Source organism: Gemmatimonadota bacterium (assembly GCA_016720805.1).
Lineage (GTDB): Bacteria > Gemmatimonadota > Gemmatimonadetes > Gemmatimonadales > GWC2-71-9 > Palsa-1233.
In genome coordinates, this window is record JADKJZ010000014.1 from 922,747 (window position 1) to 1,038,089 (window position 115,343).

Annotated in this window: 105 protein-coding genes and 4 tRNA genes (1 of these 109 running past the window's edge); 75 read left to right on the forward strand and 34 right to left on the reverse strand. The window is 68.8% G+C overall.

Annotated features, from left to right (window positions below):
• The 10 genes from IPP98_14510 to ychF form a co-directional block, all read right to left on the reverse strand.
• Positions 1-2,026, reverse strand: the 5' portion of a protein-coding gene (locus IPP98_14510; protein MBL0180309.1) for a PD40 domain-containing protein. 1,166 nt of this gene lie to the left of the window's left edge; the window shows 2,026 of its 3,192 coding nt (coding positions 1-2,026); its start codon is at positions 2,024-2,026; its stop codon lies beyond the left edge, outside the window.
• Between the two features lie 26 nt (positions 2,027-2,052).
• Positions 2,053-2,427: a ribosome silencing factor gene (rsfS, locus tag IPP98_14515; protein MBL0180310.1), complete on the reverse strand. Its 375-nt coding sequence runs from the start codon at positions 2,425-2,427 to the stop codon at positions 2,053-2,055.
• Entirely contained in the window at positions 2,399-4,225 is a 1,827-nt protein-coding gene (locus IPP98_14520; protein ID MBL0180311.1) for a DegV family EDD domain-containing protein, read from the reverse strand. The genes rsfS and IPP98_14520 overlap by 29 nt, the downstream gene beginning before the upstream one ends.
• A gap of 6 nt (positions 4,226-4,231) precedes the next feature.
• Positions 4,232-4,678, reverse strand: coding sequence for a 50S ribosomal protein L9 (locus IPP98_14525; GenBank protein ID MBL0180312.1), 447 nt, complete (start codon positions 4,676-4,678; stop codon positions 4,232-4,234).
• The gene (locus IPP98_14530; protein MBL0180313.1) at positions 4,678-5,580 is read right to left on the reverse strand and encodes a DUF2232 domain-containing protein; all 903 of its coding nucleotides are present in this window, start codon (positions 5,578-5,580) and stop codon (positions 4,678-4,680) included. Before IPP98_14530 ends, IPP98_14525 begins: the two co-directional genes overlap by 1 nt.
• A 92-nt stretch (positions 5,581-5,672) precedes the next feature.
• A complete protein-coding gene (locus IPP98_14535) occupies positions 5,673-5,894 on the reverse strand; it encodes a 30S ribosomal protein S18 (protein MBL0180314.1) in 222 nt (73 codons plus the stop codon).
• A complete protein-coding gene (gene rpsF / locus IPP98_14540; protein ID MBL0180315.1) occupies positions 5,894-6,232 on the reverse strand; it encodes a 30S ribosomal protein S6 in 339 nt (112 codons plus the stop codon). Before rpsF ends, IPP98_14535 begins: the two co-directional genes overlap by 1 nt.
• Before the next feature lie 81 nt (positions 6,233-6,313).
• A complete protein-coding gene (locus IPP98_14545) occupies positions 6,314-7,027 on the reverse strand; it encodes a phosphatase PAP2 family protein (protein MBL0180316.1) in 714 nt (237 codons plus the stop codon).
• Between the two features lie 10 nt (positions 7,028-7,037).
• Complete coding sequence (locus IPP98_14550) at positions 7,038-8,192, reverse strand: hypothetical protein (protein ID MBL0180317.1); 1,155 nt, start codon at positions 8,190-8,192, stop codon at positions 7,038-7,040.
• Between the two features lie 9 nt (positions 8,193-8,201).
• A complete protein-coding gene (ychF, locus tag IPP98_14555) occupies positions 8,202-9,299 on the reverse strand; it encodes a redox-regulated ATPase YchF (GenBank protein MBL0180318.1) in 1,098 nt (365 codons plus the stop codon).
• Positions 9,300-9,425: 126 nt separating this feature from the next.
• On the opposite strand from ychF, the gene IPP98_14560 reads away from it, so the two are divergent.
• A complete protein-coding gene (locus tag IPP98_14560; GenBank protein MBL0180319.1) occupies positions 9,426-9,818 on the forward strand; it encodes a four helix bundle protein in 393 nt (130 codons plus the stop codon).
• Here IPP98_14560 and IPP98_14565 read toward each other — a convergent pair.
• From IPP98_14565 to IPP98_14605, 9 genes are all read right to left on the reverse strand, one after another.
• Complete coding sequence (locus tag IPP98_14565) at positions 9,815-11,896, reverse strand: sodium-translocating pyrophosphatase (GenBank protein ID MBL0180320.1); 2,082 nt, start codon at positions 11,894-11,896, stop codon at positions 9,815-9,817. The genes IPP98_14560 and IPP98_14565 overlap by 4 nt on opposite strands.
• 28 nt (positions 11,897-11,924) lie before the next feature.
• Positions 11,925-12,494 (reverse strand): aminoacyl-tRNA hydrolase, encoded by a 570-nt coding sequence (locus tag IPP98_14570; protein MBL0180321.1) that lies wholly within the window; start codon positions 12,492-12,494, stop codon positions 11,925-11,927.
• Positions 12,495-13,145, reverse strand: coding sequence for a 50S ribosomal protein L25 (locus IPP98_14575; GenBank protein ID MBL0180322.1), 651 nt, complete (start codon positions 13,143-13,145; stop codon positions 12,495-12,497).
• 28 nt (positions 13,146-13,173) lie between these two features.
• Entirely contained in the window at positions 13,174-14,127 is a 954-nt protein-coding gene (locus IPP98_14580) for a ribose-phosphate pyrophosphokinase (protein ID MBL0180323.1), read from the reverse strand.
• Positions 14,128-14,189: 62 nt separating this feature from the next.
• Positions 14,190-14,260: transfer RNA gene (locus IPP98_14585), tRNA-Gln, on the reverse strand.
• A gap of 30 nt (positions 14,261-14,290) precedes the next feature.
• On the reverse strand, positions 14,291-15,184 hold the full coding sequence (gene ispE, locus IPP98_14590) for a 4-(cytidine 5'-diphospho)-2-C-methyl-D-erythritol kinase (protein MBL0180324.1): 894 nt from the start codon (positions 15,182-15,184) through the stop codon (positions 14,291-14,293).
• A complete protein-coding gene (locus tag IPP98_14595; protein ID MBL0180325.1) occupies positions 15,181-16,215 on the reverse strand; it encodes a flippase-like domain-containing protein in 1,035 nt (344 codons plus the stop codon). Before IPP98_14595 ends, ispE begins: the two co-directional genes overlap by 4 nt.
• Complete coding sequence (locus tag IPP98_14600; GenBank protein ID MBL0180326.1) at positions 16,202-18,121, reverse strand: hypothetical protein; 1,920 nt, start codon at positions 18,119-18,121, stop codon at positions 16,202-16,204. The genes IPP98_14595 and IPP98_14600 overlap by 14 nt, the downstream gene beginning before the upstream one ends.
• The gene (locus IPP98_14605) at positions 18,118-18,846 is read right to left on the reverse strand and encodes a pyridoxine 5'-phosphate synthase (GenBank protein MBL0180327.1); all 729 of its coding nucleotides are present in this window, start codon (positions 18,844-18,846) and stop codon (positions 18,118-18,120) included. The genes IPP98_14600 and IPP98_14605 overlap by 4 nt, the downstream gene beginning before the upstream one ends.
• Before the next feature lie 51 nt (positions 18,847-18,897).
• Here IPP98_14605 and IPP98_14610 point away from each other — a divergent pair, with 51 nt between their 5' ends.
• Positions 18,898-19,350 carry a hypothetical protein gene (locus tag IPP98_14610; GenBank protein MBL0180328.1) on the forward strand — a complete coding sequence of 151 codons (453 nt, stop codon included), beginning with the start codon at positions 18,898-18,900 and terminating at the stop codon, positions 19,348-19,350.
• A 33-nt stretch (positions 19,351-19,383) separates the two neighbouring features.
• Here the strand turns inward: IPP98_14610 and mce are convergent, their stop codons facing one another.
• Entirely contained in the window at positions 19,384-19,773 is a 390-nt protein-coding gene (mce, locus tag IPP98_14615) for a methylmalonyl-CoA epimerase (protein ID MBL0180329.1), read from the reverse strand.
• Positions 19,774-19,813: 40 nt separating this feature from the next.
• On the opposite strand from mce, the gene trxA reads away from it, so the two are divergent.
• From trxA to IPP98_14680, 13 genes are all read left to right on the forward strand, one after another.
• Complete coding sequence (trxA, locus tag IPP98_14620; GenBank protein ID MBL0180330.1) at positions 19,814-20,143, forward strand: thioredoxin; 330 nt, start codon at positions 19,814-19,816, stop codon at positions 20,141-20,143.
• A gap of 45 nt (positions 20,144-20,188) precedes the next feature.
• Complete coding sequence (gene rsmI, locus IPP98_14625) at positions 20,189-21,058, forward strand: 16S rRNA (cytidine(1402)-2'-O)-methyltransferase (GenBank protein MBL0180331.1); 870 nt, start codon at positions 20,189-20,191, stop codon at positions 21,056-21,058.
• Positions 21,055-21,738, forward strand: coding sequence for a DUF4159 domain-containing protein (locus IPP98_14630; GenBank protein MBL0180332.1), 684 nt, complete (start codon positions 21,055-21,057; stop codon positions 21,736-21,738). The genes rsmI and IPP98_14630 overlap by 4 nt, the downstream gene beginning before the upstream one ends.
• Positions 21,735-24,989: a hypothetical protein gene (locus tag IPP98_14635; GenBank protein MBL0180333.1), complete on the forward strand. Its 3,255-nt coding sequence runs from the start codon at positions 21,735-21,737 to the stop codon at positions 24,987-24,989. The genes IPP98_14630 and IPP98_14635 overlap by 4 nt, the downstream gene beginning before the upstream one ends.
• The gene (locus IPP98_14640; protein ID MBL0180334.1) at positions 24,986-26,740 is read left to right on the forward strand and encodes a hypothetical protein; all 1,755 of its coding nucleotides are present in this window, start codon (positions 24,986-24,988) and stop codon (positions 26,738-26,740) included. Before IPP98_14635 ends, IPP98_14640 begins: the two co-directional genes overlap by 4 nt.
• A gap of 110 nt (positions 26,741-26,850) precedes the next feature.
• Positions 26,851-28,029 (forward strand): asparagine synthetase B, encoded by a 1,179-nt coding sequence (locus tag IPP98_14645; GenBank protein ID MBL0180335.1) that lies wholly within the window; start codon positions 26,851-26,853, stop codon positions 28,027-28,029.
• A gap of 20 nt (positions 28,030-28,049) precedes the next feature.
• Entirely contained in the window at positions 28,050-30,530 is a 2,481-nt protein-coding gene (locus IPP98_14650; GenBank protein MBL0180336.1) for a helicase, read from the forward strand.
• Entirely contained in the window at positions 30,527-31,150 is a 624-nt protein-coding gene (locus IPP98_14655) for a fumarylacetoacetate hydrolase family protein (GenBank protein MBL0180337.1), read from the forward strand. Before IPP98_14650 ends, IPP98_14655 begins: the two co-directional genes overlap by 4 nt.
• Positions 31,147-32,343, forward strand: coding sequence for an aminotransferase class I/II-fold pyridoxal phosphate-dependent enzyme (locus tag IPP98_14660; protein ID MBL0180338.1), 1,197 nt, complete (start codon positions 31,147-31,149; stop codon positions 32,341-32,343). The genes IPP98_14655 and IPP98_14660 overlap by 4 nt, the downstream gene beginning before the upstream one ends.
• A 61-nt stretch (positions 32,344-32,404) precedes the next feature.
• Positions 32,405-33,229 (forward strand): hypothetical protein, encoded by an 825-nt coding sequence (locus IPP98_14665; protein MBL0180339.1) that lies wholly within the window; start codon positions 32,405-32,407, stop codon positions 33,227-33,229.
• Positions 33,229-33,672 (forward strand): hypothetical protein, encoded by a 444-nt coding sequence (locus tag IPP98_14670; GenBank protein MBL0180340.1) that lies wholly within the window; start codon positions 33,229-33,231, stop codon positions 33,670-33,672. Before IPP98_14665 ends, IPP98_14670 begins: the two co-directional genes overlap by 1 nt.
• 8 nt (positions 33,673-33,680) lie before the next feature.
• The gene (locus tag IPP98_14675; GenBank protein ID MBL0180341.1) at positions 33,681-35,417 is read left to right on the forward strand and encodes a M28 family peptidase; all 1,737 of its coding nucleotides are present in this window, start codon (positions 33,681-33,683) and stop codon (positions 35,415-35,417) included.
• Between the two features lie 103 nt (positions 35,418-35,520).
• Entirely contained in the window at positions 35,521-36,150 is a 630-nt protein-coding gene (locus IPP98_14680) for an OmpW family protein (GenBank protein ID MBL0180342.1), read from the forward strand.
• A gap of 77 nt (positions 36,151-36,227) precedes the next feature.
• Here IPP98_14680 and IPP98_14685 read toward each other — a convergent pair whose 3' ends face one another.
• From IPP98_14685 to IPP98_14705, 5 genes are all read right to left on the reverse strand, one after another.
• Positions 36,228-37,646, reverse strand: coding sequence for a glutamate--tRNA ligase (locus tag IPP98_14685; GenBank protein MBL0180343.1), 1,419 nt, complete (start codon positions 37,644-37,646; stop codon positions 36,228-36,230).
• Between the two features lie 145 nt (positions 37,647-37,791).
• Positions 37,792-37,881, reverse strand: a tRNA-Ser gene (locus IPP98_14690).
• Between the two features lie 39 nt (positions 37,882-37,920).
• Complete coding sequence (locus tag IPP98_14695) at positions 37,921-38,715, reverse strand: ABC transporter substrate-binding protein (GenBank protein MBL0180344.1); 795 nt, start codon at positions 38,713-38,715, stop codon at positions 37,921-37,923.
• A 107-nt stretch (positions 38,716-38,822) separates the two neighbouring features.
• Positions 38,823-39,527, reverse strand: a complete 705-nt coding sequence (locus IPP98_14700) for a DUF4412 domain-containing protein (GenBank protein ID MBL0180345.1) — start codon at positions 39,525-39,527, stop codon at positions 38,823-38,825.
• 32 nt (positions 39,528-39,559) lie between these two features.
• Positions 39,560-39,646, reverse strand: a tRNA-Ser gene (locus IPP98_14705).
• A 201-nt stretch (positions 39,647-39,847) separates the two neighbouring features.
• Here IPP98_14705 and gspG point away from each other — a divergent pair.
• The 19 genes from gspG (at position 39,848) to IPP98_14800 (ending at position 56,772) form a co-directional block, all read left to right on the forward strand.
• Positions 39,848-40,297: a type II secretion system major pseudopilin GspG gene (gspG, locus tag IPP98_14710; protein ID MBL0180346.1), complete on the forward strand. Its 450-nt coding sequence runs from the start codon at positions 39,848-39,850 to the stop codon at positions 40,295-40,297.
• Positions 40,298-40,309: 12 nt separating this feature from the next.
• Positions 40,310-41,506 (forward strand): type II secretion system F family protein, encoded by a 1,197-nt coding sequence (locus IPP98_14715; protein ID MBL0180347.1) that lies wholly within the window; start codon positions 40,310-40,312, stop codon positions 41,504-41,506.
• Positions 41,503-41,946 (forward strand): GspH/FimT family pseudopilin, encoded by a 444-nt coding sequence (locus tag IPP98_14720; protein MBL0180348.1) that lies wholly within the window; start codon positions 41,503-41,505, stop codon positions 41,944-41,946. Before IPP98_14715 ends, IPP98_14720 begins: the two co-directional genes overlap by 4 nt.
• Complete coding sequence (locus IPP98_14725) at positions 41,936-42,325, forward strand: type II secretion system protein (protein ID MBL0180349.1); 390 nt, start codon at positions 41,936-41,938, stop codon at positions 42,323-42,325. The genes IPP98_14720 and IPP98_14725 overlap by 11 nt, the downstream gene beginning before the upstream one ends.
• Entirely contained in the window at positions 42,322-43,209 is an 888-nt protein-coding gene (locus IPP98_14730) for a prepilin-type N-terminal cleavage/methylation domain-containing protein (protein ID MBL0180350.1), read from the forward strand. Before IPP98_14725 ends, IPP98_14730 begins: the two co-directional genes overlap by 4 nt.
• A complete protein-coding gene (locus IPP98_14735; GenBank protein MBL0180351.1) occupies positions 43,206-44,153 on the forward strand; it encodes a general secretion pathway protein GspK in 948 nt (315 codons plus the stop codon). The genes IPP98_14730 and IPP98_14735 overlap by 4 nt, the downstream gene beginning before the upstream one ends.
• A complete protein-coding gene (locus IPP98_14740) occupies positions 44,153-45,472 on the forward strand; it encodes a PilN domain-containing protein (protein MBL0180352.1) in 1,320 nt (439 codons plus the stop codon). The genes IPP98_14735 and IPP98_14740 overlap by 1 nt, the downstream gene beginning before the upstream one ends.
• Positions 45,469-46,083: a hypothetical protein gene (locus IPP98_14745; GenBank protein ID MBL0180353.1), complete on the forward strand. Its 615-nt coding sequence runs from the start codon at positions 45,469-45,471 to the stop codon at positions 46,081-46,083. Before IPP98_14740 ends, IPP98_14745 begins: the two co-directional genes overlap by 4 nt.
• A complete protein-coding gene (locus IPP98_14750; protein MBL0180354.1) occupies positions 46,080-46,589 on the forward strand; it encodes a hypothetical protein in 510 nt (169 codons plus the stop codon). The genes IPP98_14745 and IPP98_14750 overlap by 4 nt, the downstream gene beginning before the upstream one ends.
• A 2-nt stretch (positions 46,590-46,591) precedes the next feature.
• A complete protein-coding gene (locus IPP98_14755; protein ID MBL0180355.1) occupies positions 46,592-48,238 on the forward strand; it encodes a type II secretion system protein GspD in 1,647 nt (548 codons plus the stop codon).
• Positions 48,235-49,764 carry a Flp pilus assembly complex ATPase component TadA gene (tadA, locus tag IPP98_14760; GenBank protein ID MBL0180356.1) on the forward strand — a complete coding sequence of 510 codons (1,530 nt, stop codon included), beginning with the start codon at positions 48,235-48,237 and terminating at the stop codon, positions 49,762-49,764. Before IPP98_14755 ends, tadA begins: the two co-directional genes overlap by 4 nt.
• A gap of 32 nt (positions 49,765-49,796) precedes the next feature.
• A complete protein-coding gene (locus IPP98_14765; protein ID MBL0180357.1) occupies positions 49,797-50,723 on the forward strand; it encodes a TRAP transporter large permease subunit in 927 nt (308 codons plus the stop codon).
• Entirely contained in the window at positions 50,653-51,282 is a 630-nt protein-coding gene (locus IPP98_14770; GenBank protein ID MBL0180358.1) for a hypothetical protein, read from the forward strand. The genes IPP98_14765 and IPP98_14770 overlap by 71 nt, the downstream gene beginning before the upstream one ends.
• Entirely contained in the window at positions 51,279-51,797 is a 519-nt protein-coding gene (locus tag IPP98_14775; GenBank protein ID MBL0180359.1) for a PepSY domain-containing protein, read from the forward strand. Before IPP98_14770 ends, IPP98_14775 begins: the two co-directional genes overlap by 4 nt.
• 206 nt (positions 51,798-52,003) lie before the next feature.
• Complete coding sequence (locus IPP98_14780; protein ID MBL0180360.1) at positions 52,004-53,014, forward strand: M20/M25/M40 family metallo-hydrolase; 1,011 nt, start codon at positions 52,004-52,006, stop codon at positions 53,012-53,014.
• A gap of 5 nt (positions 53,015-53,019) precedes the next feature.
• A complete protein-coding gene (gene lysC, locus IPP98_14785; GenBank protein ID MBL0180361.1) occupies positions 53,020-54,357 on the forward strand; it encodes a lysine-sensitive aspartokinase 3 in 1,338 nt (445 codons plus the stop codon).
• Between the two features lie 26 nt (positions 54,358-54,383).
• Positions 54,384-55,046: a dihydrodipicolinate reductase gene (locus IPP98_14790; protein ID MBL0180362.1), complete on the forward strand. Its 663-nt coding sequence runs from the start codon at positions 54,384-54,386 to the stop codon at positions 55,044-55,046.
• Positions 55,047-55,048: 2 nt separating this feature from the next.
• Positions 55,049-55,939 carry a 4-hydroxy-tetrahydrodipicolinate synthase gene (locus IPP98_14795; protein ID MBL0180363.1) on the forward strand — a complete coding sequence of 297 codons (891 nt, stop codon included), beginning with the start codon at positions 55,049-55,051 and terminating at the stop codon, positions 55,937-55,939.
• Positions 55,936-56,772: a 2,3,4,5-tetrahydropyridine-2,6-dicarboxylate N-succinyltransferase gene (locus IPP98_14800; protein MBL0180364.1), complete on the forward strand. Its 837-nt coding sequence runs from the start codon at positions 55,936-55,938 to the stop codon at positions 56,770-56,772. The genes IPP98_14795 and IPP98_14800 overlap by 4 nt, the downstream gene beginning before the upstream one ends.
• Here IPP98_14800 and IPP98_14805 read toward each other — a convergent pair.
• From IPP98_14805 to IPP98_14840, 8 genes are read right to left on the reverse strand one after another with little or no spacing between them, the layout of a single operon-like run.
• Positions 56,769-57,797, reverse strand: coding sequence for an oxidoreductase (locus tag IPP98_14805; GenBank protein ID MBL0180365.1), 1,029 nt, complete (start codon positions 57,795-57,797; stop codon positions 56,769-56,771). The two genes, IPP98_14800 and IPP98_14805, sit on opposite strands and share 4 nt — an antisense overlap.
• A 10-nt stretch (positions 57,798-57,807) precedes the next feature.
• Positions 57,808-59,964, reverse strand: coding sequence for a DUF2723 domain-containing protein (locus IPP98_14810; protein MBL0180366.1), 2,157 nt, complete (start codon positions 59,962-59,964; stop codon positions 57,808-57,810).
• A gap of 54 nt (positions 59,965-60,018) precedes the next feature.
• Positions 60,019-61,548 (reverse strand): bifunctional phosphoribosylaminoimidazolecarboxamide formyltransferase/IMP cyclohydrolase, encoded by a 1,530-nt coding sequence (purH, locus tag IPP98_14815; protein MBL0180367.1) that lies wholly within the window; start codon positions 61,546-61,548, stop codon positions 60,019-60,021.
• 22 nt (positions 61,549-61,570) lie between these two features.
• A complete protein-coding gene (locus tag IPP98_14820) occupies positions 61,571-62,161 on the reverse strand; it encodes a phosphoribosylglycinamide formyltransferase (protein MBL0180368.1) in 591 nt (196 codons plus the stop codon).
• 50 nt (positions 62,162-62,211) lie between these two features.
• Positions 62,212-62,757 (reverse strand): HAD family hydrolase, encoded by a 546-nt coding sequence (locus tag IPP98_14825; GenBank protein MBL0180369.1) that lies wholly within the window; start codon positions 62,755-62,757, stop codon positions 62,212-62,214.
• Positions 62,754-64,061 carry a hypothetical protein gene (locus IPP98_14830; protein ID MBL0180370.1) on the reverse strand — a complete coding sequence of 436 codons (1,308 nt, stop codon included), beginning with the start codon at positions 64,059-64,061 and terminating at the stop codon, positions 62,754-62,756. Before IPP98_14830 ends, IPP98_14825 begins: the two co-directional genes overlap by 4 nt.
• Positions 64,049-66,718, reverse strand: a complete 2,670-nt coding sequence (locus tag IPP98_14835; protein ID MBL0180371.1) for a valine--tRNA ligase — start codon at positions 66,716-66,718, stop codon at positions 64,049-64,051. The genes IPP98_14830 and IPP98_14835 overlap by 13 nt, the downstream gene beginning before the upstream one ends.
• Complete coding sequence (locus tag IPP98_14840; GenBank protein ID MBL0180372.1) at positions 66,715-67,161, reverse strand: hypothetical protein; 447 nt, start codon at positions 67,159-67,161, stop codon at positions 66,715-66,717. Before IPP98_14840 ends, IPP98_14835 begins: the two co-directional genes overlap by 4 nt.
• A gap of 78 nt (positions 67,162-67,239) precedes the next feature.
• Here IPP98_14840 and thrS point away from each other — a divergent pair, with 78 nt between their 5' ends.
• The 31 genes from thrS to IPP98_14995 all read left to right on the forward strand — a co-directional run bounded on the left by thrS (position 67,240) and on the right by IPP98_14995 (position 99,569).
• Positions 67,240-69,177 (forward strand): threonine--tRNA ligase, encoded by a 1,938-nt coding sequence (thrS, locus tag IPP98_14845; protein ID MBL0180373.1) that lies wholly within the window; start codon positions 67,240-67,242, stop codon positions 69,175-69,177.
• A gap of 198 nt (positions 69,178-69,375) precedes the next feature.
• The gene (locus tag IPP98_14850) at positions 69,376-70,563 is read left to right on the forward strand and encodes an acetyl-CoA C-acyltransferase (protein ID MBL0180374.1); all 1,188 of its coding nucleotides are present in this window, start codon (positions 69,376-69,378) and stop codon (positions 70,561-70,563) included.
• Positions 70,564-70,624: 61 nt separating this feature from the next.
• Positions 70,625-71,473: a 3-hydroxybutyryl-CoA dehydrogenase gene (locus IPP98_14855; protein MBL0180375.1), complete on the forward strand. Its 849-nt coding sequence runs from the start codon at positions 70,625-70,627 to the stop codon at positions 71,471-71,473.
• Between the two features lie 69 nt (positions 71,474-71,542).
• On the forward strand, positions 71,543-72,610 hold the full coding sequence (locus IPP98_14860) for a Glu/Leu/Phe/Val dehydrogenase (GenBank protein MBL0180376.1): 1,068 nt from the start codon (positions 71,543-71,545) through the stop codon (positions 72,608-72,610).
• Between the two features lie 133 nt (positions 72,611-72,743).
• On the forward strand, positions 72,744-73,184 hold the full coding sequence (gene rpiB, locus IPP98_14865; GenBank protein ID MBL0180377.1) for a ribose 5-phosphate isomerase B: 441 nt from the start codon (positions 72,744-72,746) through the stop codon (positions 73,182-73,184).
• A gap of 26 nt (positions 73,185-73,210) precedes the next feature.
• On the forward strand, positions 73,211-74,455 hold the full coding sequence (locus IPP98_14870; protein ID MBL0180378.1) for a serine hydroxymethyltransferase: 1,245 nt from the start codon (positions 73,211-73,213) through the stop codon (positions 74,453-74,455).
• A gap of 5 nt (positions 74,456-74,460) precedes the next feature.
• Positions 74,461-74,850 carry a hypothetical protein gene (locus tag IPP98_14875; protein ID MBL0180379.1) on the forward strand — a complete coding sequence of 130 codons (390 nt, stop codon included), beginning with the start codon at positions 74,461-74,463 and terminating at the stop codon, positions 74,848-74,850.
• Positions 74,851-74,899: 49 nt separating this feature from the next.
• Positions 74,900-76,588 (forward strand): M28 family peptidase, encoded by a 1,689-nt coding sequence (locus tag IPP98_14880; GenBank protein ID MBL0180380.1) that lies wholly within the window; start codon positions 74,900-74,902, stop codon positions 76,586-76,588.
• 29 nt (positions 76,589-76,617) lie between these two features.
• Positions 76,618-78,135, forward strand: a complete 1,518-nt coding sequence (locus IPP98_14885) for an NAD(P)H-hydrate dehydratase (protein ID MBL0180381.1) — start codon at positions 76,618-76,620, stop codon at positions 78,133-78,135.
• On the forward strand, positions 78,135-79,718 hold the full coding sequence (locus tag IPP98_14890; protein ID MBL0180382.1) for a hypothetical protein: 1,584 nt from the start codon (positions 78,135-78,137) through the stop codon (positions 79,716-79,718). Before IPP98_14885 ends, IPP98_14890 begins: the two co-directional genes overlap by 1 nt.
• On the forward strand, positions 79,715-80,677 hold the full coding sequence (gene thiL / locus IPP98_14895; GenBank protein MBL0180383.1) for a thiamine-phosphate kinase: 963 nt from the start codon (positions 79,715-79,717) through the stop codon (positions 80,675-80,677). Before IPP98_14890 ends, thiL begins: the two co-directional genes overlap by 4 nt.
• 82 nt (positions 80,678-80,759) lie before the next feature.
• Positions 80,760-82,040 carry a phosphopyruvate hydratase gene (gene eno, locus IPP98_14900; GenBank protein MBL0180384.1) on the forward strand — a complete coding sequence of 427 codons (1,281 nt, stop codon included), beginning with the start codon at positions 80,760-80,762 and terminating at the stop codon, positions 82,038-82,040.
• The gene (locus IPP98_14905) at positions 82,037-82,327 is read left to right on the forward strand and encodes a septum formation initiator family protein (GenBank protein MBL0180385.1); all 291 of its coding nucleotides are present in this window, start codon (positions 82,037-82,039) and stop codon (positions 82,325-82,327) included. Before eno ends, IPP98_14905 begins: the two co-directional genes overlap by 4 nt.
• 69 nt (positions 82,328-82,396) lie before the next feature.
• Positions 82,397-82,472 (forward strand) — tRNA-Met (locus tag IPP98_14910).
• A gap of 392 nt (positions 82,473-82,864) precedes the next feature.
• On the forward strand, positions 82,865-83,995 hold the full coding sequence (locus IPP98_14915; protein MBL0180386.1) for a hypothetical protein: 1,131 nt from the start codon (positions 82,865-82,867) through the stop codon (positions 83,993-83,995).
• 207 nt (positions 83,996-84,202) lie between these two features.
• The gene (locus tag IPP98_14920; protein MBL0180387.1) at positions 84,203-85,015 is read left to right on the forward strand and encodes a PAS domain-containing protein; all 813 of its coding nucleotides are present in this window, start codon (positions 84,203-84,205) and stop codon (positions 85,013-85,015) included.
• A gap of 20 nt (positions 85,016-85,035) precedes the next feature.
• Entirely contained in the window at positions 85,036-85,317 is a 282-nt protein-coding gene (locus tag IPP98_14925) for an ATP-binding protein (protein MBL0180388.1), read from the forward strand.
• A 93-nt stretch (positions 85,318-85,410) separates the two neighbouring features.
• The gene (locus IPP98_14930; GenBank protein MBL0180389.1) at positions 85,411-86,133 is read left to right on the forward strand and encodes a sulfite exporter TauE/SafE family protein; all 723 of its coding nucleotides are present in this window, start codon (positions 85,411-85,413) and stop codon (positions 86,131-86,133) included.
• A complete protein-coding gene (locus tag IPP98_14935) occupies positions 86,130-86,657 on the forward strand; it encodes a TlpA family protein disulfide reductase (protein ID MBL0180390.1) in 528 nt (175 codons plus the stop codon). Before IPP98_14930 ends, IPP98_14935 begins: the two co-directional genes overlap by 4 nt.
• Positions 86,654-87,220: an RNA polymerase sigma factor gene (locus IPP98_14940; protein MBL0180391.1), complete on the forward strand. Its 567-nt coding sequence runs from the start codon at positions 86,654-86,656 to the stop codon at positions 87,218-87,220. Before IPP98_14935 ends, IPP98_14940 begins: the two co-directional genes overlap by 4 nt.
• Positions 87,217-87,468, forward strand: coding sequence for a zf-HC2 domain-containing protein (locus IPP98_14945; protein ID MBL0180392.1), 252 nt, complete (start codon positions 87,217-87,219; stop codon positions 87,466-87,468). Before IPP98_14940 ends, IPP98_14945 begins: the two co-directional genes overlap by 4 nt.
• An 89-nt stretch (positions 87,469-87,557) precedes the next feature.
• The gene (locus IPP98_14950; protein MBL0180393.1) at positions 87,558-88,670 is read left to right on the forward strand and encodes a hypothetical protein; all 1,113 of its coding nucleotides are present in this window, start codon (positions 87,558-87,560) and stop codon (positions 88,668-88,670) included.
• Between the two features lie 34 nt (positions 88,671-88,704).
• Positions 88,705-89,859, forward strand: coding sequence for a hypothetical protein (locus IPP98_14955; GenBank protein ID MBL0180394.1), 1,155 nt, complete (start codon positions 88,705-88,707; stop codon positions 89,857-89,859).
• A 69-nt stretch (positions 89,860-89,928) separates the two neighbouring features.
• Positions 89,929-91,938 (forward strand): TonB-dependent receptor plug domain-containing protein, encoded by a 2,010-nt coding sequence (locus tag IPP98_14960; protein MBL0180395.1) that lies wholly within the window; start codon positions 89,929-89,931, stop codon positions 91,936-91,938.
• A 10-nt stretch (positions 91,939-91,948) separates the two neighbouring features.
• A complete protein-coding gene (locus IPP98_14965; protein ID MBL0180396.1) occupies positions 91,949-92,170 on the forward strand; it encodes a hypothetical protein in 222 nt (73 codons plus the stop codon).
• Positions 92,171-92,270: 100 nt separating this feature from the next.
• Positions 92,271-92,927 (forward strand): hypothetical protein, encoded by a 657-nt coding sequence (locus IPP98_14970; protein MBL0180397.1) that lies wholly within the window; start codon positions 92,271-92,273, stop codon positions 92,925-92,927.
• Positions 92,928-93,133: 206 nt separating this feature from the next.
• A complete protein-coding gene (locus tag IPP98_14975; GenBank protein MBL0180398.1) occupies positions 93,134-94,219 on the forward strand; it encodes a hypothetical protein in 1,086 nt (361 codons plus the stop codon).
• 74 nt (positions 94,220-94,293) lie between these two features.
• On the forward strand, positions 94,294-97,446 hold the full coding sequence (locus IPP98_14980) for a protein kinase (GenBank protein MBL0180399.1): 3,153 nt from the start codon (positions 94,294-94,296) through the stop codon (positions 97,444-97,446).
• A 4-nt stretch (positions 97,447-97,450) separates the two neighbouring features.
• Positions 97,451-98,206, forward strand: a complete 756-nt coding sequence (locus tag IPP98_14985; protein MBL0180400.1) for a sigma-70 family RNA polymerase sigma factor — start codon at positions 97,451-97,453, stop codon at positions 98,204-98,206.
• Entirely contained in the window at positions 98,203-99,111 is a 909-nt protein-coding gene (locus IPP98_14990) for a serine/threonine protein kinase (GenBank protein MBL0180401.1), read from the forward strand. Before IPP98_14985 ends, IPP98_14990 begins: the two co-directional genes overlap by 4 nt.
• Positions 99,112-99,206: 95 nt before the next feature.
• Positions 99,207-99,569 (forward strand): hypothetical protein, encoded by a 363-nt coding sequence (locus IPP98_14995; protein MBL0180402.1) that lies wholly within the window; start codon positions 99,207-99,209, stop codon positions 99,567-99,569.
• A gap of 3 nt (positions 99,570-99,572) precedes the next feature.
• On the opposite strand, the gene IPP98_15000 is transcribed toward IPP98_14995, so the two are convergent.
• A complete protein-coding gene (locus IPP98_15000; protein MBL0180403.1) occupies positions 99,573-100,223 on the reverse strand; it encodes a hypothetical protein in 651 nt (216 codons plus the stop codon).
• A 193-nt stretch (positions 100,224-100,416) separates the two neighbouring features.
• Here IPP98_15000 and IPP98_15005 point away from each other — a divergent pair, with 193 nt between their 5' ends.
• The 10 genes from IPP98_15005 (at position 100,417) to IPP98_15050 (ending at position 115,199) form a co-directional block, all read left to right on the forward strand.
• Positions 100,417-100,959, forward strand: a complete 543-nt coding sequence (locus IPP98_15005) for a hypothetical protein (protein MBL0180404.1) — start codon at positions 100,417-100,419, stop codon at positions 100,957-100,959.
• Positions 100,960-101,049: 90 nt separating this feature from the next.
• Positions 101,050-103,257: a VWA domain-containing protein gene (locus IPP98_15010; protein ID MBL0180405.1), complete on the forward strand. Its 2,208-nt coding sequence runs from the start codon at positions 101,050-101,052 to the stop codon at positions 103,255-103,257.
• A complete protein-coding gene (locus tag IPP98_15015; GenBank protein ID MBL0180406.1) occupies positions 103,254-104,240 on the forward strand; it encodes a hypothetical protein in 987 nt (328 codons plus the stop codon). Before IPP98_15010 ends, IPP98_15015 begins: the two co-directional genes overlap by 4 nt.
• On the forward strand, positions 104,237-106,684 hold the full coding sequence (locus IPP98_15020; protein ID MBL0180407.1) for a hypothetical protein: 2,448 nt from the start codon (positions 104,237-104,239) through the stop codon (positions 106,682-106,684). Before IPP98_15015 ends, IPP98_15020 begins: the two co-directional genes overlap by 4 nt.
• Positions 106,684-107,451, forward strand: coding sequence for a DUF4159 domain-containing protein (locus IPP98_15025; protein MBL0180408.1), 768 nt, complete (start codon positions 106,684-106,686; stop codon positions 107,449-107,451). Before IPP98_15020 ends, IPP98_15025 begins: the two co-directional genes overlap by 1 nt.
• 40 nt (positions 107,452-107,491) lie before the next feature.
• Positions 107,492-108,496, forward strand: coding sequence for a MoxR family ATPase (locus IPP98_15030; GenBank protein MBL0180409.1), 1,005 nt, complete (start codon positions 107,492-107,494; stop codon positions 108,494-108,496).
• Positions 108,497-108,503: 7 nt separating this feature from the next.
• Positions 108,504-109,406: a DUF58 domain-containing protein gene (locus tag IPP98_15035; protein MBL0180410.1), complete on the forward strand. Its 903-nt coding sequence runs from the start codon at positions 108,504-108,506 to the stop codon at positions 109,404-109,406.
• On the forward strand, positions 109,406-111,469 hold the full coding sequence (locus IPP98_15040) for a VWA domain-containing protein (protein MBL0180411.1): 2,064 nt from the start codon (positions 109,406-109,408) through the stop codon (positions 111,467-111,469). Before IPP98_15035 ends, IPP98_15040 begins: the two co-directional genes overlap by 1 nt.
• Positions 111,466-114,843, forward strand: coding sequence for a hypothetical protein (locus IPP98_15045; GenBank protein MBL0180412.1), 3,378 nt, complete (start codon positions 111,466-111,468; stop codon positions 114,841-114,843). Before IPP98_15040 ends, IPP98_15045 begins: the two co-directional genes overlap by 4 nt.
• 50 nt (positions 114,844-114,893) lie before the next feature.
• The gene (locus tag IPP98_15050) at positions 114,894-115,199 is read left to right on the forward strand and encodes a hypothetical protein (GenBank protein ID MBL0180413.1); all 306 of its coding nucleotides are present in this window, start codon (positions 114,894-114,896) and stop codon (positions 115,197-115,199) included.
• Positions 115,200-115,343 lie beyond the last annotated feature (144 nt).

Sequence of the window (115,343 nt, forward strand, 5' to 3'; positions counted from 1 at the left end):
AGCCGACCTTGTACTTCCGCTCGGTGAACGAGGCGGTGTCGGGGAGCCCCAACGACGCGGAATCCATCAGCGCGATGATCGAAAGCTCCTGGCGCGGTGCCAGCGAGTCGAGCGAGCGCACCAGGGAGTCGGCGGGACGCAGCCCGCGGGCCCCGCGGTAGAGCGCGCTGCCACCGGCAGCCACCGTGGCCTGGGTGGTGTCGGCGACACGGGTCGTGTCCCGGGCGATCGCCGCGGCGGTGATCGTCGGCATGCCGGGGTGCCACGCCTCGCGCTTCAGCGAGCGCGGGTTCGGCAGCTTGTAGACATCGTACTTGCCGTCCTCGTAGTAGACGTAGGCCAGCTGGTCGGCCTTCGGCGCCCACGAGAGAATCGGCGAGAGCGGCGTGATGCCCTGCGCGCCGGTGTAGAAGTCCGTCAGCTGGTACGACGCGCGGTCGGCAAGGTCGTAGAGGAAGATGTTGCTGACGCCGTTGCGGTCGGAGACGAACGCCAGCGACTGACCGTCCGGCGCCCACTGCGGGTTCACGTTCTTGCCGACGTCCATCCCGGGCAGCAGGTCGACGCGGGAGGTGGCGAGGTCGAGCGTCGCCAGCCGGTAGTTGCCGACCGTCAGCATCGTGAAATTGGTGCCCGGACCGCGGTCGGTGGTGAACGCGATCGTCCGGCCGTCGGGCGACCAGGTGGGGTGCAGGTCGGCGTACTTGTCGTTCGTCAGGCGCGTGAGGTTGGTGCCGTCGGCGTTGACCGTGAAGAGGTCGGAGAGGCCGCCGTCGTAGCCGGTGAACACCAGCCGTTTCCCGTCGGGGCTCCACGACGGTGTGGTGACGCCGCTCAGGTCGACGGTGATCCGGCGCACTTCCTTGTTGCGCGCCACATCGACCAGGACGATGTCGTCCTTCGGCCCGCGCTTCGCCGCGAAGGCAAGCAGCTTGCCATCGGGCGACCAGCTCGCCGCGGAATTGATGAAACGGAAGGTCTCGTAGTTCGAGCTCCACGTCGACTTGAGCAGGCGGCGAATCGGCTTGCCGCTCGTGCCATCGGCGAGCCAGAGATCCACGAAGTAGAAGTCCTTCTCCGAGAAGTACGCGACGCGGCTGCCGTCCGGTGAGAGGGCCGGGGCAAGGTGGAGCGTGCCCTCGCTGATCTTCTCGGTGAGCAGCGCCTGCGAGACGTCCTTCGCCTTGTTGCGGGTCGCCAGTTCGGGGAGATAGCGGCGCTGCATCGCCTCGCGCCACTGGTCACCCAGCTGCTTGAAGTCGAGGCCGATGACCCGCCGAAACGAGCCCTCGAGCGATCCGGAGCGTGAGCCAAGGAGGATGGCGCCGACCGCCTCGTCACCCCAGCGCTCGCCGATGTAGGTGATGATCGACTGGCCGAACCGATACGGGAAAATGCGCGGGTCGGTCTCCAGCTGCTGGATCGTCGGCAGCTTCCCTTCGGCGGTCGCATCGCGGATCCACATCGCCGTGTTCGGGTCGAGCTCGCCGATCGAGAAGTACTCCGCCATCCCTTCGACGAACCAGAGCGGCGGGTTCACCGCCATGATGGTCTGCAGCCCACCGCCGGCACGACCACCGGACCAGACGTCGTACTGGAACTGGTGCACCATCTCGTGCTGGAGCACGTGCATGATGTCATCGTACGAGCCGGTCAGCGGCAGGACGTTGCGATGCTTGAGGAAGTCGGTGAAGCCGCCGGTCCCCTCGCCCACTTCGCCGCCCGCCGTGTTCGTCTGGACGAAATCGGAGTGGGAGGCGTAGAGGATGATCGGCTTCCGCTCCTTGAACTGGTGCTTCAGGACGCGCGAGAGCCGAGCGTAGGAGCGCTCCGCCATCCGGGCCACGTCGAGGGCCGCCGCATGTTCGACCGGGTAGTAGTAGAGGTCGAAATGCTCGGTCTCGAGCACCTTGAAGTCGAAGCGGCTGTACTGGACCTTGTTCTGGCCGAAGTACTGCGCGGCGGCCGGCATCGGGGCGATGGCGGCGGCGGCGACGAGGAGGAGCCAGGAGATACGGCGAGTCATCGGAACCTTCCGGCCTGCAGGGTCACTCAGGGATCGGCGAGGAGCACGGGGGCATCCTGCCAGAGTCGCTCCAACTGGTAGAACGCCCGGGTCTCGGGGTGGAACAGGTGGACCACCACGTCCACGAAATCGAGCAACACCCAACGGCCGTGGGTCAGGCCCTCGATGTGGTGGGTGTCGAGGCCGGCGTCCTGCATCGCATCCATCACCCCGTCCGCGAGCCCTCGCACATGGGCGTCGGACGTGCCGGAGGCGATCACGAAGTAATCGGTCGCATCGGTCAGCCCGCGGAGGTCAAGCACGTGGACGCGATGTCCCTTGCGGTCCTCGATCGCGCCGACCACGGCGCGCACCGCAGCGGGGAGGCGACGGTCAACCAACGGGGTGCTCGGGGGTGCCATCCTCAACTTGATACGCCACGGCCCACGCCCCGGATCCAACGTGGGTGCCCAGAACGCCCGTCGCCGGCCCGACAATGATCTCTCGCGGCGTGAAGGCCGCCTGCAACGCCATCCGCACCCGTTCGGCCACCTCGGGCGCCTCGGCGTGAACGATGCCGAAGCGGATCGACCTGGGGCGCGGCGTCAGCGCCGCCGTGATTCGGGCCAGCATCCGCGGGACCACCTGGTCGCGTCCTCGCACCCGGTCCACCGGCTGCAGCCGTCCAGCCGCGTCGACTTCCAGAATCGGTTTGATATCGAGCAGGCCGCCCAGCCAGGCCTTCCCCTTCGATACGCGACCCGAGCGAATCAAGTTGTCGTAGACGTCCACGGTGAGCAGCAGCCCCGATTGATCACGCACCCGGATCAACTCCTTCGCGATGGCGGCGGCGGGCCACCCCGCTTCCGCCAGTTCGGCCCCTCGCAAGGCCAGCAGCCCCAGTCCGACCGAGGCGCTGCGCGAATCCACCAGATGGACGCCGTTGATCCCTGCCGCGTTAACCGCCGCCTGCGCCGAGCCGAGCGTGCCGGAGAGCACCCCGCCGAGAAAGACCCCGACGACTTCTTCCGCCTCCTCCCGCGCCGCCCGGAACGCCCGGACGAACTGGGCGGGCGTGGGTTGGGAGGTCGTCGGCAACTCCTTGGCCGTTCGCAGGCGCCGATAGAAATCCTCGGGCTTCAACTCGATCCGGTCGCGAAAGGTCTCGTGGCCGAACATCACCTGCAGCGGCACCATGATGATCCGGTGTTGATCGAGCACGGCGTCGGGGAGGTCGTTCGACGAATCCACCACGATCGCGACCCGCCGCGTCTCGACGTGCGACAGGCGTCGGTGCTGGGCCCGCATGTCTTCCGCCTTGCGTGCGGTGACCGTGCCCCACTGTTCCGCGTACGTGAAGACGGCGTCGGGGGCGTCGGTATGCACATGGATCTTCAGGATGTCACCTGCGATCCCCACCACCACCGAGCCGCCGAAGCCGTGCATCGCCTCCCGGACGTCGTTGGCGGGGGGCAGCGGGACGCCCCGGACCAACACCTCGGTACAGAACTGGAAGTCGCGCTCGGCGTCGAACCCGGCCATCGCGGCCGGGATCACCGCCTCGCCTTCGAGCGGCATCATTGCTGGCAAGATGGGGTCGCCGTTGATCGCGCGCACGAAGCCCTCGATCATCCTGACAAATCCCTTACCGCCCGCATCGACGACGCCGGCCTCCTTGAGGACCGCCATCATCTCCGGTGTCTTGGCGAGCACCACCTCGGCCTCGTGGTGCAACCGGCGCATGAAGTCGCCGATGTCGGGCGTGCCGGCCGCGGCGAGCTCGGCCGCACGGGCCGCGTCGCGGGCGACCGTGAGAATGGTCCCCTCACACGGCTCGTCGAGGGCACGCTCGAGGGCGTCGGCTCCACGGCGCACCGCCGCGGCGACGACTTCCGTATCGGCGGTGACGCGGTCGTTCAGTCCCTCGGAAAAGCCGATGAGGAAGTGCGCCAGCATCATGCCGGAATTGCCGCGCGCGCCGAGCAGGGCCGCCCGCGCCGCCGTGGTGGCGGTGTCCGGAAGCGAGGCGTCGCCGAGCGCCCGGAGGGCGTCGGCGACGGCACGCAGCGTCAGCGAAAAATTGGTGCCGGTGTCGCCATCAGGCACCGGAAAGACGTTGATCCGGTTCAGCTCGTCCCGGCTGGCCGCGACCCAATCAGCCGCGGCATAGAAGCCGCGCGCGAGTCGGGGGCCATCGAGATAACCGATCCCGACCGTCACCGCCCCTCAGCCTTCGGGGGAGATGTTGACCTTCACTTCGGCGTGGACGTCGTGGTGCAGCTTGACGGCCACCGAGTGGAAGCCGAGCAACTTGATGTGATGCTCCAGGTCGATCTTGCGCTTGTCGACCACGAGGCCCATCGCGCCCAGCGCATCGGCGATGTCCGCCGAGGTGATCGAGCCGAAGAGCTTGCCTTCATCGCCCGCCTTGCGGGTGAGTTCGACGGTGACCGCATTCAGCTTGGCGGCGAAGGCCTGGGCCTCGGCGCGCTCGGCGGCATGCTTGGCGTCGCGGGCCTTCGCCTCGGCGGCGATCCGCTTCTTGTTTCCCTCGGTCGCTTCGAAGGCGAGGCCGTTGGGGAGGAGGAAGTTGCGGGCATAGCCCGGCTTGACGCGGACCAGGTCACCGGCCTTGCCGAGCGAGGGGACAGCCTCGCGAAGAATCAGATCCATCATGGGGCAACTCCTTGGGGCGGCGGCACGCGCCGTCGAAGGTCGAGCCAGGTGTCGGCCACGCCCAGGACGGCGCAGCCCAGTGGTACCAATGCTAACACCGGCACCGCGGCGAGGCACAGGAGCACCACGAAGGGGCGTGGTGCGGGGATCATGGCACTGCGGACGACCGCCAGCCCACGCGCCGCGTAGAGCGTGGCGACCACCAGCAGGAGGTTGCGGACGAGCAATTCGGCGCCGCGGGGCAGGTCGATCAGCACCAGCGCGGTCAGCACCACCAGGGCCCAGATCAGGTGGTCACTGAAGCGAAAGGTGCGAAACGGCGCGGGTGGTGTGCCGAGCGGGTGGCGCGACAACCGATGGTACCACTCCCAGGCCAGCCAACCTCCGAGCAGGGCATAGATCGCGACCATCGCGGGGTAGAGTTCCCCCATCGTCGTGGTCGCCCGGCTGAGCTCCTGGACCAGTTCGGTCGCCGTTGGCGAACTGCTTCCCGAGACCAGCACCTCGGAGTGGACGAGGGGATTCTCCGGGAGACCGAAGCTCGGGAACAGCGCCCGCCATCCTTTCCACGTGGTGCTGACGATCTCGCTTTCGAGGTCGCTGAAGCGGAGGCCGAGCCTGAGGAACCAGCCGATGGTCGCGGTGGCGGCGACGCCGATGGCGATCAGGGTTCGGGTCAGCAGCGAAGGAAACGTCCCGCCCAGTGCCGCCACGACGTAGGCGCCGGTGAAGAAGGCGCCCGCCGCGCGGAGCGTCTGCTCGGGGAGGGTCGTAGGTATCCGCAGCAGCACCGCGATCGAGGTCACCCCGAGGACGATCCAGATCCACTCCCGTGCCGTCGTCGGCCGGGAGAGGAGCAGGAGGACGACCGTTGGGGCGAGGAAGAAAAACGGTGACACGGTTGGGGCCAGCACGAGAAACCCTGCCGCAAGCAGCAGGGTTGGCCACCGCGAACGGGACCCGGGAAGCCCGGGCCCCGGCGGGGTCGTGGTCAGCCGCCGAATCCCTTGATGTACGGGAGGAGGGCGACCTGACGGGCCCGCTTGATGGCGGTGCTGAGCTGGCGCTGGTGACGGGCACAGGTGCCCGACAGGCGGCTCGGCAGGATCTTGCCGCGCTCGGTGAGGAAACGGGTCAGCAACCGCTCATCCTTGAAATCGACGATGCGCACGCCGGATTCGCAGATGGCACAGGTCTTCGATGGGCGGGCCATTACTCGTCGTCCTCCCCGTCCTTGGCAGACGGCGTCGGCGCCATCTGGGCGCCCTCGTTCATCACGATGAGGTGGCGGATCAGCCCCTCGTCCAACTTCAACGCGCGCTCGAACTCCGGCAGCTGGGCCGGGGCGGCATCAAACTTCGCGATGACGTAGTAGCCGGTTTCCTTCCCCGCGATGGGATACGCGAGGGTACGCTTGCCCCAGTGGTCGAGAGCGAATTCCGCTCCCTCGACCTGCGGGATCAACGCGTGGAAGCGATCGAGCTTCTCGGTGACGGCAGCCTCTTCGAGCACGGAGTCGAAGATGTACACCGCCTCATACGAACGGTTCATCAGCACCTTCCTTCGGACATGGTTGCCCCGGGGCTGGTGCGGCACCCGAGGAGGATTGATTGTGGACAGCCATCGAAGATACTAGAAGGGCACCTGCCAGCCCACCCCCCCACGGAGGATGCGCGGCGCGCGGAGGCCGAGGACCGCGGTCCGGCCATTGGCGACCCGGGCCGAGAGGACCCCGAGGGCGGCGCCGGCCACGACATCACTGAGCCAGTGCTTCTCCTCTGCCAACCGGGCCCAGGCGGTGCCGGTGGCGAGGCCATAGAGGCCGGCCCGGGCCCAGGTCGAGCCGGCGGCGTCACCCAGGGTGGTTGCCACGGCGAAGGCCGCAGCGGTGTGCCCCGAGGGGAACGAGGTCTGGCTGGAGAAGGGGGCGAAGTCGAGGCCGTCCCGATCTTGGTCCTGGAAGGGCCTGGCGCGCCCGACGAATTCCTTGGTGGCCTGGGTCACCACGGTCTCGAGCAGGATGGCGGTGGCGGTCTGCCCGGCCAGTCGGACCAGCGCCGGGCGATGGCCCACCCAACCGGCCAAGGCGAGGCCACCGCTGATCCCGGCGATCGCCGGTGCTTCCCCGAAGGTCTTGAGACGGCGGGCCGTCTGGAGCCGCCCCGCCGAGGGGGTGTCGGCGAATCGCCGGCCGATGGACGCGTCCACCAGCATTGAGGCCACCACGATGCCACTGACAGCTCCGACGGTGGGCCACCGCAACGCGATCGGCCCCGGCTGCTGCCCGCCGACCGGGGCCCGAAAGGGCGCCAGCAGGCAGAGGGCAAGCAGCAGGGGCCGCCGCATCAGGAGGTGACTACTTGGCGGTGCCGAGTCGCAGCCAGCGCACCTCGTGCAGTTCGCCGTCCTGAGGGCGCTGCACCAAGAGCGAATCGCCGGCGGCGAGGAGCACCTTGGTCGTCGAGGGCAGCAGGAAGCGGCCGGTCGGCTTCCCGTCGGCGCGGAGCCGGATGAACTCGATCTGCTCGGCCCCGGCGACCGGCGCCGCCAGATAGAGCTGCCCCTCGTGCGTGGCCACGATCCCGGCGAGCGCCGGATGCAGCGTGTCGCTCTTCTGCGTCATGCTGTCGAGGTCGACCTCGGAGAGTTGGCCATCGAGCCTCGCCTGGACGGCGGCCCGCTTGGCGGCGAACTCCTCGGGGGTGATGCGCAGCCGCGGACGATTGATGTGCAACTGCCAGCGCGGGTTGCCGTCGGCCATCTTGCGCACCAGGTCGATCCGGTCCCCTTCACCCCACACGATCTCGCCATCGGGGAAGAGTGCGTAGACGGGGGAAGTGGCGAAGAGCGGCGGTGTCGAGACCAGTTGCGTCCCCTGCAGGCGGACCCACGGCATCGGTGCCTGCAGCAGCAGCTGCCCTGTGGTGTCGGTCGCCTTCTTCAGGAGGAAGATGCGAAATGCACCTTCGCCGGATTCGCTGTGTGCCACCATCCCCTGCAGGATCGGCAACGCGCCGACGAACCCGCGCGCCTCACCGTCTTCGATCGCCGGAATCGGCTTCGACTCGACGAAGACTCCCTTGGCATCGTAGGTCATCGCGCGGGCGCCATCGGTCATCATGTCGATGAGCTCGACGGCGTTGTCCGATCCAGGCCCGACGCCGAGGACCGCCTGATATTCGCCAAGCCCCTGCCCGACGCGACCGATCGTGACCGGCGCCGTGTCGGCGCTCCAGATCTGCACCGGGCGTCCCGGTTCCCAGAGGGCGATGCGATCCCCGCCGAGTCGGTTGGCGATCGGTTGCGTCAGGGGGCAGGCCGACCGGCCGTCGGCCACGCAGACGAGTCGGCCATCCTCCGGCGTCAGCAGCGGCAGGGAATCCACCGCGGCGGCGTCGAGGGTCCAGTTGCCACCGGGCGCCGGCGCCTCTGGGGCGTCGGGTGTGGCACATCCAGCAAGTGAGAGCGCGAGGGCGAGTTGCGCCGCGTGGCGCCAGCGGACAGCGATCACGACATCACCTCAGTTGTTGAATCGGAAGAGCATCAAGTCACCATCCTGTACCACATATTCCTTCCCTTCGGCGCGTGCGAGTCCCTGCTCGCGCGAGGGCTTCCAGCCACCGACCCGGACGAAGTCGGCGTACGCGACGGTTTCGGCGCGAATGAATCCCTTCTCGAAGTCGGAGTGAATCACCCCGGCCGCTTCCGGCGCCTTCGCGCCGACGCGGATGGTCCAGGCGCGGACCTCCTTCTCGCCGGCGGTGAAGTAGCTCTGCAGGTTGAGCAGGTGATAGGCCGCCCGTGCGAGCCGATCGAGTCCCGATTCGTGCACGCCGAGCGACGCCATGAAATCGGCTCGATCATCGGCCGGCAGTTCCGCGAGTTCCGCTTCGACCTTCGCCGAGAAGATCACCACGTCGGCCTGCTCGGCGTCGGCGACGATTGCGGCACGGAGCGCCTCGACATGCGCGTTGCCCGCGGCCAGTTCGTCTTCGCGCACGTTGGCGGCATAGAGGACCGGCTTCGACGTGAGGAGGTTGAGCGACTTGAAGAGCGGCTCCTCCTCCGCCGTGTGCTCGACGGCCCGGGCCAGGCCGCCGTTCTCCAGCACCGCCATCACGCGTTCCATCAACGCCTTCTCCGCCTTGGCCGCGGCGTCCCCGGTCTTGGCCGCACGGGTCGCGCGATCGAGCCGCTTCTCGAGCGAGACCATGTCGGAGAGCGCGAGTTCGGTGTTGATCACCGTGCGGTCGCGCACCGGGTCGGGACCGCCCATCACGTGCTGCACGTCGTCGTCCTCGAAGCAGCGGATGACGTGCACGATCGCGTCGACCTCGCGGATGTTGGCGAGGAACTGGTTGCCGAGGCCTTCGCCCTGCGACGCGCCCTTCACCAGTCCGGCGATGTCGACGAACTGGACCGTGGCGGGGACGGTGCGCTCGGGGTTGATCAACTTGGCGATCTCCCCGATGCGCTCATCCGGCACCTCGACCACGCCGGTGTTCGGCTCGATGGTGGCGAAGGGGTAGTTGGCGACAAGCGCCCCCGCCGACGTGAGGGCGTTGAAGAGCGTGGATTTCCCGACGTTGGGAAGGCCGACAATACCGAGTGCGAGCATGGGTCGTTAGTCGTTGGTCGTTAGTCGTTAGGCAAGCCCCACAGGGCCTGTATGCTGCGCACAATCTAGTACCCCGTGGCGTGGAACGGGGCGGCCCAGCGGGGGCTCCGGACCCATAATGCCCGGATGGGAGATTACCGCAAACTGCTCGTCTGGCAGCGGGCCTATCACCTAACACTTGCGGTGTATCGCGCGACCCGTCGTTTTCCGACGAGCGAGCGGTTTGGACTCTCGGCGCAGCTCCAGCGGGCTACGGTGTCCGTTGTGGCCAACATTGCGGAGGGGGCCGGACGCGGTTCGGAAAAGGAACTCACCCGATTCCTCTGGATCGCTCGGGGATCCCTCACCGAGACGATCGCCGAACTCAGCATCGCCCGCGACCTCGGGTACCTGAATTCAGAGGACGCGGGAGCCCTCATCGGCATGGGCAATGACGTCGGTCGGCTCTTGACCGGCCTGCTCAAAGCGCGAGGGGCGATCCCCCAAAGGAGGACCGCCCCTCTAACGACTAACGACTAACGACTAACGACTAACGACTTCCCGAGCGAAACGAACCACGGCGCGAGCACCAGGCTCACCACGCTCATCAGCTTGATCAGGATGTTCATCGCCGGGCCCGAGGTGTCCTTGAACGGATCGCCAACAGTGTCGCCGACGACGGCCGCCTTGTGCGGGTCGGAGCCCTTGCCGCCGTGCGCGCCGCCTTCGATGTACTTCTTGGCGTTGTCCCAGGCGCCGCCGGCGTTGGCCATGAAGAGTGCCATCATGACGCCGGTGACCGTTGCGCCGGCGAGCAGACCGCCGAGGGTCTTCACGCCGAGGAGCGAACCGGTGAGGACGGGGACGAGGATCGAGGCGACGCCCGGGATGATCATCTCACGCAGGGCGGCCTTGGTCGAGATGTCGACGCAGCGCGCCGAATCCGGCTTGACCCCTTCCTTCCCTTCGAGCAGCCCCGGGATCTCGCGGAACTGGCGGCGGACTTCCTCGACCATCCCCTGCGCCGCGCGACCGACGGCCGTCATCGTCTGGGCGCCGACGAAGAACGGCATCACGCCGCCGAGGAAGAGGCCGATGACGACCATCGGGTCGATCAGGTTGAGGCCGACCTTGTCGAGGCCGACGGCCGACGCGTAGGCCGAGAAGAGCGCCAGCGCGGTGAGCGCGGCCGAGCCGATCGCGAAGCCCTTGCCGATCGCGGCGGTGGTGTTGCCGAGGGCGTCGAGGCCGTCGGTGATCGCGCGGACGTCCTTGCCGAGATGGCTCATCTCGGTGATGCCGCCGGCGTTGTCGGCGATCGGGCCGTAGGCGTCGACCGACATCGTCACGCCCACCGTCGCGAGCATGCCGACCGCGGCGATCGAGATGCCGTAGAGGCCGGCGACCATGAACGAGATGTAGGTGGCGCCGCAGATCAGCAGCACCGGGACGATGCAGCTCTCCATCCCGACGGCGAGGCCGGCGATGATGTTCGTCGCGGGGCCCGTCTCCGACGACTGGGCGATGCGCTTCACCGGGCCCATCGCCGTGTAGTACTCGGTGACGAGGCCGATCAGGATGCCGGACACGGTCCCGGCGAGGACGGCCCAGAACGGCCCCATCGGCGAGAGCGCGGTGCCAGCCTCGTCCACCATGTTGAGCGGCAGCGCGGCGGTCAGCATCCAGGCGAAGACGAGGAAGAGGCCGGCGGCGATGAAGGTCACCAGCCGGAGTGCGTTGGCCGGATTCCCCTTGGCGAGTACGCGCATCGTCAGCACGCCGATCAGCGAGGCGACGAGACCGGCGGTGATGTAGGCGAGCGGGAGGAGCATCGCGGTGAGGCGATTGGTGTCGGGGATCAGCACCGACGTCGCCGCGAGGGCGATCGTCGCGATCACCGAACCGACGTACGACTCGAAGATGTCGGCGCCGAGGCCGGCGACGTCGCCGACGTTGTCACCGACGTTGTCGGCGATGGTGGCCGGATTGCGCGGGTCGTCTTCCGGAATGCCGGCTTCGACCTTGCCGACCAGGTCGGCGCCGACGTCGGCCGCCTTGGTGTAGATGCCGCCGCCGACGCGGGCGAAGAGCGCGATGCTCGAGGCGCCCATGGCGAAGCCGGAGATGATCTCGCCGAAGACCTTGGCGTTCGTGGCCAGTTCGACCTTGCCGAGCGTCATGAAGACGATGGCAATGCCGGCGAGCCCGAGCGAGGCCACCGCGAGACCCATGATGGAGCCGCCGCCGAACGCCACGCGGAGTGCCGCGGCCTGCCCCTCGCCGCGCGCCGCTTCGGCGGTGCGGACGTTGGCGATCGTCGCGCCCTTCATCCCGACCCACCCCGCGGCGACGGAGGCGATGCCACCGAGGACGTAGGCGATGCCGGTCTTCGCGCCAACCGCCACGCCGAGCAACCCGGCCACGACCAGCAGGAAGGGAAGGAGCACGACGTATTCGCGCTTGAGGAAGGCCATGGCGCCAAGCGAGATCTGCTCGGCGAGTTCTTGCATGACGCCGGAACCGGCAGGGCGGCTCTTGACGGCGAAGAAGCTCACCATCGTGGCGACGAGGCCGACAAGTCCGACGGCCAGGGCGTAGAAGGGCAAGGTCTCGGTCATGGTCTCAGTGGGTTCGAGGAAGTGGTGGTCAGGTACGGTTGAAACGGGTCATGGCGATCTCGATGCCGTCGTGCACCCAGCACGCCACGGCCTCCGCCATCTGGTCGAGTGTCGCGTCGAGTGCCGCGCGTTCGTCGTCCGCGAAACGGCCCAGGACCCAGTCGGCGAGGTCGTCGTACTCCAGCGGCTTCGCGCCGACGCCAATCCGGAGGCGGGCGTAATCCTGGCGACGAAGCGCGCCCTCGATGCTCTTGAGGCCGTTGTGCCCGCCGGCCGAGCCCGCCCCGCGGAGGCGAAAGCGGCCAGGGGGCAGCGCGACATCGTCGACGAGCACCAGCAGGTCCGACGCCGGGTCCCACGAGGGGCTCCGCAGCATCCGCAGCGCGTCGCCACTGCGATTCATGTAGGTGTTCGGCTTCAGCAAACGAACGGGGACGCCTTCCAGCGTCCCCGACGTTGCCACCGCTTGCTCGGCACGACGGTACGGAGCCATGCCCCACCGCGCGACGAGGTGATCCAACAGCATCCAGCCGGCGTTGTGCCGAGTGCGCTCGTATTCGGGACCGGGGTTGCCGAGCCCGACGATCGCCTTCGCCACTTAGGCGCCGACGGTCTCGGCCTCGTCGGCCTTGCCCTTCTTGATGACTTCCGGCTCGGCGCCGACCACTTCGGTCGTGGCCGAGACTTCGGCGCGGCTCGGAATCACCGAGACCACCGAGAGGCCGCCATCGTGCATGAACTCACCCTTGGCGAGCGTCAGGTCGCGGACGTGCACGGCATGACCCAGCGCGAGGTGGGTGACATCGACGTCGATGTGCTCGGGGATGTCGGCCGGCAGGACCTTGATGCTGATCCGGTGCAGGTGGTGGTCGAGCACGCCGCCCTGGTTGCGCACGCCGTCGGCGGTGCCGATGACATGGACCGGGACTTCGACGATGATCGGCTCACCGGCGACGACGGCGTAGAGGTCGATGTGAATGACCTCGGCGCGCTTCACCGGATTGCGCTGGACCTCGCGGACCAGGGCCTTGATCGGGGCGCCACCATCGATGGCGACATCGACCAGGGTGGCCTCGCCACCGATCACCTCGAGGAGGCGCCCGAGGGCGCGCGACTCGACGGCGAGCGAGCGGGACTCGATCCCATGCCCGTACAGGACCGCCGGAACCTTGCCTTCGCGGCGCAGGGACCGCGCCGCGCCCTTGCCCGTGTTCGAACGCGATTGCGCGTTGAGCTCTACCTGATGCATTGCCGTCTCCGTCCTTCAGTTCAGTCGTTCAGTCGAACAACGCGCTGACCGACTGGTCGCTGTGCGTATATCCGATCGCCTTGGCCAACAATCCCGCGATCGAGAGCACCTTGAGCGCCGGGAAATGGCGCTCGGGGGGTATCGCGATCGTGTTGGTGACCGCCACTTCGGTCACCGGTGCCGCCGACAGCCGCTCCACCGCGGGCCCCGAGAGCAGGGCATGGGTGGCGCAGATGTAGACATCATTCGCGCCGAGGCGCTTGAGGGCATGGACGGCTTCCGCCATCGTGCCCCCGGTATCGATCATGTCGTCGGCGAGAATGCAGTTCTTGCCGGCGACATCGCCAACCACGTTCACCACTTCTGCCACGTTCGGCCCGGTGCGGCGCTTGTCGATGATCGCCAGCGTGCCGTTGAGCCGCTTGGCAAAGCCTCGGGCCATCTTGGCCGAGCCGACATCGGGCGCCACCACGACCACGTCCTGCAGGTTCATCTGCCGGTAGTGCTGGACGAAGACCGGCGCCGCGTAGAGGTGGTCGACCGGAAGGTCGAAGAACCCCTGCAACTGGTGCTGGTGGAAGTCGATCGCCAGAACGCGATCCGCGCCCGCCACCGACACCATGTTCGCCATCAGCTTCGCGGAGATCGCCACCCGCGGCTGATCCTTGCGGTCCTGACGGGCATACCCGAAGTAGGGCATCACCGCCGTGATCCGCGCCGCACTCGCCCGCCGCGCCGCATCCATGAGCAGCAACAGCTCGAGCATGTTCTCGGCCGGCGGATTCGTCGAATTGATGACGTAGACGTCCCGCCCGCGGACGTTCTCATCGATCCGGACGAAGATCTCCCCATCGGCGAAGCGCTTGAGCGTCACCTTGCAAAGTTGACCGCCCAACTGCTGGGCAATCTCCTCTGCGAGAGGACGATTCGCCGACCCGCTCAGGAGGAGCATCGGCTTCGAAGTCAGGGGTATATCCGCCATAACGACAGCCCGGAAAGATAGCGGTGGGGGGGAAGCTGGGGAAGGGGAGAGAAACCGCGGTATTGCCCCGCGTGGATTCGAACCACGATAGCCGGATCCAAAGACCGGCGTCTTGCCATTAGACGACGGGGCAGAGAGAGCCAAAACTAGCCGTGAGATGGGGTTATGGGGAGGCTCGCTCGGGATGATCGATCATCGATGATCCGGCCTGAGTCCTCACCACCGCACCAAACCGGCCTCCCAGCCGGCTCGCCGCGTCCTCCCGGTCCTGTTCAGTCCGGTAGACGGCGAAGAGGGTGCTTCCCGAGCCGCTCATGCGGCAGAGGAAGGGATGGGTGCCGGCGAGGGCCTCGAAACCGGCACGGATCTGGGGAAAGCGGCCGAAGACGGCCCCCTCGAAGTCGTTGCCGCCGAGGCGGGCCAGGTCGCTCCAGGACTGCAGCACGGTCTGATCGAGGACCACGGTGCCTCGGGGGCCGTCGGCGTCGCGGACCTCGTCGACCCACCGGTAGGCGTCCCCGGTCGGGACGGCTGCGCCCGGGAAGAGGAGGAGCATCGGCTTGGAGGGGAGGGCCGGGAGCCGGAGCAGCCGCTGGCCGTGACCCCAGGCCAGCGCGAGGGGGGCATCGGCGAGGAAGAAGGGGACATCCGCCCCGAGCCGGTTCGCCATCTGGAGCAGTTCCGAGGCGGGGACGGCCCCATTGGCGAGCTGGTTCACCGCCCGGAGTGCCGCGGCCGCATCGCTCGAGCCGCCGCCGAGGCCTCCGCCGGCCGGAATCCGCTTGACCAGCCGCATCGCGACCCCGAAGCGCCGCCCCGTGGCGGCAAGCACGGCATCGGCGGCGCGCCAGGCGAGGTTCTGCTCGGTGGGGCCGACGTCCGCCCCCTCGACGTCGAGCGTGATCCCGGTGTCGGTGCGGGTGACCTCGAGGGTGTCGTGCAGGGCGATCCGGCAGAAGAGCGTCTCGATCCCGTGGTAGCCGGAGGCTTCGCGAGCCAGCACGCGGAGGAAGAGGTTGACCTTGGCGGGGCAGGAGTGCGTGAGCGTCTCGCTCATGCCGCCTCCTGCGGGATCGCCTCGCGGCGAAAGCCCGTGGTCACCGCCGACCAGGCGCCCATCAGGGTGATGGGAACGAAGGTGGTGACGTGGTAGAGCAACCCATACGCGAAGCCCGCTTCGAAGGGAAGACCGTAGAGCGCGGCGAGGGTTCCAGCGATCGCGGCCTCGAACACGCCGAAGTATCCCGGACTCGATGGCATTGCGATGCCGATCATCAGTGCGCCCTGAAGAATCAACGCACCGCTGAACGGGATGTCGAAGCCGAAGGCGGCAAACGCCGCATAGAACGACGCACCGTTGCAGAGCCAGATGGCCAACGACCAGCCAATGACAGGGAACGCCGTGCGCGGGTCGCTGAGGGCAGAAATGCCGAGCAGGATGCGTTCGCCAAAGTGGTAGAGCGCGTCGCCGATTCGGTTGTTCGGCAAGAGCCTGCGGGCGATACCGAGGGTGGTCTCGCGCCGCCACGCCGCAAGCGCGGCCACAATGAGTGCGGCGAGGCCGAGCGCGCCGATCGTCGTGGCGATCTCGGCGATCGGCTTCGTCTTCCCGGGCAAGGTCAGCGACGGATCGATCCCGCCACGCGTCAGCGCGAGCGAGAGAAGGCCTACGGCGACGAGGGCATCCATCACCCGCTCGACGGCAATGCTCGAGAGGGCCGCCGCGAACGGCACGCGGCCCAGCCGGGACACCGCGCCCATGCGCACGACCTCGCCGGCGCGGAACGGCAGCACATTGTTCGCCGCGAACCCCATCGCGATGGCGTGCCACGCGGGGAGCCAGCCGACGGGCCGACCATCCTCGTGATGCAGCAACCAGCGCCACCGCGGGACGCGCAACGGGAAGGCGAGCGTCGCCAGCACCACGGCGAGCAACATCCAGAGCCGATCGGCCGCGACCATGTACTGCCACGACGCGGCCCAGTCGGTCTTCCGGAAGGTGTACCAGACGACGGCCGCGGAGATCGCGAGCCCGAGGGCCAGCTGCATTGCGCGCTTGCCGCGCGGCGCCGACTCAGGCGGCGTCACGAGCCAGCGGCACGAGGTCGAGCAGCTCCTGGATGTAGGGTCGGAGGCGATCGAGTGACACGGTGGGTTCCGAGAGCAGGCCGTTGATTTCCTCGCGCACCTGCGCCGCGCGGTGCAGGGCGGATGGCCCGCGATAGAGCAACTGCTCGATCGGCAGCACGTCGTTGCCGAGCAGGGCATCGAGCGATGGTGCCTCGTCGCCGCGTTGCGCGGTCACGAGGGCGAGCGAACGGTACGCCCGCTCGAGGCGCCCCGGCATTCCGGCCGCGGCGGCCGGGATCATCACGCTCGGCGCGTCGGGCGCCAGTGACTCGATGGCGACGATCGGCGGTTCGTCCGGCGCAAGAGAGTCGATCGACACGATCGGCGGTTCGTCCGGCGCAAGAGAGTCGATCGACACGATCGGCGGTTCGTCCGGCGCGAGGGAGTCGATCGACACGATCGGCAACTCCTCGGGGGCAAGCGACTCGACCGACACGATCGGCAACTCGTCGGGGGCGAGCGACTCGATGGCGACGATCGGCGCCTCGTCGGGCGCGGGTGATTCGATCGCGACGACCGGCGGCTCGTCGGGCCGGAAAGTGACGACGGGAATCGTCGGCGGTGCCGACAGGTCGAGCGCTGGGGGCTGCCACGGGTTGGCGAGCAGCGCCGGGGTCACCGCCGGCGAACCATCGGGCGTGGCATGGAACGCTGCGCCGAGGATCGTCGCCGCGAGGCGGTCACGCGCACCAAGCCGCTCGCCCACCGCAGGGGCATTGCCGGTGTCGGAGAGGAACTGTCCCGCCTCGCGGAGGAGGCCGAGGAAGCGGTCGCGATCACCGCGGGCGAGACCCGCGCCAATCGCACCGGTCAACGCCTGCGCCAGCGGCGCGAGGAAGCGGCCGGTGGGCGACTTCGGCGGCATGGTCGCCAAGGTGCGGTGCAGCACGAAGAGCCGGAGGTCGGCTGCCGCACTCGACGGGCTGCGCTGCAACTGCTCGGCGATTTCCAGCAGGTGGTCGCCGACACCGACCAGTTCGAGTGCGACTGGCGTGGCATCACCGGCAAGCAGGGGCGGGGTCCCGCGGCGAAGGAGTGACTCCCCGCCCTCGGGGGCGAGTGCGCCGATCGGGACCACGTCCCGCTCGCCGGCATACGATGTGAGCAACGCGTCGGCGAGCCCGGCGAGTTCGCGCGGCTGCTCGACGCGGCCGTCGTCGTTCATCGACTTCGCCATCGCCGCCAGCACGTGGGCACCATCGGCAAAGAGGGTGGCGACGTCAGGCGGTGGCGGGACGTCGCTGAGCAAGGTGCGCGTCGCCATCTCCATCGCGTCGAGCAGCTCCGGGAGCGGCGACAGTTCGGCGGAACCGCCCAAACCGCGCAAGGCGCGCATCCGTTCAAGCACTGCCGCTAGTGCGGCCTGGGGTGGCACCGGTGCCAACGCCCGGGCCGCTTCCTCCAGTGAGCCGGCGATCATCGCCGATTCGCGCGCGATGAAGGCGCGAACACCCGGGGTCAGCGCCGGCGTGGCTGGCACCGTCATCTTCACGCCACCCCCGGACGTGGCCCGTTCGATCCGATCGGCCAGGGCGAGGGCGGCGCGGTCGTCCACGGCCTCCCAGGCGGTGGCGCGCTCGGTCAGGTCGCGGAGGGTCTGGAGGCCGTCGAGCCACGCCGCTCGCGGCCCCGGAGCCCACGGGGTCGCGTGGTCGCGGACCTGGCGGGCCAGTGCCTCGAGGCCGGCGGCGGCGCGGGCGAAGGTGCCGAGGCCCGCCATGAGCGCCGCGCCGCGCAGGGCCCGGGCGCCCCGCACCAGTCGCTCCAGCTCGGGGGCATCGCCCGCGACGGCTGGATCGAGGTCGGCGAGGTACTCGCGCGCTTCCAGCGCGAAGAACTCGGCGCGGCGGGCGGCGGTGCTCACGCGCGGGCATCCTCACAGAGCCGCTTCATGGTGCGGACCGCGGGACCGATACCCTCAAAGATGGCGCGGCTCACGACACTGTGTCCGATGTTGAGTTCCTCGATTTCGGGAATGCGGGCGATCGGCAGGACGTTCGCGTAGGTGAGTCCGTGCCCGGCGTGGACCGCGAGCCCGATGCCCGCCGCATACTCCGCCGCCCGCTGCACCTCGGCGAGGGAGCTCCCCCCGTCGTGGTGCCACCCATGAGCGTATCGGCCGGTATGCAGCTCGATCGCAGGGACACCGAGATCCTTGGCCTCATCGATGACGCTGATATCCGGATCGATGAAGAGGGCCACGTGGATTCCGGCCGCGTCGAGGCGACGCAGGGCGGTGCGAAGGTACGGGTCACGCCGCGCCAGGTCGAGGCCACCCTCGGTGGTCACCTCCTCGCGACGCTCGGGGACGATGGTCACCTGATAGGGCCGGAGCCGGCAGGCGAAGTCGACGATGTCTTCCCGGGTCGCCAACTCGAGGTTGCAGACCGTCGTCACCGCCGCCGCGATCCCCTCGACGTCGTGATCCTGGATGTGGCGCCGATCTTCCCGGAGGTGGACCGTGATGCCGTCGGCGCCGTGCGCCTCGGCCTCCGCCGCCGCCCGCCGCGGGTCCGGTTCGTCGGTGCGCCGCGCCTCCCGGAGCGTCGCCACATGATCCACATTGATGTAGAGCCGAAGCGGTCGCATTCACGGCTGCCGGGGTATACGTTTCACCAGTCTTTCCCCCACGAGGTATCGATGCGCGCCATCATCGCTCCAGCCGTTGTCCTGCTTGCGTTGACCGTCGGGTCGTCCGCCGCCGCCCAGTCCCAGAAGGCGACCAGTGCGTCGCAGGCGGTAGAGGAGTATATCCGTGCGGCGTCCGACAGCAATCTGGTCCGCATGGGCCAGCTCTTCGGCACCGACAAGGGAAGCCTCATCGGTCGTCGTGTGGAAGGCACCGACAAGCGGATGATGATCATCCAGGCCTACCTCCACGGCGTCAAGGTTCGTGCGCTCTCCGAGGTGCATGGCGCCAAGGGCAACGAGCGGATTGTCACGACCGAGATCGCCCGGGGGAGCTGCAAGGTCGTCTTGCCGGTCACGGCAGTGGAAAGCGGCAAGGAGGGGTGGCTTGTTCGCAACCTCGATCTCGACGCGGCCAGCAAGGTCAATCAGGCCTGCTCGGGTGGCGGCCGGCCCGGGAACTGATTCGCCTCCGGCGGCGTTTCCTCCGCGAGTGCACTACTCGGTGAGTTCGATCAGCACGCCGTCGGTGCTCTTGGGATGCAGAAATGCTATCCGGCAGCCGCCAGCTCCTGTTCGTGGTGTTGCATCGATCAGGGTGTAGCCTTGCGCCAGCGACGCGGCGAGGGCGGCATCGAGGTCGGGAACGCGGTAGCAGATGTGATGGATGCCCGGCCCGCGCTTGGCGAGGAAGCGGCCAATGGGCGAGTCCGGCTGGATCGGCTCGAGGAGTTCGACCTCGGAATCGCCAAACTCGAGGTGCACGATTCTGGCGCCATCGGCTTCTTCGGGGCCCCGGGTTGGCACCTGCAGGACGTCACGATAGAAGCGAAGGGCGGCATCCACGTCCGGCACGGCGATGCCAATGTGCGCGATAGTAGGCTTCATGGTGGGAACCTAACATGACGGGTGCGTCAGGAGTGATGAAATGAGCGGCAAGACCGTGGTCGTGACCGATGCGACCTTTGCAGATGAAGTGACCGGGACCAAGGGTCTCGTGATGGTCGATTTCTGGGCGGAGTGGTGCGGGCCGTGCCGGGCGATCGCCCCGACGCTGGAAGCGCTGGCCGAGGAATACGCGGGCCAGGTCAAGGTGGCCAAGCTTGATGTCGACTCGAACCAGCAGACTGCGATGAAGTTCAACGTCCGCTCGATTCCAATGATCGCCTTCTTCAAGGATGGTCAGCACGTCGATACCGTGGTGGGTGCCATGCCCCGCCCGGCGTTCGAAGCGAAGATCAAGCAGCACCTGGCCTGATCCAGGCCCCCCGACGGCGGCCCCGGCGAGATGACGCCGGGGCCGCTGTCGGCTTTCTTTCCCCACATGAGCTCCCCCGGCACCCTCTACGTCGTTGCCACCCCCCTCGGCCACCTAGGGGATCTTTCGACGCGCGCGGTCGAGACCCTTCGCACCGTGGACACCGTTGCGGCGGAGGACACCCGGCGCACGTTGGGATTGCTGGCGTCCATCGGCGCCCATCCACGGCTCCTCTCCTACCACGCCCATAGCGGGGCGAACCGTGCCGAGGCGCTGCTGGCGGTGCTCACCGCCGGGCGGGATGTGGCGCTGGTCACCGATGCCGGCACGCCGGCCATCAGCGACCCCGGCCATGAGCTGGTGGCGGCCGCTCGCGCGGCTGGCCTCACGGTGGTCCCCATTCCGGGACCGTCGTCCGTCGCGACAGCGCTCTCAGCCTCGGGACTCCCTGGCGACCGTTACCTCTTTCTTGGCTTCCTGCCACGGAAGGGGGTGGAACGAAAGCGGTTGCTCGAGCGTGCGGCCGGGGAGCCGTGGAGCGTCGTCCTTTTCGAGGCGGCGAATCGCCTCCCGGAGTTGCTCGACGATCTTGCAGCGGCGTGTGGCGCCGAACGGCAGGCGGTGGTCTGCCGCGAGCTCACCAAGCTGCACGAGGAATTTCGCGCGGGAACCTTGAGCGCCCTCTCGGAGCACTACGGGGAGACCGCCGCGCGGGGCGAGGTGACGCTGGTCCTGGCGGGTCGCGGCGATCATCTCGGCGATGATGAGCCCGTCGCCGACCCCGCCGAGATCATGGCCGCGGTGCGCAACGGACTCGCCGCGGGCGAATCTCGGAAGGATCTGGTCCGTATGGTCAGTACCCGCTTTGGTCTGCCTCGCAACGATGCCTACCGCCTGGTCATGGACGAATCATGATGCCTCGCGTCACCACCATGCTCCTCCTCGCCGTGGCGCTCGCGCCGCCGGCGTCAGGGCAGGTGGCGCGACCCGCCGCGAGTGCGTTGACGATCGGTCGGCTGCACTATGAAGGCGGCGGGGACTGGTACGCCAACCCCACATCGCTGCCCAATCTCCTCGCTGCCATCGAGGAACGCACGGCGCTACCCACCGCCGGGACGGAGCGCGTGGTGCGTCTCGCCGACGCCGATCTCTGGGACGTGCCGTATCTCTACGCCACCGGGCACGGCAACATCAGCTTCACCGATCAGGAACGGGCGACGCTCCGGCGCTGGTTGTTGCAGGGCGGCTTTCTCCACGTCGACGACAATTACGGCCTCGATGTCTCGTGGCGTCGCGAGGTGGCGAAGCTCTTTCCCGACCGACCCTTCGTCGAAGTACCGCTCGATCATCCGATCTACCACCTGGTCTACGATTTTCCGGCCGGCATTCCCAAGATCCACGAGCACGACGGCAAGCCGGCGCAGGGTTTCGGCATCTTCGTCGAGGGGCGTCTGGTCCTCTATTACAGCTATCAATCCGATCTGGGTGATGGCTGGGAAGATCCCGCCGTCCACAACGATCCCGCCCCGGTGCGCGAAGCCGCACTCCGGATGGGGGTGAATCTGTTTGCGTACGCCGTGGGATGGGGTGGATGAGCGACGCCCCATTGGAGCATGCGCTCGATGCGGCCGCGCGCCCACTGCGCGGGTTGCGCGGGCTGGCGCGCCTGCTGCCCGCGCTCGCCGCGGTTGCCAGCGGTGCGGCGTTGGTCGCGTGGTTGACGCGCGCTGGAGTTGTGGTGGGCCCGATCACGATCCTGGTTGGGTGGGTCGTCGCGGTGAGTCTGCTCGTGGCGGGCGTGATCGCCGCGCGTCGCGCGATCGCCGCGCTCGGGCCATGGCGGGTCGCGGCACAGCTCGAGGCCGACGGCGCGTGGCGACAGGGTGCCCTGACGACGGTGCTCGACGGGAGCGTCGCGGGAACGTCTGACGTCCTCCATCGGGCCGCTGGTACGGCACGAGCGGAAGAAGTGCGCAGCCGCGCGCGTGATGCATTGGGTCCCGCACTTGCGACCGAGCGTTACCGCGCGCGCATCGCCTCCGCGATCCTCGTGTTGGGCGTCGTCGCCCTCGCGGTCGCGCAGCCGCTGCGCGGGGCCCCGGCGCGCCTCTGGCGGCCGGTCGAGGCATGGCGGAGCCTCACCGCCCCGGTGCGGCTGATGGTGCGGGACAGCATCGTGGCGCGTGGCGCCCGCGCCACCCTGCTCGTCGAAGCAGTCGGGCAACGCTCCGCGGTTGTGGTGACCCGCAGCGCCGGCGAGGCGTGGCGGCAGGATACCATCGCGCTCGATGTCGACGGCCATGGCACCTTCGAGACGCCTCCGCTCGGCGCGGACCTCGTCGCCCGCGCCGAGGCGGGTGGACGGACCTCCGGGGAGCGGACCGTGACGGTGCGACTCCCCGCGTTTCTCGGCGCGTTGACCCTCACTGCGATCTATCCGCGCTACCTCGCGCTCCCCGACGAGGAGCTCGCGATCGCAGGCGACACGCTGGTGCTTCCCGAGGGCACGGCGCTTCGGCTCCGTGGGCGCGCCACCACGCCGATCGCCGCGGTCGGGCTCGAGAGCGGCACGCTCGCCTTTCCGTTGGGCGTGCAGGGCATGGCGTTCGAGGGGTCCGTCCAGCCGTCGCGCGATGGCCAGTACACCCTGCGCGTCTCCCTGCCTGGTGGAGGCGCGTTGGAGGGGGAACCACCGACGTTCGCGGTGCGGCTGGTCGCCGACAGCTCGCCGACGATCGACCTTCCCGTTCCCGGCGCGGACACCGTCGCACCGCCGTCGTTGCGACTGCCATTGGTGATCGCGCTGGCCGACGACCACGGCCTGACGGACGCCGGACTGGAATGGCGCCGTGGGGCCAAGGGTGTCACCACGCGCCTGCCGGTACCGTTGCCGACGGGCACCACCGATCGGGCGCTGCTCTCGAGCGCGCTCGACCTGGTGGCACTCGGGCTGCGCGCAGGGGACACCCTCTACTACACCGCCGTGGCGACGGACAACGCGCCGGCGCGCCATCGTGGTCGCTCGCGGGAGTTTCTGGTGCGGCTCCCGACCGAGACCGAACAGCGCGCGGCCCGTGCGCAGCAGACGGCCACGACGGCGCGAGGGCTCGACTCGCTGGCGGCCGCGGCGAAGCAGGCGCAGCGACAGACCGAAGACCTCGCACAGGAGCGGCAACGGCCGGCGGGGGCCAACGGCAGCAGCGACTCCGATCCGTTGGCGCTCGAAACGGCCCGCAAGGCCGAGGCGGCTGCGCAGGCGCAGAGCAAGGTGATGGAGGACGCCGCGAAGTTGCAGCACCAGGTCGACGCGCTGCGTCAGGCGGCCGAACGCGAAGGGCTCGCCGATTCAACGCTCGCGAAGCAACTGGGCGACATCCGCAAACTGCTGGACGAAGCGATCTCGCCGGAACTGAAGGCCCAGCTCGCGGAATTGCGGAAGGCGCTGGCCGATCTCGACGCGCCACGAACGCGAGACGCCCTGCAGTCGATGGCCCAGCAGCAGGCGAAGACCAAGGACGCCATCGAGCAGGCGCGCGAACTCTTCAAGCGCGCCGCGCTTGAGACGTCGCTCGCCACGATGGCGCAGGAGGCGAAGCGGCTCGCCGAGGCGCAGAAGGAGGTGGCCAAGCAACTCGGTGGTCGCGACAGCACCGCCTCGGCGGCGGCGGAACGCACCCTCGCCAAGCAGGCCGACTCGCTCGCGAATGCCCTCGATCGCGCAGCCGAGAAGGTGCCGACCGCCGCGACCAAGGAAGGGCTGCAGCAAGCCGCGCAGCAGGCCCGGCAGGCGCAACAGCAGATGCAGCAGGCGGCGCAGTCGGCGTCGCAGGGCGATCGACAGGAAGCGCAGCAGGGCGGGGAGCAGGCACAGGCCAAGCTCGACCAGCTCGACCAGAAGATCCGTGAGGAACGCGGCGAGATGCAAAAGCAAATGCGCGCCGAGACCGTGCGGGCCCTCGATCGCATTCTGGCGGAGACGGCACGACTTGCCGAGCGGCAGGTGGCGGTCGCCGATGCGCTGCGTCGGGGCGCACTCCTCGCGCCGGTGCGTGCGGAGGAGTCGGTGCTTGCCGAGGGTGCGGGGAAGCTGGTCGATCAGGCGATTGCGGCCGGAGCGACCAACGCCCTGGTCTCGCCGCGGATTGCGGGGGCACTCGCTGCCGCACGGCAGGCGATGCGAGGCGCCATCGATGCCGTGTCGACGGTGACGCCAAACTATCGCGCGGCCACCGAGCTTGCGGGCGACGGCGTCGATGCCCTGGCGGTGGCGGCCTTCTCGCTGCTGCGGGCGCGGGACAATGTCAGCGGCTCGCAATCAGGAAGCGGCGTGCAGGAGATGATGGAGCAGATGCAGCAGATGGCGGGGAAGCAGGGCAAGATGGCGCAGGACGCGGCCGGCATGATGGAGCAGGGCGAGAGTGGCATGCAGCAGATGATGCAGATGGCGATGCAGCAGCGGGCAGTGGCACAACAACTGGAGCGCATGAAGTCGCAGGGGATGCTCCCCGGCGCGGGGTCGCTCGCCCAGGAGGCCAAGGAGCTCGCCCGGACGTTGGAGACGGGGAAGCTCGATCGCGAGACGGTGCAGCGCCAGGATCGACTGTTCCGCAAGATGCTCGACGCCGGTCGCACCCTCCAGGGCGAGGAGAAGGACGACGCCAAGGAGCGGCAGAGTACCACCGCGACCGACGGTGCCCTCAAGCGCCCCGATCCGCTCGACCCGCGGCTCAAGAGTGGCGCTGACGACATTCGGCTCCCCGGATGGGAGGCGTTGCAACGACTCAATCCGGACGAGCGGCGCCGGGTGCTCGAGTACTTCCGCCGCCTGAGTTCGGGCACGCCATGAGCGGAGTGCTTCGTGCGGTGCTCCTCGCCGCGGCCTGCTGGGCGGGCGGTGCGTCCGCGCAACAGCCGCGCCCGCCTGCCGTCACGGAGCCACTGGCCCGGGCGGTGGCGGCCGAACGTCGGGGCGCCGATACGGAGGCGGCGGCGGCCTACCTCCAAGCGCTCAGTGTCCAGCCGGCGTCGGGGGAGGCGTTGCTCGGCGCCGAACGGATGCTGCAGAACCTCGGGCGCAGTCGGGAGCTCTTGCCACTCGCCGTGCAGGCGGTCGCCCACGATTCCACCACGGTCGCGATCCTCTCCATGGCGGTCCGGACCTTTGCGCGTGCCGGCCTGGTCGATTCGGCTCGGCGCTACGCCCTGCGGTGGTCCGCCGCCACACCCGGCGAGGACACCCCGTTCCGCGATTGGTCGGATGCGGCGATCGAGGGCCGCGATGTCCGCTCGGCGCGGGCCGCACTCGAGGAGGGGCGCAAGCGCCTCGGCGCGCTGGCGCTCGGCCCCGACTACGCCCAGGTATTGCAGATGGCCGGAGACTACGCGGCCGCAACGAAGCAGTGGATGGATGTGCTCGCCGTCACGCCCAGCTATCGAAACGGTGCGCTGATACTGCTCGGCCAGGCACCGCCGGCGCAGCGCGGGGTGGTGCGCGAGACGATCCTGCGCGACGGTGACGTTTCGGCGCGCCGACTGCTCGCCCTGCTGCAAGTCCGCTGGGGTGACCTCGAGGCCGGCTTTGCGCAGATGCGCGCCTTGCTCCCGGCCGATCGGGCGCAGGGCGTCGCCTTGCTGACCGCGCTCCTCGAAGAGCTGCGGGGCCGAACCGATCCACCGGCCCAACAGGTTCGGGGCGGCGCGCTCGAGATCATCGCCTCGCGGCAAGATGGCGCCGCAGCCGCACGGACCCGACTCGATGCGGCGAAGGCATTCGCCGACGGCGGCAACGAACGCGACGCCCGCCGATTGCTCGGCCTCGTCGCCGCCGATGCCAATGCACCCGCCGGCGCGTCCACGGGCGCTTCGGGAACGCTGCTCGGTGTGCTGATCGCCGAGGGGAAGGCTGCGGAGGCCGAGTCGGTGCTGGCGACGATGGCGGGGGCACTCGATTTCGACCAGCGCGACCAGGCCCGCCGCCGGATTGCGATGGCGTGGGCCAAGGGTGGGCAGTTCGACCGGGCCGATGCGTTGGTGGTCACCGATTCGTCGGTCCCGGGCTTTGATCTGCGGGGACGACTCCGCCTCTATCGTGGCGACCTCGCCGGCGCGAGTGCGCTGCTCAAGGAGGCCGGCCCGTTCGACGATGATCGTGAGCTCGCCGTGGCCCGGGTCACCATCCTCGCGCTGCTGCAGGCGGTCGGCAAGGACTCGGTGCCGGCCTTGGGGACCGCGCTGCTCAACCTCGAGCGGGGCGATTCCGCGGCGGCGCTGCGCGCCCTGACCGCTTTGGCCGACAGCCTGCCGGTGGCCGGTGGCGCCGAGACCCGTCTGCTCGCCGGACGGATCGCCGGTGCCCAGGGGGACACCGCCGCTGCCCGCGCGCTGTTGCTCGCGGCCGATACGATCGCCGCGCCCTCGACCGCCGCCTCGGCACGCCTCGCCCTGGCCGAGCTCGACGCCGCGGCCGGCAAGGTGACGGAGGCGACCGAGAGGCTCGAACGCTTGCTGATCGAGTTCCCGACCAGCGCCGTGGCACCGGAGGCCCGTCGATTGCGCGACGCGCTCCGGCGCACCGCCGGACCCGGGGGTGCGGGATGATCGATCGCCGCGATTTCCTGCGCGTTGCTCTCGCCAGTGGCGGCAGTGTGTTGCTCCCCCGCCGCGGGTGGGGGAGTGCACGGTCTGCGCGTGCGTCATTCCTGGTGCCGATGGACGATGCGCAGGGCGACCACCTGAAGGCGTACGGGGTGGCGTTTCGGGCGCTGGAGCGTGGCGAGAAATCGGAGTGGCTGCTCAACTACCGTGGCGGATCATTCCTGATGCCCGCAAGCGACGCCGTGCAGCGGGACGCCACGTTGGCCGGCGTGACGCTCGAGTCGGCGACCGACGGCGCGGTGGCGGAGATGCGAGCGCAGTTGCAAGGAGGCAACATGGACGCCGTGCCGTTGGAGAAGGCGCCGCGGATGGCGGTCTATGCCCCACCCAACGCTGCCCCGTGGGACGACGCGGTGACGATGGTGCTGGAGTACGCCGGGATCAAGTACGACCGTGTCTGGGATCCCGAAGTGATCGGGGGGCGGCTGACCAACTACGATTGGCTCCATCTGCACCACGAGGATTTCACGGGGCAATACTCGAAGTTCGTCCTGAACTACGCCGGTGCCCCGTGGCTGCAATCGATGATGGACCTGAATCGCGGGACGGCGCAGCAACTCGGTTTCGCCAACGTGCCTGCGATGAAGCGCGCCGTGGCGCAGAAGATCAGCGGCTTCGTGGACCGCGGTGGCTTTCTCTTTGCGATGTGCACCGCGACCGAAACGCTCGACCTGGCACTGGCCAGCGATGGTGTCGACATCGCGGCGGCCTACGCGGACGGGACACCGATGGATCCGCGCGCCTCGTCGCTGATGCACTGGGACGCCGCCTTGGCCTTCCAGGGGGCCACGCTCGAACAGTCGCCCTCGCTGGCGGTGTTCAGCGATATTGACGGCCACCAGGTCAACGGGGTGGCGCGGCAACCGCTCGGGGCGTTCACGCTCTTCAACTTCTCGGCAAAGATCGATCCGGTGGCGACCATGCTGGTGCAGAACCACCGGCAGGTGATCCCGGACTTTTTCGGCCTCACGACCTCATTTCGTCGGGATCGCCTCAAGCCCGATGTGATCGTGCTGGGTGATGAACTCGGGGCCCCGTGGGTCAAGTACATCCATGGGTCGCGGGGGAAGGGCACCTGGACCTTCTTCGGGGGGCATGACCCGGAAGATCCCCAGCACGCCATCGGCGACGCACCGACCGACCTTGCGCTGCACCCGGGGTCGCCCGGCTACCGACTGATTCTCAACAACGTCCTCTTCCCTGCGGCGAAGAAGAAGGAACTGAAGACCTGAACGATCGTCTGTCGCCGGCGGTGCGGGATGCACTGCGCCGGGAAATCAGCGCCGCCGATGGCAACGAAGTCTCCTTCGTCGCCACGCTCGATACCGACCGGATCATCACGGCCGTCCGCGTCGTCGCGCGCGGCACCGTCGATCGCGTGCTCGCGCTTCCGGGCGTGGCGCGCGCCGGAGAGATGTTGCTGCACAACCATCCGAGCGGCCACCTCGAGCCGTCGATGGCCGACCTCTCCGTCGCGGCCCGCGCGCACGATGACGGCATCGGCTTCGGGATCGTCGACAACACCGGGCAGCGACTGTACGTGGTGGTGGAGGTGCCGACCGCCCGCCTCGAGATCAAGCTCGACCCCTTCGAGGTGATCGAACAGCTCGGCGAGCACGGTCCGATCTCGAAGGAGCTGGGTGGCTACGAGGATCGGCGCAGCCAGCGCGACCTGGCCGCGCACCTCGTCGATGCCTACAACGATGGCGGCGTCTTGTTGCTGGAGGCGGGAACCGGCGTCGGCAAGTCGTTCGCCTACCTGGTGCCGGCGCTGGCCTGGGCCAAGGCCAATGGCGAGCGCACCGTCATCTCGACCAACACGATCAACCTGCAGGAGCAGCTGGTCGGGAAGGATCTGCCATTGCTTGCCCGTGCGCTCGGCACGGCGGAACACACCCCGACCTTCGCCCTGCTCAAGGGCTGGCGCAACTACCTCTGCCGGGCCCGGCTCGAGACCGCCAGTGCGAGTCAGCAGTCGCTGCTGGAGGGCGATCGGTTGCAGGAGCTGCTCGACCTCACGGCATGGGCATCGCACACCGAGGACGGCACCCTCGCCGACCTGCCGGCGCCACCGACCAGCGAAGTGTGGGACGAAGTGGCCGCCGAGGCCGACCTGTGCACGCGGCTGCAGTGCCGACATTTCGACAAGTGCTTTGTCTTCCGGGCACGGCGCCGCGCCGCGCAGGCAGACGTGGTGGTCGTCAACCACCACTTGCTCGCCGCCGACCTCGCCGTCCGCCAGGCGTCGGACAACTGGATGGAAGCCGCGGTGCTGCCGGCCTACCAGCGGATCATCCTCGACGAAGCCCACCACCTCGAGGACGTCGCCGCGTCGCACCTCGGCGTGCAGGTGTCGAGTCGCGGCATTCGTCGACTGCTCAATCGGCTCGAGCGAAACGGCAAGGGCCTCGTGCCCTCGCTGCAGCGCGATCTCGCCACGGCCGACGACCTGCTCTCGCGCGCGTCGCTCGACCTGATCCGCGATCGACTCGCGCCGGCCGTGGCGGAGGCGCGCCGTGCCGCCGAGGGCCTGGTGCTGCGGCTCTTCGGCTTCCTGGAACAGCAGGGGAGCGGGCAAGTGCGGCTCGACGACACCTTCGGGTCGCAGGCGATCTGGACCGAGGGGTTGACCAACGAGCTCGAGGCGACCGTCCGCTCATTTCAATTGATTGCCGAGGTGACCGAGACGATCGCCGACCGCTTGGCGCAGGCCGAGGGGACCGAGCGTCGCGAGCAGTTGCTGATGGAGTGCCGTGGTGTCATCCGCCGCCTCGACTCCGCGGCGGACGGGCTGAACATCACGTTGCGTCCCGCGGTGGGCCGTCCGCCGGAAGTGCGCTGGATCGAACGGACCGGGCCCAAGGGGCAGGCGCTGCAGATGGCCGCGGTGCCACTCGACCTGGCACCCACGCTGCGCGCGCTGCTCTTCGACCGCGTGAAGACGGTGGCGCTCACGAGTGCCACGCTGGCCACCGGCGGCGACTTTTCCTTCCTCTCGTCGAGGATCGGCCTTGGTGGCAGTGATTCCCCGATCACGCTGGCCGAGGTGTTCCCGTCGCCGTTTGACTACGGCGCCCAATGCCTGCTCGGCGTGCCGGAGGATGTCCCCGATCCGCGCGAGGACGAGGCCGGCCACGACGCCGCCATCGTCGACGTGGTGCACGACCTCGCCTTCGCCGGCGATGGCGGCATCTTCGTGCTCTTTACGTCGCATGCGGCCCTGCGCCGCGCGGCGGTCACGCTGCGTTCGGTGCTGGGTGAACGATTCCCCATTCTGGTCCAGGGGGAGGGACAGCGCGACCACCTCCTGCGCCGATTCCGCGAGACCGGCAACGCCATCCTGCTGGGTACCGATTCCTTCTGGGAAGGCGTAGACGTGCCGGGTCGGGCGCTCCGCAGCCTCGTGCTGGCCAAGCTACCTTTCAAGGTTCCGGCGGAGCCGATCACTGCGGCCCGCCTGGAGCGGATCGCGGAGCAGGGCGAGGACGGCTTCTCCGGCTATCTGCTCCCGCACGCCGCGCTCAAGCTGAAGCAGGGCTTCGGCCGGCTGATCCGCAGCGCCCAGGACGTCGGCGTGGTGATCCTGCTCGACCGTCGTGTGGTGACGAAGCGGTATGGCATGATGTTGCTCGAGGGACTGCCGCCGGCCGACCGCGTGATCGGTCCCTGGAGCCAGGTGCGCAGCAAGTGTGAAGACTTCTTCGCCCGTCACGGGATCGGAGCGGCACCATGATGGTGGTTCAACCGAGCAAGATCGTCTGCGTCGGTCGCAACTATGCGGCGCACGCCAAGGAACTCGGCAACGAGATCCCGAAGAATCCGATGCTCTTCTTCAAGCCACCCTCGGCGCTGCTCGCGCCGGGCGGTACGATTGTCATCCCGTCGGTCTCTCAGCAGGTGGAGTACGAGGCGGAGATCGGCGTGGTGATCGGGACGCGCGCCTCGAAGGTCTCGGCAGCCGACGCCATGCAGTATGTGCGCGGCTTCACCTGCGGCAACGACGTCACCTGTCGCGACCTGCAAAAGCCGGACGGCCAGTGGGGACGCGCCAAGGGATTCGACACCTTCTGCCCGGTGGGGCCGGTGGTGGCCGAGGGTCTCGACTGGACCCGGCTCGAGGTGATCGGTCGGGTCAACGGGGAAGAGAGGCAGCGCGCCCCCGTGAGCGACATGATCTTCTCGATTCCGGTGCTGATCGAATACATCAGCGGCATCATGACCCTCGAACCCGGGGATCTCATCCTGACCGGAACACCGGAGGGTGTGGGGCGGCTCCACCCCGGGGACGTCGTTGAAGTCGAGATCCCCGGCGTGGGGATCCTGAGGAATACCGTGGCGGGAGGGGACGCATGATTCAGATCAGCGATCGGGTCGGACAACTGCCGGGATATCCTCTCGCGAAGATCCCGACCATCAAGCGTCGCCTCATCGAGGCCGGCGTCGATGTGATCGACCTGGGTGCGGGCGATGCGGATGGCCCGCCGCCCAAGGCGGTGGTTGATGCCTTGAAGGCCGCGCTCGACGTCACGGCCAATCACAAGTACGGATTCCAGCAGGGGCTCCCCGCCTACCGTGAAGCGGCGGTGCGCTGGGTGGAGCGCCGCTTCGGCCAGCGATTCGATGCTTACACGGAAATGCTGCCGTTGATTGGCTCGAAGGAAGGACTCTCGCACCTGCCGATGGCGGTGTGCAATCCTGGTGACGTCGCGATCATTCCGGAGCCCGGCTATCAGGCCTACATCGGCGGTTCAATGCTCGCCGGTGCGGAACCGGTGGTCGTGCCGCTTCGCCCCGAGCACAACTTCCTGGTGGAGCTCGACACCCTCCCCGAGGAGACGCTGCGTCGGGCGAAGGTGGTGTTCGTGAACTACCCGAACAACCCGACCGCCGCCGTGGCGTCGCGCGAATATCTCCAGCGCCTGGTCGCGGCGTGCCGTCGCCACGATATCGTCCTGGCGTACGACAACCCGTACTGCGACCTGACCTTCGACGGTTACGTGGCACCGAGCATCTTCGAGATCGAGGGCGCGCGCGACGTCGCCGTCGAGTACTTCTCGCTGTCGAAGTCGTTCCAGATGACGGGGTGGCGTCTCGGCTTCGTGGTCGGGCGCTCGGAGCTGATCACCGCGCTCACGAAGGTGAAGAGCTACGTCGATACCGGGCCGTTCCTGGCGTTGCAGGCCGCGGGCGCGTGGACGCTGGACCACGCCGAGGAGCTGGTGAAGCCGATCGTGGCGGAGCTCCAGGTGCGTCGCGATGCCGCCGTCGAGGCGCTCCGGGCGCAGGGATTCACGGTCGAGGTGCCGATCGCCGCGATGTACCTCTGGATTCCGTTGCCCCCGGGGATCGCGTCGGCGGATTTCTCGACCCGCGCGCTGGAGGAGGAGGGCGTCGTGACGATGGCGGGGAGCGGCTTTGGTCCGGGAGGCGAGGGCTTCTTCCGGATTGCCCTCACGCAGCCTGCGCCGCGGATCCGGGAAGCGGTGACGCGTCTTGGGCGCACCCTCGCGGCGTGCCGGGACGCGGTTGCTCTCGCCCAGGGCTGAGCGGGCGTTTCAACTCGCCCCCATCGCGCCGGCGGGATGGGGGCTCTGGCTGATCGCAGGGATGGCGCACCTCGCCGTGCTGGTCGGGTGGCAATGGAGCCTGCTGGATTCCGCCGAGCGCGCGGCGTCGCCGTTGTTGGCCCCGATGGCCACGACGGTGATGCGGCCGGATCCAGTGCCGATGCGGTACCGTCCGATCGCGCTCGCGCCGGTGACGCCGCGCGGGATGGTGCAGCGTGCGCCGAGGGCGTCCCCCGCCGTCGTCGCGCCCCCCGCGAGCCGACCGCCTGCGGTCGTGGCCGTCGCCCCGCCGAGTGCGCCGGGTGACACGGGACGCATCGCGCCCGCCGCGGCGCCGACGCCGGTCGTTGCCGCGGCGCCATCCCCCCGATCGCCGCTGACACCAGCGTACGGGAGTGGTCGCCTCTGGGTCCAGCCGTTGCCGATGTCGCCGCGCGAAATTGCGGCGACGCTCGCGGGGAAGTCGATGGACGAGGTGGCCGACTCGCTGGTGGCGGTCATGGTCCAGCAGTACATCGATGCCCTGGCGGCGGAGCGGGCCAATCCGGCGAATCGGCCACCGTCGTGGACGACCACCATCGGCGGCAAGAAGGTCGGCATCGACGGCCAGTGGATCTACATCGGCCCGATCAAGTTGCCGACGGCGCTGCTGGGGCTCCTGCCGATCAACATGCAGGGGAACCCGACGCAGGCGGAGATGAACAAGCGGCTCAACGCGATGCGCGAGGACCTCTTCTTCGCGGCGCGTCGGGCCGCCACCCTCGAGGAGTTCAAGAAGAACGTGGCCGAACTTCGGAAGCAGAAGCAGTACGAATACGACCTGCGCAAGGCGCAGCGGACCCTGCCCGACAGCGGGAGGCCGTGATGAAGCTCGTGGATGCGGCCGAGACCGTCGCGGTCGTTGTGGCGGCTTCGCTCGACGCCGAGTCGCCGGATCGGCTGGTGGCCCTCGCCCTGCAGCGCGAAATCGGCACCCGCGGGGCGGGGCATCCGTACCGACGTGCCGTGCTGATGAGTGACCAGGCGTGGTTCGAGACCCCCCTCTTTCACACCGCCCCGACGATCGCGGTCGGCGGCCCCGGTGTGAATGGCGTCTCGGCGCGATTCGGGCAGGAACTCCCGACCGTCTGGACCGCCGACGATCGCTCCCTGATCCAGGCGGAGTTTCGTGAGTCGGTGCCTCGCGTCACTCTGTGGGGCATGGACGCTGCCGCGACCGCGGCTGCCGTCGACGCGTTCATCGCGCGCGGATGGCTCGATGAATTCCTGGACCGCTGCTGGCGCTTCCGCGCCGGAACCTTCGCCTGAGGCTCCTGATGCGTCATCGTCTTGTTCCGTTCGTGGCTCTACTCGCACTCCCCGCCGCCCTCGCGGCCCAAGGCACGAAGCGGTCGGCGGTGCCGTCAGCGTTCGCGCCGACCACCACCGCCGTCGCGCGTGAGCTCTCGGGCCCCAAGGCCCTCGCGACGGTGGCGTTCGTCGAGCAGTTCTATCGCTTGCCGGGGAATCGCGGCTTCAACGCCTCGATTGATACCGTCGCCGCCTTGCTGCGACAGGCGGGCTACGTCGACGAGGCGGCCGCCAAGTCGACCGATCGGCTGACCTACCGGATCGAGTCTCGACCGATGACGGCCCCGGCCTGGTCGCCGCTGGATGGCTCGCTGACGATCGTCGGCCGAGCCAAGCCGCTGCTGACCTGGGCGGGGAATCACAACATGCTCGCGGCCAATTCCTGGCCGACCCCGGCGGGTGGCGTGCGCGCCGCGGTCGTCGATGTTGGCGCCGGGGCCGACGCCGACTTCGCCAAGGTCGACGTGAAGGGGAAGATCGTCTTCGGCGAGGGCAATGCGCGCACGCTCTTCACCCGGGCGATGCAGCGCGGTGCGCTCGGCGTGATCGCGCCGCAGAAGCTGCCGGCGTTCAACCAGCAGTCGAAGAACGTCAACTCGATCCAGTTCTCCGGCGTGTCGCGTGACACCGTGAACAAGGGATTCCTGATCTACCTCTCGGCGGCGGCGCGAGACTCCATCAAGGCGGCGCTCGCGGCGGGGGCGCTCGAGGTGCAGGCCACGGTGCAGGCGGTCTTCGATGTGGCGCCGGAGCGGACCCTCGTGGCCGAGATTCGTGGTGCGGTGCGACCGACTGAGCGCTTCGTATACTCTGCCCACGTGCAGGAACCAGGGGCGAACGACAATGCCTCCGGGGTCGGGTTGCTGGCGGAGATGGCGCGGACGGCTGCGGTCCTGGTCAAGGGCGGGCGAGCGAATCCCGCCCGGACGATGACCTTCCTCTGGGGCGACGAGATCCGTGCCACGGCGCGCTATCTCTCCGAGGACAGCACCCGTCGTGCGGGGGTGAAGTGGGGAATGTCGCTCGACATGGTGGGCGAGAACACCGCCTTGACCGGCGGCAGCTTCCTGATCGAAAAGATGAAGGATCCGTCGGCGGTCTGGGTGCGCGGCGAAGACCAGCACACCGAATGGGGAAGCTCGACCGTTCGTCAGGTCGACATCTGGCCGCATTTCCTCAATGACTTCTCACGGCAGCGCTGTCTCGACCGCGCTGCGACCACCGGCTGGGTGGTGAAGGCGAATCCGTTCGAGGGAGGCAGCGACCACACGCCCTTCCTGAGCAACAAGATTCCGGCGGTGCTCTTCTGGCACTTCACCGACCAGTACTACCACACCGATCGGGACCGGATCGAGATGGTGAGCGCCACCACGCTGGGCAACGTCGGCAACTGCGCGTTGACGACCGGCCTCCTGTTGACGGCAGGCTCGGAGGCCGTGGCCGGCGATGCGCTGGCGGAGCTGGTCACCGTGGCGATGCAGGAGTTGCGCACGCAGGCCGCGCTCTCGCGCGCAGCAGTGCAGCAAGGTGGCGATGCCGCCGCGGAACGGAAGATCGTCGAGGCATGGCGCGACTATTACGTCGCCGCATTGCCGACAGTGCAGGAACTTGCGGTCGGCGGCAACGGGCTTGCCGCACAGGTTGCCGCAGGCCAGGCGCGCGTGCGCGCGGTCGCCGATGAGGTGCTGGCCACGATCAAGTAGGGGAGCAAAAGAGTCCGGATTCCGCATGCGAGCGCGCTTGGATGGTGCGCTCGTTTTGCGTATGCTTCAGTCCCCCGAGTGGAACCAGACCAGGAGTCTTGGCATGCGTTCGCTCCGTTCGTTGCTGTTCACGCTCGCGTTGGTTGCCGTCGCCGTGCCGGCCTCGGCTCAGTCCAAGGAAGGCCCGTGGCTGTTGCGCGTGCGCGCCCTCTCCCTCACGCCGGCCGACAAGTCCGACGCGATTCCGTCCCTGAACGTTCCGGCTGATGCCATCACCGTCAGCTCGAAGGTCTTTCCCGAACTCGACATCGCGTATTTCCTGACGTCGAACATCGCGGCTGAATTGGTGCTGACCTATCCGCAGCAGCATGATGTCGAACTCAGCGGCACCAAGATCGGCACCTTCAAGCACCTCCCGCCGACGCTCATGCTCCAGTACCACTTCCTTCCGGCCGGGGCCATTCGCCCGTACGTCGGGGTCGGTGGCAATCTCACCCTGATTTCGAAGGTGGACCTGAACGTGCCGGGCGTCGGCCCGCTCGATCTCGAGAGCAGCTCGATCGGTGGTGCCGCCCAGGTTGGCGCGGACGTGCGCCTCTCGCCGGGGTTCTTCCTGAACCTCGACGCCAAGAAAGTCATGATCGGCTCGGATGTGACCGCTGGCGGCAACAAGGTCTCGGCCGTCAAGGTCGATCCGTGGCTGCTGAGCGTGGGTATCGGTCGTCGCTTCTAGTCGGCACCGATCCACTCGCGTCACGCAGACGGGGCCCTCGCGGGCCCCGTCTTGGTGTACCAGGAGAAGGTGTCCGGCTAGCCGATGGTGCGCGCGATCCGCGCGAGCGATTCCTCACGCCCCACGACGGCGAGCAGCTCAGGGACCGGCTCCGAGACGGTGCCGCCGGTCAACGCCACGCGCACCGGCTGCATCACGTCACCCAACTTGAGGGTGTGCGTCTCGGCGACCGCCTTGAGCGCGGCCTCGAGCTCCGCCGCATGCCACGCCTTGGCGGCGATGGCGACGAGCGCGTCCTGGCAAAGCCGCAGCGAGGTCGCGAAGCGATCGCCCATCTTCGCCTCGAGGGCGTTGCCCTTCTCGTCGCGCACCACGCGGCTGTCGTCGATCCGCGAGGCCACCTGCTCGGCCAGATGCGTGATGGTGCGGGCGCGTGTCTTCACGGCGGTGATCACCGGCAGCAGGTCGCGACCCTCATGCGCCACACCGAGAATGCCGAGCTGCCGCTCGACAGGCGCCAGCAACTCCTCGGCAGGGAAGTTCGAGAGGTACTGGCCGTTCATCCATTCGAGCTTGGCCGGGTCGAACACCGCGGCCTTCTTCTGGATGTCCTCGAGGGCGAAGCGCTCGATCATCTCCGCCTCGGTGACGATCTCCTGGTCCTGCCCCGGCGACCACCCCAGAAGCGCCAGAAAATTGCGCATCGCGGCCGGCAGAATCCCCATGTCCTGGTAGTCGCCGACCGCGGTGGCGCCGTGGCGCTTGGAGAGCTTCTTCCCGTCGGTGCCCAGGATCATCGGCACGTGCGCGAAGATCGGCGGCTCCTTGCCGAGCGCGCGGTAGAGGGCGATCTGCTTGGGCGTGTTGGAGATGTGGTCGTCGCCGCGGATCACGTGGGTGATCTCCATGGCGATGTCGTCCGAGACGACGGCGAGGTTGTAGATCGCCGAGCCATCGGAGCGGAGGATGATGAAGTCGTCGAGGTCGCGACCCTGCCACGAAATCCGGCCATGGACCGCATCCATCCAGGCGATCTCCTCGTCGGGCGTCGCGAAGCGGATCGCGTACGGCATGCCGGCCGCCTCGCGACGCGCGGTCTCGTCGGGCGGGAGGTGGATCGACTTGCGGTCGAAGCGGAACGCCCCACCGCGCGCTTCCACGGCGGCGCGTTCGGCGTCGAGTTCGGCGGCGGTGAGGTAGTCCTTGTAGGCCAGGCCCTTCGCCAGCAGGGCCTCGGCGTCGGCACGGTGGCGCGCACCGTACTCGCCCTGAAAGAGCGGGCCCTCGTCCCAGGTGATGCCGAGCCAGCGCATCCCGTCGAGAATCACCTGCGTGTGCGCGTCGGTGCTGCGCTGCTTGTCGGTGTCCTCGATCCGCAGCACGAAGGTGCCGCCGGTCCGCTTGGCGAAGAGCCAGTTGAAGAGCGCCGTTCGGGCGCCGCCAACGTGGAGGTAGCCGGTGGGGGAGGGGGCGAAGCGGACGCGTGGTGCCGACATGAGGATCCTTGCATGCGAAAGGTCGTAGGGCGGTCGTGAAACGTGAAAGGTGAAACGGAGCCCTCCCGGGGGCACGTTTCACCTTTGCCGTTTCACCTGCTGTGCCACGCGACGGTGACAGCCGCACCAACCAACATCCCAACAACGGAGCGAGAGGGATTCGAACCCTCGTTAGGGGTTTACCCCCTAAAACGGTTTAGCAAACCGTCGCCTTCAGCCACTCGGCCACCGCTCCATCCGGCGCGGTCAAGATATTCGGGGCGGCCCGGAGCCGCTACCTCCCGGCCAGTCGCCGGCGCTCGGCGACGATCGCCCGGGCGGCCGCCGGCAGGGTCGGTCCCGCGCGGGCAAAGAGGTCGCCGGGGATCTCGATGACCCGCCCGGCCTTGATGGCCTCGAGGTCGCGCCACCCCGGCTTGGCCCGAAACTCGGCCAGCCGCTTCCCGATCGTGTCGCCCCGGGAGGTCAGGATGTAGCGCGGCTGACGGGCGGTGATCGACTCCATCCCGATCGTGGGCCAGGGGATCCGCTCGTCCTCGAAGACGTTCTTCAGGCAGGCCGTTTCGAGCAGGGTGGTCATCCAGGTGCCGCCGCCGGCGGTCTGTGGCGGTTCGGTCCAGAGCACCAGAAAGACCGTCTCCGGTGCGGAAAACTCCCGGCAGGCGTCGGCGTGAATCGCTGCCAGCTCCCCGCGCAGGCTCCGGGCGATCGAATCGGCTTGTGGCTGCCTCCCGACCAGCGCCCCCATCCGGGCGAGCTGCCGGAAGGCATCGGCGGTGTCGGTGGTCTCGAAGGAGAGCACCGGGATGTTGAAGGGCTGGAGCGCGGTCTGCAGGTCGACCGAGGCGCGGATCTGCCAGCCGATGACCACGTCAGGATGGAGTGCCGCTACCGCTTCGGGCGACGGGTCGAGCCCGCCGCCGATGCTGGGCAGATGGGCGAACTCGGGCTGACGGTCGAAGTCGGTCCGGGCCACGAGGCGATCGGCCGCCCCGAGGGCGAGCAGCCACTCGTTGGCCGACTGCATCGTGGAGACGATGCGGTGGACTGGCAGGTTGGTGAGTGCCACGGCCTTGCCCGATGGATCCTCGAAGTCGGGCCGGGCCGCTGCGCCAACGCGCTCCTCGCCGCGAGTGCAGGCGAGGAGCGCGAGGAGGGGAAGCGTGGCAGCACACCTCAGGGGCGACGACCGCCCATCATGCCGCCGAGGTCCATGTAGCCCGCGGGCACCTCGAACGCCGAGGCCGGGATGGCGCTGCGATCGATCGAGGTCACTTCCATCGACACCTTGCCGTCGGTGGTCCACACCTTGAGCGGGAAGCCCGGGGCCTGCCCGATCCCCTTGGACCAAGCCGGCGCCGCCGCGCCGCGACCGCCGCGGCCGCCCATGCCGCCACCGATATTGGGATAGTTGAACATCCCGACGTTGGAGGCGAGACAACTGCGGATCGTCTGGCCGTCGGTGGTGGACTCGTAGTCGTCACACTTGAGGCCGGCGATGGTCTGCGACGTGCCGAGCTTCTTGTAGGTCACCGCGGCGGCATCGCCGGCGGACGCGGCCTCCGCGCCGATCGGGTTCACCATCTTGATGCCCTTGGTATCGGGCGGGAGCATATTGGCCATCGCAGCCGGAGCCGGCATCAGCATGGTGGCGGTCTTGGCGCCCTGGTCGATGATCATCCGGATTTCGGCGCCCGCCATCGGCCCAGCGGAGGCGGGGGCGAGCATCGTCATCCCCATCTTGTCGCCCTTGATCATGTACTTCACGTCCATCTGCGTTCCATCGGGGGCGCCGACGCGCATCGACATGGTGCCTTCGAAGCCCTGCGCGCCTATCGGCAGCGCGAGGGCCAGGGGGAGGAGGAGAAGCGGGAGTCGCACGGGACCTTCCTGGTGAGGGGTAGATTGTGGGACGGCGTGGGTGAGATTCGAACTCACGAGACCCTCACGGGCCCGCCGGTTTTCAAGACCGGTGCATTCAACCGCTCTGCCACCACGCCTGCGCCCCTGAAGCTAGGAGGGTGGGGCAGCTTCCGGAACGGGGCTGCGTCTCCCGGCCCCGGTCAGGCATCGAAGCGTTAACACCGTGGCTGGAACGTCGTCCCCGCACCGTGCGTACAGCTTGGATCGGCCGATGCGCCGCCCAGAAGACGTCCCGGCCTGCCCTGAAGCGCACTCCCCACCTCGACCCCGACCGAGCGATGCCACTCTCTCACGTCCGCCCGCTCCGCTCCAGCCGCCGCGGCTTCACGCTGATCGAGATCCTCGTGGTGATCGTGGTGATCGCGATCCTCGCCACGATGGTCGCGCCGAACATCTTCCAGCATGTCGGCGCCGCCAAGTCGGCCACGGCGACCTCGCAGATCGAGATGATGGGGACCGCCCTCGATGCATACCGGCTCGACAACGGCCGCTATCCGACCACACAGCAGGGTTTGCAGGCGCTGTGGGAAATGCCACAGGCCGATCCGCCGACGAATTGGCGTGGCCCCTACCTCCGGAAGGCGATCCCGCTCGACCCCTGGGGCGCAGCGTATCTCTACCTGGCGCCGGGTGAGGTGAATCCCGGTGGCTACGATCTGCAGAGCCTCGGTGCCGACGGCCGCCCCGGCGGCTCGGGCGAGGACGCCGACATCCAGAGCTGGAAGTAGGCCAAGCCAGCCATGCCGAACTTCGCCTACCGTGCGGTGGACGCCGCCGGGAAACGGAGCCGTGGGGAGCTCGCTGCCGCCAACGCGGCGTTGCTGACCCGCACCCTCGAGGAGCGGGGCCTGCTGGTGCTCGAGGTGGCCGAGGCGGCCCCGGCGGGCGGGAAGGGCGGCGGCAGTGGCTCCCGGCGCGACGTCCTCGAAGTGACCCGTGCGCTCGGCTCGCTCCTTCCCGTCGGCATGCCGCTGGCGCAGGCGCTGCAAGCGGCCTCAGGGGTCGCCTCCGGCGTGGTGCAGTCGGCCATGCTCGACGTGCGCGAGCGAGTCGAGCGCGGCGATCCGCTCTCGGCAGCCCTGGCGGCCCATCCGCGCCTCTTTTCGCCGCTGTATGTCGGACTGGTGCGCGCGGGAGAACGTTCCGGCGATCTCGACAGCGCCTTCGGTCGGCTCGCCGTTCAGCTCGAACGCGACGAACAGCTCCGCGGTCGGGTCCTCTCGGCCGCCATCTATCCGATGTTGCTCGCCGCGGCGGGCACCTCGGCGATTCTCGTGCTGGTCTTCTACGTGCTGCCGCAGTTCGTCGGCCTGCTGCAAGGGAGCGGCGCCGAGTTGCCGCGCTCCACCGCTGCGCTGCTCTGGATCTCGAGCACCATGCGCCGCTTCTGGCCCGTCTTGCTGGCGATCCCGGCGATCGGCGCGATGCTGGTGACGTGGGTGCGCACCACGCCCGCCGGGAAGCGTGCCTGGTCGCAGTTCCTGCTCGCCGTCCCGCTGATCAACACCCTGCGCCAGTACGCGCTTGCCGCGCGCTTTGCCCGCCTCGTCGGCGTGCTCCTCGGTGGGGGCGCGCCACTGCTCACGGCACTCGACGACACCATCGAGTCGCTGGACGACCCGCTCGCCCGCGATGACGCCACGCGCATCCGGGCGCGCGTGCGCGAGGGGGTGGCGCTGCGTGCCGCCGTGGCCGACTCGCCGCTCTATCCGCCGCTGCTGGCACAGCTGATCGGCGTCGGCGAGGACGCCGGCGAGTTGCGCGCCTTCCTGCTGAAGGCCGCCGAGATCTTCGAGGAACGTACCGAGCGCGCGACGCAGCGCTTGGCGACGCTCGCCGAGCCGGCGATGATCATGATCTTCGGCGTGATCGTCGCCTTTGTGGCGCTCTCGCTGCTGCAGGCGATCTACGGCATCAACGCGAACTCGTTCAAGTGACCAGCCGCCGCGGCTTCACCCTGCTCGAGATGTCGATCACCCTCGCGGTGCTGCTGATCGCGTCGGGATTGGTCGTCCCCGCGCTGGTGGACTTCGGACAGACGCCTGCACGCCGCACCGCCGGTGCGCTGATCGAGTTGCTGACCACGGCGCGTCACATCGCCATCGACAGCAACGTGACGGTGACGGTGGTGCTCGATCCGGAGACCGGCCGCTATCGCGCCGATTCGACGGGACTCGTGGGCAGTGGCCCCGTCAGCGAGGGCGAGGTGGCGTTCGACGGGCTCGAGGAACTCGTCACCGAGTCCGCACGCCTCACCTGGCGCTTTCGTCCCGACGGCGGCGCGTTCGGAGACACGGTGGTCGTCCGCGGCCAGGAAGGGAGCCTCGTGCTCTCGGTCGATCGCTGGAACGGCGTGGCGAGGACCGATGCGCAATAATCGCGGCGTGACGCTGTTCGAGACCGTCGCGGCAATGACGCTGGTCGCGATCACGGCGGTGAGCGCCATGGCCGCGGTGGGTGCCGAACTGCGCACCGCCGAGAAGGCGCGCCATACGCTGGAGGCGGAAGCGCTGGCCACGACCCGGCTCGACCAGCTGGCACTCCTGACCGATCGCGAGCTCCTCTCGCTGCCGGACACGATCGCACAGGGCGACTTCGAGGCGCCGCTCGCCGACTACTCGTGGGAGACCACCTCGGCGGCGTCCAACGCGCAGGCGGGCGTGTATGACGTCGTGGTCACGGTGAGCTGGCCGACCGGGCGCTACACCATCACGTCGGCCCTGTATCGCCGCCCCGCCGTGCCGAGCGCCCGATGAGCACCGGCAATCGTCGCGGGCTCACGTTGCTCGAGCTGACCATCTCGTTGGCCCTCACGGGCATGATGTCCCTGATTGGCTTCTCCGCTTTCAGCGGCGTCATCGACCGACGACGGACCGTGGTCGAGGCGACGATGGCGACCGAGCGCGCCGCGTCCCTGCGCACGCTGCTGCACGGTTGGCTCCTCCCGGCACAGATCCAGGCCCAGAGTGGTGGAACGCCGCGCCAAGCCGGCGGACGCGGCGGTGCCACGATCCAGCCGATGCAGGTGTCGAGCATCCAGGCCGTGACGCCAGCGGTGATCAGCGGCGATGAGCTGCGGTTCACCACGACCGCGGACAATCCGGCCGGTGCGCCCTCGGCCACGATGCGCCTCTTCATCGACGACGACGAGAAGACGCCAGAGGTCGGCCTCACCGTGGAGTATCAGGCCAACGCACAGTCGCCGCTGCAACGGCAGCAGCTCGACGCCGGAATCTCGGGCATCACGGTGGAGTACCTCGACAGCCGCACCAATCGCTGGTATCCCGCGGTTGGTGCCGCGGCCATCACGCCGCGCGCGATGCGGCTCACGCTGGTCGCGGCGGAGGGTGACTCGCTCCCCGGCCTGCTCTCGGTACCGCTGGTGGTGCCGACGACACAGCAGGGCCAGACCGTGGTCGCCGGCGGTGCGGCTGGTGGCGGCGCCATCGGCGGCGGTGGGTTCGGTGGCGGGGGTGGTCGCGGCAATGGCGGCGGTGGCGGGCGCGGCAACGGTGGTGGCGGCGGACGCGGCCCCGGTGGTGGAGGTGGGCGTGGCCCTGGGGGCGGCGGTGGACCGGGCGGCGGTGGAGGTGCCCCGCCCGGCGGACCGGTGGTTGGTCGTGGCGGGGGTGGCCAATGATCCGCAATCGTCGCGGCGTGGCGATGCTCGCCGCCATGTGGCTGATCCTCGGCATCTCGATTGTTGCCCTGCAGTTTGCCCTGAGCGGCAAGGAGCGTCGCGTCCTCGCGCTCGCCGCGGCCGATCGCGGGCAGGGACGCGGCATTGCCCTCGCCGCGCTGGCCAATGTGCAGGCGCAGCTCGATCAGGCGGCACGCAGCCCGGCCTCCGGCAACGCTGCGCTCGCCGTGACGCGCTCGGGCGATCCATGGATGGGTGTCGATTCGATCTACTCGGGCGTCGTGATGCTCGATGAGCACGAGGTGGCCGTTCGCGCCCGCGACCTTGGCGCCCAGCTGAACATCAACACCGCCAACGAGGATCAACTTCGCCTCCTCTTCCAGGCCGTGTTGCGCGATGCCGGGCTGACCGAGCGACTGGTGCAACGGATCCTCGATTGGCGTGATGTCGATGACTTGCCACGCCTCAACAGCGCCGAGCGTGATGCGTATCTGAAGGCGGGCGCGTTGGTGTTGCCGGCCAACCGGCCCTTCCGTGACGTGGCGGAACTCGCGATGGTCGACGGGATGACGCCGCAGATTCTCGCCCTGATGTCGCCGTATCTCCGCGTCTATGGGCAGGGCACCATCAACTTGAATAGTGCGCCGGAAGCGGTCCTCCGCTCGATTCCTGGAATGACGCCACAGATTCTCTCGAACGTGCTGGCGCAGCGGTCTCGCGGGATGCGGATCGCCTCGGTGGCGTCGGTGGTGCCTGGGGCAACCGGTGGGCGCGGCAACGCAGGGGCGGTGATCGCCGGACAGATCGGGGCGCTGGCAGTGGTGGATACCCGTGAGGTGGAAGTGACGATTGTGGCGACTGCCGGGCCGAGTGCCCTGCCGATCAAGGTGACGGCGCTGCTCCAGCGCAACGGCCAGAGTGCGACCCTCGCGTGGGTGCGCTGATGGGTGGCGCACGCGGTGTGGCGCTGTCGCCGACGGAAGCGTTGTTCCTTGGTGCCGAGGGTCGCGCAAGGCGGCTGTCGCTCGCGGAGGCGCCTGCGGATGGTGCAGGGTGGCCCGCGTTGGAGTCGGCGGTGCGGGAGTGGGGCGAGGTGCCGGGACGCGAGTCGCTCGCCATCGCCTTGCTGCCCCCGCTTGTGGAGGTCCGCTCGATTCCGTTGCCGCCCCTCGGCGATGACGACGTGCAGCAATTGTTGGCCCGATCGGGTGGGCGGTATTTTCTCGCCGCGCGCGGCACCCAGGTGATCGGCGTGATGCCGCGCGGCCGGGGCGAGGGGGAACTGCCGCGCATCGTGGCGGCGGCCTCGGCCCGGCTGATCACCGCCATCGAAGGCGCCGCGCGCGCCGCCGGATGGTCGGGCGTGACGATCGTCCCGGCCGAGGCGGCATGGGCCGCAGCGGCCGGGACGATGTGGCCCGCGCGATCACGCGGGGTCATCGGCCTGGTCGTCGCCGAGGCGGATCGCACCCTGTTGATCGAGAGCATTGCGGGACGATTGCACGCGGTGCGTCGCTTCCGTGCCGGCGATCGGGATGCCGTCGTGTTGGCGGAGGCGTTGCGCCCGCTCGATGCCGTCGCCGTCGTCGGGCAGGAGTCGGTGCGCGGCACGGTGGTGCGGGCGCTCGCCGCGATGGGCCTCTCGATCCAGCCGATTCCCGAGGAGTGGAGTGGCCTCGCGACCGACCCCGCGGCGCTTGCCGCGGCGATGGCGTCGGTGGTCGAGACGCCCCGGCTCACCAGTGCCCTCCAGCGCGTGTCGCAGGCGGCACAGGTTCGGCGACTGGCGTGGCAACTGGGTGCCACGGCACTGGTCCTGTTGGTGGCTGCCGCCGCGTTCGAGTTGCTCGGTGCTCGCCGGCAACTCCGTGCGATGCAATCGGCCCGTGCCGAGGTTGCACCCGCGGTGCAGGCCACGCTGGTCGGCCGCTCGTCGATGGACGTGGCGTATCGTCGGATTGCCGAGGTGATGACGGCTGAGCGGACGGCGCCGGCGTGGTCGGCGATTCTGGCCGACTTCGCCGCCCGCGTCCCCGAGGATGCCCACCTCACGGGCTTTCGAGCCCGAGGCGATTCGCTGGTGGTCGATGGCCTCGCTGGCAGTGCGTCACTGGTCTTCCAGGCCCTCGAGGAATCGCCGGCGCTCGCCAACCTGCGCGCCTCGGCTCCGGTCCGTCGTCAGGCACCGGAAGGGAGCGATCCGATGGAGCGGTTCACCATTTCGGCGGTGCGCCGACCCGCCATCGGAACGGTGCCGCGATGAACATCTCGCCATCGGAGCGTCGCACCATCATGCGCAGTCTCGCCATCCTCGCGCCGGTCGCACTCTATTCGCTTGGTGTGCGCCCGTACATGGCAGCGCTCGCCGACGTGCGCGATCGGATCCAGGTCGAATCGGATGCGCTCGCGCGCGAACGGGCCGCGGTCGAGATGGCGAAGCGCAATCCCGAAGTCCAACGGCTGACCGACTCGACCGCCCGCGCCACCGCGCCGCGCCTCTTCGCGGGACGCGACGATGTCATGGCCAGCGCCGAACTCGCCGCGTATCTCGGGGACCTCGCCGACCAGCACAAGGTGTGGATGCAGGACGCCACGACGCGCCCCGGCACCACGTCATCCGCAGGCGTCCGCACCCTGCGGGTGGAGATTCGGGCCGAGTCGGACTTTGAAGGACTGCTGGAGTTTCTGCAGGCGCTTGAGCAGGGGAGCAAGCTGGTGCGAGTCGAGCGCCTCGAGGTGTCGCAGGCGCTGAGTGGCCCCGGGAACGAGGACGCCGAGACACTCACGATCGTCGCCTCCATCAGCGGCTATGCCTTGCCGGATTCGAGCGCGACGACCCAGCCGGCTCGCCCTGACGTGGCGAGGCGCCCATGAGCGGCCAGGCGGAAGTGCGCAGCGCTCCGGCGGTGCGGTGGGCGGCATTCGGTGTGTTGGCGGCGCTGGTCGTGATGGCGTGGACGGCGTGGCGAATGTGGCAGGTGACGGACGTGCCCGCCGCGCCGCCGGGACCGATGCTGTCCACCGATGCGCTCATCACACCCGCCCGACCGGAATCGGTCGACGTCGACGCCGCGGTTTCGCTCGATCTCTTCAATCCGGACCGCGCGGCACCGATTGCGCGCTACCGGCTGCCCAGCGACCCGGCGGCAGTCGCCTCCGACATGCCGCCGCCAGCCCGGCCCGTCGTGCTCGGCACCGCGATCGCCTCCGACGGGTCGAGCTTCGCGACCTGTCAGCTCGAATCGTCACGGCTGCTGATGGTGCGGGTCGGTGACAAGGTGGGTGTATACCTCGTGAAGGCCATCGAGCGCGGGCGCGTCGTCTTCCAGACGCCGGCCGGCGAACGTCTCGAGATTCAAGCGCTTCGACCCGGGAGTTGATCGTGCCCGTACCCGCCCGTCTTGCCAGCCTCCTGCTTCTCGTTGTGGTGCCCTCGCTCTCGGCGCAAAATCCGCCGCGACGGCCCCCCGCGACCACGCCCGCCACGGCGCCTGCCCCAAGCGTGGCGCTCGACTTCCAGGACCAGGACCTCCGCACCGTGCTCGCGGCACTCGCTGAGGCCGGTGGGGTCAACGTATCGCTGAGCAACATCCCCGGCACCAAGGTCACGCTCCGCATGGGGAAGGCGGTCGATCGGGCGGAGTTCGCGGCGATGCTCAAGGCCGTGGCCGAAGCCAATGACCTGAAGGTCACCACTGTGGGCTCGCTGATGCAGATCAGCGGCACCCCGGCCGTCGTCGGGCCGACCGTGCAGCAGCAGGCGCGGCTCGATGCGGCGGCCGCCGAGATGAAGCTCTACACCTTCCGGCTGAAGCACACGTCGGCCACGCAACTCGCGCCGGTGTTGACGGCCCTCTTCTCGGGCGGGTCGATCAGCGCACAGAATGCCGCCAACCGTGGTGGTACCGGCATCACGCTGCAGAACGGTCGGGCCGCGACGGTGGTCGGAGCGCAGGCGCAGGGTGGCGGCCGGGGCGCGGCCGGGCAGCAGCAGGCCAACCCGCTGCAGGGGCTGCAGGCGCTCTTCGGAGGCAACCAGGCGGTGACCAACGAGGTGCGCATCGTCGGCGAGGAGAGCAGCAACGCGCTGCTGATCCGCGCGACCGCCGCGGACTGGACGCTGATTCAGCAGGTGCTGGCGGCCGTGGATCTGCGGCCACTGCAGGTGCTGATCGAGGTGACGATCGCCGAGGTGGCGCGCAACAGCGACCTCAACGTCGGCGTTTCCGGGACCGGCACCCGGACCAAGGGGAACTCCGCCGACTCGGCATCGATGCCGTCGGCGGCCACGGCCCGCGACTTCATCCTGAAGCTGACCGGCGGCAACGGGACGATCGATTACAACGTGGCGCTGAACGCCCTGCAGACGCGCGGCGACGTGCGGGTGCTGTCGCTGCCGGTGATCATCGCGCAGAACAATCGCGAGGCAGTGCTCAACGTCGGCGAGCAGCGGCCGTTCGTGCAGGTATCGCAGAGCATCCAGACCGGCGCGACGCCGACCACGGTGCAGACGATCACCTACCTCGATGTCGGCACGGTGCTCACCATCACCCCGACGATCAATCCCGACGGCTATGTCAACCTGACGGTCTCGCAGACCGACAACAACGCGACGAACGAGGTGGCCTTCAACGCCCCGGTCATCAGCAAGCGTGAACTCACCACGCAGGTCTTCCTCAAGGACGGCCAGACGACGGTGATCGGCGGGCTGGCCGGGAAGAGCAGCAGCAAGACCGAATCGGGGATTCCGATCCTCAGCAAGATCCCGCTGATCGGGAAGTGGCTCTTCGGCAACACGCGCGAGACGTCGAGCACGTCGGAGCTCTTCCTCTTCCTTACGCCGCACGTGATCTTCACCGACGTGGACATCGACCAGTTGCGGCGGTCGGTGGAGGACGGCAGCGAGTTGCTCAAGCAGGTGCCGACCGGCGCGCGCATTGTGCCCAAGGCCGACACGATCGGCCTGCCGGTGATTCGCCGCCCCGACTCGACCGCCGTCCGTCGCCCGGTGGGTGGCGGCACCCCGTGAGCACCGCCGCGCCGTTGGTCGCCGCGCGTCCCGGCTCCGAGCTGCTCGAGGTGGATCGGCTCGCGCCGTCGCTGACTGCCGATTGGCTGGAGCAGCAGGGGGTGATGCCACTCCGGCTGGAGGGTGGCCGTCTCGAGGTCGGCAGCTGGCTGCCGGCACCCGACCCGGCGGCCCTCGATGACCTGCGTCTCCTCTTCGATGCCGACGTGGTCCTGCTCCCCTACGGCGAGCACGACCTCCGCTCGGCGATCCGGCGCGTCTACGCCCAGGACGCCACCACCGCCGAGGGGTTGATCGCCGGGCTCGTCGGCGAGCGCGGGGCCATCAACGCCGACGAGATTCCGCTCGACGATCTGGTGCACCTCGCCAACGAGGCGCCGGTCATCCGGTTGGTGAACCTGTTGCTGATTGAAGGGCTCGAGGCGCGCGCTTCGGACGTGCACCTCGAGGGCTATCAGGATGGGCTGCGGGTGCGCTACCGCGTGGACGGCGTGCTGCAGGATGCGCCGTCGCCGCCACCACACCTCACGGCCGCGATCATCTCTCGCATCAAGATCATGGCCGAGCTGGACATCGCCGAGCGGCGACTGCCGCAGGACGGCCGCATCCGGTTGCGATTGCAGAATCGCCAGGTCGACGTCCGCGTCTCCACCGTGCCGACCCTGCGTGGCGAAAGCGTGGTGCTCCGGCTCCTTGATCGCGAGCGCGGCCGCATCTCGCTGACCGATCTCGGGATGGCGGCCGACACGCTGGCGCAGTTCACCGAGGTGATCTCGCGGCCGCACGGGATCGTCCTCGCCACCGGCCCGACCGGGTCGGGGAAGACGACGACACTCTACGCGGCGGTTGAGCTGATCCGCACCGGTCGCGAGAAGATCCTGACGGTCGAAGATCCCGTCGAATACGAGCTGTCCGGCGTGCCGCAGGTGCCGGTCAACGAGAAGGTGGGGGTCACCTTCGCGGGGGCGCTGCGGGCGCTGCTGCGACAGGACCCCGACGTGATTCTCGTTGGCGAAATTCGCGACGGCGAAACCGCGCAGATTGCCACCCAGGCCGCGCTCACGGGCCACCTGGTGCTCTCCACGCTGCACACCAACGATGCGCCGACGGCGCTGACCCGCCTCCTCGACCTGCAGGTTGCGGCCTACCTCGTGGCCTCGACGGTGGACGCGGTGCTGGCCCAGCGCCTGCTCCGGCGCATCTGCCCGTCGTGCCGCGTCCCGGCCCCCGAGGATGCGCGCCTGGCCAAGCTGGTCGACCTGGATCGCCACGGCCTGCACACCCGCTGGCGGGGTGCCGGATGTGACGCCTGCCGGGGGACCGGCTACCTTGGACGAGTCGGCATCTACGAGTTGCTGGTCATGGACAACGCCCTCCGGGTCGAGGTGCAGCAGCGCCGCGGCTCCGAGGAACTTCGCGCCATGGCAATCGCCGGCGGGATGCGGACACTGCAGGAAGACGGCTTCCGCCTGGTGCGCGATGGCGTCACCACCCTCGAAGAGGTGGTCCGCGTCGCCCGCGCCTGATCGACGTTCGAGGACCTCTCCCTTCGGGTGCCATGCCTGAATCTGCGCATCTGCTGACCAGTACCACCGACCCGCTCTCGCAGGGCATCGTGGCGGTCACCTTGATCCTGCTCTTTCTCCTGTTGACCATGGAGAAGGCGCATCGAGTCCTGGTGGCGCTCGGGGCCGTGTCGTTGCTCTGGGGCATCACCTACCTCACGCCGTATCACCTGATTTCGTTCGAGGGCGCCGCGCGGGCGCTCGACCTGAACGTGCTGCTGCTGCTCGCCTCGATGATGGCGGTGGTCGGCGTCCTCAAGTCGACCGGGGTCTTCGGTTGGGCCGTGGCCCGATTGGTGGAGCGTGCCGGCAATTCGCCCGCCCGGATCATGATCCTGATCGCCTGGTTCACGGCGATCGCCTCGGCATTCCTCGACAACGTCACCACGGTGATCTTCGTGACCCCGATCGCCCTGGGCATGGCCGCGCAGCTGGGCGTCGCCCCCATGGCGATCGTGATGCCGATGATCATGGCGGCCAACATCGGTGGAACTGCCACCCTGATCGGCGATCCGCCCAACATCATGATCGGCTCGGGCGCCGGCCTCTCCTTCGGTGACTTCCTCATGCACCTCACCGCACCGGTGCTGGTCATGATGGTGGCGCTGCAGCTGGTGGCCGCGCTGGTTCCGTCGCGACCTGGCGTTCACGTCGCCCCGTTCGATCGGCGACCCGGCCGCCGCCGCGTCGGATGCCACCATCGTCGAGCCGACCTTGCTGCGGGGCATGGGGTGGATCTGTGCCTTCATTCTCGTCGGCTTCCTCACGCACGGAATGACCGGGATGCCCGCCGCCGTGCCCGCGACGATCGGCGCCGCCGCCGCCCTCATCCTGCAGGATCGCCTCTACATGCGGAAGCATCCGCCGACCGGCGAAGAACGCGTGCATGGCATCCTCGGAATCATCGAGCACGAGATTGAGTGGCCGACGCTGGTCTTCTTCGCCTTTCTCTTCATCGTGGTCGGGGCGGCGGTCGAGACCGGGCTGATCGCCACGCTCGCCGGGTCGCTGGCCGACACCATCGGCGCGGGGCGTACGGCGTTCGCCCTCGGCCCCGAAGGGACGCTGCTCTTCGCCGCCCTGCTGATCCTCTGGGCCGCAGCCGGCCTCTCGGCGCTGATCGACAACATCCCGTTCGTCGCCGTCTCGATTCCGATTCTGCACGGCCTGATCCCCACCCTGCCGGCCGGTGCCGATGTCATCTGGTGGGCGCTGGCGCTCGGCGCCTGTTTGGGCGGCAACGCGACGCCGATCGGTGCCTCGGCCAACGTCACCACCCTCGACCTCGCGGCGCGGCGGCAGGTGCGGATTTCGTTCCGGGAGTTCTGCCGGTTCGCCGTGCCGATGACCGCCATCACGCTCGTGGTTGCATCGGGCTGGCTGGCCTGCATGGTCTTCTTCGGCTACCACGCCGCGCTCTATGCGTCGCTCGCCGTCGCCCTCCTGTTGGCCATCATCGCGAAGGTCCGCCCTGCATGAGCATCAACCCCCGCGTCGCCAATCGGCAGCTGCATCGACGCGGCGCGTTGCTGGTGGCGTTGCCGTTTCTCGTGGTCGTCGTCACCGGCATCCTGCTCCAGACCAAGAAGCAGTTCGCCTGGATCCAGCCGCCTGAACAGCGCACGGCGAGCGAGGTGCCGGCCATTCCGTTCTCCGCGATCCTCGAGGCCGCCGCCAAACATCCCCAGACCGGGATCACTGCCTGGAGCGATATCGACCGGCTCGATGTCCGGCCGGCCAAGGGAATCATCAAGGTCATCGGCAAGAACCGTTGGGAGTTGCAGCTGGACCTGGCCACCGCGGAAGTATTGCAGGTGGCCTACCGACGCTCGGACCTCATCGAGTCGCTGCACGATGGCTCCTGGTTCCATCCCAACGCCAAGCTCTTCCTCTTCCTCCCCGCTGGCGTCATCGTCCTCGGGCTTTGGCTCACCGGGGTGTATCTCTGGTGGGTGCCCATCGGCGCACGACGGCGGAAGCGGGCGGTGGCCTGACCCCTTGTGCCCGCGCGGACCACTCCCTACGATTGACCGCATCATGAAGCCAACGCTGCTGCAGGTGACCAAGAAGTGTGTCCCGACCCGCGCCAAGAAGTGCGCGGGTCGGGGTCACGCGACGTGGTCGGTTCCGGCGTAGCACGCCAGTCCCGTTCCTCAATCGTGGAGCCCCGCCCGACTCACCGTCCGGCGGGGATTTTTTTGTGACCCAACTCGATGTCGTGGAGCTGACCACGCAGTTGATCAGCATTCCGTCGGTGACCGGCTCGGAAGGGACGGTCGTGACCGCCGTGGCTCTCCTGCTCGCCGAGCTCGGCTGGTCGGTGCAGCGTCAGCCGCTCGACGGCGACCGTGCCAATCTGTACGCCACGCGCGGTGAGCCGGTCGTGGTGCTCTCGACCCACCTCGACACCGTGCCGCCGTTCCTCCCGGCCCGCGAGGCGGATGGGATCCTGCATGGGCGCGGCAGCTGCGATGCCAAGGGCCTCGCCGCCGCGATGATCGTCGCCGCAGAGCGGCTCGCGGCCGAGGGGGAGGATCGGGTGGGATTGCTCTTCGTGGTGGGAGAGGAGAATGGGTCGGACGGGGCGCTCGCCGCGGCGACGTTGGCGCCGAAGGGGCGCATCCTGATCAACGGCGAGCCGACCGGGAATCGCCTCGCCACCGCGCAGAAGGGCGCCCTGCGCGTCTCGGTCGAGGCACGCGGCGTGGCCGCCCATTCGGGGTACCCGGAGCTCGGGCGCTCGGCGATCGACCTGCTGCTCGATGCGCTGCAGCGCATTCGCGCGATCGAGTGGCCGGTCGATCCGCAGCTCGGCCCCTCCACGCTCAATATCGGGCGAATCGTGGGAGGCGAGGCACCCAACGTGATGGCTCCGTCTGCGCGAGCCGAGTTGATGGTCCGCCTCGTCGGACCGGGCGCGCCGATCCGTGCCGCGATCCTCGCCGCGGCGGGCCCAGACGTCGCCGTGACATTTCCGCTCGAGGTCCCCGCACTGCGGTCGCCGTCATTGCCCGGCTGGGAAGAGATCACGGTGGCTTTCGCATCGGATCTGCCGCTGCTCTCGGCGTGGGGGACCGGCTATCAGCTGGGCCCCGGCACCATTCACGTGGCCCATACCGACCACGAACAGATCACCGTCGCTGAATTGCGCGCCGGCGTGGACCGGTATGTCACGCTCGTGCGCACCCTGCTCGCCAGGGCCGTGCGATGATCGTGATGAAGTTCGGTGGCACGTCGGTGGCCGATGCTCGTGCCATCACGGCGCTCCGGACGGCTGTCGCCAATGCGGCCAGCCAACAGCCGCTGGTCGTCGTCTCCGCACTCTCCGGCGTGACGGATACGCTGCTGCGGCTCGGTCGCGCCGCCATGCAGGGCGATGCCGCCGCCATCGCGAGCGGGTGTGAGGCCCTCCGTGCACGCCACCTGGCGGTCGCCACCGACCTCGGCATCCTCGACCGGGTGGCCGAGCCCCTCTGCGCCCAGCTCGACATGCTGGCGACCATCCTGGGCGCCGTACCGGCCATTGATCGGGAAGGCTGGCAGGACGCCGTCGTCGGGATGGGAGAGCTCCTCTCGTCGGTGGTGGTCGCGGCTGCGCTGGAGGCGGGCGGGCTTCCTGCGGCATGGTTCGACGCGCGACGAGTGGTTCGCACCGACGCACGACACGGCGCCGCCATTCCCGATCAACCGGCGATCCGCACGCTGGTCGACGCGCATTTGGCGCCACTGCTGGCGGCCGGAGCACTCCCTGTGACGCAGGGTTTCATCGGCGCCACCGAGTCCGGTGCGTCCACCGTGCTCGGTCGGGGCGGCTCGGACTTCTCCGCCGCGCTGCTTGGTGCTGTCCTCGAGGCCGAGCGCGTGGAGATCTGGACCGATGTGAGCGGTCTGATGACGGCCGATCCGCGGATCGTCCCCGAGGCACTGGTGCTCGCCGAGGCGACCTACGACGAGAGCGCCGAACTGGCGGCATTTGGCGCCAAGGTGCTCCACCCGGCGACTCAGTTGCCGTTGGTGGAAGCGGGGATCCCCATCGTGATCCGCAACACCTTCGCGCCCGGGGCACCAGGTACCCGCATCATCGCCGAGACCGAGTTCGATGCGACCGTGCCGATCCGGTCGATTTCGTTCAAGCGCGGAATTGCGGTCATGCAGGTGCGTGCGGCACGGATGCTCGGTGCCTTCGGGTTTCTGCGGCAGATTTTCGAGGTGTTCGAGCGCCATGAAATCGTGGTTGATGTGCTCGCCACCAGCGAGGTCTCGGTCTCGCTCACCGTCGACCCCTCGCCTCGTCTGGAGGCGGTCATGCGGGACCTCGCACCGATCGGCGAAGTCACCCTGCGCGAGGGCCGGGGCGTCGTCGCCGTGGTGGGGCGCGGGATCCGGGACACACCGGGGATCGCGGCACGGGTGTACCAGGCGATTGCCGATGTGAACGTCGAGATGATCTCGCTCGGCGCGTCGGCCTCCAACTTGACCTTCATCGTGCGCGAGGAGGATGGGCCACGCGTGGTCCGGGCTCTGCATCGCGCCTTCTTCGGGGTGCCGACGTGAGGATCGCGTTGATCGGGAACGGCCGCATGGCGCAGGCCATTCGGGCGGAAGCAGAGGCGGCCGGGGAGACGGTGGTCACCACGATCGCTCGCGGAGAGAATCCGGCAGGGGAGGGGATCACTGCTTCGCGGCTGACCGGCGCCGAGGTGGTGTTCGAGTTCTCCACGCCCGAGGCGGTCGTCGACAACCTGCGGGCACTGCATCCGCTCGGACTCGCCGTGGTGTGCGGCACGACCGGATGGGACTCGGCCCGCGCGGAGGTTGAGGCGTCCTGGCGCGAGGGCCCCGGTGCCCTGCTCGCCGCCAGCAACTTTGCGATCGGCGTCCACCTCTTTCTCCGCGCCGCGCGCGATCTGGCACGTGCGGCGGCGGGGCAGCCCTCGTTCGGCGGCTTTCTGCACGAGCGCCACCACGCCGCCAAGCGGGATGCGCCGTCGGGCACGGGACTCCGCTTGCAGGAGGCCGCCCGTACCGGCGACCCGACGCGCGAGTGGCCCATCTCCTCGGTGCGGGCCGGCTCGATCCCGGGCGAGCACGAGCTGGTGCTCGATGCGCCGTATGAATCGATCACCCTGCGGCACGTGGCGCGCGATCGTCGCGTCTTTGCGGCCGGGGCCCTGACGGCAGGACGATGGCTGCTTGGCCGACGCGGCGTATTCACGCTGGATGCACTCTTCGAGGAGGGTTGATCATGCTCCCGAACGGAACCGGTACGGCGATCGTCACCCCCTTCAGTCCGCAGGGCGACGTCGACCACGAGGCACTGGCCCAGTTGGTCGACTGGCAGATCGAGGAAGGGGTGGATTTCCTCGTGGCCTGCGGCAGCACGGGCGAGGCCGCGACGCTCTCGCTCGACGAACGATTGGCCGTGACGGCCACCGTCGTGCGCTCCGCCTCTGGTCGTGTTCCTGTCCTCGCAGGCGCGACCGACAACGCCACGGCCCGGGCGGTCGACGAAGCGCAGGCGCAGGCGGCGCTTGGCGTAGCCGGCATCATGAGTGCCTCGCCCTATTACAACAAGCCGACGCAGGCCGGCCTCGAAGCACACTTTCGCGCCATCGCCGACGCCATTCACCTCCCGCTGCTGCTGTACAACGTCCCCGGGCGGACCGGGGTCGACCTGCGTCCGGAGACGGTGGCACGCCTCGCGGAGCATCCCCGGATTGGCGGCATCAAGGAGGCGAGTGGCAGCGTGCGCCGGGTAATGGACCTGGTGGCCCAGACGCCAAGTGACTTCGTGGTGCTGTGCGGTGATGATGACCTCGTCGTCCCGGCGATCGCTGCCGGTGCACGGGGCCTCATCTCAGTCGCGAGCAACGCCTTGCCCCGCGCGATCGCCACGATCGTCCGCCATGCGCGCGCGGGCGACTTCGCCACGGCGCGTGCCGACCTGCTCCCGCTCCTCCCGTTCATCGACCTGCTCTTCACCGAAGCGAACCCGATTCCGGTGAAGGCCGCGCTGGCGATGCAGGGGCGCATCGGTGACACCGTGCGCCTCCCGCTCCTGTCGGCCACCGCCCCGCTGCGTGAGCGCATGGCGCCATTTCTTCCGATGACTTCCCGCCTTGGAGTGCCCGCGTGAACGACCTTGAAGCCCGCATTGCCCCCTTCCTCGACCAGGTCCCCGAAGGACGCGAGAACGAAGCGCGCCGCGCCTTCGCCCAGCTCAAGGAAGCACTCCAGCACGGGCGTATCCGCGCCGCGGAACGCGACGCCGACGGCCGATGGCACGTGAACGGCTGGGTCAAGCGCGGCATCCTGCTCGGCTTCCGGCTCGGCGTGCTCGTCGACGCCGGCACGGCGGGGCCGATGCGGTTCTTCGACAAGGACAGCTTCGGGGTGCGTGCCACCACGATCGACGAGGGAATCCGGATCGTGCCAGGCGGCACCGCGGTGCGTGAGGGCAGCTACCTCGCGCGCGGCGTGATCGTGGTGCCACCGGCGTATGTGAACGTCGGCGCGTATGTCGATGAGGGGACGCTGATCGATTCGCACGCGCTCGTCGGCTCCTGTGCGCAGATCGGGAAGCGCGTGCACTTGTCGGCGGCGGCCCAGATCGGTGGCGTGCTCGAGCCGGCCGGGGCGATGCCGGTGATCATCGAGGACGACGTGTTGGTGGGGGGGAATTGCGGGGTGTACGAGGGGACGATCGTGCGGCGACGCGCCGTCCTGGCGCCCGGGGTGCTCCTGACTGGTGGGACGGCGGTGGTCGACCTCGTCCACGACCGGATCCTGCGGCGTGAGGGCGACTCGCCGCTGGAGATTCCGGAAGGGGCGGTCGTGGTGCCGGGGAGCCGACCGGTGACCCACGGGAGCGGGCAGGCGCGCGGGATCTCGCTGTACGCGCCCGTGATCGTCAAGTACCGCGACGAGCGCACCGACGCGGCGGTGCAGCTCGAAGATTTGATCCGCTAGAAACCGAGCTTGGTGATCCGCCCACCTGGGCCGACGCCCCAGGCGGTTCGGCCGACGCCGCCGACGCTCCAATACTGGCTCGGCGTGGCGGTCGTCCAGGTCATTCCCGCGTCCCGCGTCACCAGCAGTCCGGCGAGAGTCGCGGCGACGGCGGTGTTGCGATCGGCCCCGGGCACCCACGACACGCCGAAGAACGAGCCGCGCACGGCGGGGCGGGGGCGCATGGTCCAGGTCGCGCCGCCATCATCGGTCACGCCCACCACTGCCGAGGCGGTGTCGGTGCGCATTTGGGCAATGCGCGCGCCGACACCGATCCCGCGCTTCGCGTCGAGCCACGACGTCGCGGTCATCCCGGCGCCGTCACCCTTCACGAACGGCGTCGGGACGGCGCGCCACTGCTTGCCGCCGTTCGTCGTCACCAGGAGCCGCCCTTCCGGCGCGCCGGTGGCCACCCAGGCATTCGACTTCCCCTGACTGACCAGGCAGCCCCCGCTCGCGGCGAAGGCTCCCTCACTCGCCAGCGGTGCGGGGAGCGCCTCCGTGGGGAGCAGGTTCCACGACGCGCCTCCGTCCTCGGTCCGCATCATCATCGTGCGGCCGTTGGCCGCGTCGCTGAATGCCACGCCGTGCTTCGTGTCAAAGAAGGTGAAGCAGTCGAAGAACGCTGCGGTGTCCGCGTTGGTGAACTGCAGTGTCCACTGCGCGCCACCATCGGTGGTGTGATAGATCCGCGACTTGATCCCCGGTCCGGCGGCCAGCAGCCACGCCTCCTCGGCGCTGAACGCGTGCACGTCGCGGAACTCCATCGTCTCCGCGCCGGGCACGGCCTTCAGTTCCCAGGTCGTGCCACCGTCGCGCGTCCGCAGCACCGTTCCCTTGTGGCCGCTGACCCACGCGACCTGTTCGTTCACGGCCGCCACCGCCTGCAGCAGGGCGGTCGTCCCGCTCGTCTGCTCGGTGACAACCGGGGCCTGGGCCGCGAGGGCGGCCGGAACCAACGCCACGACGACGGCGAAGCGACGCATGCCAATCACCTCAGTAGTTGGGGAGCGACTTCCGCATCCGCAGGGTGAGCGAGTCCGCCTTGGCGGCTGTCACGCTGTCGCCCAGCTGCCGGAACGCTTCGGCGCCGCCACCGTAGACCAGATAGTACAGACCGAGGATCGACGCCGAGGGCTCGTCGACCCAGCCTGCGGGGCGCTCGCGCGCGGCGGCCTCCGGATGGTACACCCCGAAGAGGAGGGCACGCGTGCGCGCCACATCGACCCAGCTGAAGTTCTGCGTCATCCGGATCGCGCCACCTTCGGTGATCGGCCGCGGCATCACCTGGCGGACCATCCCCTGCGAGAGCAGGTACGGCCGGAGTCCGAGCGAGGCGTCGGGGTAGTTGCCGGTGCTCCACGAGAAGTAGATCGGCCGCTTGCCCAGATTGTCGCGGATCAGCAGCGCCGCGGCGATGTCGCTCCGGGTCATGTACTCGCCGCCGAAGCGGAGGACGAGCGAGTCGATCATCATCCCGGCGTTCTTCGGCGTCTGCGAATACTCCGGCAGCGAGTCCAGCCCCTGCGTCGTCATCGCGAAGACGGTGTTGGTCGGCTTGACCCAGCTGGTGGCTGCCGGGGCGCCCAGCGGCACCGTGTCGGCGTCGCTGCGCGGGCGCCAGAGCGCGGCGGCCGTCGCGGGGTCGAACGTCGGCGTCTCGCGACGGCGGATCTGGCGCAGGTGCCAGTCGGTGTTCATCAGCGACAGGTTGGCCAGCGTCACGTCGCGGCGGATGCCGAGCACCTCCTGCGCAAACCAGAGCGGGAAGGTGTCGTTGTCGCCGGCGGTGATCAGGATGCCGTACGGCTCGACCGACTCGAGGATGTCGATGGCGAAGTCGCGGGCCAGCGTTTCGTGGGCGCGCGAGGCCGAGACGCGGTTGCCGAAGAACGGCACCAGGCCGAGCAGCAGCACCGGCGTGCCGACCAGCCAGCGCCGCGAGTCGCTTACCCGATCGCCCAGCATCTCGCCGATATAGCGGATGGTGGCGGCGAGGCCGGCGGCGATCAGCACGCCGACGAAGGCGAACGAGACGACGAAGAAGTAGTCGCGCTCGCGGACCTCGCGCATCTCCTGCGTGATCGCGGAATTGTTGGCCTGGAACGAATAGCCGTACTTGAAGTTCAGGTAGTAGATCAGCATCAGGGTGACGGTGAACAGCAGCGCCCCGGCGGCGAGGCCGGCCCGCTTGTCGCGGCGCAACAGGGCGAGGACTCCGCCGAGCGTCGTCGCCGTGAAGATGCCGACCATCAAGCTGCGGAAGGCGCCGAGGTCCCGGCCCCACTGCCAGCTCCAGTAGGTCCAGTAGTTGGTCAGCTGGGCCGACAGGGGCGACTGCCGCACCGAGAGGTCCGGCTTGCCATACTGCACGCGGCCGAGGACATCCTTGAGCGCCTGCGAGAAGAAGCCGACCGGCTCGCCCTCGTTGATCGGCGGATACTGACCGGCGCGGATCGGCAGGTAGACGTAGTTGAGCGAGAGCCCCACCACGACGGCCAGCGCCACCGCGGCGATGACGCGCGGGCGGAGCATGATGCGCCAATCGGTCATCAGGACATAGATGCCCACGACGGGCATCGCCAGCACACCCATCATGTGGTTGGTCGAGGACAAGGCGGTGAGATACACCGCGGCCACCACCCAGCGATCCCGCCGCTCACCGGCCGGCTCGTCGGCCCAGCGCACCATGCACCAGACCACCATCGCGATCGAGAGCAGCGACACCGTGTAGACCTTTTCGTTCACGGTGCTCTGGTTCCAGACGGTCCAGGCCATCGCGGAGGCGAAGACGCCGGCGAAGGCCGACGCCAGACGTGGGCCCCGCGCCGTCGGGAGGATCGGCCGCAACCACCGCTCGGCCACCAGGAACCAGAGGCCGGCCCCGCCCGCGCTGGTGATCGCCGCGAAGAGGTTGATCCGCACCGAGTACTCCGCCGCCAGCGGCAGCAGCCCCCAGGCGTGCGCCATCAGCGTGAAGAGCGGATTGCCCGGCGGGTGCGGGATGCCCAGCACCTTGGCGGCGGCGATGTACTCCGAGGTGTCCCAGAAGGCCGTGGTCGGCGACAGGGTCAGGAAGTACACCACGAACACCACCAGGAAGGTGGCGACGGCCCAGAGGTAGGGCGGGCGTTCGGCGGGCGTATCGGACACGCGTGGCTCCGGTGCGGTGGGGGAGGTCAAAGTGGTGGTTGGTCGAACCGCGACTTAATGGCGGAACATTCGGGCGCCGGTCATCACCATGGCAATGCCAAGGCGATCCGCGGCAGCAATCACGTCGGGGTCCTTGATCGAGCCCCCGGGTTGGATGATCGCTCGGACCCCCGCCTCCGCCGCGGCTTCGACGCCGTCCGGAAAGGGGAAGAAACCATCGGACGCCAGCACGGCGCCATCCAGGAGGTGTCCGGCCTGCCGTGCCTTGTGGACGGCGAGGAAGGAGGCATCCACACGGCTCATCTGGCCGGCCCCGATGCCGAGGGCCTGTTCGCCCCGGGCCAGCAGGATCGCGTTGGACTTCACGGTGGCGACGGCGGCCCAGGCGAATCGAAGGTCGATCATCTCCTCGGCCGTCGGCGTGCGGCTCGTCGGAACCGACCAACCGTCCTCGTTGTGGTCGAACGCGAACTGGTCCTGGATCAGGAAGCCGCCGCGAATGCGCTTCCAGTCGAGGCTGTCGTGGCCGACCGGGACCGGCAGCTCGACAATGCGGAGGTTCCGCTTCTCGGCAAAGATCGCCAACGCATCGGCATGAAAGGCCGGGGCGACGATCACTTCGATGAAGAGATCGCGCATCGCCTCGGCCGCCGGGCGATCGACCACCGTGTTGAAGGCGATGACGGAGCCGAAGGCGGAGGTCGGATCGGTGGCCCGTGCCCGTTCGAACGCTTCCTTGGCACTCCGGCCCAGGGCAATGCCGCACGGCGTGGTGTGCTTGATCACGGCGCAGGCGACATCGTGGCTCCAGGCCGCGACGGCCGCCATGGCGGCGTCGATGTCCAGCAGGTTGTTGAAGGACAGTTCCTTCCCCTGCCGCTGTGTCAGGTCACCGATCCCACGCGGTTCCTCGGACACGTAGAGCGCGGCGCGCTGCTGCGGATTCTCGCCGTAGCGGAGCACCTGTCGCCGCTCCATCGCCAGCGCGATCCGCTCGGGGAGGGACGCCTGGCGTGGCGTGAGATAGCCAGCGATGGCATTGTCGTAGTCGGAGGTGTGCGTGAACACCTTGGCGGCGAAGCCCTGGCGCACCTCGAGCGGGATCTCGCCACCAGCCACCAATTCGAGGACCTGGCCATAGTCGCGCGGATCGACCACCGGGAGGACGAACTCGAAATTCTTCGCCGCGGAGCGCAGCATCGACGGGCCGCCGATGTCGATGTTCTCGATCGCGTCCTCGAACGAGACGTCCGGATGGGCGATCGTCGCGCGGAAGGGGTAGAGATTCACGGCGACGAGTTGGAAGGAGGCAATGCCATGCTCCTTCATCACCCGCACATGTTCGGGACGATCGGGGCGCGCGAGCAGGCCGGCGTGGACCACCGGATGGAGCGTCTTGACGCGACCATCGAGGATCTCGGGGAAACCGGTGATCTGGTCGACCGTGGTGACTGGGCAGCCGGCGTCGCGGAGGAGGGCGGCGGTGCCGCCGGTGGAGACCACTTCCCAGCCCAGGCGAACGAGTTCCTGGGCAAAAGCCACTACACCACGTTTGTCACTGACCGAGATCAGGGCACGCTGCATTGTCACAAACTCCGGTGCGGATTCAGGCCGCAGGGGGAAGAGCAAATGGTACGGGGCGGCCAGCGCGCGCCGCCGCCGTCACCGCCGCGGGGAGGAGTCGATGCTCGGCGGCCAGGACCCGCGCCGCCAATGACTCCGGCGTGTCACCCGGCTGCACCGGCACCCGGGCCTGCCCGAGGATCGCGCCGCGGTCGTAGACCTCGTCCACCAGGTGCACGGTGGCGCCACTCTCGGTGTCGCCAGCCGCCAGCACCGCGGTGTGGACACGCCCGCCATACATGCCCGGGCCGCCATGCTTCGGCAGCAGTGCCGGGTGAATGTTGATGATCCGGCCATGGTAGGCCGCCACGACGACCGGGGGCACCAGCTTCAGGTAGCCCGCCAGGACCAGCAGGTCGACTCGGCCACCCTCGAGCGCGGCCAGCCACTCGGCGCCATCCCGGTGGCTCTGGAGCCGATGCGTGGCGATGCCGCGCCGCGCAGCCGCTTCGAGCGCCGCGGCATCACGGTCGCTGAGCACGAGCACCACGTCGGCCCCCGTGCTCGGGGCGTCGCAGAGCGCCAGAAGGTTGCTGCCGCGGCCCGAGACCGCCACTGCCACGCGATAGCTCACAGCCCTTCAATCTAACGAGGAGACCCCGGATCGCGGGGGCAGATGGGCCCTCAGCGCGCCGAGGTCAGCAATGCGACGGCAGCGCGGAGGTCGGCGGCCACCGGAAACCCGAGCGTGCCGGTCTCCTCGACGTGTCGGGCCCCATCGCCGGTGCGGACCAGGACGGCCTGGGCGCCGAGTGCTCGGGCTGGCAGGAGGTCGCCAGGGCGATCGCCGATGCACCACGAGCGTGCCAGGTCGATCCCGAAGCGCTGCGCTGCCTGCCGATGCATCGCGGTGCCTGGCTTGCGGCAGTCGCAGTCGTCCTCGCGCCGGTGCGGGCAATGGTAGACCGCGTCGATGGTGATGCCATGGGCAGAGAGCTGGCGCTGCAGTTCGGCCTGCACCGCCTCGAAGTCGGCCTCGGTGAAAAAACCCTGCCCGATGCCGGACTGATTGGTGACGATGATGCGGAGGTAGCCGAGGCGCGTCAGCTCGTGCAGCGCCTCGATGACACCTGGCAGGAGGACGACACCCGCCGGATCGGCAAGGTGGCCGGGGTCCTCGATCAGGGTACCGTCGCGATCGAGGAAGACGGCCGGCGGATGGTCGGTCATCCGCGTGTCGGCCTGCCGCGGGTCGAGTCGGGACGCGCCTTGGCGGTCGAGTCCTTTGTGGTGGCGAGTGAATCCGCCTTGGTCGGTGCAGGTTTCCGTCCCTCGACGCGAATCCGGAGCGTCGTCGCCACTCCGCCGCCAATGGTCCGGACGCCGTGGAGCTCGACCACATAGCTGGTCGCGCTCTGCACCACGCCGGCAGTGCGCACCATCAACCGCGTCGTGAGTGGCGGCCGCACCTGCTCGACCGAGTCGGGCGGCGGTGCCGTCGGCGCACCGCGGATCGGCCGTCGAGCAGCCGGGGCTGCGGGGGGCGCGTCGGGCGGGGTGCTGTCGGCCTTGGCCGCCGCGGTGTCGTCCGGCGCCTTCACCGGCGTGAGGCCGCCGCGACCACGATAGAGCGAATCGTGCGCCGGTTGGGGGAGAGCCCCGATCGGTCCGATCGAGCTCGAATCGGGGAGTTGCACCACGCGGATCGAGTCGGCCGGCAGCGCGAAGCGTGGGTCGAGGGTCTGGGTGAGGACGACGCCGATCGTGAAGGAGTCGACGCGCTCCGCCGACTGGACGCGAGGCGGCGTCGAGTCGCGCGGGTAGGCCCAGATCTCGCCGACGACGTCGGTGGCCGGCGTCACGCGCACGGTGTCCCACGATTCCTTGGGCCCGCGACGGCGATTGCGATCCTGGTCGACGACGGCCGCGACGAGGAAGGTGCCACGCGGCAATGGGCCGAATGCAAATCGGCCATTCGAGTCCGCGAGCGTGCGGTAGGGCAGGGAGTCCGGCAGCAGCAGCGCCTCGATCAGCGCGAGCGGGACCGGGCGTTGCGTGCCCCAATCGACGGCGCGTCCAATCAGGTAGCGCCCCGGCAGCGTGCCACCGGTCGCGAGCGTGATGACCGACGCCTGCTGCGAGACGTTCGAGGGCTCGCGGATGTCGCGGATGCCTGGCGCCAGCTCGATGCGATAGACGGTGTTGGGGCGCCAGCCGTCGCGCGGGCGGACCAGCAGGCGGTTGCGCTTCCACTGCACGCGGGGGATGACGCTGTCCGGGGCCGGCGAGAGCATGACCAGCCGCTCGAGTTCGCCGTTGCCGGTGCCGAAGTTCGGCTGCGTCCCTTCGGAGATGATCTCGTCGAACTTGAATTCGACCCAGCCATCAAAGCCGTCGAGCACCCGCACCGAGTCGGGGATGGTGCCGATGAGCAGTGGCGGCGTGCCATCGGCGGGCCCTCCCGGGGGAGGGGCCATGCGCGCGCAGCCGGCGAGCAGGCTCGCCGCGAGGGCGAGCCGCTTCAGTCCGTGCACCCGAGGGCGGTGCGCTTGGCGCGCAGCGCCTCCGCCTGGGCACGCCACGCGCCGAGCTTCTCGCGCTCCTTCTCGATGATCGCCGCCGGCGCCCGCGACACGAACTGTTCGTTGCCGAGCTTGGTCTCCTGCGCGGTGACCAGCGCATCGAGCTTGTCGGCCTCGGCACCGAGGCGCGCGCATTCCTTGGCGATGTCGACCAGATCGCCGAGCGGCACGAAGACGATCGTGCGATCGTCGAGGACGATGGTGCCACCGGGCTCATCCGGCGCGGCACCGATCGTCAGGGTCTCGATCTTGGCCAGTCGGCGCACCGTCTCGCCCTCGGCCGCCAGCGCACGCGTGGCCACCGGGCTGGCATCGCTCACGGTGACCGAGACGGTCTGCCCCGGCGCCACCGCATACTCGGCGCGCAGGGCGCGCACCGCGCCGATGATGGCCTGCGCGGCGCCGAACTCCTCGAGCGCGGCCGCATCCGCGCGGCCGTCGGAGGCTCGTGGCCACGCGGCCAGGGAGATGGTCGCGTCCGGTGTCGAGTTCGGGAGCCGCTGCCAGAGCGCCTCGGTGATGAACGGCATCACCGGGTGCAACAGGCGGAGACCCTGGTCGAAGACGTGGGCCGCGACGGCGCGCGCCGTCTCGCCACCAGGGGCGTTGCCATACAGGCGCGGCTTCACCTGCTCGACGTACCAGTCAGCGAGGTCGCTCCAGAGGAAGTGGTACACCGCGGCGGCCGCGTCGTTGAGCCGGTAGCGCTCATACTGCTGCGTCGCCTCGCGGATGGTCGCCTCGGCGCGCGCCAGAATCCAGCGATCGGCAAGCGTGAGGTCGCGCTCGTCGATCGACGCGAGCGGTGCGGCGCCGGCCTCGAGGTGTCCGAGCAGGAAACGCCCGATGTTCCACAACTTGTTGGCGAAGTTGCGACCGGGCGCGAACGAGACGTCGAGATCGGCGGGATCGAGAATCAGGTCGGTGCCCACCGCCATCCCGCTCACCATCGTGTAGCGAAGGGCATCGGCGCCGAAGCGATCGATCACCTGGAGCGGATCGATGCCATTGCCCAGCGACTTCGACATCTTGCGATGCTGGGTGTCGCGCACGGTGCCATGCAGGTACACGGTGCGGAACGGCACCTCGCCGCGGAAGGCGAGGCCGGCCATGATCATCCGGGCCACCCAGAAGAAGAGGATCTCCGGGGCCGTGACGAGCGTGGCGCCAGGATAGAAGGCGCGGAGATCATCCGTCTCCTCCGGCCAGCCGAGCGACGAGAAGGGCACCAGCCACGACGAGAACCAGGTGTCGAGGACGTCCTCGTCCTGCCGCACGCGCCCGCCGCAGGCGGTGCACGCCTCGACATCGGTGCGCGAGACGATCGTCTGCCGGCATCCCTCGGCCTCGCAGTACCAGACCGGGATGCGATGTCCCCACCAGAGCTGGCGCGAGATGCACCAGTCGCGGATGTTCTCGAGCCACATGGCGTAGTTGTCGCCCTGGCGCTCGGGGAGGAAGCTCACGCGGCCGTCGCGATACGCCTGCAGCGCCGGATCGGCGAGCGGCTGCATCTTCACGAACCACTGGTCCGAGAGGCGCGGCTCGACCACCGTGTCGCAGCGGTAGCAATGGCCCACCGCGTGGCGGTGCGCCTCCACCTTCTCCAGCAGTCCGAGCGCCTCGAATTCGGCGACCACGCGCTTGCGCGCCTCGAAGCGATCGAGACCGCGGAAGCGCTCCGGCACGGTGTCGTTCATCTTCGCGTCGTCGGTCATCACGTCGAGTTGGGCCAGGCCGTGGCGCTTGCCGATCTCGAAGTCAGTCGGATCGTGCGCGGGGGTGACCTTGACGGCACCCGAGCCGAAGTCGGCCTCGACCGCCTCGTCGCCGACGATCGGGATCAGGCGGTCGGCGAGCGGGAGGCGCAGCCGCGTGCCGATGAGCGCCAGGTAGCGCGGGTCGGTCGGGTGCACGGCCACGGCGGTGTCGCCGAGCATCGTCTCGGGGCGGGTGGTCGCCACGGTGACAAAGCCCTGCCCGTCCTCGCGCGGGTAGCGGAGGTGCCAGATCTTGCCGTCGGTCTCTTCCTTCTCCGCCTCCTCGTTCGAGAGGGCGGTGAGGCAGCGGGGGCACCAGTTGATGATGTACTTGCCGCGATAGATCAGGCCGCGCTCGTGCAGCGTGACGAACACTTCGCGGACGGCGCGCGAGAGATCCTCGTCGAGCGTGAAGTAGGTGCGCGACCAGTCGCAGCTGGCGCCGAGCGCCTTGAGCTGCTCGAGTATGACTCCGCCGGTCTCTTCGACGAAGCTGCGGACCCGCGTGACGAAGGCCTCGCGACCCACATCGAACCGGGTCAGCCCTTCCTTGGCCAGCAGCTTCTCCACCACGTTCTGCGTGGCGATGCCGGCGTGGTCGGTGCCGGGCACCCAGAGCGCCTTGCGGCCGCGCATCCGCTCGAAACGGATCAGCACATCCTGCAGCGTGTTGTTGAGCCCGTGACCGGCGTGCAGCACGGCGGTCACGTTCGGGGGCGGGATCTGGATGACGTACGGCTCGCCGGGGGCGTTGGCGTCGACCGTGTAGAAGCCGCGGTCCTGCCACCACTGGTACAGCGGGCCCTCGATGGCGCGCGGGTCGTATTGGGGGGCGAGCGGCTCGGTCACGCGATCGCCTCGTCACCCACGTCGGTCGCACCTAGCTGGACGAGGTCGTCCTCGCCGCGCACCAGCACGCAATTCACCAGCCGCTCCACCGTCACGGCCTCGGCCACGAGCCGCGCGGCGATCGAGCGCGCGCGCCGATCCGGCACCCAGCCATGCAGTTCGAGGGCGTTGCGGCCGACCGGCACGACTTCAAGCTGGAGGCCACGCAACCGCACGTCGGCGTCGAGCGCCGACTGGGCATCGTGGACCAGTTCGGCTACTGAGCGATCGCCGGCCGGGGTGGAGGAGCCTTCGCGGCGGCCGACCCGGGCCGCCCGGGGGCCGACCAGTTCTCCCACCAGAAAGCCGAGGGCGGCGCCCAGGGCGAGCCCGGCCGTGACGAGGCCGGCGGCGGCGAGGCCGTCAGGGCGGGAAGGGCGGCGGCGTGCAGCGAAACGAGGCATGATGCTAAAATACTAGGCTCGGTCGGCACGGCCTATGCCCTGCCGCCACGTGTGGAACCCTTTGCCAGGCTGGCCCCGATGACCGCTGCTCTCGACGCCCCGATCCGCGTGACCCTCCCCGATGGCTCCATTCGCGAGCTCGAGGCGGGGACCACCGGCGCGGCGTTGGCCGCGGCGATCGGGGCCGGACTGGCGCGGGCGGCGGTCGCGATCCGGGTCAACGGAGAAATTCGCGACCTCGGTCGGCCGCTCGTGGACGGCGATCAGGTCGCGATCCTGACCGAACGCGATGCCGATGCGCTCCCCGTCCTTCGCCATTCGGCGGCGCACATTCTCGCGACCGCGGTGCGGAAGATCTTCCCCGGCGCCGGGATCGGCTTCGGCCCGTCGATCGACGAGGGCTTCTACTACGACTTCGACGTTCCCCGGCCGTTCACGCCCGAGGACCTGGAGGCGCTCGAGGCGGCGATGGCCGAGGTCGTGGCCGCGGACTATCCGTTCGTCCGCGAGGAGGTCTCGCGCGAGGAAGCCAATGCCCGCTTCGCCGACGACCCGCTCAAGCTGGAACGGATCAGCGAGCTCGGTCCCGACGAGACGATCACGATCTACACCGACGGCCCGTTCGTCGACCTCTGCCGCGGGCCGCACGTGCCGAGCACGGCGAAGCTGAAGCACTTCAAGCTGCTCACGGGCGCCGGCGCGTACTGGCGCGGTGACTCGTCGCGGCAGATGCTGCAGCGGATCTACGGGACGGCCTACTTCAAGAAGGACGAGTTGGCGCAGCACCTCTTCCGGCTCGAGGAGTCGAAGAAGCGCGACCACCGGATGCTCGGCAAGCAGCTCGATCTCTTCATGTTCCACCCGTTCGCCCCGGGCGCGGCGTTCTGGACCGAGAAGGGGACGGTGATCTACAACGCGCTGAATGACTACATGCGCGCGCTGCAGCGGGATGGCTATCGGGAGATCCGCACCCCCTTGATGTACAACAAGGGGCTGTGGGAGATCTCCGGGCACTGGGGGAAGTACAAGGAGAACATGTTCCTCGTGCTCGACAACGAGAGCAACGAGCACGACTTCTCGTTGAAGCCGATGAATTGCCCGTCGCACCATCTGCTCTACGGCAGCAAGAAGCACTCGTACCGGGAGCTGCCGATCCGCTACGTGACCTACGACGTGTTGCACCGGAATGAAGTCTCCGGTGCCCTCTCGGGGCTGACGCGCGTGCGGCAGTTCGCGCAGGATGACTGCCACATCTACCTGATGGAGCGGCAGATCCAGGCCGAGGTGCACCGGCTGGTGCAGTTCATCCTCAAGTACTACGAGACCTTCGGCCTCAAGGCGACGCTGAAGTTCGCCACGCGGCCGGAGCAGCGGATCGGCTCGGACCAGCTCTGGGACGAGGCGGAGCGCGCGCTGCGCCATGCCCTCGAGGCCACCGGGCAGTCGTACGAGCTGAAGCCGGGTGACGGCGCGTTCTACGGGCCGAAGATCGACTTCGACGTCGAGGACGCCCTCGGCCGGAAGTGGCAGCTGGGCACCATCCAGCTCGACTACAACGCGGCCGATCGCTTCGACCTCTCCTTCGTCGGCGAGGACAATGCGGATCACCGACCGGTGGTGATCCACCGCGCCGTGAACGGCTCGTTCGAGCGCTTCATCGCCATCCTGATCGAGCACTTCGCCGGGGCGTTCCCGCTCTGGCTGTCGCCGGAGCAGGTCCGGGTCGTGCCGATCAGCGACGCGCAGCGCGATGCCGCCGAAGCGGTGACGGCGACACTGCGGGACGCCGGCATCCGCGCGACCCTGGACGACCGCAACGAGACGCTGAACTACCGGATCCGCGATGGCGAGATGGCGAAGGTGCCCTACCTCGCGGTCGTCGGTGGTCGCGAGGCGGAGAGTGGCGCCGTGGCGGTCCGCGTCCGCGGGGCGGGGAACAAGCAGGAGGTCATCGCGCTGACGGAATTCACGGCGCGGCTGGTGGAAGAGGTCAGGACGCGGAGTCTCGGCGCCTAGCCGGTGAGGGGTGAGGGGTGAGGGGGGCAAGGCCGTCATCCCGAGCGAAGCGAGGGATCTGCGTGATCGCGGGCACGCAGATCCCTCACGTTGTTCGGGATGACTCGTCCCCCTTACCCCTCACCCCTCACCAACAGACCCCGCACCCCTCACCCCTCACCGATTATCTTCCCCCGCGTCCTGAATCCTTGAGGTCGCATGTCTGACCAGCACATTCCCGTCATCGTCGCCGCCTGCCGGACGCCGATCGGTCGTTATCAGGGCGCCTTGTCCTCGCTTCCCGCGACGCGACTCGGCGCCCTTGCCATTGCCGACGTGGTGCGCCGCGCCGGCGTCGATGCCCAGCTGATCGATGAAGTGATCATGGGACACGTGGTGCAGGGTGGGACGGGGCAAGCCCCCGCCCGGCAGGCGATGATCCACGCCGGCCTGCCGGCCACCATCCCCGCCCTGACGATCAACAAGGTCTGCGGCTCCGGCCTCAAGGCCGTCATGTTGGCGGCCCAGGCCATCAAGGCCGGAGACGCGCAGTGCGTCGTGGCGGGTGGCATGGAGTCGATGTCCTCGGCGCCGCACTACCTCTACAACTACCGCAACGGCATCAAGGCCGGCAACCAGACCATCGTCGACGGCATGATCCACGACGGCCTCTGGGATTCGTTCGGCAACAACCACATGGGCGAATACGCCGAGTACACCGCCGAGAAGGCCGGGGTGTCGCGCGCGGATCAGGACGCCTTCTCGGCGCGGTCGCATCAGCGTGCCGCCGCGGCGCAGGCCGCGGGGAAGTTTGCCGCCGAGATGGTGCCGGTCGAGATCGCCGGCAAGGGTGGACCGACGCTGGTCACCGCCGACGAGTCGGTCCGGCCGGACACCACGGCAGAGTCGCTGGCCAAGCTGCGGCCGGTCTTCCGGAAGGACGGCACCGTGACCGCTGGCAACGCGCCGGGATTGAATGACGGCGGCGCGGCGATCATGGTCACCTCGCTCGCCTTCGCGAAGGCCCACGGCCTCCCGGTGCTCGCGCGGATCACCGGCTATGCCACGGGTGGCGGCGAGCCGAAGGAACTCTTTTTCGCCCCGATTCTCGCCGTGCAGAACCTGATGAAGCAGTCAGGGGCGACGATCGGCGACTACGACCTGATCGAAGCCAACGAGGCCTTCGCCGTGCAGGCGATCGCCGACGGCCGCGCCCTCGGCTGGAACGAGGACCGCGTCAACGTCAACGGCGGCGCGATCGCCCTGGGCCATCCGATCGGTGCCTCCGGCGCCCGCGTGCTCGCCACCCTGATCCACGCGATGCATGATCGCGGGGCCGCGACGGGGCTGGCGACGTTGTGTCTGGGTGGGGGAAACGCCGTGGCATTGAGCGTCGCGAAGGAGTGAATCGATGATCGATGATCGATCATCGATCATCGATGAACCACATATTCAACGCAGGTGCATCATGTCACAGATCGCAGTCATCGGTTCCGGCACCATGGGCAACGGCATCGCCCACGTCTTTGGCCAGCACGGCCACGACGTCTCGCTCATCGACGTCAATGCGGCAGCGCTGGAGAAGGCCAAGGCGACGATCGCCGGGAACCTCGACCGGCAGGTCAAGAAGGGGACGCTGGCGGCCGAGGCGCCGGCCGAGATTCTCGCGCGGATCACCACCGGCACCGAGCTCGCGCTCGCGGCGACGGCGTCGCTCGTGATCGAGGCGGCGAGCGAGAACCCCGCGATCAAGTTCGACATCTTCGCCAAGCTTGACGCGCTCTGCGGCCCCGACACCCTCCTCGCCAGCAACACCTCCTCCATTTCCATCACCGAGATCGCCGCCAGGACGAAGCGGCCCGCACAGGTCATCGGGATGCATTTCATGAATCCGGTCCCGGTGATGCAACTGGTCGAGGTCATCCGTGGGCAGGACACCTCGGATGCGACCACGGCCACGGTGATGGAGCTCTCGCGTGCGCTCGGCAAGACGCCGGTCGAGGTCAATGACTTCCCCGGCTTCGTCAGCAATCGCGTGCTGATGCCGATGATCAACGAAGCGATCTTCTGCGTCTTCGAGGGCGTCGCCACCCCCGAATCGATCGACACGGTCATGAAGCTCGGCATGGCCCATCCGATGGGGCCGCTGACGCTGGCGGACTTCATCGGGCTCGACGTCTGCCTCGCGATCCTGAACGTGCTGCACACCGGCCTGGGGGACGACAAGTACCGCCCGTGTCCGCTGCTGAAGCGGATGGTGGCAGCGGGGCACCTGGGGCGGAAGAGCGGGAAAGGATTCTACACGTACGGGAAGTAGCGCACCGTATCGATGATCGATCATCGATGATCGATCACCAGCCTCACCTTCTGACGGAATGGATTTCTCATGGACACCTTCGCCAGCATGCAGACCATGGGCCACGAGCAGGTGGTCTTCTCCCATGAACCGTCCTGCGGCTACTTCGGCATCATCGCGATCCACGACACCACGCTCGGGCCGGCCCTTGGCGGGACCCGGGTGTGGCAGTACGAGAGCACGGATGCCGCGCTGCACGACGCCCTGCGGCTGGCGCGCGGGATGACCTACAAGAGTGCGGTGGCCGGGCTGAACCTGGGCGGCGGCAAGGCGGTCATCGTCGCCGATCCGAAGCGCGCCGATCGTGAGTCGCTCTTCCGGGCGCATGGCCGCTTTGTCGAGTCGCTGGGCGGGCGCTACATCACCGCCGAGGACGTCGGCACCTCGCCGACCGACATGGAGTTCATCAAGCGGGAGACGAAGCACGTCGCCGGGCTGCTGAACCTCTCGGGTGACCCGTCGCCGGTGACCGGCTACGGCGTCTACGTCGGGATGAAGGCCTCGGCCAAGGCGAAATGGGGGAAGGACTCGCTCGCCGGCAAGACGATCGCAGTGCAGGGTTGCGGCAAGGTCGCGTACTACCTCATGAGCCACCTCAAGCAGGAGGGGGCGCGGCTGATCGTCAGCGACATCGATGAGCAGAAGGTGGCGCGGGTCGTGGATGAGCTGGGGGCGACCGCTGTCTCGGCGGATGCGATCTTCGATGCCAAGGCCGACATCTTCGCGCCGTGCGCACTGGGGGCGATCCTCAACGACGACACCATCGGCCGCCTGAAGGTCGAGATCGTCGCGGGCGGTGCGAACAACCAGCTCGCCGAGGAGCGCCACGGCAGGATGATCGAGGAGAAGGGGATCCTGTACGCCCCGGACTACGTCATCAATGGCGGCGGCGTGATCAACGTCTACGGCGAGCTGCAGGGCTGGACGATGGAGCGGGCCAAGCGGAAGGCGCAGGAGATCTACGACACGATGACCCGCGTCTACACCATCGCCGCCCGCGACGGCATCCCGTCCTACCAGGCCGCCGATCGCCTCGCCGAGGAGCGGATCAGCTCGGTGGCGGCGCTGAAGCGGATGTGGGTGGCGGGGGATCGATAGTCGTTAGGCCTTAGTCGTTGGTCGTTAGGAGGTCCTTCGACTTCGTCCGCTTCGCGGACTTCGCTCAGGATGACAGCATCGGCTTCTGTGGCCTAACGACGAACGACTAACGACCAACTGAGTATCTTCAGATATGAATGAACGCATCCCCATCGGCGCCGACCACGCCGGCTATGAACTGAAAGAGATCCTCGTCGCTGAACTCGAGCGGCGGGGCTTCGACGTCGAGGATGTCGGGACGCACTCCACCGAGTCGACCGACTATGCGGACTACGCGCACCCGGTGGCGCGCGAGGTGGAGACGGGGGAGGCGAAGCGCGGCATCCTGATGTGCGGGACCGGCCTGGGGATGAGCTACGCGGCCAACCGTCATCACGGCGTCCGGGCGGCGGTGGCCTGGACCCCGGAAATTGCCGCCCTCGCGCGGCAGCACAACGATGCCAACGTCCTGGTCCTCCCGGCGCGCTTCCTCGACGCCGACACCGCCCGCGCCATTCTCGGCGCCTGGCTGGACACGCCCTTCGAGGGTGGCCGCCACGAGCGCCGCATCGCCAAGATCGAGGACGCCACGTGACCGACGCCCTGGTGCATGATGCCCCGCTGACCACTGCCGATCCCACCATTGCCGGGCTGATCGGCAAGGAGTTGCGTCGTCAGCAGGAAGGGCTGGAACTGATCGCCAGCGAGAACTTCGCCTCCCGCGCGGTGCTCGAGGCGATGGGCAGCTGCCTGACCAACAAGTACGCCGAGGGCTACCCCGGCAAGCGGTACTACGGCGGCTGCGAGGTCGTCGACCAGGTGGAGCAGTTGGCCATCGACCGTTGCAAGCAGCTCTTCGGGGCGGCCCACGCCAATGTGCAGCCGCACTCCGGGGCGCAGGCCAACTTTGCCGCCTTCATGGCGGTGATCAAGCCGGGCGAGACGCTGATGGGCCTCGCGTTGCCGCATGGCGGCCATCTGACGCATGGCGCCCCGATCAACCACTCCGGACAGGTGTGGAAGTCGGTACAGTACGGCGTACGCGCCGACACCGGTCGGATCGACTACGATCAGGTGCGCGAGATGGCGCGCCGCGAGCGCCCAAAGCTGATCATCGCCGGCGGCTCGGCCTACGCCCGCATCATCGACTTCGCCGCCTTCCGGGCGATCGCCGACGAAGTCGAGGCCACCTTCCTCGTCGACATGGCCCACTTCGCCGGGCTCGTGGCGGGCGGCGTGCACCCGAACCCGCTCGAGCACGCGCACATCGCCACGTCCACCACGCACAAGACGCTGCGTGGCCCCCGCGGCGGCATCATCCTCTGCCATGAACCGCATGCCAAGGCGATCGACAAGTCGGTCTTTCCCGGGAGTCAGGGCGGGCCGCTTGAACATGTGATCGCCGCGAAGGCCGTCGCGTTCGGTGAGGCGCTCACCGAAGATTTCCGGGCGTATTCCCGGCAGGTGGTCGACAACGCCCACACGCTCTCGGAAGCGATGGTCGAGCGCGGCTACGCAATTGTCTCGGGCGGCACCGACACGCACCTCATGCTCGTCGACCTCCGGCCAAAGGAGCTGACGGGGAAGGAGGCCGAACGCGTGCTCGGCGAGGCGGGCATCACCGTCAACAAGAACACCATCCCGGACGACCCGCAGTCGCCGTTCGTGACCTCCGGCATCCGTCTCGGCACGCCGGCGATCACGACCCGCGGCATGGGCACGGCCGAGATGGTGCGGGTCGCGGAGTTGATCGACCAGGCGCTCGTCGGCCGGCATGACGCCGCGGTCCTGGCGCGGGTCAAGGGCAGCGTCGAAGAGCTCGCCGGCAAGTTCCCGTTGTACGCCACGACCGGGACCCGGGGCTGAGCAGCGTGCCGGATCTCCAGTTCGCTGATGGCGTGCTTGCGCGCATCCGTGCCGTGGCAGGGACGGAGTACGACGAACGCGCGTATCTCTTCATGCTGGAGGCGATCGAGTTCCTCCAGGAGCGGCTCGACGCGCGCCGGCACGTCACCGGGGCGGAGCTGTCGTGGGCCTGTCGCGACCTCGCACTCGAGCGCTTCGGGCTGCTGGCGCAGTCGGTGCTCGAACATTGGCGGGTCACGCGGACCGCCGATTTCGGGCGCATCGTCTACGCACTCGTCGCGATCGGCCTGCTGAGCGTGCAGCCGGGTGACCGCGAGGAGGACTTCCTCGACGTCTACGAGTTCGCCGGCGCCTTCGACACGATCGGCGCGATGCGCTGGGACCCCGCCGCATAGTCCAGCCGTTCGCTCCCCCCCCATACTCTGCACTGGATGCGAGGCAGTCATGCCGCTGTTGCGTCGATTTCTTCCCGGTGTCGTGGTCGCCATCGCCGCGTGCTCGACCGGTCGGGCGCCCACCGTCGGACCCGTCACGCTCGAGTCGAGGTTGGCCGCCGCCAAGCAGGCAGCCAGCGAGATTCGCGAATCGGATATCCGACGTGATGTGGACTACCTCGCCTCCGACGCCAACATGGGGCGCCGCACCCCGTTCCCGAATGCGCCCTCACCCGGCTATGACTCCGCCGCCAGCTATATCGCCCGACGGCTCAAGGAGCTCGGCGTCAAGCCGATGGGCGACAACGGCAGCTACTTCGCGCACTACACGGTGACCCGGTCCACGCTCGACACGACGCGCGTCGCGGGGTCGATCGGAACGGAGCCGTTGAAGTGGGGCGATGACTTCTATGTGTTCAGCTTCCTGGTCGGCGGGGTGCGTCAGTCGGACGTGATTTATGTCGGGGATGGCCTCGCGCGACGCAAGAAGGGGATCGACCCCTACGCAGGCTTCGACATCAAGGGGAAGTGGATCCTCGTCAATCCCGTCACGGTGCGCGGGCAGGTGCGGAGCGGCGGGGTGCTTGGCGCCCCCGACACGATGGGCGTCATGGGAGTCGACTACACCACCTACCTGGAAGAGGCGCGGTTCAAGGGGGCGCTCGGGATACTGCTGGTCCCCACCCCCGGCTTGCTGAACGGCTGGAACCGTCGCGCGACCACAGGTCAGGATCTCAATCCGTCACCCGGGGTGGCCTACGCCCAGTATCAGGTCCCCCGCGTGGTCCTGTCGGAAGCCGCCGTCAGAAGGTTGCTGGCAGGCACCAGCGTTTCGGCGGCCGAGGTCCTCGCGGCGGATGCGACCAAGCGCTACCCGAAGTCGGCCGCGCTCGGCAAACGCGTCAGCATCAACTTTGCTGCGACGACCGCCGAGGCGCACCCGTACAATGTGGTGGGGTTGTGGGAAGGATCGGACCCGAAGCTGAACGACGAATGGATCTCGCTCGCCGCGCACCTCGACGGTGCGGTCCGCGCCGGAGGCGAGATTCCCGGCAACAAGCTCCCCGACCAATACAACGCCGCCGACGACAACGCCAGCGGCAGCGCCGGCAATCTGGCGGTGGCGCGTGCCATCGTCACCGGCCCGAGGCCTCGGCGTTCCATCCTCATGATCTGGGATTCTGGTGAGGAGACGGGGCTGTGGGGGACCCGGTTCATCGCGTATGGCCCGTGGTCGAGCAAGCTGGTGCTCCATGTCAGCAACGACATGATCGGGCGCAGCCGTGCGCCCAACAGCGCGCGCATCCAGAATCTCTCGTCGGCGGATTCGATCTACGTCACCGGGCCGAAGTTGCTCAGCAGCAACACGCAGGCGAATCTGATGCGCGCCGCCAAGGAATTCCCGTTCATCGCCCTCGATCAGGTCTACGAGGACGTGACCAGCGAGTTCTATTATCCCCGGACGGACGCGGGCCCGTATCTCGAGAACGGCATTCCGATCATGCAGTTCTTCAACGGGACCACCCCGGAGTACCACCAGCCGACGGATGAACCACGCCTCCTCGACATCGCCAAGATCGCCAATGTCTCGAAGCTCTCCTACGGGGCGCTCTGGCTGGCTGCTGACGATCCGGAGCGCCCGACGTGGGATGGCCCGGTCCCGTACACCCTCTGGTGGGTAACCCCGAAGAACCGATGAGCATCCGGCGGGCGGTGTAGCTTTCGGACATGCCTGTCATCCCCGTGGTCACGCCTGATCAGGCCAAGGCGTGGGATCAATTGGCCGAGTCGAGTGGTCGCCCGCTCCGCACACTTATGGAGAGTGCGGGGCGTGCCGTCGCGCAATTGATCCTTGAGCGCGTCGGTCCGCAGGCGGCGCAGGGTGTGCTCGTTGCATGCGGCGCTGGGCACAACGGTGGCGACGGCTGGGTGACAGCGCGCCTCTTGCACCGGCTCGGACTCCCGGTCTGGGTGGTCGAGAGCGAGCCGGCGCGCGCGCTGCTCACCCAGAGGGTGCGGGCCGACGCGTTGGCCGACGGCGTCCGGACCGTCGCGATCGACGGCCCGTGGCTGCTGGGCACTGGGGCGCACGGCGCACCGCGTGCCCCGATCGACCACCTGTTGCATCGGATCGCCGATCTGCAGCATCCGATCATCGCCGTCGATGGGCCATCGGGCCTCGACCTCGCGACGGGTGTCGCCTACGGCGCGCTTCCCGCCGCCCTCACCGTGACCTTCGGCGCGCCACGGCGTGGGCATCTGCTCGCGCGGGATGAAGTGGGTGACCTCGCGGTGGTCGAGATCGGACTCCCGGCTGCCGATCCGTCATGGCCCACGCTCGTGCGGCGTGAGTGGGCGGTGAGCCGCCTCGCGCAGCTTCCCTCGCGGAGCCACAAGGGCACGCGCGGCCGCGTGGTGATCATCGGTGGGAGCGAGGGGATGACCGGCGCGGCTCGGCTCGCCGCTCGCGCCGCGTTCGGGGCGGGCGCTGGACTCGTGCACGTGGTTGCGCCGGTCGGAGCGGCGACCACGCTGCGCACCGCGGAACCCGACCTGCAAGTGCTCGAGCATCCGTTCGCGGCACCGCTCGAACATTCCCTGATGGCCCTGCTGCACGGCGCCGATGTCGTCGTGATCGGGCCCGGGCTGGGACGCGCCGCCGAGCGCCGCGACTTCGTCCTGGCCGTCCTCGGCGAGAGCGCGCGCGCGGTGGTCGATGCCGACGCCCTGATCGCCCTGCGTGATGCGCTGCAGGAGCTTTCCGCCGTTGCCGCGCGGAGGCCGTTGGTGCTCACACCACATCTCGGGGAGTTTCGCGCCCTCTTTCCCGGCTGCAGTCAGGCGCTCGAGACGGATCCGTGGGGTGCCGCCGAATCGGCTGCTGCCATGGTCCCGGCCACGGTGTTGCTGAAGGGCGTGCCGACCGTGATCGCGCAGCACGGCCAGCCGACGCGCACCGTGGCGGCCGGCAATCCCGGACTCGCCACCGGCGGCAGCGGCGATGTGCTCTCCGGGATACTCGGTACCATGATGACCCAACTCGACGACCCGCTCGACGCCGCGGCGGTTGCGGCGCAGGCGCTCGGGGACGCCGCCGATCACGCCGCCCGCCGCACCACGGCCCGTGCGATGCGCCCGATGGATGTGATTGCCGCGCTCCCCGATGTCTGGCGCTGGTGGGGCCGTGCGGCACCGGCGCCGCGCGCACCGGTGGTGCTCGACCTCCCCGCGCCGAGGCGCGAGTGATGCGCCGGTTGACGGTGGTGGTGGCGGCGCTCCTGGCGGGGTGTGGTCCCGCGATCGGGGGCGGGGCAGGGCTGCCGACGCCCGCGAGTCCGTTCCGGCCGGAGGATCGGGTCGTCCTCGGCAACTTCGCCAGCGTGAACGCGATCGCCACGGCGTATGATCGGGTCTTTGTTGCCTTCCCGACAGCCGTTGGGCTCTGGCGCCCGCTGACGCAGCGGTGGGAGGTGCCGCGGACGCCGCCGCGCCCCGGGATGCTGCGTGACGTCCGGCTCGCCATCCTCGACCCGGCCGATCAGTCGCTCTGGCTCGGCACGGCGCAGGGATGGATTCACTACACCCCGCTGCTCGAGCGGTGGGACGAGGGTCCGCTCCCCGGGACGCCGACCGCCATCGGCGTCGATCCGGCTGATGCGCTCGGCGGCGCGTGGTTCCGGATCGACGGACGCTGGTATCGACAGGCCCGCATCGGCGGCGCGACACAACCCGCGACCCCATCTCGCTCGCTGCAGATCGCGCCGACGATCGACGATGCGCTGCGCGATGTGCCGCAGCTCCGCACCATCGCACCTCGACTCGTAACCGGCCCGGGGTTGGAGCAGGGTCGGCTCACCGCCGCGGCACCGCTTTCCGACGGCGCCACCTGGCTGCTCGGTACCAGCAATCTCGGCGTCCTCAAGCTTGACCGGATCGGTGCCACCGCACCGCCACTATCGCTCGGTCTGCGGGGCACTGCTGTCGGGGCGATCGCGTTGCTGCCGGATGGCATCTGGGTCGCCACCGACGCCGAGCTGCGCACCTCGGCCGAGCTGGCCTTCCTGCCCCTCGATCTCTCGACCAGCACCAGCGTCGACGGCGCACCGCCGTTCGGGCTGCCGTTCGCGGCGGCACGGCGGATTGTTGCCTCGGACCGCGCGCTCTGGCTGGCGACCGACCAGGGGGTGGTGCGGCTCACGCTTCCCGACCGGCGGACCACGCGCTGGAACGAGGTGAATGGCTTGCCCGATCCGCGCACGGCAAGCCTCGTGCTGCACCAGGGTCGGATGGTGGCGGGTACGATGCGCGGACTCGCGGAATTGCATGATGATGGCACGGCCGAACGTTTGGCGATGCGATTCATCGATCCTGCGTACGCGCTGCTCTCGCGCGGTGACACGCTCTGGGTCGGCACGCCCTTCGGATTGCGGGCGTGGATGCCGGGCGAGGTGGGGCTCGCGGAGCCCGAGGGGCTCGCCCGGCTGGGCGCGGCGCACGTGCCGGTGCGCGGCATCGGCTACGTCGCCGACACGCTGGTTGCCATGACCGAATCCCAATTGCTCTGGCGCGATCCCGTCACGGGCGCCTGGACCGTGGGACCGCTGCTTGCCGGATTGGGCCGACTCACCGCCTTCGCCATCACCTCGGATGGCATCTGGGTCGGCGGTGATCGTGGCGCCGGGTTCGTTCGGCCGATGTCGCCGCTGATGCGCATCCTGTATGCACCGACCGACCTCCCCGGTGGCGTGACGGCGATCGCCAGCGAGGGGAGCTACCTCTGGATCGGCACCACGGAAGGACTGGTGCGTCTGCGGTTGCAAGGGCGATGACACGCATTCCGCTGGCTGGCGGGCGCGAGTTCGACCGGATTCGTCAGATTGCCGAGGCGCTTGGACCGTCAGCCGGCGACCTCGGTGACGACACGGCGGCGGTCCCGATGCTGCCCGGCGTCCTGGTTGTCTCGACCGATGCCTCCGTCGAGGAGGTGCACTTCCGACGTGACTGGTTGACGCTCCCGGAGATCGGCTGGCGGGCTGCGGCGAGCGCGCTCTCCGACCTGGCGGCCGCCGCCGCGACACCAGCTGGTCTCACCGTCGCCGTGGTGGTGCCCCCCGACCTCGACGACGCAGGGCTTGCCGCCGTGATGTCGGGCGTCGGCGAGGCGGCGCAGTCCGTGGGGTGTCGCGTGCTCGGCGGTGATCTCTCGGCTGGCCCCTCCCTGGCCCTCACGGTCACGGTGCTCGGCCATGCGCGGCCGGCGCCGATGTCGCGGCGCGGCGCGCGGCCAGGCGATGGTGTGTACGTGACCGGGGCGCTTGGTGCTGCACGTGCGGCCCTCCTCGATTGGCTCGACGGCGAACGGCCGAGCCCCGCAGCGCGGATGGCGTTCGCGCGCCCGCAGCCGCGCATCCTCGCGGGGCGGTGGTTGGCTGCGCAGGGTGCCACGGCGATGATGGACATCAGCGATGGGCTCGGGGGTGATGCGGCCCACCTGGCGGCGGCCTCCGGCGTCGGGCTGCGTCTCACCCTCGAGCGCTGTCCGATCCATCCTTCGGTCCATCGGGTGGCCGCCCGTCGGGGCGAGCCATTCGCCACGTTCGCGGCGGTCGGTGGTGAGGATTACGAGCTGCTGGTGACGCTGCCCCCGGACTTCGGGGCGGTGCGCGAGTGCGAGCCGGCGGCCGGGGTGGCCCTGACCAGGATCGGCGAGGTCGTGGCCGGTACCGGGGTCGAGGCGACCCTGCATGGCGTCGTCGTCCCGCTGGCGGGCTTTCAGCACCGCCTTTGAGCCGGGCCGCCGTTGATTCCGCTGGCGGCCCCGTCCATCCTTCCACGCTGGTTTCCCCCCTTTACCCAGTCCGAGATTCCCGATGAGCACCATCATCGAAGTGACCGCCCGCGAAATCCTCGATTCCCGTGGTAATCCGACCGTCGAAGCCGAGGTGGTCACCGCCTCCGGGGCACGCGGCCGGGCCGCCGTGCCGAGTGGCGCGTCCACCGGCGAGAAGGAGGCGGTGGAGCTGCGTGACGGCGATCCGGCGCGCTACGGCGGCAAGGGCGTGCGTGGCGCGGTGCGCAACGTGATCGAGATCATCGGGCCGCGGCTCGAGGGAATCTCCGTCTTCGAGCAGATCGCAATCGATGCCGAGATGACCGACATCGACGGCACGCCGAACAAGGCGAAGCTCGGGGCCAACGCGATCCTCGCCGTCTCGATGGCGACGGCGCGTGCGGCGGCCACGCAGCTCGACATGCCGCTGTATCGCTATCTCGGTGGGCCGATGGCGCGGGTGATGCCGGTGCCGATGATGAACATCATCAACGGCGGCGCGCACGCGAGCAACAACGTCGATGCGCAGGAGTTCATGATCGTGCCGGTCGGCGCCGAGGAGTTCAGCGAGGGCTTCCGGATGGGAGTCGAGGTCTTCCACGCGCTCAAGAAGGTGCTGAGTGGCAAGAAGTTGTCGACGGCCGTCGGCGACGAAGGCGGCTTTGCGCCGGACTTGCCGAGTAACGAGGCCGCGCTCGACGCGGTGATGGAGGCGATCGAAAAGGCCGGCTACCGTCCCGGCGCCGACATCGCGATCGCGCTCGACGTGGCGGCGTCGGAGCTCTACCAGGATGGCGGGTACGTCTTCAAGAAGGGCGACAAGTCGCGGCGCTCGTCCGAGGAGATGGTGGCGCTGTATCAGGGTTGGTGCGCCAAGTATCCGATCGTGTCGATCGAGGACGGACTGGCCGAAGGGGACTGGGCGGGCTGGACGCACATGACCGAGGTGCTGGGTGACAAGTGTCAGATCGTCGGCGACGACCTGTTCTGCACCAACGTCGAGTTGCTCGGCCGCGGGATCGAGGAGGGTGCCGCGAATGCGATCCTGATCAAGGTCAACCAGATCGGCACGCTGACGGAGACGCTGCAGGCCATCGAGATGGCGAAGTCGAGTGCCTTCGGCGCAATCATCTCCCACCGTTCAGGCGAGACCGAGGACACCTTCATTGCGGACCTGGCGGTCGCCACCGGCGTGGGGCAGATCAAGACCGGCAGCGCGTCCCGCACCGACCGGATGGCCAAGTACAATCAGCTGCTCCGGATCGCCGAGGAGCTCGGGCCCGTCGCGCACTACCCCGGTGCGGAGCTTTATCCGCAGTGACCGTCGGTCGCTGGCTGGCGCTCGGGGTACTACTCCTCGCGGTCGTCTTCGGCTTCCGGGGGGGGATGTTCACCGTGGGTGATGCCCGGGCGCTCGGGCGCGAGGAGGAGGCGCTCCAGGCGGAGATCAAGTCGCTCCATCGGCAGGTCGATTCGCTCCGGAGCTTCCATGATTCGCTGGAGACGTCGCCGGTCGTGCAGGAGCGGGTGGCCCGCGAGGAATGGGGGGTGATCCGGCCCGGAGAGATGTCGATCCGGCTGGAGCGAGGGGATTCGGGGGGGCGGTAGGAGCCGGGACGTTCCCTTCGGAGGGGTGGTTTGCTACTTTTGCGTCCCGGTCGCCCGTGAGTGGCCGCCTGGCAGGGTAGCTCAGCTGGTTAGAGCACGGCACTCATAATGCCGGGGTCGCCGGTTCGAGTCCCGCCCCAGCTATTCGTCAAAATCAATCGTGGCAACAAGATGGCGCCATCCCCAATCGGGATGGCGTCATCTTCATTTGCCCCTGAACCAAGGATTGAACCAGGGCAACTCTTCATACTCAGGCTACCCCGCTCACGGCATGGCGCAATTCCATCCGATCGAACATCTGCGCCATCGCTGCCAGCGAAGGTTGGAAGCGCATGTAGACCTTGTTGACCATCTGGGTGCTTGCATGGCCAAGCTGCGCCGCGATACACTCGGTCCCAACCCCTGCCTTCGCTGCCGAGCCACGTAAGACGTTCCACTGCTGCAACTTAGCCGGAGTCGACCAGTGCGCAGGAACGTTTCGTTTTGCAGCCTCATCGCGGATATCTTCCCTGATCGCACTTCACGGGAGCCCGCGCCATGACGATCCGCCGCCAACAACTGGTCCTTGTAGCACTCATCACGGCGTGCGGCACGGCGCAGGTCGATCGAAGGCTGTCCGACACAGTCGCGTTCGATGTCGCCTCATCCGCGGAGCGCGCGGTTCCGCTCGACGAAACGATGCATCCATCGCTTACGCTTGGCGGATTGCAGGCCAACCCGGATGATGAGTTTGCCTCGGTGGCAGGCCTCGTCTCGCTGGGAGACGGTCGCCTGGTGCTGGTTGAGGAGCACCGCGTGAGGATGTTCGATAGCAGCGGTGTGGAGCGGTGGCGGTACGGCCAGGCAGGCTCGGGACCCGGTGACTTCCGCATGCTCGGAGCGCCATGCCACTTCCATGGCGACACGTTGGTGGCGATGGACGTCGGCAACGCGCGGCTTGCGTACATCGTCGTCGGGGTCGGCGTCATTGCCACGGTGCCGGTGGAGCAGGAGCGGATGCGCGATGGCGCCTGCTCCGGCAACGGAGCGGTCCTCCTCACCCGGAGCGTGCGCGACTCCGCGCCCGGGACGTGGACTGACGAGGTCATCAGGCGCGGCGCGCCGATGGAGCCTGCGCGCACGGTGCATCGCGCGCCCGCGCTTGGGCGAGAGGTGGTCGGGGCGGGTCCGTTGATGGTGGGCTTCTCGGATACGCTGATCTTCGTTGGCGATCCGAATCGCGGTGAAATTCTCCTGTTGACCGCAGAGGGAAAGTTCCATCGACTGCTTCAATGGGCCGGCCCCCGGCGTGAAGTCACCGACGCCAACATTCCCGCGCACTACGGTCGCGCTCCCCGCGGGGCAACACCCGAGCAACTGGAAAGGTACTGGGCTGAAGTACGGGCCCGGCCGCGTGCCGCGCATTGGCCGGCGTTTGCTGACGTGGCGGCCGCCTCGCACGGTCACATCTGGCTCTGGCCGACGATCGCCGCCGGCGCGGATGCAGGAACCACCACCGTGCTCTCGCTCGAGGGAGCGGTGACCGGACGAATTGCACTGCCGCTGCCGAGCGCAGCCCGTCGAGTGTTCGTCCTCGCGCTGCTCCCCGATGGCGTGGCCATGATGCACACGGATGCGGATGGTGCGGAACGGATCAGTGTCGTGCCATACCCCCAGGCGCTCAAGTAGCGCGGGAAGCATCGCGACCTCACTCGCCCGCGGCTCGAGTCCCGCCCACCGTGCTTCCCCTTACAACCTGCACCCCCTCGCCGTCAGATGGGGGCGGTGAAGGGCTGGCGTTAGGTCGAACGCCGGCACCGGGTCGGCGGGCTGGCGCTCGAATTGCCCTTCCCGTCCGTGGCAGGATTGCAGTTTCGCCTGAAACGGAGGGTTGTCATGCCGAACACCTGCGCTGCACCGCCTGAATCGCTCCCCCTCGACCTCCTCGACGACGCCAGGGCGGTGCCTTCCGAGCTCGGCATGATGCAATCCGTGCTCGACGCGATCCCCTCGGCTGTCATCATTCTGGACAGCGAACGGCAGGTCTTCTTCGCCAATCGGGCCGCCGCACGCCTGGCGGGGAAACTCGGGCACACCGACGTCCAAGGGCTGCGAGTCGGCGAGATGGTCGCCTGCCGGCACCTGGACAGCGATGGCTCGGGCTGCGGGATTGCCAGGGGGTGTCGGACGTGCGGTGAGCTTCAGGCCTCCCTCACGGCGCTCCGTGGTCAGGAGGTGACCACCGAACAGCTGATCACGACGCGGTCGGGCGATTGCTACGAACTCCGCGTCACCGCCTCGCCGTTCGCCTGGCAGGGCGACGAGTACGCGTTGCTTGTGTTGAGCGATATCAGTGCCGAGAAGCGGCGGGATCTGCTCGAACGGGTCTTGTTCCATGATGTCCTGAGCATGGCCACCGGGGTATCCGGGCTCCTGGCAGAGACCGCAAAGGAGCCCGCGCTCTATCCCGTGATCGTGGACGACCTCGTGATGTCGTCCCAGGCGATGGTCAACGAGATCAAGGGCCAGCAGCGATTGCTCGACGCCGAGCGCGGCAAGCTCGTCATCCTGCCGGAGCCTGTCGCGGCGAACCATCTGCTGCACGAGGTGCGCGAGGCGTTCCAGTTCCATCCTGCGGCAATGGGGAAGGAGATCGCCCTCGAGGCCGACCTCCCCTCGTTCGTGCTGCGCTCCGATCCTCCCTCCTGAAGCACATTCTCGGCAACCTGTTGAGGAACGCGCTGGAGGCGACCCTTCCCGGGACCACCGTGCGACTCGGCGCCGCGCGTGCTGGAGCAGGCTGCGAGTTCTCGTGCTGGAACGAAGGAGTCATTCCGGCCGAGATCCAGCGTCAGATCTTCCAGCGGAGCTTCAGCACGAAGGGGAGCGGCCGTGGGACCGGGACCTACAGCCTGCGGCTGTTCGTCGAGGTCTACCTTGGTGGCCGGGTCGACTTCACCTCGACCAAAGCAGCAGGGACGCGCTTCTTCATCTGGCTGCCGATGGGGTAGGAGTGAGGTCGCCGAGACGACGGGTTCGCTCGCGACTCCCGCCGTCAGCCAACCACCCGGGAACTGATTCCGCCCCCCACGCCTATGTGGGGCATGCCATTCACGATCGACCTCGGCACCTCCCTCACCGATCATCCGTTGCTCGGGCTCGCGCTGACCTTCGCCGGCGGCGTGGTCACCTCGCTCACGCCCTGCCTCTATCCGATGATCCCGATCACCGCCGCCATCGTCGGCGGCGGTACCACGGCCGAGGGGAGCGGTCGCTCCCGCCGGCGCGCGGCTGTGCTCACCATGGCCTATGTCCTGGGGTTGACCGCCGTGTATGCGACGCTGGGCCTCATCGCCGGACTGACCGGGACCCTCTTCGGCGGGATCAGTACCAATCCCTGGTCGTTGTTCCTCCAAGGCAATCTGCTGCTCCTGTTCGCCCTGATGATGCTCGACGTCGTCGCGGTGCCGATCCCGGCACGCTGGCAGCACCGCGCGGCGACGCAATCCACCGGCGGCCGCGCGGTCGGCGCCCTCCTGATGGGGGCGGCCTCCGGACTGGTGGCCGCCCCCTGCGGGGCGCCGGTGTTCGGGGCGGTCCTGACCTGGGTCACTCGCACCGGGAGTGCCCTCTTGGGCTTCGGATATCTCTTCGCGTTTTCGCTCGGAATGTCGGCGCTCCTTGTGGCCGTCGGTCTCACGAGCGGTCTCGCCGCGACCCTGCCGAGAGCCGGAGCCTGGATGCTCTGGGTCAAACGGGGGTTCGCGGTCCTCATGCTCGGCGCCGCCGAGTATTACTTCATCACCATGGGGAGTCTCCTGATATGAACATCGTTCGCACCCTCGCGGTCCTCACCGCGCTTGGCACCGCGCCGCTCGCCGCGCAGGACACCGGGATCGCCGTCGGCGCCATGGCACCGGGCGCCGCGGTCCACACGCTCGATGGCACCGCCGTGAACTTGTCGACGTACCTCGGCAACGGGCCGGTCGTGATCGAGTTCTGGGCGACGTGGTGTCCGCTCTGCAAGCAGCTGGAGCCCGCCCTTGCCGCCGCGAAGGCGAAGTACGGTGATCGCGTCACCTTCATCGGCATGACGGTGCCGCAGAACCAGACGCCGGAGCGCGCCAAGGCTTTTGTCGAGAAGAATGCGATGAAGGGGATCTTCCTGTTCGACACGGATGGTGCGGCCTACAAGGCGTATGCCGCGCCGCACACGTCGTATCTTGTCGTGATCAACCAGTCCGGGAAGGTGGTCTACACCGGCGTCGGCGGTTCGCAGGACCTGGAGGCTGCGCTGGCGCCGCTCGGCATCGGTGGAGGGAAGGCGATGATGGGTGGCCAGCACGAGTGAGCGACGCGTTTGAGCGTGACCTGTTGGCCCACCTCCCCGACGTGATGCGTTTCGCCGGGTCCCTCGAACGCGACCCCGACGCCGCGGCCGACCTCGTACAGGACACCTACCTGCACGGGGTCCGCGGTCGGGCCGGCTACGATCCGGCGCGCCCGCTCCGGCCGTGGCTCTTCGCCATCTGTCGCAACCTCTTCCTTCGCAGTCGGCATCGAGCCCGCTTCTTCGTCGAGGTCGAGGACGACGCCACGCTCGAAGTGATGGCGAACATGCAGCTGCACAACGGCGTCAAGGCGAGCGGGATGCCCGATCCGTTCCTGAGGATCGACTTCGGCCCTGCGCTGGCGCGGGCCATGGTGCAGCTGGCCGATCCGTATCGCGTCGTCTTCGCTCTCGTCGACGTCGGGGAGCATTCGTACCAGGAGGCGGCCGACGCGCTCGGTCTCCCGATCGGCACCATCCGCTCGCGGCTCTTTCGGGCCCGACGGGAATTGCAGGTCGCCCTCATCGAACACGCCCGGGATGCGGGCATCGTCCGCCACCCGTCGCGGGGAGTCGCCGAATGACCAACCAGCCGCCGCTTCAGTGCGTGGACGTCGTCCGCCAGCTCTGGGACTATCTCGATGGCGAGGGCGACCCGGCGGCCTGGGAGGCCATCAGGGAGCATCTGGCCTCCTGCACCGGGTGCCAGTCGCATGTCGATTTCTGTCGGGGCTTTCTTGCGCAGGTGGCCGCGGTCCCGGTGGACCCCGGGATGGTCGCTCTGATGCGCACCCGCATCGAGCGCGCCCTCGGAGCGGCTGGCACCAGCTGACCCGGTCGGGCGGGCGGAAACCGCCAGTGGATTGCGGAATCGACAGGGGAGGGAGATCCTCAGGCAGCCCCCCTCCCATCGAGACCCCCATGCAGCGTGCCCTCACCAGTTGGATAGCGACCGGCATCCTCCTCCTCTCTTGCGGACGCGCCCACGCGCAGGCCACGTGGCGGCTGGTGGAGGAGGCCCGTTTCGGCTCCGCGACCGATCCACGCGCGGAACTGACCAAGGTGCTCGGCGTGGCCGTCGCACCAGATGGCTCGGTGCTTGTGCAAGAGGAGGCCACTCAGGGCATCCTCCGCTTCGCGGCGGACGGCCGCTTTCTGTCGAGTTCCGGCGGGAAGGGGAGCGGGCCGGGCGAGTTCCGATCGATGATGCCCTGGGGGCGAGCGCCCGACGGCACCCTCTGGATCAATGATCCAGGCAACGGCCGGGTCACCGTGATGGGCGCCGACGGCAGTTACCTCCGCACCATGCCGATCATGAATACTGATCGATTGCATGTCCCCGTGCAGCCGGATCGTGTCGGCCACCTGCTGATGCAGGTGATTCGCAATCCGCAGTCGGCCAATTTCGACATCGCGATGCAGCGACGGACGAAGGACGGCACGGTCCTCGATACCTTGACCGTGCCGTCGTGCTCACCGCCGGGCCCTCAGCCGACGCGGATGATCCGGGTCGGCAATCGTCCGATGTTCTACCCGCTCCTGCCGCCTTCCCTCTCTGAGGTCACCGCCGATGGCGCCGTCTGGTGCAGCGACGCCGCCCACTATCGTGTGTTCAAATTGCGGCTCGGCCAGGGCGACACGCTGCGCACGATCTCGGGGCGCGCGACCCCCGTCCGTTATCCGGCCGCGATGCGCGACAGTGCCATCGCGGAGTTTCGCCGCGCCGTCGTCAAGGCCGGTGGCACGGAAGGGGATGTCGAAGCGAGTGCCGTGCCGGTCAACCGCCCCGCCATTCTGGCGCTGTCAGAGGATGACCAGCAACGGCTCTGGGTGATGGTTCCCACGACCGATGCGGTGGGAGAACGGTACGAGGTGTACTCGACCACAGGGGCCCTCGCCGCGCGCGTGGCGCTTCCCGTCCCGCTCTTCCTCCGGTTCTCGCCAGTGATCGTCGGCAGCCACGTCTACGCCGTCGTGCGGGATCAGGACGATGTCCCGACCGTGGTCCGGTTCCGAATCTCGACCGGGAAGTAGCGTGATGTCTCGCCACACTCCCTCGTAGACGCTCGTGCTGACACGCCTGACCGCCGTCGCCCTCGCGATGTTGACCAGCTCGGCCACCGCCCAGCAGCCGCGATCGCTCATCCGACTCGAAGCCGGCACGTGCCCGGTGTGCACCGTGACGCTCGAGAGGGTCGCCGTGATCGGCAAGGCCACGGACAAGGAGCTCGCGCCAGAGCATGCGAACGCGGTGATGCTCGCCGATGGCGGCTTCGCGGTTTCGGACAACATGGCCAAGCAGCCGATTCTCCGGTATGACCGCACGGGGAAGCTGCTCGGGACGATCGGCACGATGGGGGACGGCCCGGGCGAGTACCGCGGCATCTTATCCCTCGCGCGTGCCCGAGGGGATTCGCTAAGCCTGCTGAGCTACGACCGTCTCACCACCATCGCGGTGACGAGCGGCCACGGGCGAAGTGATCCGCTCCCCCAGGGCACGCAGAGCTTCGAACACATCGTCCTCACCGACGGTCGCGCGCTGCTCAATATCATGAACGCCGCGGAGCGGAGATTCGTGTTGTTGACGCCGAAGGCGCAGCTGATCAGTCGCTTCGGTCCGGTGCCGACCAAGATCGTGATCGGGAATCAAGGCGGGCGCGTCGCCGGCGATCCCTATTCCAATTGGGTGGCGCTGGCTGCGTCCCCGAGTAGCGGCGCGTGGGCCGGCAGCGCGCAATATTCCCACCACCTGCAGAAGGTGGGGCCCGATGGAAAGGTGTTGCTGGATGTCGCGCGGAGGCCGTCGTGGTTTCAGCCATATACCTACGCCGAGATGGTGGAGAAGTCCCAGCGCCTCGGCGAGTTGCGGACGCCGACGCCGCCGACGCTGACCGGCATCGGCGTGACCGGGTACGGGCTGCTCTTCGCGATCTTTCGGGTGGCCGATGCAAAGTGGAAGGCCGATCCAAAGGCGCCACCACCGTCACCGCCGGCGCAGGAGTACCGCGGGGAGAATCTGGTGCCGACCGGTGGGATCGAACGGTACGTTGACGCCATCCTCGAGGTCTACCGCGAGTCTGACGGCGCCTTTCTCGGCTCGTGGCGCTCCGACGCCCTGCTCGGCAGCATGCTCCCGAACGGGCTGTTGTGGATGCGCAGCCAGGACGCCGACGGCGTCGTCTCCTATACCGTGTATCGCGTGAATGTGACCGGTGCCCGCTAGTTCCCGGCACGAGCAATCCGTTTCCACCCCCGGGACGTACTCTGGCCAACCCAGCCGAGGACGCCCCCGATGCGGTATCGAATCTCCCTGTTGTTCTGCGCTGCGGCGTTTTCCGCCCCCCAGCTCCTCAAGGCGCAGGCCCCCGTCGTCGTCGCCGGGAAGGCGCACTCGGCGGCGGGCGGCGCCCCGCTCGCCGGAGCGACCGTCACCCGGCGGCAGGATGGTCGGCGCACGCTCGTGTCGCGGGAGGGCAACTTCCGCATCGCGGCCAACGAGGGCGACTGGCTCGTCGTCACGCAGATCGGCTTTGCCCCAGACTCGGTTCGGGTCGTCGCCTCGACGGCGACGATCCAGCTCCGCCCCGCCCCCATCCAGCTCTCGCCGATCGTCGCGGTGACCTCCCCCCTGACGGTCGAGCGCGGCAGCCAGGAACTCCGCGACCTTGATCTCGCACTGCGGCCGCATGAGTCATCACAGGAATTGCTGCGCCTCGTCCCGGGGCTCGTGATCGCCCAGCATGGTGGCGGCGGGAAGGCGGAGCAGATTTTCCTGCGCGGCTTCGATGCCGATCATGGCACCGATGTCTCCGTCTCGGTCGACGGCACTCCCGTCAACATGGTCAGTCATGCGCACGGGCAGGGATACGCCGACCTGCACTTTCTCCTCCCTGAAGTCGTCGGCGCACTCAACGTGCGGAAAGGACCGTTCGACGTCCGCGATGGCAACCTCGCCACTGCCGGGGCCGTCGCCTTCACGACGCTGGATCGCATCGCCCGCGCGAGCACCGAGGTACGCACCGGTGCCTTCAACACCGCGAGCGCTCGACTCCTGGTCCCGTTCGGGGGCGGTCCGGGGACCTTCGGCGGGTATGTCGCCGGCGCCACGGCCCGGACCGACGGCCCCTTCCAGGCGCCGCAGGGCTATCGGCGCTCCAACGCCTTCGCCAAGCTCACGGCCCCGATCAGCGGCAGTGCCGAACTGGTCACCTCGGTGTCGGCGTTCGATGCGACCTGGGATGCCTCGGGGCAGATCCCCAGGCGGGCCGTCACGGCGGGGACGATCTCGCGCTTCGGCTCGATCGATCCAACCGAAGGGGGGAACACCAGTCGCGGTGACGTGTCCGTGGCCATCCGCTCGCGGGGTGTCGAAACGCCGTGGCAGATCCGGGCGTATGCGGTGCGGTCCGACTTCGCGCTCTATTCCAACTTCACCTATTTCCTGGCCGACTCCGTCAACGGTGATGGCATCGTGCAGACGGAGTCGCGCACCCTCGGCGGGGTGCAGGCCGAGATGGCACGGCCATGGGCGCTGTTGGGACGGAGTGGAGAGCTGACGGTGCTCGCCGGGTTGCGCGCCGACGGCGTCGACGTCGCCCTGCGTGACCAGACGAGGCGCGTCGTGCGCGGCGACCGAGTGGTTTCGGGCATTGCGGAGGCGAACTACTTCGCCGCGATCTCCCAGGCGATGGTGCTCAGTCCGCGGCTGCATGCCACCGTTGGCCTGCGCGCCGACCTCTTCCGTCAGTCGGTGGTCGACCGGACCAATGGCGATGGCGGCATCGCGGGAGCGCGCTCCAGCGGTGTGGTCTCGCCGCGGCTTGCGCTCGACGCGATGGTGGGGCGAGGTGTGCGCGTGACGGCGCAGGTCGGGCAGGGATTCCACAGCAACGATGCGCGTGATGTGGTGCACGCCACCCGGGGTGATGGTGTCCTCCCACGGGCGCTCGGCATGGAGCTCGGCGCCCGGCGGACATGGTCGGGCGGCTCGGTCGCCGCGGCGCTCTGGCAGACGACGCTCGAGAGCGAGCTCGTCTTCGTCGGCGACGAGGGGGTCACGGAGGCCAGCGGCCGGACGCGCCGGATCGGTGCGGACCTCGAGGGACGCGTCCGACTCCTGCCAGGGGTCTGGGCCGATGCGGACCTGAACCTGGCGCGGGGACGATTCCGGGACGAACCACCGGGCGCCGATCGGATCCCGCTCGCCCCGACGGTGACGGCCACGGTCGGGCTCTCGCTGCGAGATCGCGGTCCACTGACGGCCGGCCTGCGCGTACGAAACATCCGCGCGCGCCGCGGATGAGCGTGGCGAGGTGATCGCCGAGGGCATCACGGTGACCGAGCTCTCCGCGGAGCTCGCGCTGGGGCGATGGGTGCTGATCGGGGGCGTCGAAAACCTCTTCAACGTCGAATGGAACGAGGCGCAGTTCGCGACCACCTCACGGCTTCGCGGCGAGGCCGGGCCGGTCACCGAGCTGCACTTCACCCCTGGCAGTGGTCGGGCGCTGCGCGTGGGAGTGCGGGTGCTGCGCTAGGCTCGGCGCCGTGGCGGTTGCGTGGCGCGTGATTCGGGGAGATCCTCCGGCAGCCGCCGTGCTGTGCTGGCGCCCCCTCCCGTCCGTGCGCAGGAGCTGCATGCAACCGTTCGCTCGGCAGTGCTTCCTTCCGGTGGTGTTGCTCGCCGCCGCGTGTACCCCACACCCCGAGGGCCCCGCAGTGGTATACTCGGCGGACACCAGTCGCGCCGCATATTCCCAACTGCCGGGTTCCCTCGACTACGTCACCACTGCGGTTCGGCAGATGGGCGAGCCGCCCCTGGTCGGGGCCAAACTCCGCCCCGGCACGACCGTGATCCGCTTTGTATGGGCGCGGTCGTTCCATCCCTACGTGGCGGTCCGATTCGTCATGGAGCCGAAGCAATGCGCGGTCATGGCCACCGAGATGACGGCGGAGCAGACGCTCTGGGGGACGCCCGATAGCACCGGCCTCTCAGAGGCCATCGGGACCACCCCGGGCAAGATCATCCGGCAGGACTCGGTGCCGCTGCTTGCGGGCGACTGCAAGGCGATGCGCACGACCCTCGAGCGGCTGGGGCTCTGGCAGGTCAAGTCGCGAACGCCCGGTGGACTCGATGGCTCCGATTGGCGCTTCGAGCGAGTCGATGCCAACGGCTACACCTTCGTGCAATGGTGGTCGCCGAACGCGCAGGAGGGGCACCAGCTCTGGAGTGCGGGGCTGGCCTTGCTCAAGATGGCCAACGCGCTCCCCTCGGGGCCGCGGGAGCTCTACTAGGACCTGACTGCATCCGCCGACGCAGCACCCCAAATTGTCGCTGTTCACTCTCGGCCAGGCCAACTCCGCTTTGCCCCGACCGAGGCATTCTTCGAGCGACACATCTATCGTTGGAGTCGGTAGCAGGCCCCACCCGCCCGGAGCACGCCACGACCTCACCGATTTCGCGCCCGACCCTTCCCGCCGCCGACCTCGCCCCGCCCGGGGTGACCGTCGCCGGCGCGGCCGCGTCGCCCGCCGCCGCGGCCCTTTCGGCGCGCGTCGCGGAGTTGCTCGCGATGCTCGACCACTCGGGCGTCGTGCGTGTGGTCAATGTGGAACCGCTCCCCGACGGAAAGACGGGGTACGACCTCCGCATCCTTCCCGAGGCGCGGGCGCTCCCTGCCAGCGGACCGACACGCACGCCCGAGGCGGTGCAGCTGGTGGCGCGCGTGGCGGACCTCCTGATCCAGGGAAAGGCGGCGGGGATGGTGTTGCGCGAGGTGACCGTTGATGGCGCGCCGATCGCGGCCGGCCGCGCCGAGGTCACCGGCCTGGGGACGCTGCTCCGCGCCATGCTGCCAAAGGGGACGGCGCAGCTCCCGCCGGTCGTGGAGACGATCATCCGCCGTGCCGTCGATGCCGAGGCGCCCGATAGGTATCAGTCGGTCACCGAGCTGCGCGGTGATCTCCTCAAGCTCCAGCAAACGCTTCCCGTGCCGTCGCGCGGCGGCACCGTCGAACTGACCCGCTCGGCGCAGTTGCTTGCGGCGATGGAATTTCCGGATGTCGTCACGGTCGCCGGGGCGACGACGCTGCCTGATGGGCGCATCGGTTATGCGCTTCGTCAGCTGCTCGATGGCGGTGTCCCGGCCCGCCTTGGGTTGACGAGCTCCGGCGACGTCGCCGCCCTGATGGCGCGGCTGAGCGACGCGCTGAACCAGGGTCGCGACGCGGGGATGGTGCTCCGCGAGGTGACGTCGCGCGGGGTCACGCTCCCGTTCGCCGCCGGGGATGCGCGCGCCGAGCTGGTGGCGCTCGGCACCATCCTCCGCGACGTGTTGACCGCGAGTCAGGGCGCGCCGACCGCGCCGCTTGCGGCCCTGATTCAGCGGGCGCTGGATCCTGAGGAGGCGAAACCGTTCGACAGCGTGGCCGAGTTGCGCGATGAACTCAGGCGGCAGGAACAGGCTGCGCGGCTGATCCCGATGCCGTTGCGGCCCCCGGTCGAGGTGAAGTCCGGGGGGCAGTGGCTCTGGTGGTTCGTGGCGGTGGCGGTGGTATTGACGTTTCTGGTGGTTTTGCTTCGATAGTCGGGTGTCGCGCTTGCCGATTGGCGCCTCCGGACCCAATTTTCGTCGGTTCCCCCCAACAATCGAGCCCCCGGATGGATGCGCTCCGCGCCAAGCTGGAGAACGCGCTGGCAGGTCAGTACACCTTCGAGCGTGAACTCGGCGGCGGTGGCATGTCGCGCACCTACCTGGTCCGCGAGGATGCCCTGAACCGCCGGGTGGTCGTCAAGGTGCTCGCGCCGGAACTCCTCGCCGGAATTTCGGTCGAGCGTTTTCGCCGCGAAGTCCTCCTCGCCGCCCAGCTGCAACATCCGCATGTCGTTCCGGTCCTCACGGCCGGCGACACCGATGGCGTCCCCTGGTTCACGATGCCGTACGTCGATGGCGACTCGCTGCGGCACCGGCTCGCGAAGGGACCCGTGCCCCTCGCCGAGGCGGTGTCGATTCTGCGCGACGTGGCGCGTGCGCTGGCGTACGCGCATGGCAACGGCATTGTCCATCGGGACATCAAGCCCGACAACGTCCTCCTCTCCAGCGGCAGCGCGACCGTCACCGACTTCGGCATCGCGAAGGCGATCAACGCCGCCCGCACGACGCAGGGCGATGCCAACGCCACGCTGACCCAGGCGGGAATGTCGATCGGCACACCCGCCTACATGGCGCCGGAGCAGGCGCTCGGCGATCCCGACACCGACCATCGCGCCGACCTCTACGCGTTCGGCGTGATGGCGTATGAACTGATCGCCGGGCAGCCGCCCTTCCAGGCCAGCTCACCGTCGAAGCTGCTCGCCGCACATATGAGCGAGACACCCCGCGACCTGCTCAGTGTCCGTCCCGAGTGTCCCCCCGCGCTTGCTGCCGTGGTCATGGCATGCCTCAGCAAGGAGCCGGAAGGTCGACCGCAGGAGGCTCGTGCTGTGGCGCGGGTCCTCGACACCGTCACGACCAGTGGCACTGGCGCCTCAACGCCCGCGATCCTGCAGGGTGGCCGTATCCGCCTCGGTCGAGCCACCGCACTCTGGGCCGCGGCCACCGCGATGGTGGCACTGACGGCCTGGGCCGCCACGCTGGCGATTGGCCTGCCGGAATGGGTGCTCCCCGGCTCGGTTGCCGTGATGCTGGCCGGGCTCCCGGTCATTGCGTTCACGGCGTTCGCGCAGCGCACCACCTACCGCGCCTTCACCGCGACCCCCGGCACCGTGGTACCGCAAGGCACGATGGCCACGCTCGCCATCAAGGCCTCCCCGCACCTCACCTGGCGGCGGGCGTGGCTCGGTGGCGGAATCGCGGTCGGTGGCTTCGCGGCGCTGGTGGTCACATTCATGGTGATGCGCGCGCTCGGGATCGGCCCGATGGCCTCGCTGCGCGGGCAGGGCGCGTTCGGCGAGCGCGAGACGCTCATGGTGGCCGACTTCACCTCGCCGCCGAGCGACTCGACGCTGGGCGCGACGGTGGCCGAAGCACTGCGGACCGACTTGGCGCAGTCATCGTCGCTGCGCGTGCTGACCCGTTCGGTGATCCGCGAAGCGCTCACGATGATGCAGAAGCCGATCGAAAGCGCGCTCCGCTTCGATCTGGCGCGCGAGATCGCGACCCGCGAGGGTGCCAAGGCCGTGCTCGACGGCAGCATCGAACAACTCGGTTCCAGTTACATCGTCTCGGCGCGATTGGTGACGGCGCTCGATGGCAAGGACCTCGCACTCTTCCGCGAAGAGGCGAGCAGCCAGGACGCGCTCCTCGCGGCGATCGGCAAGCTGTCCAAGCAGGTGCGCACCAAGGCCGGCGAGTCGATGCGGACCATCCGCGCCAGCAACGAGCTCGAGCGGGTGACCACGCCGTCGCTCGCGGCGCTGCGCAAGTATGTCGAGGGGTCGCGGGTCGCCGACGAGGAGAACGACAGCGAGCGCGGCCTCGCGCTGCTCGAGGAAGCGGTACAGCTGGACACGTCGTTCGCGATGGCGTGGCGCAAGATTTCGGTCTTGCTCAACAACGAGGATCAGGATCGACCACGGATGATCGCCGCGATCAGCACCGCCTACCGGCACCGGGAACGGCTGACCGAGATGGAACGGCAGCTGACCGAGGGGTTCTACTACACCCGGGGGCCGACGCCAGATCGTCAGAAGGCGATCGCCGCCTACCGGGCCGCGGCGGTCATCGATTCCACCAGTACGTCCGCGATCAACAATGCCGCGGTCGTGCTCGGGGAGATGGGCGACCACGAGGCCGCGGAGTCGCTGTATCGCCGCGTGGTCAAGCTCAAGCACACCTTCGGGGGCGCCTACACCAACCTGCTGACCGAACAGATCGCCAACGGGCGCATCGCATCGCTGGATTCCACGGTGCAGCAGTATCGCGAGCGATTCCCCGGCAACGCCGGGCTCTGGGAAGCCGAGTGGTACACCGCGTGGGCCAAGGGAAACATCGTCCGCGCCGAATCGATCAGTCGCGCCGTGGCCGCCGCGCCCAAGTCCCTGCGGCAGACGGTTCGCGCGACGCAGGGGGTCGCGGGCCTCAGCGAGTACGGCGGTCGGCTCGCCCAGGCACGGGAGTGGCAGGCGAAGAGTTCCGAGGCGCTGTATCGGGCCCAGCCCACGCCTGCCAACCTGCTCAGCATTGCCATGGACAGCGTGTACTTCGAGCTCATGTATATCAGCAAGGCCGCAGGCACCGCGACGGTGCAGCGCGCGCTGGCGAGGGTGCCGATCATGTCGCTCGCGCCGAGCGAGCGCCCCTGGTACAACCTGCGCAACTTCGGCGTGATGGCGAAGGATCCGAAGTGGGCGCGTGAGGCGCTCGCCGGGGCGGATCGCGACCTTATTCCGCTGGCCGCGGATTCGCAGGGCGTCCGGGCAAGCTTTACCGGCGCGGTGGCCTTCGCGGAGGGCCGCTACGAGGACGCGATCCGCGACTTCACCTTCTCGGAGCAGCGCTACTCGACCAGACCGCGCATGGCGACACTCGTGCGCGGCCTGGCCTATCGCGAACTGGGCCGAGCCGACTCCGCGATCGCATCATTCGAGCGCTTCCTCGCGGAGCGTGACGCCACGGGTGAACTGGACATGCAGTGGCGCGCGCCGGTGCTGCAGTACCTTGGGGAGTTGTACGAGGCCAAGGGAGATCGGGCCAAGGCGCTGGAGCGGTATGGCCAGTTCACCGAGCAGTGGGCCAAGGCGGATCCCGTCCTGCAGGTGCGCGTCCGCGAGGTGCGGCAGCGAATGGCGAAGCTGCAGGGCGAAACGGGGTGATGGCGTGCGTCGCTGGACGCCCCCGCCTCACGCGCTGACGCGGAGTCCACGCACGCCTCGTTTCCCTGAAACTCGCCTCTCCCTGCTGACCGCGCTCGCGTCGACCGATCCCGATCGGCGGCACGCGGCGGCGGACCTGCTCTATCGCGCCTATCGCGCGCCGGTGCTCGACATCTTCCGCTGGCGCTGGCACCTCGGCGACGCCGATGCGGAGGATGCCGTGCAGGAGTTCTTCGCCACGGCACTCGACAAGGGATGGCTGGAGCGCTTCGACCCCGAGCGGGCGCGCTTCCGGACCTTTCTCCGGCTCTGCGCGGATCGCTTTGTCGGGCATCACCTGGAGTCGGTGGGCCGCATCAAACGAGGCGGCGCGATGGAGGCAGTCGCCTATGATGACGTGGCGGAGCAGTTGCTCGCCCCAGACGATCCCGCCGAAATCCGCTTCCGCGCCGAGTGGGTGCGCAGCGTACTGTCCCTGTCGGTCGATGCGCTGACGGCCGAAGCCGAGGCGCAGCAACGCCACCTGCACCTGACCCTCTTCCGTGCCTACGACCTGGCCGACGTCACCGAACAGCAGCGACCGAGCTACGCCGAACTCGCAGCCAGCCATCAGCTCACCGACTCCGAGGTGATCAACCACCTGGCCTGGGCACGCCGTCGCTTTCGCGTCCACGTCCTCGAGGTGGTGCGCCAACTCGCGGGAAGTGATCAGGAATATCGTGAGGATGTCCGCGACCTGCTCGGCATCGATCCACCGTGACGCACCTCTCTGATGCGGTCGTCGCGCACCTCACGGCGGAACTGATGCTCCCCGAGTTGCCGCCCCGTTACCTCCCGCAGGAGGTCATCGGTCGTGGCGGAATGGGCGTGGTCTGGCGCTGCCGCGACACCCTGCTCGAGCGCGATGTTGCCGTGAAGCTCCTCGTGGAACACCTCAGCGGCGCCGCATGGGCAGCTCGACTCGCGCGAGAAGCACGGATCCTCGCGCAGCTCGAACACCCCGGCATCGTTGCGGTGCATGATGCCGGTATGCTCAGTGACGGCCGGGCGTGGTACGCCATGCGGTTGGTGGTCGGCGAGCCGCTCGATCGCGCGCGGGGGCAATTGGGCACACTTGGTGACGTGGTTCGTGTGATGATCCGTCTCGCCGACACGATCGCCTTTGCCCATGCCAACGGCGTGATCCATCGCGACCTCACGCCGCGCAACGTGATGCTCGGTCCCTTCGGGGAAGTTCTCGTGCTGGATTGGGGCGTCGCTCGGCTGGTCGCGGACGGGGGCAGCCAGGACGGCGCAATCGTCGGCACCCCGGGCTATCACGCCCCCGAACAGGCAGCCGGCCAGGATGGTGATGCGCGCAGTGACGTGTACGGCCTCGGGGCGATCCTCCGCGACCTGCTGCGGTCGCTCTCCGTCGCGCCGCCCAAGCCGCTGGCCGCCATCCGCGACCGCGCCATGGCACCCCGCGCCGAGCATCGCTTCGCCACCGTGGTGGAATTCCGGGCGGACCTGGCGCGCTTTCAGGATGGGGCGCCCGTCCACGCCTATCTGGAGCCGCTGGGCGAGCGCGTGCTTCGACTCGCGACGCAGTATCGCACGCCGCTGCTGCTCGTGACGGCGTACCTGGTGATGCGACTCGTCGTGCTGTGGTGGCGCGGGATCTAGGGCGCCGCAAGGATTCGCCCGCGAATCGGTAATGGAAGAGCAGCGCCCGCCCCCCGCGGGTGCACGCATTCGACACTCTCATGCAGGAGTTCCAGATGGGCAAGCCACTCTTCGGTCTGATTCTCGGCGGGATTCTCGGCATCTTCGACGGCCTCACCGCGCTCGTCTCGGCGCCTGCCGTCGCCCCGCAGATCATGATGATCGTCGTGGGATCGATGGGGAAGGGACTGGTCGCCGGGTGGATCATCGGCTTCATCGCCAAGAAGGTCGACAATATGGCGGTGGGGATCGTCGCGGGAACGTTCGTCAGCGGCTTGCTGGCGCTTCCGTTCGCGTTGGGTAAGAATCCGGAGACGGGCGAAGTCTACTTCTGGGAGATCCTGATCCCGGGAATGATCGTCGGGTTGATCGTCGGCTACGCGACCCAGCGGCACCAGCCGAAGGGTCGCGCGGCCTGAGGATCAGGGCGCCTTCTTCGCTGCGGGCACCGGCGCCATCGGCGTGATCATGTCGAAGGTGGTGACGTGCATGTTCAGCGCCGGCCCCATGCGGAAGGCAATGGCGGGACGGTTGGGCAGCGACGTACGCGGCATCGAGCCGATCACCTTGCCGTTTACCAGGAAGCTGACCTCGTCGGTGCCGATCGCGATCCGCAGCAGGTTGGTCGAGTAGCCATTCGAGTCCGGCCTGGCGACCGCCGGCGCCGGCTGCCACGCCGCCACCGGCGTCTCCCTCCCGCGCTCGACCCGGGCCACGGCCACCGAACCGTCCCGACGGACCAGCACACCGACCCATTCACCCGGCGCGTCGAGACTCGTCACACCCAGGCCATAGGCGCCGCTTCCGGTTCCAGGGAAGAGGATCACCTTGGCCTCGGCGCCCCGACGGCCTTCGACGACGTGACCGGTCGGGTAGAGCGTCGCCCCCGAGGTGGTCGTGGTGAGGTGGAAGCCGGGCGCCATCGAGGTGAACGCCCATCCGGCCGAGTCCGGTGAGGCGCCCCGCACGTCGTGGTGCCAGGCCCAGCCGGGCGGCGGCGTGACCTGGGCGGTGAGCGCCAGGGGCGCCAATGTCAGGAACAGGACAGCGGAGAGGGTGGCGCGACGGGTCATGGTGGCCTCGTGATGGGAATGGACGTCTCCACGGAATATTACCGATCCGGCAGGCATTCCTTGTGGGGCGCCCATGGCACCGCGCCGATCCGTCCCGCGGCCCGCTGCAACCAAGGGATCCTTTCCGGCGTATCTCGGGGTAAGTATTCGATTCGCCGCCAGTCGCTCCGCCCCCCAGTCACCCGGTCCCTCGATGCGCTCACTCCCGCTCGTCGCCCTGCTGCTGCTCGTCCCCGCCGTAGCCTCGGCCCAGACGCCACTGCCGAAGGTCGATGCCAAGCCCGCCACCCCCGATTCGGCCAAGTCAAAGGCCCGTGCCAAGCCGCTGTTCAAGCTCGAGAAGGTCGAGTGGATGTCGGGGTGCTGGGCGGCCGAGACCGGCAACGATACGCGCGTCGAGGAAGACTGGAGTGCCGCGTCGGAAAACCTGATGCTGGCCACCACCCGCTACCTCACCAACGGGCGGGCCACGGGATACGAGTTCACTCGGATCGAGGCCACCGACTCGGGGATCGTCTTCGCCGCCGCGGCCGATGGAAAGCCGGAGCACGTGTACAAGCTGGTCCGGCAGGCGAGTGAGTATCTGCTCTTTGAGCGGACCAGCAAGGAGTTTCCGCAGCGCATCATCTACCGCCGTTCCTCCGACGGCGCATTGATCCCGCGCAATGAAGGGGAAGGCCAGCCGAGCATCGAACTCCGCCTGATGCGAGTTCGCTGCGCCGGCGACAAGAAGTAAAGCGGAGTTCCCCTGGGCGCCGTCATCGAGTCGATCAGCACCTTCCTCTTCAAGTATCCCCCGCGCCTCTTCGCGCGGGGGGAGTTGGTCGTGGCGCCGGTCGTCGCGCCGTGGGTCCTGGCCATGCTGGCGGTGCTGGCCGTACTGCTGGCGGTGTTCGCCGCCCGGCGGTTGCGCGGGCCTTCGCTGGCGGAACGGATGACCCTTGGCACGCTGCGCGCCCTGGCGCTGCTGCTGGTGATCGCCTGCCTCCTCCGGCCCGCTGTGATCGTCTCGCGGGCCGTGCCGCAGCGCAACGTACTGGCCATCCTCGTCGACGATTCGCGCAGCATGCGCATTGCCGATGCCGACTCCACCCGCCGGGTCGATGCTGCGCGCCGCGTCTTTGCCGATTCGGCCGCACTGGTCCGGCGCCTCAGTGAACGCTTCGCGCTTCGTTTCTTCCGCTTCAGCGCCACCGCCACACCGCTGACCGATCGCGCGGCGTGGTCCGCCACGGGGACGCGCACCGACCTCGCGACCTCGCTCGAGTCGGTTCGGCAGGAACTCGCCGACGTGCCGCTCGCCGGCGTGGTGGTCGTGAGCGACGGCGCCGACAACACCGCCTCCGACCTGGAGCCGCCGCTGCTCGGCTACCGGGTCCGCCGCGTCCCGCTCTACACCGTCGGCGTCGGCACGGAACGCTTTGCGCGGGACATCGCCGTCGATCGCGTCTCGCTGCCACGCTCGGTCCTCGAGGGCGGGGCGGCCGTCGCCGACGTGACCCTCGGCGTGCGGGGCTTCGATGGCGTTGACGTGAAGCTGACGGTCGAGGCCGATGGCCGCGTGGTGCACCAGGAGACGACGACGCTGCGTGACAAGCGCGAAGCCGTCTCAGTCCCACTCCGGATTCCGCCGCTGCCGAAGGGGACGCACCTGATTCGCGTCATCGCGACGCCACTCGCCGGCGAGGCGATTCTCGAGAACAACGAGGCCCAGGGCGTACTGCGGGTTCGGCCTGGTCGGGAGAAGGTGCTCTATCTCGACGGCGAACCGCGGCCCGAGTTCGCCTTCCTCCGCCGCGCGGTCGCCGAGGACAGTGCCCTCCAGCTTGTGGCGATCCTGCGGAGCGCGGAGGGGAAATACCTCCGGCTCGGGGTCGACGACTCGCTCGATCTCTCCAGCGGCTTCCCCGTGCGCCGCGCTGAGCTCTTCCGCTACCGCGCCGTCGTGCTAGGCAACATCGAGGCGGCCTTCTTCAGCGGCGACCAGCTGCGGATGCTGGCCGACTTCGTCTCGCAGCGCGGTGGTGGGCTGTTGATGCTCGGCGGTCGCGGCACGCTCGGTGAAGGCGGCTACGCCGGGACGCCGGTCGATGAAGTGCTGCCGTTTGCGCTGCAGGCCAGCGGGAGCGACCCGAGCTTTGCCGAACTCGCCGTGCGCCCCACCGCGGCAGGGGTCGGTCAGCCGATGCTGCAACTCGCCGCGACACGGACGGCCAATCAGGCCCGCTGGGCGGCGCTCCCGCCGGCGACGACGGTGAATCGTCTCGGCCCGCTTCGCCCGGGGGCGACCCTGTGGCTGGAGGGGATGCCGGCCGGTGGTGGTCCTGCGCGACCCGTCTTCGCCACGCAGCGCTACGGCCGGGGCATCAGCGCGGTGCTCGCGCTGCAGGACTCGTGGCTCTGGCGGATGGATCCGAAGGCGCCGCTGGAAGACATGGCGCATGCCACCTTCTGGCGGCAGACGTTGCGTGGCCTGCTCGACGAAGTACCGGACCAGGTCGAAGTGGCCACCATTCCCGAACGCGTCGGCCCCGGCGAGCTCGTGACAGTGCGCGCGCGCGTGGCCGACGAGACGTTCGGTGATGTCAACGATGCGAGCGTCGTGGTCACGGTGACGCCACCGATCGGCGAGCCGTATGACCTGACCCTCGATCGCGTGCCGCGCGAAGAGGGGACGTATCTGGGCCGGTTCACCGCGACGGACGCCGGCCCCTATTCCCTTTCGACCGCGGCACGACGCTTCACCGACACGACCTTCGCGGCACCACAGATCCTGCTCGCCGACACCCTGGGCGTCGACATGGAGCGCGCGGAACTGCGCACACCCTTGCTGCGGCAGATCGCGGAGGAAACCGGGGGCCGCTATTACCCGCTGGCCGATGCGGAGAAGCTCGTCGACGATGTGCAACTCACCGAGAGCGGCATCACCGTGCGCGACGCGCGCGACCTGTGGGACGCACCGATCGTCTTCTTCGCACTGCTGGCGCTGCTCGTGGCCGAGTGGGGCCTGCGCCGTCGCTGGGGGCTGTCGTGATGCGCCTCGCCTTGCTGCTCCTGCTGGCGACTGTGGCGCCGCTCGGTGCGCAGGATGGCCGCGTGCATGTGCTGCTGGTGACTGGGCTGGGTGGCGAGCCGGCAGAGGGGCGCGCCTTCGTCGAGGCTGCGACGCAGATCCACGCGACGGCGCGGACCCGATGGGGTGTGGCCGACTCGTCGCTGATCTTCCTCGCAGAACGGCCAGCTGACGACTCGGCCCGGATCAGTGGCCGTTCGACACGAGAGGAGATCGGGGCGGCGGTGATGCGCCTCTCCCGGCGCGTGGCAGCTGGTGACGTGCTCCTCGTGGTGGTGATCGGACACGGCAGTGGCGAGGGGGCGGAGTCCCGAGTGAACCTCCCCGGACCGGATCCGACGGCCGCAGAGTGGAATCTCTGGCTCTCGGGCTTTGCCCAGCAGACCGTGGTGGCGATCGTGGCGGCCAGCGGCAGCGGCGATTTCCTGCCGCAGCTGTCCGGGACGAATCGCGTGGTCATGACCGCAACCAAGAGCCCCAGCGAGCGCAACGCCTCGATCTTCGCATCCCGCATCGCCCGTGCGCTCTCCAGCGGCGACGCCGATGCCGACAAGGATGGCGCGGTCTCGGCGCTTGAAGCGTATCGATTTGCGAAGTCCGCCGTCGTGCGCGCCTACGACGATGACAAGAAGCTGCTGACCGAACATGCCCAGCTCGACGACAATGGCGACAAGGTCGGCAGCGCCGATCCCGGTGTCGCCTCCTCGCTCGACGGCGCGCTGGCAGGTCGCATCACCTTCCAGCGGCGTGCCGAGAGCACCGACCCACGGATCGTCGCACTGATGGCCGAGCGACGTGCGCTCGAGTCGCAGCTGGCCGGGTTGCGGGCGCGGAAGGCGTCGACCGACTCCACCGCCTACGAACGGGACCTCGAGAATCTCCTGCTCGAGATCGCCAAGCGGACGCGCGCGATTCGCCTGATCCAACAGGGAGGCACGCCGTGAAGCGCCTCCTCGGGTTGGTCCTGCTTGCCGGTGCGCCTGCGGCGCTCCTCGCCCAGCAGCCCACAGCGGCCGGCGTGCGGCGGTTGGTGGAGACGGGGCGGCTCGAAGCGGCGGAAGCGCTTGCCCGGAGCGGTGGTGCAGCAACCCAGGTCGCGCTGGGCGAGGTGCTCGTGCTGCGAGGTCGGCTGGCGTCGGCCGACTCGGTCTTCGCGGCGGCCGGTGCTGCGTCGCGCGTGGCCGAGGTCGGCCGCGCCGAAATCGCACTGCGTCGTGGCGACCGCGCCGCCGCGATGCAGTTGGCGCAGCTCGTGACCCAGGCCTACGCGCAACGCGCCGCCGAATGGAGCGTCTCGGATCGGGTCGCCGCGGGCCGAGCATATGCCCTCCTCGGCGGCGATGCGGCCACGGTCCGCAGTGCCCTCGCTGCCTTTGACGCCGCCGCCAAGGCCGATCCGGCGGACCCTGACGCATCGCTCCGGGTAGCCGACCTCTTCCTCGACAAGTACAACGCGCCCGATGCCGAAGCCGAGTACCGCGCGGTGCTCCAGCGCGACAGCACCAACGCGCGTGCCCGCCTCGGCCTGGCGAAGGTGATGGCGTTCACCGGCGACGCGAAGGCGCTGATGGCAGCGCGTGCCGCGTTGGTCAGCAATCCGCAGCTGGTGCCGGCGGAGCTGCTCCTCGCACGCCTGCACCTCGAGGCCGAGGCGTACGACTCTGCCTCCGCGGCGGTCGCACGGGCGCTGGCTGTCGATTCGTCGGCGATGGCGGCCTGGGCCACCCGCGCGGCGATCGCCTGGCTGCGTGGGGACACCACCGCGTGGCGGGCGGCCGAACAGCGCGCCCTCGCGATCAATCCGACCGCGTCCGATTTCTACGCCGAGCTCGCCGAGACGGCGGCCAGGGTCCGGCGCTATGGCGACGCTGCGCGATTTGCCCGGCAGGGTGCCGCACTGGATTCGCTGGCACCTCGAGTGCTTGGCGTTCTCGGCACCAACCAGCTGCGCCTCGGGGCAATGGCCGATGCTCGGCAATCGCTGAGCCGGGCGTTCGCCCTCGACCCGTTCAACCTCTGGCACAAGAACACGCTCGACCTGCTCGATCGCCTCGATGGTTTTCGCACCGTGCGAAGCGCCCGCTTCGAAGTGGTGATGCCGGCGGCCGAGGCGGATTTGCTGTCGCTGTACCTGATCCCGCTGCTTGAGACGGCCTACGACTCGCTCGCCGTGCGATATGGCTATCGTCCCCCGACGCCGATCCGTCTGGAGCTGTTCGATCGGCATGCCGACTTCTCGGTCCGCACCGTGGGGTTGGCCGGCATCGGCGCGCTCGGTGTCTCGTTCGGGACGGTGCTCGCGATGGACGCCCCGGCTGCTCGCCCAGCTGGCGAGTTCAACTATGCCTCGACCGCGTGGCACGAGCTCACGCACACCTTCACCCTCGGCCTCTCCGACAATCGTGTCCCGCGCTGGATCTCCGAGGGTCTCTCGGTCCTCGAGGAGCGGCGCACCGGGCATGGCTGGGGGATGGACGTCTCGCTCTCCTTCCTTGAGACCGTCGCCGCGGGGAAGTTGCTCCCGGTCAGCCGGATCAACGAGGGACTCGTGCGGCCGACCTATCCGGAACAGATCGGCGACAGTTACCTGCAGGCGTCGCTGGTCTGCGAGATGATCGAGGCCGAGCACGGCATTGGGGCGCTGCGGGCGATGCTCACCGGCTTCGCGCGTGGCTGGGACATGGCGACGGTGCTGCAGCGGACCGTCCAACTGACGCCGCCTGCCTTCGACGCGCACTTCGACCAGTGGCTCAGGTCACGCTACGCGGTGCCGCTCGCGGCGATCGGCACGCCGACGGCTGGAGCGCCGGTGCCCAACCCGATTCGCATCGCGGTTCGCGACGGCACGGCGCTCCTCGCGGCGGGGCAGGCCGAAGCCGGTGTGGCGAAGCTGGCCGAAGCAGAGCGACTCTTCCCGGGGTACCCCGCGGCTGATGGTCCGGCCTGGCCGTTGGCGAAGCACTACGCGACGACCGGCCGTCCGAACGACGCGTTGCCGCTGCTGGCACGCATCACGTCGCACGGCGAGACCGCGCTCGAGCCCAACCTGCTGCAGGCGACGGTGCTTGAGCAGCTGGGCAATCCCGCCGGTGCCGCCGACGCGGTGCAGCGCGCCCTGTGGATTGCGCCACGGGATATCAGTCGCCACGAATGGCTCGCGCGCTTGGCGGATCAGTCCGGCCGCTTCGCGGTGGCCGTCCAGGAGCGCCGTGCGGTTGTTGCCCTTCGGCCGCCGAATCCGTTGGAAGCCAGGTACCAGCTGGCGAAGGCGCTGCAGCGCGCCGGCGATACTGCCGCTGCCCGCACCGAGCTCTTGCGCATCCTTGAAGAAGCCCCCGGTTTCGAGAAGGCCCAGGAACTCCTGCTCGACCTGCGAGGAGGAAAGTGATGACCCGATCGATCTGGCACAGACTGCTCGGCGGGGCCCTGCTGCTCGCCGGCGCCACCGCCCTGCCGGCGCAGCGCGGCATGGGGTATCCGACCGAGATCAACAACGTTCCGTATGACGGCCGCTTCACGTATGCCCGCATCAAGTACACCGCGGCCGACATGGGCGGTGGCTTCCGTGGCCGCTTCGATCCGATGTGGAACCACGACTATCCACGTTCGGATCGAACCTTCCCGCAGATCCTCTCGGAGCTGAGCACGATCAAGGCGCGGATCGATGGCAGCGTGGTCTACACCGCCGACGATCCACTCCTGCATCGTTTTCCGGTGGCGTATCTCTGCGAGGTCGGGGCGTGGGTGCCCACCGAGGCCGAAGTGGTCGGACTGCGGAGCTATCTGGTCAAGGGCGGCTTCGTGATCGTCGACGACTTCCGTGGCCCCCAGGCGCTCGACAACTTCGATCGACAGCTGGCGCGGGTGCTGCCGGGCGCGCGACGTATTCGGCTTGAGGTCAGTCATCCACTCTTCGACAGCTTCTACCAGATCACCGATCTGTCGTTCGGCGAGCCGTTCGGTCGGGGCGGCACGCCGGAACTGTACGGCATCTTCCAGGACAACGACCCCGCCAAGCGGTTGATGATGGTGGTCAACTACAACTACGACATCTCGGAGCGGTGGGAGTGGTCCTTCACCGGCCGCGACCCGCTGCCCACCGGCGATGCCTTCAAGCTCGGCATCAACTACGTGATCTACTCCTTCACTCACTGACAGAGGCCCCGGCGTGACCAACACCCCTTCCTCCAGCGCATTGGACGGCCTCGACGATGGCGCCCTCGCCGAGCGACTCGCCGACGCCAGCCGCCGGATCACCACCGAATTGCGGAAGGTGATCGTCGGCCAGGATGCCGTGGTGGAGCAGGCGCTCATCGCGCTCTTCGCCGGCGGCAACTGCCTCCTCGTCGGCGTCCCGGGGCTCGCCAAGACGCTGCTGATTCACTCGCTCTCGCGGGCGCTCGACCTGCGCTTCTCGCGGATCCAGTTCACGCCGGACCTGATGCCGAGCGACGTGACCGGCACGGACATGATCACCGACGACCCGGAAACCGGGCGGCGCAAGCTCGCCTTTCTTCCCGGCCCGATCTTCGCGAACGTCGTGCTTGCCGATGAAATCAACCGCACGCCGCCGAAGACGCAGGCCGCGCTGCTGGAGGCGATGCAGGAACGCCGCGTGACGGTGCAGGGGAAGACCTATCCGCTCGAGCCGCCATTCTTCGTCTTCGCGACGCAGAATCCGATCGAGCTCGAGGGGACCTATCCGCTCCCCGAGGCGCAGCTCGATCGCTTCATGTTCGAGGTGCTGCTGGACTACCTCCCCGAGGAGGAAGAGGTCGCCGTGGTGCAGGCGACGACGACCGTCCCGCCGGAGGCGATCAACCCCGTCGTCTCGCGCGACGAGATCCTCGCCTTCCAGCGGCTCGTCCGCCGCGTGCCCGTCGCCGATGCCGTGGTCCGCTATGCGGTCAAGCTTGTGCGCCTGAGTCGCCCGGTGGATGGCGCGCCGGACTTCGTGCGGCAGTGGTTGGCGTACGGCGCCTCGGTGCGCGCGGCGCAGGCGCTGGTGCTCGGTGGCAAGGCGCGCGCACTGGTGCAGGGTCGGGCGCACGTGTCGTTTGACGACATTCGCGCGCTGGCCCGCCCGGTCTTCCGCCACCGGTTGTTGCGGAACTTCCAGGCGCAGTCGGAGAAGGTGACGACGGACCATTTGGTGGATCGCCTCCTCGAGGTCGCGCCGATGCCACGGTCGGGGCTCTGAGTCCGGCGTGAGCGGCATCGCCCCCGCCGCCTTCCTCGATCCCGCGCTGCTCGCCGGGATCAGCGATCTCTCCCTCCTCGCCCGGACGGTGGTGGACGGCTTCCTGCACGGCCTGCATCGCTCCGTACGCACGGGAACCTCGCTCGATTTCGCCGAGCATCGTCCGTATCAACCCGGGGACGATCTGCGGCGGATCGATTGGCGTGTCTATGGGCGCACCGATCGCTTCTACCTCAAGACCTACGAGGCCGATACCAACGCCGATGTCATGCTGGTGCTGGACAGCTCGGGATCGATGGACTTCGCGAGTGGACGGCTCACCAAGTTCGATTACGCGCGCTACCTGACGGCGTCGCTGGCCTGGCTGGCGCAACGGCAGGGTGATCGGGTCGGTCTGGTGACAGTCCGCGAGGAGATGGTCGACGTCGTCCCGCCGTCGACCCGACATCTCAATCTCCTGCTCCATACCGTCGCCGCGAGCACCGCGGCCGGTGAGGGGCGCTTGCCGCGTGTCCTCGAGAAGGTCGCGCAGATGCGCGGACGCTCCGGGATGGTGGTGCTGATCTCTGACTGCTACGAGGAACCGGCCGCACTCTGTCGTGCCGTGGGCGGCCTGCGCAGCCGCGGCCATGACGTGATGGTGTTCCATCTCACCGATCCAGCCGAGCGCGACCTCCCCTACGGTGCGCCGGGCACGTTCGAAGATGCCGAGACCGGCATCCGCCTGCCGCTCAAGCCGGAGGAGTTGCGCGATCGCTACCGTGCCATGGTGGTCGAGCACGCCGCAGCGCTCAGCCGCGGGCTGGCGGCTGCCAATGTCGACTATCAGGCGGTCGGCACCGAGCAGCCACTCGACGGCGCGCTGCGCGCGTTTCTCGATCGCCGCCTGATGGGGACGAAGGTCCGCTGATGCCGTTCTCCTTCCTCGTCCCCGCCTTCCTCGCCGGACTCGCCGCGCTGGCCGTGCCGCTGTTGCTGCACCTGCGCCAGCGCGACAAGGAGAAGCCGCTCCGCTTCCCCTCGTTGATGTTCCTGCGCCGGATCGCGATCGAGACGTCGCATCGTCGGCGGGTGACCGACTTGCCGCTGCTGCTGCTCCGGGCACTCGCCGTCGCACTCGCGGTGCTGGCCTTCGCGCGTCCCGTCTTCCAGCGCGCCGGGAAGGCGCTGGGCGCCGCGCCAGAGCGGGTGGTGATTCTCGCGCTGGATCGCTCGATGAGCATGGGGCACACCGCCGTCTGGCCGGTGGCGATGGATTCGGCCCGCGCCATCCTCCGCGCGCTGAAGGCCGGTGACCGAATCGCCGTGATTGCCTTCGACGACGATGCCAGCGTGATCCAGCCGCTCACGACTGACCACGCCGCGGCGCTCGCCGCCCTCGGCACCGTGCGTCCAGGCGCCCGGGGAACGCGCTTCGCCGCCGCGCTCCGCGCCGCACGACAGCAGATGGCGGCCGCCAACCTGCCGAGCGCTGAAGTGCTTGTCGTCTCCGACCTCCAGCGCGTCGGGACCGGTGGCCTCACCGATCTTGCCCTCCCCAAGGGCCTCGCCGTCCGCGGTATCGTGGTCGCGGCGCCATCGGCGGCCAACACCTCCGTGACGGCGTTGTCGGTGCAGCGGCTCGGCGGCGGGGCCGCTGGGCGGATTGCGGTCTCCGCCGATGTGCGCAGCAACGCGCTGATTTCTGCGCGACGGGCGACTGTCACGCTCACCGTGAACAATCGCGAGGCAGGCACGCGGACCGTGGAGCTCCCGGTCAGCGGACTCCGCACCGTGGCGTTCGACCCGGTGGCGCTCCCCCCCGGAGAGGCACAGGTCTCGGTCGCGCTCGATCCGGATGCGCTCACGGCGGACGACAGCTTTCACGCCGTCGTCCCCGCCGAAGCGTCGCAGCGCATCCTGCTGGTCGGCGCCGGCGATCTGGCCCCCGAATCGACGCTCTTCCTCGAGCGCGCCCTCGCCATCGGCAGCGACCCCGCGTTCGTTGTCGAGCGCGGCACGGCCGGCACGCTCGATGCGCCGCGCCTCGCCGCTGCCGGGCTCGTGATCTTCCTCGATGTCTTGCCGCCGACGAGTGATGCATTCCGAAACTGGATCCGTGCCGGCCATGGCGCCGTCGTCGTGGCGGGGCCTCGGCTCCGGACCGTGCGGGCTCAGCCGGGCCAGTTGCCCGGGCGCGTGACGGGCGAGATCGATCGCCTCGCCGAGCGCGGTGGGACGATCGGTGACGTCGCGCTCGAGCATCCGATCTTCGCGCCGTTCCGCGGTGGATCCAGCGCCGCCCTCGGCAGCGCACGCTTCATTCGCTATGCCCAGTTGGCGCCCGACAGCGGCAGCGTCGTGCTGGCTCGCTTCGACGACGGCCTCCCGGCGTTGCTGGAACGTGTGGAGGGCAGCGGGCGCCTCCTGCTGAGCGCGATCCCGCTCGATGCCCGGGGAGGCGACTTCCCGCTGCAGGCGGCCTACCTTCCGTTCGTACGGCGCCTGGCGCTCCACACCGCCGGCTACGAGCCGCAGCCCCTGTGGCGTACCACCGGTGAAGGGTGGCGCCCGGTCGGCCCAGTTGCCGATCTGGTGATTGCGACACCTTCCGGCGCACTCCTTCGTCCGGACTCGGGTGCCACTCGCGGTGCCGCCGACCTCGAAGCGCTCGGCTTCTACCGTGCCTATCGGGAACGGGCCGTTGGCGACCCGATCGCCACCGTCGCGGTGAATTTCCCGATCCGGGAATCTGATCTGACGGCGTCCCCAGCCAGTGAACTGTTGCTCGGCATTCGCGAGGAGGCCAGCGATCCCTCGGCCGCCGAGATCCCGCCGATCGCCGAGGTGGAAACCCGGCAACGACTCTGGCGCATCCTTTTGTTGATCGTTGGTGCCGTGCTCGTGATCGAATCATTGCTGGGCAGTCGCGGGTGGCGGGGTACCGCCACGCGGCTCGCGGTTGAGTCTCCCCCTGGAGGACCTGCCACATGACCGACCTCACCAGTGACAGCGCCACGCGAGACGACGCCCTGCGCACCGCCGTTTCGCGGGTCCGTGGGCATCGTCGTCGGCGACTCCTGCTGGAAGGGGTGACGGCGACGGTCGCGGCGGTCCTGCTGGCGTTGATCGTGGGTGCCGTCGTGCGCAGCCTGATGGGGCCGGGCAACGACACCACCATTGCCGTGCGCGTGATCGGGTACGTGCTCATTGCCGCCGCCGCCGTCCGCTTCCTGGTCTACCCGTTGCTCGGCGCCGTGAGCGACGAACGCATTGCACTCTATGTCGAGGAACGCGCGCCGCACCTTCGGCAGACCCTGCTCAGTGCCGTCCACGAATTGGAGCGCCCGCCCGCGGACCGCTCATCCGCTGGCCTCTCGGCGAAGGTGATTGGTCAGGCCACGGCCGCGGTCGCCGAGCTGGAGCAGGGCGCCGCGCTGGAGCGGCCGCGGGCTCGTCGCGCCGGTGCGGTGCTGGCCGGGGCGACCGCCATCGGCCTGGTGCTGGTGCTGGCTGGCCCCGGGGCGGTGCGAGATGCCGCTCGTCTGCTCTTTGTGCCCTGGACCGCCTCGGCGTCCCAACCGGTCTTCGCGGTGTCGGTCACGCCAGGCGATATCACCGTCCCGCGCGGTGCCGCGCTCGACGTGCGCGGCGTGTTGCGCGGCTTCACCGCCGCCGAGGCCGAGATCGTCTTCCGTGCCGACAGCACCACCGAGTGGTTGCGCGCACCGATGCAGCGCGACTCCACCGGCAGCGGCTTTGCCGGACGGCTCTTCGACCTGCTCACCCCGACGACGTATTACCTCGAGGTCGATGGTTTCCGGTCGGCCGAATTCAGCATCGCCGTCGTCGACCTGCCGGCGGTGTCGAACGTGGCGCTGCAGCTGCGCTTCCCGGGATACACCCATCTGCCCCCCGAGGTGATCGAGTCGGGCGGTGATGTGGCGGCGCTCATCGGCACCACGGTCCGCGTGCACGGCACGGTCACGATGCCGGTGAAGGGTGGCACGCTGCGCTTCGACGACGGTACAACGGTGCCGCTCACGGTCGATTCCGCCGGCAAGGTCGTCGGCGAGTTTCGCGTGACGCGCGATGGCTTCTATCGCATTGACCTCATGGCACCCGATGGCGCCATGGTGCCGGGCACGGTCCAGTACGCGATCGCCAAGCTCGACGACCGGGCGCCCAGCGTGCGCATCGAGACGCCGGGGCGCGACATCAAGGTCACGTCGACCGAGGAGGTACCGATCGCGGCGCGCGCCGCCGACGATTACGGTGTCTCGCGGATGGAGCTCCGCTATCAGGTCAACGGCGGTGCCGAACAGGCGATCGTGCTGGCCGAAGGAACAGCGGCCGGTGGCGTGGATCTGCGCGCGGCGCACACCCTCTTCCTCGAGGAGGTCACGCTGGTGCCGGGCGATGTGATCGCCTATCACGCAGTCGTCAGGGATGGCGCCGGACAAACGGCCAGCTCCGACATCTACTTCCTCGAAGTGCGCCCGTTCGGCTTGAACTATCGGGCGGGCGAGGAAGCCGCCGCCGCAGGCGGTGAGGGTGGCGAAGGCGGTGGCGAGGGAGGCGACGCGAACGCCACGCCCGATCAACTCGCAGCGCGGCAGCGGCAAGTCGTGTCGGGCACATTCAACTGGGTGCGTGACAGCGCCAAGACGCCGGCGCGTGTCCGGCGCGAGAATCTCACGACGCTGGCCATAGCCCAGGGGAAGTTGCGGCAGGACGTGGCGGCGGTTGCCGAACGGATTGCGTCGCGCGAGCTCGCCAGCGAAGACACGGCCTTCACGACGGTCAAGCGCGAGCTCGACTCCGCCCGCGTCCATATGAAGGGGGCCGAGGAAGCGCTGGGCCTGGCACGAACGGCAATCGCGAGCGCCGAGGAGCAGAAGGCCCTGCAGCACCTGCAGCGCGCGCAGGCCGTCTTCCGTGACATCGAGATTCGCCGCCAGCAGGGCGGCGGTGGTGGCGGCGGAGGGGGCGGCGGCGGTGGGGGGCAGCAGCAGGACCTGGCCGATCTCTTCCAGCTCGACACCGACAAGATGCGGAATCAGTACGAGGCGGTGCAGCAGCAGCGGAGCACCACCACCCAGCAGCAGGTCGACAGTGCGGCCGAGCGGTTGCGGGAACTGGCCGCGCGGCAGCAGCAGCAGAATGAGCGGGAGCAACGTGAGGCGGCTGCCCTGCGCGAACGACTCGGCCGCGATCTCGGCGCCGCCTCGAGTGGTGGCGGGAGCGGCCAGCGGGAGCTGGCTCGTCAGGCGGAGGAGGAGGCGCGACGGTTGGAGCGTCTGGCGCGCGAACAGCAGTCGCCTGAGTTGGCTGACGCCGCGCGTGCAGCGCAGGAAGCCGCCGACGCGATGCGACGAGCGAGCACCGGTGCGGCGGGGCAAGGCAACGCCGCGCTCGACCGACTGCGGAACGCCGCCCGCAGCGCGGAGGGTGTCCGGCAGCGGAGCGTGACGGACGATATCCGCCAGCTCGACGACAAGGCGCGGCAACTCGAGGCGCAGCAGGAACGCATCGCCAGCGGGGTCGACCGATTGGGCGCAGCCGCGCCCAGTGACCGTGCGCAGCAGCTCCGGCGCCTGGATCAGCAGAAGGATTCCCTCTCGCGCGGCCTCGAGCAGGTGCGCGAGGAAGCGGAACGGCTTGCCCGCGATGTGCGCCGCGATCAGCCGGCGGCGGCGCGCGGACTCGACTCGGCGGCAGCACGAATTCGTGAGACCGCGCTGCCCCGCACCGTGAGCTATACCAAGAACACGGTGCGGACCGGCTCGCCCGAATATGCCCGCGCGCTGGAGTCCCAGGTGGGCGAGCAGGTCGGCGCGGTGCGCGAGCAGATCACTTCCGCGGCGAACTCCGTGCGCGAATCCGAGGCGAGCCGTCAGGAACGGACGCTCGAGCGGACGCGGGACCTGGTGCGGGAGATGGAGTCATTGCGGAATCGAACGGCGAACGGCGAACAGCGATCGGCGAACAGCGGCCGCGGGCAGCAGCCGGGTCAGGGTCAGGGTCAGGGCCAAGGTCAGGGTCAGGGTCAGGGCCAAGGTCAGGGTCAGGGTCAGGGTCAGGGTCAGGGGCAGGGGCAGGGTCAGGGTCAGGGCCAAGGTCAGGGCCAAGGCCAAGGCCAAGGCCAAGGCCAAGGCCAAGGCCAAGGCCAAGGCCAAGGCCAAGGGCAAGCAGGGCAGGGCAGGGGCAGGCCAAGGCCAAGGAGGAACAAGGCGCGGCAGGCCAGGGCCAGGGGCAGGGGCAGGGGCAGGGGCAGGGTCAGGGTCAGGGGCAGGGGCAACGCGGTGGCCAGGGTCAGGGCGGCCGGACAGGGATGGGAGGGATGGGTGGACCCGGTGGCGCGGTGAGCGGCAGTGCCGACGCCGGGTCCCCGCGGCAACTCGGGCGGGAAGTTGCCATGCGGCGTCAGGAAGCCGAGGCGCTTCGGGGGGAGGTGGCGGCCCAGGGGGGCGATGTCGGTGAGCTCGATCGGGCGATCGCCTCGCTCCGCGAACTCGAAGCACAGATCGCCCGCGACAAACCGCAGGGGGTCACCGCCCTCCAGTCCGCCGTGATCGAGGGGCTCAAGACCTTCGAGTTCACGCTCTGGCGGCGGGCCAATGGCGGGGAAGGCACGCCGGCGGTGGGTCCGCGCGGCCAGGTGCCGGCGGAGTACCGGGCACTGGTGGAGGAGTACTACAGGTCGCTCGCGCGGCGGCCCTGAGATTCTGCGGGAAGGCCGCCACAAAGCCATTTGACGGCGAATCCGCTGCCGAGCGTCGCGTGCGTGCGACGGTCGGCAGTGGTCGTTGGTGGCACTTCCTTTGCTTTGTTCAAGTGGACCTGCTTTTGCGTCAGTAGTCTTCCC

Bases quoted from the DNA above. Each gene is read 5' to 3' on its own strand.
- rsfS (MBL0180310.1), bottom strand. From the start codon at position 2,427: ATGGCACCCCCGAGCACCCCGTTGGTTGACCGTCGCCTCCCCGCTGCG.
- IPP98_14525 (MBL0180312.1), bottom strand. From the start codon at position 4,678: ATGGATCTGATTCTTCGCGAGGCTGTCCCCTCGCTCGGCAAGGCCGGT.
- IPP98_14535 (MBL0180314.1), bottom strand. From the start codon at position 5,894: ATGGCCCGCCCATCGAAGACCTGTGCCATCTGCGAATCCGGCGTGCGC.
- rpsF (MBL0180315.1), bottom strand. From the start codon at position 6,232: ATGAACCGTTCGTATGAGGCGGTGTACATCTTCGACTCCGTGCTCGAA.
- IPP98_14545 (MBL0180316.1), bottom strand. From the start codon at position 7,027: ATGCGGCGGCCCCTGCTGCTTGCCCTCTGCCTGCTGGCGCCCTTTCGG.
- ychF (MBL0180318.1), bottom strand. From the start codon at position 9,299: ATGCTCGCACTCGGTATTGTCGGCCTTCCCAACGTCGGGAAATCCACG.
- IPP98_14560 (MBL0180319.1), top strand. From the start codon at position 9,426: ATGGGAGATTACCGCAAACTGCTCGTCTGGCAGCGGGCCTATCACCTA.
- IPP98_14565 (MBL0180320.1), bottom strand. From the start codon at position 11,896: ATGACCGAGACCTTGCCCTTCTACGCCCTGGCCGTCGGACTTGTCGGC.
- IPP98_14575 (MBL0180322.1), bottom strand. From the start codon at position 13,145: ATGCATCAGGTAGAGCTCAACGCGCAATCGCGTTCGAACACGGGCAAG.
- IPP98_14580 (MBL0180323.1), bottom strand. From the start codon at position 14,127: ATGGCGGATATACCCCTGACTTCGAAGCCGATGCTCCTCCTGAGCGGG.
- ispE (MBL0180324.1), bottom strand. From the start codon at position 15,184: ATGAGCGAGACGCTCACGCACTCCTGCCCCGCCAAGGTCAACCTCTTC.
- IPP98_14605 (MBL0180327.1), bottom strand. From the start codon at position 18,846: ATGCGACCGCTTCGGCTCTACATCAATGTGGATCATGTGGCGACGCTC.
- IPP98_14610 (MBL0180328.1), top strand. From the start codon at position 18,898: ATGCGCGCCATCATCGCTCCAGCCGTTGTCCTGCTTGCGTTGACCGTC.
- mce (MBL0180329.1), bottom strand. From the start codon at position 19,773: ATGAAGCCTACTATCGCGCACATTGGCATCGCCGTGCCGGACGTGGAT.
- trxA (MBL0180330.1), top strand. From the start codon at position 19,814: ATGAGCGGCAAGACCGTGGTCGTGACCGATGCGACCTTTGCAGATGAA.
- IPP98_14630 (MBL0180332.1), top strand. From the start codon at position 21,055: ATGATGCCTCGCGTCACCACCATGCTCCTCCTCGCCGTGGCGCTCGCG.
- IPP98_14635 (MBL0180333.1), top strand. From the start codon at position 21,735: ATGAGCGACGCCCCATTGGAGCATGCGCTCGATGCGGCCGCGCGCCCA.
- IPP98_14640 (MBL0180334.1), top strand. From the start codon at position 24,986: ATGAGCGGAGTGCTTCGTGCGGTGCTCCTCGCCGCGGCCTGCTGGGCG.
- IPP98_14645 (MBL0180335.1), top strand. From the start codon at position 26,851: ATGGACGATGCGCAGGGCGACCACCTGAAGGCGTACGGGGTGGCGTTT.
- IPP98_14655 (MBL0180337.1), top strand. From the start codon at position 30,527: ATGATGGTGGTTCAACCGAGCAAGATCGTCTGCGTCGGTCGCAACTAT.
- IPP98_14660 (MBL0180338.1), top strand. From the start codon at position 31,147: ATGATTCAGATCAGCGATCGGGTCGGACAACTGCCGGGATATCCTCTC.
- IPP98_14665 (MBL0180339.1), top strand. From the start codon at position 32,405: ATGGCGCACCTCGCCGTGCTGGTCGGGTGGCAATGGAGCCTGCTGGAT.
- IPP98_14670 (MBL0180340.1), top strand. From the start codon at position 33,229: ATGAAGCTCGTGGATGCGGCCGAGACCGTCGCGGTCGTTGTGGCGGCT.
- IPP98_14675 (MBL0180341.1), top strand. From the start codon at position 33,681: ATGCGTCATCGTCTTGTTCCGTTCGTGGCTCTACTCGCACTCCCCGCC.
- IPP98_14680 (MBL0180342.1), top strand. From the start codon at position 35,521: ATGCGTTCGCTCCGTTCGTTGCTGTTCACGCTCGCGTTGGTTGCCGTC.
- IPP98_14685 (MBL0180343.1), bottom strand. From the start codon at position 37,646: ATGTCGGCACCACGCGTCCGCTTCGCCCCCTCCCCCACCGGCTACCTC.
- gspG (MBL0180346.1), top strand. From the start codon at position 39,848: ATGCCACTCTCTCACGTCCGCCCGCTCCGCTCCAGCCGCCGCGGCTTC.
- IPP98_14715 (MBL0180347.1), top strand. From the start codon at position 40,310: ATGCCGAACTTCGCCTACCGTGCGGTGGACGCCGCCGGGAAACGGAGC.
- IPP98_14725 (MBL0180349.1), top strand. From the start codon at position 41,936: ATGCGCAATAATCGCGGCGTGACGCTGTTCGAGACCGTCGCGGCAATG.
- IPP98_14730 (MBL0180350.1), top strand. From the start codon at position 42,322: ATGAGCACCGGCAATCGTCGCGGGCTCACGTTGCTCGAGCTGACCATC.
- IPP98_14735 (MBL0180351.1), top strand. From the start codon at position 43,206: ATGATCCGCAATCGTCGCGGCGTGGCGATGCTCGCCGCCATGTGGCTG.
- IPP98_14740 (MBL0180352.1), top strand. From the start codon at position 44,153: ATGGGTGGCGCACGCGGTGTGGCGCTGTCGCCGACGGAAGCGTTGTTC.
- IPP98_14745 (MBL0180353.1), top strand. From the start codon at position 45,469: ATGAACATCTCGCCATCGGAGCGTCGCACCATCATGCGCAGTCTCGCC.
- IPP98_14750 (MBL0180354.1), top strand. From the start codon at position 46,080: ATGAGCGGCCAGGCGGAAGTGCGCAGCGCTCCGGCGGTGCGGTGGGCG.
- IPP98_14765 (MBL0180357.1), top strand. From the start codon at position 49,797: ATGCCTGAATCTGCGCATCTGCTGACCAGTACCACCGACCCGCTCTCG.
- IPP98_14770 (MBL0180358.1), top strand. From the start codon at position 50,653: ATGCGGAAGCATCCGCCGACCGGCGAAGAACGCGTGCATGGCATCCTC.
- IPP98_14775 (MBL0180359.1), top strand. From the start codon at position 51,279: ATGAGCATCAACCCCCGCGTCGCCAATCGGCAGCTGCATCGACGCGGC.
- lysC (MBL0180361.1), top strand. From the start codon at position 53,020: ATGAAGTTCGGTGGCACGTCGGTGGCCGATGCTCGTGCCATCACGGCG.
- IPP98_14790 (MBL0180362.1), top strand. From the start codon at position 54,384: ATGGCGCAGGCCATTCGGGCGGAAGCAGAGGCGGCCGGGGAGACGGTG.
- IPP98_14795 (MBL0180363.1), top strand. From the start codon at position 55,049: ATGCTCCCGAACGGAACCGGTACGGCGATCGTCACCCCCTTCAGTCCG.
- IPP98_14805 (MBL0180365.1), bottom strand. From the start codon at position 57,797: ATGCGTCGCTTCGCCGTCGTCGTGGCGTTGGTTCCGGCCGCCCTCGCG.
- purH (MBL0180367.1), bottom strand. From the start codon at position 61,548: ATGCAGCGTGCCCTGATCTCGGTCAGTGACAAACGTGGTGTAGTGGCT.
- IPP98_14825 (MBL0180369.1), bottom strand. From the start codon at position 62,757: ATGACCGACCATCCGCCGGCCGTCTTCCTCGATCGCGACGGTACCCTG.
- IPP98_14840 (MBL0180372.1), bottom strand. From the start codon at position 67,161: ATGCCTCGTTTCGCTGCACGCCGCCGCCCTTCCCGCCCTGACGGCCTC.
- thrS (MBL0180373.1), top strand. From the start codon at position 67,240: ATGACCGCTGCTCTCGACGCCCCGATCCGCGTGACCCTCCCCGATGGC.
- IPP98_14850 (MBL0180374.1), top strand. From the start codon at position 69,376: ATGTCTGACCAGCACATTCCCGTCATCGTCGCCGCCTGCCGGACGCCG.
- IPP98_14855 (MBL0180375.1), top strand. From the start codon at position 70,625: ATGTCACAGATCGCAGTCATCGGTTCCGGCACCATGGGCAACGGCATC.
- IPP98_14860 (MBL0180376.1), top strand. From the start codon at position 71,543: ATGGACACCTTCGCCAGCATGCAGACCATGGGCCACGAGCAGGTGGTC.
- rpiB (MBL0180377.1), top strand. From the start codon at position 72,744: ATGAATGAACGCATCCCCATCGGCGCCGACCACGCCGGCTATGAACTG.
- IPP98_14880 (MBL0180380.1), top strand. From the start codon at position 74,900: ATGCCGCTGTTGCGTCGATTTCTTCCCGGTGTCGTGGTCGCCATCGCC.
- IPP98_14885 (MBL0180381.1), top strand. From the start codon at position 76,618: ATGCCTGTCATCCCCGTGGTCACGCCTGATCAGGCCAAGGCGTGGGAT.
- IPP98_14890 (MBL0180382.1), top strand. From the start codon at position 78,135: ATGCGCCGGTTGACGGTGGTGGTGGCGGCGCTCCTGGCGGGGTGTGGT.
- thiL (MBL0180383.1), top strand. From the start codon at position 79,715: ATGACACGCATTCCGCTGGCTGGCGGGCGCGAGTTCGACCGGATTCGT.
- eno (MBL0180384.1), top strand. From the start codon at position 80,760: ATGAGCACCATCATCGAAGTGACCGCCCGCGAAATCCTCGATTCCCGT.
- IPP98_14915 (MBL0180386.1), top strand. From the start codon at position 82,865: ATGACGATCCGCCGCCAACAACTGGTCCTTGTAGCACTCATCACGGCG.
- IPP98_14920 (MBL0180387.1), top strand. From the start codon at position 84,203: ATGCCGAACACCTGCGCTGCACCGCCTGAATCGCTCCCCCTCGACCTC.
- IPP98_14930 (MBL0180389.1), top strand. From the start codon at position 85,411: ATGCCATTCACGATCGACCTCGGCACCTCCCTCACCGATCATCCGTTG.
- IPP98_14935 (MBL0180390.1), top strand. From the start codon at position 86,130: ATGAACATCGTTCGCACCCTCGCGGTCCTCACCGCGCTTGGCACCGCG.
- IPP98_14945 (MBL0180392.1), top strand. From the start codon at position 87,217: ATGACCAACCAGCCGCCGCTTCAGTGCGTGGACGTCGTCCGCCAGCTC.
- IPP98_14950 (MBL0180393.1), top strand. From the start codon at position 87,558: ATGCAGCGTGCCCTCACCAGTTGGATAGCGACCGGCATCCTCCTCCTC.
- IPP98_14960 (MBL0180395.1), top strand. From the start codon at position 89,929: ATGCGGTATCGAATCTCCCTGTTGTTCTGCGCTGCGGCGTTTTCCGCC.
- IPP98_14970 (MBL0180397.1), top strand. From the start codon at position 92,271: ATGCAACCGTTCGCTCGGCAGTGCTTCCTTCCGGTGGTGTTGCTCGCC.
- IPP98_14980 (MBL0180399.1), top strand. From the start codon at position 94,294: ATGGATGCGCTCCGCGCCAAGCTGGAGAACGCGCTGGCAGGTCAGTAC.
- IPP98_14995 (MBL0180402.1), top strand. From the start codon at position 99,207: ATGGGCAAGCCACTCTTCGGTCTGATTCTCGGCGGGATTCTCGGCATC.
- IPP98_15000 (MBL0180403.1), bottom strand. From the start codon at position 100,223: ATGACCCGTCGCGCCACCCTCTCCGCTGTCCTGTTCCTGACATTGGCG.
- IPP98_15005 (MBL0180404.1), top strand. From the start codon at position 100,417: ATGCGCTCACTCCCGCTCGTCGCCCTGCTGCTGCTCGTCCCCGCCGTA.
- IPP98_15025 (MBL0180408.1), top strand. From the start codon at position 106,684: ATGACCCGATCGATCTGGCACAGACTGCTCGGCGGGGCCCTGCTGCTC.
- IPP98_15040 (MBL0180411.1), top strand. From the start codon at position 109,406: ATGCCGTTCTCCTTCCTCGTCCCCGCCTTCCTCGCCGGACTCGCCGCG.
- IPP98_15045 (MBL0180412.1), top strand. From the start codon at position 111,466: ATGACCGACCTCACCAGTGACAGCGCCACGCGAGACGACGCCCTGCGC.
- IPP98_15050 (MBL0180413.1), top strand. From the start codon at position 114,894: ATGCGGCGTCAGGAAGCCGAGGCGCTTCGGGGGGAGGTGGCGGCCCAG.